Source organism: Brevibacterium sp. OS20 (assembly GCF_056837565.1).
On record NZ_CM166367.1, the window covers coordinates 3,790,280 to 3,904,195 of the forward strand.

Genomic DNA, 113,916 nt, shown 5'->3' on the forward strand with positions numbered 1-113,916 from the left:
CCTCACCCGGGGCGGCGGTCAGTCCTGGGCGCCCTTGCCGTCGTCGTCCTGTTCGCCGCCCGGATCGTTACTGTCGGGGATGCCTGCCGCATCCGCCCCGGACGCGCCTGTACCGCTCTCGTCGAGGCGACGCTTCGCCTCGTCGATATAGGCCTGCACATCGAAGCCGGTGGCCTTCTTCACCTCGTCGCCGATCCGGTCGAGGTCGACGCCGCTGTCATCGAGGAAGGCCTTCGGGTCGAATCCTGTGCCTGTCGATCGCGGACCGGCAGCCGCGCCGTCTGCGACGACCCCGTCGACGATCTCGTCCGGGGAGCGGCCCGTCCCGGACGAACCACCAGAAGCGGACCCTCCGGAACCGCCAGTCCCGCCAGAACCACCGGCCCCGCCGTTTCCACCGGGCTCGCCCGAACGATCACCACTCGAGCCGGCTCCGCCGGAGCCCTTCGCCTTGGCGACGAGGTCGGTGAGGTCGACACCAGTCGTTCCGCGCACGACCTCGAGGACCTGCGAGAGGTTGTTCGACACGGAGTTCGCGAGCTTCGACTCGCCATCGGTGGACACGATGGAGAGATCCTTGATGTTCGCATACGGCGCCACGAGCTCCCCGGCGACCGAGGGCAGCACCTCGAGCACCTTCGACAGCACGGCCGCGTCGTTGAACTGCTTGTAGGCCTCGGCCTGTGCACGCAGCGCCTCGGCTTCGGCTTCACCGCGGGCACGAATCGCATCGGCCTCGGCTTCACCTTCGAGGCGGATGGCCTCGGCGTCCTTCGACCGACGGTGGAGCTCGGCGGCAGCCTCGGCCCGGCCCTGCGCCTCGATCTCATAGGCACGGGCATCGGCCGCGGCCTGCTGCCGGTAGCGTTCGGCGTCGGCCGGGCGGCGCACCTCGGCGTCGAGCTGTTCGGCACGCAGCTCCGCAGCTTCCTTCGCCACGATCCGGTCTTTCTCGAGCAGCTTCTGCTTCTCGGCTGCCGCGGCCAACGGGCCGGCGTTGTCGGCCGTGGCCTGTCGCTGATCGGCCTCTTCCTTCAGCGCGGCCCGGCGCAGCGCCAGCTGCTGCTGCTGTTCGGCGATCGCCTGATCGGTGAGCGCCTGCTGCTTCTGGGTCTCCTCGTTCTGCTGCGCCTGTTCGACGGCCGAAGCACGGCCGGCGTTCGCCTCGGCGATGGCTGCGTTCTTCGCCACTTCGGCGGCCTGCGGACGACCCCAGTCGCGCAGATAGCTGCCTTCGTCTTCGACGGCAGAGATCTGGAAGGTGTCGATGATGAGGCCCTGATTGTTCATCGAGTGCGCGGACTCCTCCTGCACCTGCGCGGCGAAGGAAGCGCGGTCCTGGATGATCTGCTCGACGGTGAGCGTGCCGACCACTGCGCGCAGGGTACCCGAGAGGATCTCCTTCGAGTAGTGGTCGATCTGGTCCTGCTGATCAAGGAAGCGCTGTGCGGCCTTGCGCACATCGTCCTCGGTGCCGCCGACCTTGACCTGGGCGACACCGCGCAGACGCAGGGCGATGCCGTTGATGGAGATGCCGTCGATCTCGACGGAGATCTGCCGCGAGGACAGCGAAAGGATGAACGCCTTCTGCACGATCGGGTAGACGACCGAGCGGCCCCCGATGACGATGCGCCCGGTTCCCGACGCGCCCGAGGCGTTCCGGCCGGTGATGATGAGCGCCTCGGACGGTGAAGCGATCTTGTAGGAGCGCAGGATCACGAACAGGGCGATCAGAATGATGAGGACGAGGACGCCGATTCCTCCGGCGCCTAAGAGCAGGTCCATCAGTGGGCCTTTCATCGCGGTGGGGTGTGCCGACCGACCGATCGCCGGCCGATCCCCTCCATCCTATGCGAGCGCTCTGACACGCGACAGGGCAGAATCTCGCCGAGGCGGCCGTCCCGACCGTCACCCGCGCGGTGGAAGTCCGCCCTCACCCCGCCGCGGCAGTGATCAGGTTCACTTGCCCCAATCGCCGGGAGGGCCTGCCAGGAGCAGCCCCGAGAAGACGAGGATGACGAAGACGATGCCCAGCCCGATGGCCAGCCAGGGCGAACGGATGCACCACGAGGTGAGCTTCTCGAACCAGGTCTGCGGGGTGCGGCCGTTGCGGCCCAGACCCCAGTCGCCTTCGAGAGATCCGGTCTTCTCGACGGAACGCTCGAAGGGAATCGTGGCGTAGGGAATGATCGCCGATCCGAGACCCGTGGCGATGCGACGCTTGCTCCACTGCTGCGAGGTGCCGACGCCGATGACGGCGATGACGAAGCAGATGAAGATGAAGCCGTGGATGCCTCCGCCGATCCGCACCCCCACCTCGGTGGTGTGGGTGACGTGTTTGAGGAACATGCCGATGAGCAGCAGAGTCCAGGTGACGGTCTCGGCGATGGCGAAGAAGGTGAAGAAACGTTTGGGAGTCACAGAAGACCATTGTGCCCGGACAAGGTGAACGCCCCCTGAGGAGCGCCGCCAGGTGAGTCGCTCGATCTCAGATCTGGTTCAGGGCAGACTCAGCTGCGTCATCGGCGCCGGATTCGAACCGCGGCCATCGTCATCATCGCGGACGAGAACGGCCCGACGCGGGCCGGCGACCGTCTCCAGTCACCGGCCCACGTCGGGCCGTCCGTGCCGTTCAGGGCACGTTGTCTCGGATGCCGCTCAGCTGCGGCGGCGGCGTGAACCCAGCGTCATCGCCAGACCGAGCACGATGAGCGCTCCGGCCGAGAGGATCAGCGGCAGGGCTTCGTTACCGGTGCGCGGCAGATCTCCTCCGCCGCCACCGTTGCCGCCGTCACCGGCACCCGGCCCGTCACCCTCGGCGACGACCTCGAAGGATCCGGTCAGCGGATTCCCGCCTTCACAGTCGACCGTGACGTCGTAGGTGCCGATGTAGCTGTCAACCATCGACGCATCGAGTCCGCGGACTCCGAATCGAGCGGTGCCGTCGGCTCCGACCTCGGCAGTCTGTTCGAACTTCTCGATCTTCCCGTTGTTCGGGGTCACCGTCATCGTCGCGGTGGAGTCGGCGGTGCAGCCGGTGGCCGCGACCTGGACTCCCTTCTCGCTGACGAAGTCCGGCGCCTCGATCGTCTTCGGATCGATGCTCAGAGCCCGCTCATCAGGAGCCTCGGTCGGCGTCTCCGTGGGCGGATCAGTGGGATCCGTGGGCGGAGTCGTCGGATCGGTGGGAGGATCCGTCGGCGTGTCGGTGAGGTCATAGGCCAACGTGTGGACGGCGAAACCGATGGCGGGAGCGAAGATGTCGATGGATTCCTTGCTCACGTTCTCGATCGTGTCCGTGGGCTGGTGGTAGTTCGTGTCATGCTTCTCACCGACGGTGCCGCCGAACATCTCGGCTTCCTCGGCGGTCTTCGTACCGTCGGCGCCGGAGAACAGGCCGCTGGCCGGGATGCCGTTGTCGATAAACGCCTGATAGTCCGAGCGCCCGGAGAAATCGGTGCCGACGTTGGGCTGGTCGATATCGGCGAAGTAGTCGGTGAAGACCTTCTCGAGTTCGGCCGAGCCTTCGGGGACGTTGACGCCGTCGGGAATCGGCACATCTGAGCCATCCGAGTCGAGTGTGCCGACGATGTAGTTGTCGGACCCGATCATGTCGAAGTTCATGTACGACTTGATCTTGCCCAGCTCGGCATCGTCGAGGCTCTCCACGTAGTGTGTCGAACCGACGAGTCCCTCTTCCTCGGCTCCCCACCAACCGAAGCGGATGGCGTTGTCGACATCGGTCGGCTGTTTCGCGAGCGCCTCGGCGGAAGCGAGCAGCGCCGCAGATCCCGAACCGTTGTCGTTGACGCCGGGACCTTCTGCGACACCGTCGAGGTGGGCACCGAACATCTGGACGTTATCGTGGTCGCCGGCCTTGGTCTCGGCGATGACGTTCCATGTCGTCGAGGTCACATACTCGGTCTCGAGCGTGAAGTCGGCCGTGAGCACGGCGGCCGCTGCGGCATCGTTGCCGGCCTCAGCCTCGTCGCCCGTCGTTTCGTCTGCGTCGTCGGCTTCACTCGCCTCGCCTCCGCCGGCGAGGCCGCTGCCGGCCTCGGTGCCGCCGTTCTCAGCCGCACCCTCGGCCTCTGCTGCGTCTTCGACCTTGGAGAGGAGATCCTGGCCGACCTTGTAGGTCACCGTCACGGTCGGGGTGCCATTCTCAATCCGCTCACCGAGGGTGGCGTTGAGCTCCTCGTCGGGATTGTCGGCGTCATTGTTGTAGATGATGAGCGCGGCGGCACCGGCATCGGTGGCGGCCTGCGCCTTCTCGCCGAATGAGCACTCTCCGCGGGAGGCGAGGACGAGCGCGCCTTCAGCAGACTCATCGTAATCATCGGCAGAGCAGCCGAGCTGCCCGCCCGCAAGGTCGCTGTTGTCATCATCGACCGGCAGGACCACGGGTATGCCAGTCAGCGGTTCTTCGGTCGCCTCGGTGTAGCTTGCGGTGTTGACATCGACCTTCTCGCCGTCGACGACAACCTCGACCGTGCCGTCCTTCTGCTGTTCGTGCTCGAAGGCCTGACGCTTCACATCGAAGGCACCGGTCGCCTCGAGGGTGGATTCGACGTATTCCACGGCTTCTTCGTAGCCGGGCGTGCCCAGCGCGCGGAATCCTTCATCCGCATGCGAGGTGGAGATGTCGGAGATCTTCTGCAGATGCTCCATCACGGCGTCGCCGTTGACGCCCATATCGGTGTGTTCAGTCGGCCCCGCGGTGCCCGCCGCCAGTGCCGGGCTCACCCCGCCGAGGACCAGTCCGGCCGTGGCGGTGAACGCCAGCCAGCTCTTCGTGCGCAACTTCATGGAGTTCCTTTCGCTCCTTTGTCTGTGTCCAGAGGAATCGCACATGACGGCGCACCGGAAGCGACCGGCGCGGCATGACTCCTCGGCCATACCGGTGCCGGCCCATCTACGGCTGCACTTGCGGGGAAGCTCGATTCTGACGCTTCGCCATGATTCGTCGTTGGTAACGAATCACATGCTTCTATAACGAAACGGTGACACAACTCACATTGGTCATTAATCTAACGCACCCCAGCGGGCTTTCATGTTACGAATTGATAACAACCGGTCACTGATTGATTTCGCACACGCGGACTGTCTGCGGTTCACATGCGGATTCTCTGCGGCGACTGCGGCCGCACCACCGGTCACTCCCGCGACGCCCCGGCCTCACCTGCTGCCTGCCCGCGCATCGCACCGCGCAACCCGGCCCGTCTTCTCAGCCCCCTCACGTCCGCCCGTGCCGGAATCAGACCGCACGACTAGACTTGGACCAGTGACGACCAATGACTCCGCAGGAGGGACTCCGCCCGCCTCCCCCGACCGGCGGACCATTCGCCGCTGGCAGCGCTACCTCGCCAACGAGCGGCTCGAGGAACGGGTGTATCGCAACCTCGCCGAACGCCGCAAGGGCGAGGACCGCGAGATCCTGCTCAGCCTCGCCGCAGCGGAATCCCGGCATCAGGAGCATTGGATCTCCCTCCTCGGTGAACACGCCCAGAAGCGCCGCTCCGCCGATCTCGTCACCCGCTGCCTGGCGTTCCTCGGCCGCATGTTCGGCTCCGTGTTCGTCCTCGCCCTGGCTCAGCAGTCCGAGACGAGCTCGCCGTATGACGAAGACGAAGCCGCCTCGGCCGAGATGGCCGCCGATGAACGCATCCACGCCGAGGTGGTCCGTGCTCTGGCCGCCCGTTCCCGTGCCCGCCTGTCGGGGAACTTCCGTGCCGCCGTCTTCGGCGCCAACGACGGCTTGGTCTCGAACCTCGCCCTCGTCCTCGGTGTCGGCGCGGCTGGAGTCTCGAACACCGTCATCCTGCTCACCGGCGTGTCCGGACTGCTCGCCGGAGCCCTGTCGATGGGAGCCGGCGAGTACATCTCGGTGCGCTCCCAGCGCGAACTCCTCGACGCCTCCACTCCGGATCCCGAGTCCCGGCACGCTCTGGCCGACCTCAACATCGACGCCAACGAGCTCGCTCTCGTCTTCCGCGCCCGCGGAATGGAAGCCCGCGAAGCCGAGGCCCGCGCCAACCGCACGATCGCGGCGGCGAAGAACAAACAGGCACCGAGGCTGCCGAACCTCGACTCCGAAGTCGACCGCGACGAATTGGGCACCGGCCTCGGCGCCGCCCTTTCAAGCTTCTGCTTCTTCTCCTCCGGCGCGCTCATCCCGATCCTGCCCTACATCTTCGGCATGTCCGGACTGCCCGCCGTGTTCCTGTCCGCCGGCCTCGTCGGCATCGCACTGCTGTTCACCGGCGGCATCGTCGGCCTGCTCTCCGGCAAATCGCCCGGCCCCCGCGCCCTGCGCCAACTCGGCATCGGCTTCGGCGCCGCTGCCGTGACCTACGCCCTCGGCCTGCTCTTCGGAGGTACCGCATGACCGATCCGCTCATCCTCGTCAACCCCGCCACCGGCACGTTCGAACTCACCGACCTGCGTTCCGCCCAACTGCCCGTCACGGACCTCTCCGCTCATCGCGGGGACGGGATCTTCGAAACCGTACTGGTGAGCGTGGGTGCGCACGGTGCCACCGTGGTGTCACGGGAACGGCACTTCACCCGGTTCCGCGCATCCGCCTCGGCGCTGAATCTGCCCGATCCCGACCAAGGACTGTGGGATCGGGTCATCGATTCCCTCATCGCCGAGGTGGCCGCCGCCGATCCCGAGAATGTCGAGTTCGGGATCCGCTACGCTCTCTCCCGCGGGGAGCAGGACGCGAACGGCGCATTCCGGGGCCGCGGGTGGGCCTTTCCCGTGCCCGTGGACGACCACATCCGTACAGCTCGGGAGCAAGGTGTCACCGCCGTCAGCCTCGACCGCGGATTCGACGCCTATATCGGCAGCAAGGCACCGTGGCTGCTCATCGGCGCGAAGACTCTGTCCTATGCGGTCAATCAGGCCGCCGGCCGCTATGCCGCGGCCAACGACGCCGATGAGGCGCTTTTCGTCTCCCATGACGGAATCGTGCTCGAAGGACCGACCGCGAATCTCATCATCCGCCGAGGCGACCACCTGCTCACTCCGAATCCGGAGGCGGGCCTGCTGTCGGGAACGACGCAGCGCCTCATCTTCGATCATGCGGAGGAACTGGGCCTGAGCGCCGAATATGCCGACCTGAGCCTCGACGACGTCAAGGCGGCGGATGGGGCTTGGTACGTCTCGTCGATGCGCACGGCGGTCGCGCTGCGCGAACTCGACGGGAACGCGATCTCAGTCGATCAGACTTTGACTGACAGGTTCCAGGAGATCATTCGCGGACGGTGAGGCCGTGGAAGCCGCCGGCTCCGAGCGGCGGCAGGCGCCTTCGGGGATGCGCTGCCCCGGGGTGGCCGGTCTCTGGGCGCCTTCGGGGATGCGCTGCCCCGAGCCCTCAGGCTCGGGGCAGAGCGTCGGCGGGTTTCGCCGAGGGGAGAGTGAAGGCGAGAACGAGCCCGAGGATGCAGGCGGCGCAGCTGATCAGCCACACCGGCCAGAAGACGCCGGACATTCCCGGCAGCAGCGCAAGCAGGAATCCGAGGGCGCCACAGACGAACAGTCCGGTGACGACGCGCGTCTTCCACTTCCTCAGCATCGTGTGCCTTTCTCTTCACGTTTCGACCCAGACCTTCCCTTGCCCGATCGAAGCGTGCTCTCACGCTATCTCCCCCGGTCTGCCCGGCACATCCCCCAAAAGTATGAAATGAGCGAACTTTCTCGACCTCGTTCAATCTCGGGTGGCCTCGCGCGCATCGTCCTGCGTTAGTGTTGACTTCAACGGAATACGTTCCCGCGTCTCGTGAGAGTCGTGGGACTCAATGTTCAAAGGAAAGGACACGAGCATGGGAAAGCTCGCTTGGCAGATCATCGGCGTGGGAGCGCCTATCGCAGCTGCATTCGTCGCTCGCAAGACCCTGACCTTCGCGTGGGAGAAGTCGACGAAGCGCCCGGCGCCGTCGAACCCCGTCGATGACGAGATCTCGATGTCCGAGGCCCTGGCCTGGACGATCGTCTCCGGTGTCGGTGTGGCCGTGGCTCAGCTCGTGGTTCAGCGCATCGCCGCGAACACCGTGCGCAACAACTTCGGCGATGAGGCCCTGCCGAAGAAGTTCCGCAAGCAGATCGAAGAGGTCACTGACTGATCTTCCGCTGACCTTCTGCTGCTTCTGCAGCAGCGAAGCGGCCCGCGAAGCTCATGCTTCGCGGGCCGTCTGCTTCCCTGGCGAAATCTGCCGGTTGAGCCCGGCCCGCCAGCAAACGCGAGTCAGAAATTCATACGCCCTGATCAAGATCACTGCGTATGAACTTTGAGGCCGCTCATCCACACCTAGGTCCGACGCGGTCGAGGATCTCGGCGAGGACCGATGCCTCGATCTGCCCCGGCGCCGAAGCCTGACCGATCTGCGCGAATGTGGCGCAGCTGCCGAAGTCGGCGCCCATGATCCTGCTCGTCCGGCCCAACGATCCCATCGAGATTCCGAGCACGGGAACCGGCAGCGAGGCATCCGCCGCGGCAGTCGCCTCCAGGAGACGCAGAACATCGGCCGGCGCCTGCGGCATCATCGCCACCTTGGCCACATGCGCTCCGGCCTCGCTCATCGCAGCGAACGTCTTCAGCAGGCGCTCGGCAGAGTCCGTGGACTCGAAATTGTGGTGCGAAGCGACGACGGGCACGCCCGCTTCCTGCGCCGAGGCGATGAGGGAGCCCGACGCGGCCCGATCGATCTCAACGTCGATGGCCACGGGAACGCCCGATGATGCGCTGCCGGGAACGCCCGATGATGCGCTGCCGGTGAGACCGGTGCCGGCAGCAGTTCCGGCGTCCGCCTCGACGTCGGCGACCCCGGCGATGAGTTCCCGCACCACCTCGGCGTAGTCGTCCTCGGTGATCTCCACCTGCCCGCCCTCGAATCCGGTGCGGACGGTCAGCAGGATCGGCAACCCCGCTGTGAGTGCACTCGGAAGCAGACGAAGGGCCGCCTCGGCGAGGCTGTGCACACTCGTGCGCACCCCACCCTGCGCAGGACCGGAGGCGACGACGAGCAGCGGATCGATGCGCCATTCGACGGCGTCGACGATTCCGGTCGCGGCGGCCGCGGCGCATTCGGCAGTGAGCTCATCTGCATCGATTGCCTGTGTCGGCACGATGACGGCAGGTCGCCCAGGATTGCGCACCGCGGGCGATCCTGCGGCAGGATTGAGGAACGGCAAGGATTTCATTTCTCAAGCGTAGGCGGTGACCAGGCGCGCGCGGGCAGGAGGACACGGGTGGAGACGATGCAGGTGGACAGGATCAGCGCACGCGATGGCTTCCCCCTCGAGGTCCAGGTCAGCGGGCCGGAGGACGCTCCTGCACTGCTCCTCCTGCAGGGCCAATCGAATTCGCACGAGTGGTGGGACGATCTGCGCGGGGACTTCGAACCGGACTTCCGCACAATCACGTTCGACTATCGCGGAACGGGCGGCAGCCGGGGTGAGCTCGGGGAACTGTCGACAGCGAGCTTCGCCGAAGATGCCGTGGACGTGCTCGACCACCTCGGCGCGGATCGGGCCGCGATCTACGGCACGTCCATGGGCGGGCGGATCTCTCAGATGCTGGCACTCAACCATCCGGAGCGGGTGAGCGCTCTGGTCCTCGGGTGCACCTCGCCCGGCGGGCCGCATGCCGTCAAGCGTCCGCGTGAGGTCGGCCAAGCTCTGGCGAGGCTGCGTGGTGACGAGCACACGCAGTACCTCTTCGACCTCTTCTACACCCCCGAATGGACGGTATCGGCGGAGTACAGCAAGATGCTCGGCGACGACACGATGACGGCGGCCGAGTCATCCGCCCATCTGCGCGTGAGCGCCAATCACAATGCCTGGGACCGGCTGCCCGAGATCTCCGCCCCGACGCTGATCATGCACGGCGATGCCGATCGGATGAACCCTGTCGGGAACGCCCGCATCCTCCACGAGCGCATCCCCGGATCTCAGCTGCTGATTCTGCCGGAAGGCCGACACGGATTCTTCGAAGAATTCGCCGAGGTGGTCACTCCGGCCGTGGTCCGATTCCTCACGGAATCGCTGCATAATTCCTGAAGGCAGGAATTCCGGAGGCAAGGCCGCCTACTGCATCAAAATCCCATATCCGGTATCAAATCCATTAACGGCATACCTACATGCTCCAATCGATGATTATAACAATCAAGTAACGCACGAACATCTGTTTGCCCAGGTCAGAGCGCCAGTCAAGGGCGACGCGCCGCATAATCCCAACAAGATCTCTACCGAAAACCCTGAACAAAACTACAATGGTGGATCAGATATCCGTGTGCGGTGAGGCGCGTGCGCAATTGAGCTATTCGGATCTGATCTGCGAGCACCGAACCGTGCAAACGGGGGTGAAGCCTCTCGTTCTTGCGGACTGCCAAGAATGCAAGGAGGAAGCACGTGAGCGTTGTCAAAGCGTCACACGTCTACAAAGTTTTCGGAAAGCGCGAAAACGAAGTCGTCAAACGACTCGAAGAGGGCGCCGACCGAGATGATCTGACAAAACTCGGAACCGCCGCCGTCATCGATGCGAGCTTCGAGGTCGAGGCCGGCGAGATCTTCGTCGTCATGGGCCTGTCAGGCTCGGGCAAGTCGACCCTGATCCGCACTCTCAACGGACTCTGGGCACCCACCGCCGGATCCGTCGAGGTGCTGGGCACCGACATCGCGAAGATCGATCCGGCCGCACTGCGCAAGGTCCGCAGCGAACACATCTCGATGGTGTTCCAGCACTTCGCACTGCTCCCGCACCGCACCGTCCGCGACAACGCCGCCTATGCGCTCGAGATCCGCGGAGTCGCGAAGGCGGAGCGGGACAAGGCCGCCGACCGTTGGCTCAAGGCCGTCGGCCTCGAAGGCTGGGGCGACAAGTTCCCCGAGCAGCTCTCCGGCGGTATGCAGCAGCGCGTCGGCCTGGCCCGCGCGCTGGCGGCAGAGACCGACATCCTCCTCATGGACGAAGCCTTCTCCGCCCTCGACCCGCTGATCCGGCGCGAGATGCAGGAACAGCTCGTCGAACTGCAGCGGGAGCTGAAGAAGACCATCATCTTCATCACTCACGACCTCAATGAGGCGATGTTCCTCGGTGACCGGATCGCGGTGATGCGCAACGGACGCATCGTCCAGGTCGGCACCCCGGAGGACATCCTCACCGACCCGGCCAACGACTACGTGGCACAGTTCGTCCACGACGTCGACCGGGCCCGCGTGCTGACTGCCAACAACGTCATGGAGAAGGCTCGGCAGACCGTGAGCAATCAGAACGGTCCCCGAGTTGCACTGCGCACCATGCGCGACAACGGCGCCTCAGGCGTGTACGTCACGGACAGGGACAGGAAGTTCCTCGGCCTCGTCAGCGACCGCGACTGCATCGAACACATCCGGACAGGTGCCACGACTCTCGACGAGATCATCAAACCGGTCGCCCACCCCGCATCTCCGGACGACCTGCTCATCGATCTCTTCCTCCCGACCGCGGAGATGCCTCTGCCGGTGCCCGTCACCGACGCGGACGGCGAACTCGTCGGCGTCGTCCCCCGAGCCACGCTGCTCGCCGCGCTCGGCACGCAGAACGGCAACGACGAGGCCTCGACGGAAGCCGCTGTCGAAGACTGGCCCGAGCCGGTCGACACCGGAATCATCGACCAGGTACTCGCCGAAGGCGATGATGCAGTCGCACCGCAGGCCACCGGCGAAAGGAGTGAGAGCTGATGGAGAACATCCGAATTCCGATCGGAGCCTGGGTCGACACCGTATTCGACTGGCTCAAAGACAACGTCGCATGGTTCTTCGACGCCGTCACCTGGCTGTTCAACTTCCTCATCGAAGTCCTCACCGACGTACTCGTCGACCTCCACCCGCTCGTCATCATCATTCTGCTGGCGCTCATCGGCTGGATCTTCCGCTCGTGGCAGATGGCCGTGGGCACGCTCATCACCCTGTTCTTCATCATGACGATGGACCAATGGGTGGCCGCGATGCAGACCCTGGCGCTGATCATCATCGCCGCTGTCATCGCCATCATCATCGCCGTCCCGGTCGGCATTCTGGCCGCGCGCAGCAACAGAGCCTCGGCGGTCATCAAACCGATCCTCGACTTCATGCAGACGATGCCGGCATTCGTCTACCTCATCCCGGCAGTCACCTTCTTCGGCATCGGCGTCGTTCCCGGCCTCGTGGCCACGGTGATCTTCGCTCTGCCCCCGGGTGTGCGGTTCACCGAGCTCGGCATCCGCGGGGTCGATTCGGAGACGGTCGAAGCCGGACAGTCCTTCGGTGCGACTCCCGGCCAGATCCTCCGCGGAGTCCAGCTGCCCTTGGCCACCCCGACGATCATGGCCGGCATCAACCAGGTCATCATGCTCGCACTGGCGATGGCCGTCATCGCCGGCATGGTCGGCGCCGACGGACTCGGAAAGAACGTCGTCGAAGCGATCGCCACCCAGAACCTGCCGCTCGGTGTCGAAGCCGGACTCGGTGTCGTGATCATCGCGGTCTACCTCGATCGCGTCACCGCAGCCCTGGGCAACGCGAAGGACTACCCGCACTCGCTGGTTGCGGGGATGCGTCGTCGCAGCGCGAAGAACAAGGCGGCTGCGGCAGCCGCCTGAGTCGATGGACCACACAGTCTGAATAGTCGATCACTAGAGAAAAGGAACACACAATGAAGAGAAGATTCCTCACCCCGATCGTCGCTGCGGTCGCAGCCCTCGGCCTTGCCCTGACCGGTTGCTCACAGGAAGCATCGAAGGACGGTGGCGAAGGCGGCGACAAGGGCGACATCAAACTCGGCTACGTCACCGGCTGGACCGACGGCCAGAGCATCTCGCTCCTGCTCGAAGATCAGCTGGGCAAGATGGGCTACAACGTCGAGACCGAGACCTTCAACGACGCCGCCGTCCTCTACGCCGGTGTCGCCAACGGCGATATCGACATGTATCCGTCCTCGTGGCCCGAGGTCACGCACAAGCAGTACATCGACGAATACGGTGACGACCTCGAAGACCTCGGCGCCTACTACGACAACGCCGTCCTCACGATCGCCGTCCCGAAGTACATGAAGGACATCAACTCGATCGAGGACCTCAAGGGCAAGGGCAAGGACTTCGGCGGCGAGATCATCGGAATCGAGCCCGGAGCCGGTCTGACGAAGGCCACCAAGGCGATGATTCCCGAATACGGTCTCGACGACGAATACGAGCTCGTCACCTCGTCGACCGCTGCCATGCTCACCGAGCTCGGCAATGCGACCGACGCGGAGAAGGACATCGTCGTCACCCTGTGGCGTCCGTTCTGGGCCAACAACGAGTACCCGGTCAAGGACCTCGAGGACCCGAAGGGTGCGATGGGAGACCCCGAGAAACTCCACTTCACCGCGACCAAGGGCTTCGGCGAAGAGTTCTCCGACGCTGCTGACTACGTCGGGAAGATCAAGATGGATGACAAGCAGTACGGAGACCTCGAGGACCTGGTCGTCAACAAGTACAAGGACGATGGCAAGAAGGCCATCGCCGAGTGGCTGAAGGCCAACCCCGATGCCTACGAAGGTGAGCTGCCTGACGAGAAGTGATTCTGCCGCCGCGGCAGGAGTCGCACTGAGGACGACGTCGTCGGCTCGGCTGCGAGCTTCCCCATTGACCGACGTGCGGTCATGAATATGCTGTGCCCTCTCGACTCATTCGAGTCGGGAGGGCACAGCTGTGTGAGTAGACTCGACTGAGAATTGCCGTTGACACCGATTTCGGTGCGCGGGACCGAACGGAGGACATCCCATGACGACTGCTTCGGCATCCGTCGACACCTTCGTCGGCCCTCTCACTGTGACCAGCGACGGCCGGTCCATCGTCCGACTCGAATGGCGCACATCTGACGAGGCAATTGACGCCGACGATTCAAACCCCACCGAGGCGGCCGCCTCGGATCCGACCCTCGTCGAGGCGGTCGCCCAGTTGCGAGCGTACTTCGACGGCCGCCTCGGCGATTTCGACCTGCCCGTGGACTTCGGTCAGATCTCGGACGTCGCGAGCACCGTTTTGACGACCTTGGCCGAAGAGGTCCCGGCAGGGACCACGGTCACCTACGGACAGCTCGCCGAAGCCAGCGGAACCGGGATTCCGGCGCGTGCCGTCGGCGGAATCATGGGACTCAATCCGATCCCGATCATCGTCCCCTGCCATCGTGTTGTCGCCGGTGACGGACTCGGCGGGTATTCGGGCGGGCTGCCCGGGCACGAGCTCGAGACCAAGCGGCGTCTCCTCGAGTTCGAAGACGCCCTGCCGCAGCCGCTGTTCTGACGCTGACGCTGACGCAGCGTTCTTGGCCCGCGTCTGGCTCGCTTCGGTCCCGCACCGGGCTCGTTTTGGTCCCGTTCCGTGCCGGTAGTCTGCCGCATTCAGCTGTCCGCCGGGCGGAGCTCTCCGGACACCGGTCGGGGGCCACGGCAGATCTGGAGGACGCCACTGGAAGTTACGCGAATAATGTGATTACATTGCCGTACCAACTTTTGTGATCACAAATGATCCTGCATTCACATGTTCCTGCTCGGACGATCGGAATTGCCAGAGTCGGCGGTTTCACCGCGCTCGAGCAGCCACCGCGAAGAGGAAACTGATGAAGTCACGCACAATCACCACCGTCGTCGCCGCCTGCGCGGCCCTGGGTCTCGCCCTGACCGGGTGCTCCCAGGAAGCCAGCAAGGACTCCGGCTCCGACGGCGACAAGGGCACAATCAAGATCGGCTACATCTCTTCGTGGTCCGACAGCCGCAGCACCGCGTTCCTGCTCGAGGACCAGCTCGAGAAGCTGGGATACGAGCCCGAGCTGGAGACGATCTCCGAGGCCGCGATCCTCTATGCGGGAGTGGCGAACGGCGACATCGACATCTACCCCTCCGCCTGGCCGGAGAAGACCCACAAGCAGTACATGGATGAGTACGGCGACAAGATCGAGGACATCAGCACCTATTACGACAAGGCGCAGAACACGATCGTCGTGCCCGACTATGTCGACATCGATTCGATGGATGAGCTCAAAGACAATGCCGACGAGTTCGACGGCAAGATCGTCGGCATCGAGCCCGGAGCCGGTCTCACCAAGGTGACGAAGGATTCGATGATGCCTGCCTACGACCTCGAGAAGGACTTCGAACTCGTCACCTCCTCGACCCCGGCCATGCTCACCGAGCTGGGCAATGCCATCGATGCGCAGGACGACATCGTCGTCACCCTGTGGCGTCCGTTCTGGGCGAACAATGCCTACGACGTCAAGGAGCTCAAGGATCCGAAGAACGCCATGGGCGATCCGGAGAAGATGCACTTCCTCGGTACCGAGGGCTTCAGCGACGAGTTCCCTGAGGCGTCGGAGCTCATCAAGGGGATCAAGCTCGACGACAAGACGTACGGTGAGCTCGAGGACCTCATCGTCAACGAATACAAAGAGGGCCAGGAAGGCGACGCCGTCGACCAGTGGGTCAAGGACAATCCGAAGGCCTTCGACTCCGAGATCACCGACTGAGCCGCTGCGCGAACATACGGTGCGGCCGCCGCCCCCGCTTCTGCGGGTCCGGCGGCCGCGCCGCTTTCTCAGCCGTCGAACAATTCCTGCCCGACGTACCCGTCCTCGGTCGCTCCGGGCGGGATCGCCCACACGGTCGACCCGATCGGGGTCGTCCATTCGTTGAGCAGGTCCACCTCGGCGAGTCGGCGCTGGATCGGCAGGAACTGCCGTTCGATATCGGCCTGGAACGACGCGAACAGCAGCCCCGAATCCCCACCCGCACCGGTCTCGTAGTTGAACGTGCGCCGGTGGATCTGCACCTCCGGACCCAGTCCGTCGCGGGCCCGGGCGATATGCGCGACCTGTGAGATCTTCGTCAGTCCGCGCTGATCGACGGCGGTTAAGTCCGGGACGTCGAACTCGTCCTCACCCGACAGCGGTGCCCCGGTGCCCATGGTCCGCCCGACCGCGAACTCCCGTGCCGGTCGGTCGGCCTGATCCCAGGTGTCGAGGTTCATCGCGATATCGCGCAGAACCAGCGTCGTTCCCCCGCGCATCCACACCGGCAGATGCGCACCGAGGTCGGCCGGCGGCTCCCCGCGGGCGGAGAACACCGGATTCGCGGTCTCGGTGCCCTGCCCCCAGATGGTCCGCGCGAAGTCCTCGGATCCGGGTCCAGGATTCGCAGTGCCGTCGAGCTGGCCGAAGAGGTTCCGCTGGGTCTTCCCCTCCCCTGCGCTGCCGTAGGCACGTCGAAATCCGTCCCGCTGCCAGGCCACCTCGGCGAACGATCGCGAATCCTTGAACAGCATGCGCCTGGCATGTGCCAAGGTCAGCGGGTCGTCGCCGCAGATCTGCAGGAGCAGGTCGCCCTGGCAGCGGTCCTGATCGAGGCGATCGATCGAGAACGCTTCCAAGGGCTTCAGCCAATCCGGCACGTGCTCCGTTCCGGCCAGCGCCACCAGCTCGGCTCCGAACCCGAAGGTCACCGTCAGCCGGGCAGGGTCGACGGCGAGCTCGGATTCGGAGTCGGCCAACGGCGCCTGCCCCTGCGTCAGCGCGGCCGCATCCGCGGTGAGCAGGCGCAGCCAGCGCACCGCCTCGGCGGCCTTGATCCCGGGCCCCAACGTGAACGCGATGAAGTGCGCATAGGCCTGCGGCGGGGTCTCGACCCCGGATTGATGAGTGCCGTAGAACGGCTCGGTCTGCGGCCCGTTCGCGCCATCCAGATCTCGCCGAGGCGGCCCACCGTCACCGGCGCTCGTGCCCTGTGATCCGGGACCGCGGCCGAGCGCAAATCCGGCCGTGGCACCGACGACACCTGCACCGCCGGCCGCGGCCGCCGAGGTCAGGAGACCTCGGCGGCTGAAGCCGGTGCGACCGGGCTCAGTGGTCACCGTGGTCTCCGTGATCGGAGTCCTCGTGCTCTTCGCTGTCGGCGCCGATGTGTTTGCCCTCGTCGCCGTGCTCACCATGGTCGCCGTGGTCGTCGCTGGAACCTTCAGCCTCACCGGGCGCGTAGTCTTCCTGGGCTCCGGAGTACTCCTTGGCCACGGCCGTGACCTCGACGGTCTCGTCATCGGCGGTGACGAGATCGAGCTTGATCTGCTCGCCCGGCTTGATCGCCTTCTTCAGTCCCATGATCATGATGTGATCGCCTCCGGGCTCGAAGCGGAGGCTCTCCCCGGCCGGGATGGTGAAGCCGCCCTTCTTCTCCTGCATGGACATTCCGCCTGAGCCGTCGCCTACGGTTTCGTGGAGTTCGACCATCTCCGCGTCCGCGTATTTCGCCTCGACGAGGTTGATGTCGGCGTCGGTGTTGTTCTTCAGCTCCCCGAAGACCGCGGTCATTCCGTCGTCGGCGGCCTTGACCCAAGCGCCGTCGAAGCTGAGCGCTTCGGCGTCGACTGCGCTTTCCGAGGATTCCGCCGAGGTGGAGCTGCCGCCGTCGGTCTGTGTCGAACCGGCAGCCTTGCTGTCGTCTTGGCCGCAGCCTGCCAGGCCGATGGCAACGGCGATGGGCAGGGCAAGGGCCAGGGTGATGTTCTTTCGCATGATGTCTGCACTTTCGTCATTCAGGTGCTGTCGAGCACATGTCGGCGCGCGCCGCGGTCACCTGTTGGCACAGGCAGTCCCGCGTGTCCCCCGCCGTCAGACGACGAGGATCTTCGGTCGCAGAGTCTCTGCTGCCCGAAGCTGCGGGCGCTGAGCCGCATCGCGTTCGTCCGCCTGTGTGCAGGGAACGCGGCTGACCGGCAGCGCTTTCGTGAGCCTTTGCGCAGGTCACAGTTGCCTGCGCGCAGCTCGTGCGAGTGCAAGTGCGCAGGGCATGTGCTGGCCAGGGTGCGGGTACGTGTACTCTGCGCGCAGCGGTGTGCGCGGACGTGTTCGACTGTCACCGAGGGGCGGCCCGCCGCTGTCTGGGCGGTCGCCCGAAGATGGATGGTCACCCGGGAAACCAGGTGTGGGTCGGCGCTGCAAACGCCGATTGGGATGTCAGCCGAACGCGGGAGGGCCGCGGCGGTAGTTCGGGCCGACCACCGCCGATGTGACCGGCTGCGGCACCCGGAACGAAGCGCAGAGCTTGCGGAACGGTTCGTCGGCCAGGACTCCGGCCGCCTCGGCGAGGGCTCGCAGTGCGCCGATCACCGGGCCCAGTGCCAGCTGCAGAATGCTGAGGACGATGTCCTCACCGCGTTTGAGGATCACGGCGGTGACGAGGACGGCGACGACGTGGGCGATGATCATTCCCGCCGAGGTTGCCCCGTGGCTCGCATGTCCGAGCGCGGTTGCGGCAGGACCGAGGTCAAGGGAGCCGGAGGCTGGGACGATGTGTCCGGCGTGGGCATGGAGGGCCGCCTCGGCGGAAGTGGATCCGGCACCTGCAGCTCCGGCCTGCCCGCTTCCGGATTGAGCGGTTCCCGCGTGGGTCCCCGCATGGGCGAAGGTGTGTGCGGACCAACTCATCGTCAGGTGCATGAGCACCTGTCCGAGGCCGAGCAAGCCGGCCAGAGTGAGGTAGCCCAGACGCCTGCCTGCGACGATCATCGCCGCCCAGAGGACGAGGACGAAGACGACCACAGTGCCCGGAATCGAGACGCCGCCACCGGCACCGAGGTGCATGAGCAGAGCAAGGAGAGTCGTGAAGAGGGCAGCGAAGAGCGCACGTACGGATTTCGTCCATCCGGTCATGGGCCCTCCTCTCAGCTCGCTCCCACATTCTACTCAATGTAGAACAATTTCGGGAAGGCGACTGAGCCTACATCCGCAGCCAGGTATCGGCGGTCTTCTTGACCATGGCACCGGCATCAGCGGCAGCATCCCCCCAGGCGACGAGGTTGCCATCGGGGTCAGTGGTGGAGTCGGAAAGGACGACAACGTCGAAGTTGCACACAAGACCCGCCATCGCCGAGGCGTAGACGGCTCCGGGGGTGCCCGCGGAGGACGCGTCGGCGCCGGCAATGATGATCCGGTCGACGGAGAGGTCATGCAGACCTGCGGCCAGATCGTCGACGCCCTCGAACACATCCGGACTCTCGGATCGGAGCACAAGATCCTCCTCATCGGGGACGAAGATGCTCAGCTCCTCATCGGGAGTGTCGGCGAGGTCGGCCTTCGTCGACGCGAAGATGAGCACACCGCCCACAGCGCGGGTGCGGGTGACGATATCGCCGAGGGTCTCCATGGCGTCATCGCTGGGGTAGCTGGCGTCGTCGGTGTCAATGAGGAGCAGGGCATCCATACTCCAATCGTGCCACGACCGACTGACACATTCGAAGCCGGTTCACCTCGGCCACAGCCGACACCACCCCTGACCTGCATGGACACAAAGAATCTTGTGAGCATCCTCGAACTGTGACGAACACTGAATTTGTGTTCGAAACTTTTTTCGATCATCTATGGCTTTCCATGCATTATGAGCGTACACTGGATTCCAACAACAACGATGTTGGTGAACGGAATTCATCCCCATGACCCTCACTCCCGAACGCAGCTCCGATCATTCCGATCGGAACGCCGACAACTCCTCGCAGACCAGCGGACACCCGCTGCTGGCCGACGAGGAGTGGGCAGATCTCAGCCGCTTTGCGCCCGAGGTCACCTCTTCGATCACTCAGCTGATGAGCCTCAAAGATGAGCTGCGCTCGTTCGATCGCCCCATGGGACCGGATCAGGCCATCATGCTCGCCGATGGGGTCGAGGCGATCACACGCATCAACGATGCATTGTCGACGCTCGCGCTCTCCGTCTGCGAACGTGTCGGAACACCCAGCGACTTCGGCGCCAAGTCGACGAAGTCGCTCATCGAGAACCGATTCAACCTCACCGGCGCGGAAGCGAATCGCCGCACCGATATGGCCAAGAACCTCGGCGGACGCGTCGACATGGCCGGACAGGCTCTGCCGCCTCTCTACCCTGTCGTCGCAGATGCGCTCCATGCCGGCACGGTCTCCGCCGCCCAGGCGTCTGTCATTGAAGACTGCATGCGCAAACTGCCCACGTGGGTCAGTCAGACGGTCCGCACCGACGTCGAGACGCGCTTGGTCGACAACGCGCCCAAGGTCCGTCTCAAGGACCTGCGCGAGATCTTCGGCAAGCTCATGGGCTATATCGACCCGGACGGCGCAGAGCCGAATGACTCGGCCGACCGCTCTGCGTACAACATGTCCATGCGCGCCAAGGCCAACGGCGACTGGGAGCTGCGTGGACTGCTCGACCCCGTCACCGGCGGCACTCTCAACGGACTGCTGACCTCACGGATCCAGTCTGCGGGAGAAGCCGACAAGACCGGTGCCGACTCGGCGACTGGCGCCTCCGGGATCGCGGCCGCGGGCAATCCCGCCACCGTAACCGCTGCTTCTGAGGAGACGAGCTCGCCGCTGCCAGACAAAGAGCTGCTTGAGATCGTCGACGCGGTGCTCTCCGGTGACCGATATGACGCGAAGCGAGTTCCGGAACCCGATCTCAACGCAGCTCGCACGAGCGGAAATTCGGCTGCCGTCCCCGGCGTCGGCGTTCGTGAGGACGGCGGATTCGTCGACGTCAGCGCCGAACAGCCCTCGGCGCGCGAATGGATCTACGAACGATTCGCCGGCCTCGTCACGACGATCGACAAGCAGCGGACGGCTGCAGGAGCGCCTTATGCTCTCGTCATCAACGCCACCGCCGAAGATCTGGCCAAAGGAACAGGACACGGAACCACGGGCGCCGACAATCCCATTCCCATCAAGGAACTGATGAGAAACGGCCTCAACGGCTCGCTGTTCTTCCACCTCATGAGCGACAGGGCCAAGACGATGCAGGTGGCCACAGAACAGCGCTTCGCCAATCGCAAACAGTTGGCAGTGATCACCGCCCGTGACCGAGGTTGCACCTTCCCCGGCTGTGACGCCCCTCCCGGTTGGTGCGATGCCAACCATGTGTTTCCATGGTCGCTCGGCGGAAAGACGGAGATCAATAATCTCGCGCTGCTCTGCAGCTATCACCACCACCTGCTCGACCGCACCGCCTGGGACACGGTGATGCTCTTCGACGGGCGACCGGCCTACATTCCGCCTGCCGCAAAGGACCCGGCTCGTAAGCCGATCCTCCACGCCCGCTTCATCGCGGACGACATCGTCGACTCCCTGTTCGACAAATAGCCGCCCCAACTTTCAGGGGACAGCTGTGCCCACTTTCCAAGTTCAGCCGTGTTCAACTCGGTTCAGCCCGGTTCAACTCGGTTCGGCCCGATTCAGCCCGGTTCAGGCGGGTTCAGTCCCCCAATGAAGAGGCTCGGATGCTCATGTCCTCATCGAGGAGCAGGAGATCAGCCGGCATTCCGGGAGCCAACAGGCTGCCGGCACCAGCGGCACCGCCCGCCGCCTGCAGAGAATCACCCGGCTCCGGCACTCCGCCCACCGCACGCAATGGAACGAATCCTGCGGACTGCACAGCGTCGAACGGGCTGAGTCCCACCTCGGCGACGGCCCGCTTCACAGCCTCGTCCATCGTCAACGTGGACCCCGCGATGGCGCCCTGAGTGCCATCCGCGGTAACCAGACGAGCCACCGAATCCTTGACCTCGACCGGGAGCGAACCAAGGTGATAGCTCCCATCGTGCAGGCCGGTCGCGGCCATGGCGTCAGTGATGAGAGCGATGCGCCCGGGCACGAGTTCGTGGAGCATACGCGCGACCGGGGCGACGACATGGACGCCGTCATTGATGAGTTCGACGGTGACATGCTCGGCCTCGGCCGCGGCGAGGACCGGCCCCGGAGCACGGTGATGGATTCCGGGCATCGCATTGAACGCGTGGGTGAGGATGCTCGCCCCCGCCTCGAAGGCCTGCGCGGCCAGCGCATAATCGGCAGCCGTGTGACCGACGGCCACACGCACCCCTGCCGCAGAGAACCGACCGATCGCATCGAGAGCACCGGGAAGTTCGGGCGCGATGGTGATCTGGCTCAGAGTTCCATCGGCCGCCTCGAGGATTGCTTCGACCGCCTCCGGAGTCGGCGATGTGAGCACTTCGGGCGCATGCGCACCTTTGAAATCCGGGGACAGGAACGGGCCTTCGGCGTGCAGGCCCATGACCATGGCCCGCTCACGGACGAGTCCGGCGCCCGCGCGCAAGGACTCACACAGCCCCTCGATCGTGTCGGAGACGTAGGACAGAGCGAGCCTGCCGGTGCCGTGGGCCCAATGCACGTCGAGGATCGCATCGATCCCCTCGCTCCTGTCCTCGGCGCTCGCACCGCCCGCACCGTGACAGTGGATATCGACGAACGCGGGAGCCACGTATCCGCCGGCGGCGTCGATGACCTCACCTCTCGCCGAGGCGGCCCTGTCCTTCCAGCCGTCCCCGCGGCCCCGTGCCGTGACCGTTCCCTCGGCGACCGCGATCCACGTGTCCGCGGTCCCCTCGGTGAACGTCACCCGATCGCCGTCGAGGATGCACGCATTGTGGATGACCGCCTCGGCGGGGATCTGTTCGGTCTGTGTCATCAGGGTCCTTCCATCGCTCTGCGAACGCCTCATTCAGGGTACGGAATCAGTTGGTGAATTTGCCCCGCAGCAGGGTCTTGGCGAGTTGGGTCTCGTCGGGCAAGGTGCCGACGGGTGTTGTGCCGACAGATCGGCTGTCGGCTCGCCCCAGGTGCGAACGAACCGCTTGCCGCCTCGCCCCAGGGGCGCCGTCAAACCGGTAGCCTCCCCAGCGCGGGGCGCAGACGAGGCAGCTACCGCCCCACCGCGCGGCGCGGACGAACCGGTTGCCGCGCCCACCTCAGGAAACCGACGAACCGACTGCCGGCTCACCCCAGTGTGCGAACTCGGTTCGCGTCGATGCCGAGCACATGCGTATCGAGGAACGCGAGCACGGTGCGGTACCAGACCTCGGCGTTCCCGCGGCCGAGGATCCAATGCCCCTCGTCGGGGAAGTAGAGGAACCGATGCTGAGTGTCGCCATCGGCGTCGAGGGGAGTCTTCGCCCGAGTGAGAAGATCCAGCCACAGCTCCTGACCCTGACCGATCGGTACCCGGTAGTCCTTGTCGCCATGGATGACGAGCATCGGCACCTCGATGTCATCGGCGAACAGGTGCGGCGAATACTGAGTCGACTGTTCCCGCATCGCCTGATCCCACGACGAATTGTCCGTCGTCCGCCCCATCGACGTGGTGTTCCACAGAGAGGCGTGGGTGACGATGCACTTGAACGCGCTGCCGGTATGCCCGGCCACCCAATTGGCCATGTATCCGCCGTAGGACCCGCCGGCCAGGGCGACACGTTCGAAATCGATGTCCGCCCTCTCCCCTGCGGCCTCGGTCAGCGCCATGATGTCGGTGAAAGGAGTGCCGCCGAGCTGCTGCTGACCGCGATCGATCATCGCCTGCCCGTAGCCGGTGGAGATCGCCGGGTCCGGCAGCAGCACCGCATAGCCGGCAGCCGCGAAGGGACCCGGATTCCACCGGTAAGTCCACGCATTCCACGACCCCCACGGTCCGCCGTGGGCGAAGACGACGAGCGGATGCGGCCCCTCCCCTTCCGGAAGCACCAGCCACGCACGGATCGGCGTGCCGTCCTCGGCACGGACCTCGACCTCGGTGAGGGTGCCTTCCTCGTCGAGCACCGTCGCGGGGTTCGCGAGCTCGCTGATGACCCCGGTGCGGAGGTCGACGGAGATCGGCAGCGGCGCGACATCGATCGCCGAGGCGGTCGCCACGACCGTGTCCTCGCGCAGGGCCAGCCCCGAGAACGAATACTTCTGATCGGCGCCCCCGACGAGCCGCCGAGGCTGAGCATCATTGATGTCACCGATGAAGATGCTGCCGCGACCGTGATCATCCGCGGTGGCCACGATGGTCGAATCGTCTGCCCAGATCGGGGAGAACCAGAAATCACCATCCGGCCACACAGGATTCAGTTCCGCGGTCTCGAGATCGAGGACCATGAGTTCGGCCGCGAGGTTGGTCTGCGGAGTCCAGTTCTGTACGCGAGTGACCAGTGCTTTCGTCCCGTCCGGGCTGATCGCCTCGATGTCGAAGCTGTGATCGGCAGCCGGTTTCGTCAGACGATGCAGTTCGGGTTCCCCGTCGAGGTCCACGCGCCAGACCTCACTGGCCTCGAGCTGTCCGGGGATCGGCTTCTCGAGCTGGACGAGGGCGAAGCGCGCCCCATCGTCGACGGCCCAATCGACAAGTCGCCCAGACGGCAGGGACAGGTACCGGAAGTCCAAGCCCGCCGGGGCACTCAGCTCGTCACTGACTTCGGGGAAGTCGGCGGCCGCCTCGTCGAGGGTGGCCACAGCCAGGGTCTGCCGTCCCGGCCCCAGATCATGATCCCAGCGACGGACGGGGAAACCGGTGTGGAGGATCCCGCTGACCTTCGCGTCGCTGCGTTCGGAGCTGAATTCCTGATGGTCGTTCTCGTCGGCGGCCCATGTATGGACGGGGAACTCGACGATGATGGTCTCGCCCTTGACCTCGATGCGGGAGAAACCGCCCTCATGATCGGCAAGCTTGCGGGCCTCACCGTTGTCCGGCAGGGCCCACAGGCTCGGGGACTCGGCATCCTTGCCGTCCTCGCCCTTGCGTTTGGAGGCGAAGACGATCGTGCCGTTCTCGCTCAGTGCGGCCGGTCCCACGGACTGATCGCCGCGAGTGATGCGTCGGGGCGTCTCCCCGCTGATATCGGCGAGGTGGCTGAGGGAGGAATTCCCTTCGGAATTGAGGAACGAGTACTGGGCGATGACGCGGCCGCTCTGATTCGTCAAGAGGCCTTGCAGGCGGCGGGCGTCGAGGAGTCGGGTCACTGCGTCGTGGGTCGTCATCTTCCCATCCTAGATCCCCGCGCAGATTCCGGGGCGAAATCCAGAGAAACCCCAGATCGCCGAGGCGACCGGCCACTGTGATGACTGACCGGAGTCACCGAGGCGGTCGACCGGATCGCGGGCGCATTAACTTCGCGGGCGCACTATCTTCGCGGGCACCTGATCGCCACGTCGTTCGGTGCTCACTGGCACGTCAGTGGAAGCTCGGTGACGGGACTTTCTCACCATCGATCGTCACCGTCGGAAGCATCTTCTTGAAGTCCTCCGCCACTTCGGTGTTCGTCTTCGGTGTGCGCATCTCGATGGACAGATTCACCAGGCGCCCGTTGATCTTATACCCCGTCTGCACCCCGAAGGCATAAGTCGGTTCGTTGTTGATAGCGAGGATCTCGGTCGGACCGAGTTCACCCTGATAGCTCCAGAACTCGCCCGCGGCCAGAGACCCTGTCTGCTCGGCCAACACCTGTGAGTCCTGTTCGGAGAAGTTGTACCGTCTCTTCTGATCAACGACTTCCTGAGCACTGTCACCGTATTCGTCGGTGCAGTTGACGAGGATGGTATCGCCGCGAGTGGTGTCTTCGCCATGGTTGAATACATGGAACTGCTCGGTGCTCCCGGTGCTGTCTCTCCAGTCATCACCGATTGCGAAGGTGAGTTCGACCGGGCAGCTGCTGCCGAACGTCACTGAAGTCTTCGTCATCCCCTCGGGGATGCCGGCTTCGGTGGGCTTGCCCGTAGGCTCGGGACCGGCGGTCTCCTCCACGCCGATCCGCACCGGCCCTGCGGACTTGTCTTCCGTGCGGATCTGGAGGACCGAGCATCCGCTGAGGAGGACGGTCAGTGCGAGTGTGCCGGCGGCCGCGGCTCGTCGCGCCGAGGCGGGTCTGCCCGCGTCGGGACTCCCCGCGGCACGACTCCCCGAAACGGGTCTCTTCGCTGCGAAGATCCCCACGGATGAGGTATCCGATGCCGTGCGCCCAGTCACTGGTGTCGCTGGTGTCACTGCTGGTCACCTCGGCGGCGACGGTCTGGGTACCCCGCTTCCGGGCCGTTCAGATTCGGCTGAGCCGGCCCGTACCCGTGCTGAGGCATTTGCGGACCTGATCCGGACTGGCTTCCGACAGGTGGTTGTCCGGTGGACTGGGGGCCGCCGGCGGGCTGACTGCCCGCAGGCGGCTGACCGTTGTACGGAGCACCGGGCCGGCTGCCGACGGGCTGCTGGCCGAAGTTCTGGGGTCCCGAATTGGGCTGACTTCCCGCGTAGGACTGGCCGAAGTTCTGCGGACCGGAATTGGGCTGACTGCCAACAGGTGTCTGCCCGAAGCTCTGCTGACCCGAGTGCGGCTGACTTCCGACCGAAGGCTGTCCGGGCTGTTGCGGGCCGGATCTCTGAGGACCCGAGTTCGGCTGGCTGCCGGCAGGCGGCTGCCCATAGCCCGGGTTCTGTCCTCCGGCGTTCGGGGCCTGCCGCGGCGGTTTGAACTGCGAATGCTGACCGGAATCCGGCGGGAACCCACCGGAGACGGATTCGCCCGTCCGACGATTGACCAGGTTCCCGTCGACCCTCTCGAGACGACGCTTCGACGTCCGCCGCGGAGTGCCGAGGATCCGTCCCTGCAGTTCGGCCTCATTGGGCTGACGCGGAGGCAGGAATCCGGGCGCCTGCCGCGAATCCGCCTGCTGCACCGGCTGCACCGCATGCGAACCGGCAGCGACCCGATCCATATGATCCGACATCTGCGGAACGGTCACGGGCGCGGCATCGGCAAGGACGGGGAGGACCATGCGCACCGAGGTGCCCACACCCTCCTGGCTGAAGAGCTGCACGGATCCGCCGTGCCGAGTGACGATGGCACGCACGAGCGAGAGACCCATGCCCGAACCGGCGACCGCGCGTACACGTGAACCGCGAGAGAGCTCGTCCCAGACGTTCTCCTGTTCGGCCAGCGGGATGCCGCTGCCCGTATCCGCAACCTCGACGACGACCCAGCGGTGCCCGTCGATGATCTGCTCATTGGCACGCAGCTCGACGACTTCGGCCTGCGACGAGTATTTGAGAGCATTGCCCAGCAGGTTGAGGATCGCGGTGAGCAGCAGATCCTCTTCACCGGCGACATCGGGCAGCCGCCACGGAGCACGGGCGACAGTCGCCACGATCATCCGGTCCTCGGCTCCCGGCGCCGTCGATGCATCTTCGACGGCCTGATGGATGAGCGCATCGAGATCGACGCGGGCGTATTCGATGATGCGGGTCTCGACGTCGGCGAGCTTGCGCAGATCGGCCAGCAGTCGGGCGACCCGGCGCGAGGACACGTCGACCTGCTTGGCGGCCGGCTCAACCTCGCTCAGCGTGCCGCCGTCGCGGACGACCTCCCGGATGCTCGCCGCCGAGGTGCGCAGCGCCGTCAGCGGATTCTTGAGCTCATGATCGAGTCGGATGAGCATCCGATTGCGCTTCGTCATCGAATCCTCGGCCGCGGCCGTCTCGATGGATTCCCGCAGCGCGGCCTCACGCCTCTGCAGATACCGCCAGCCGAACCAGGCACCGACGGCGAGACCGCCGAGCACGATGACGAGCAGCAGCAGGAACAGCCAGACCTGGATCTCGAAGACAAGGAAGTTCGTCATAGACGGCTCTGTCCGTCCTCGCCGCGGACCTCACCGACGAAACGATAGCCGCGCCCCTGCACGGTGGCGATCCACCGCGGTTCTGCGGCGTCCTCGCCGAGCACACGACGCAGCTCGGCGACCCGGGAGTCCACGGCACGGGTGCCAACGGCCTCTTCGAATCCCCACAGCACTTCGAGCAGGCGGGAGCGTTCGATGAGCTCGTCCTTGTGCACCATGAGGTACTCGAGCAGGGTGAAGCCCTTCGGGGTGATGACGAGTTCACGCTGCCCCAACCACGCCCGGCGTCCGACACGGTCGACGCGCAGGCCGAAGCTGGACACGAGCACCGGTGCCGTGGCCAAGGGCGGACCGTCATTGCGGGTCCTGCGCAGCACGGCACGGATGCGCGCGACGAGCTCGTGCGGATCGAAGGGTTTGTTGAGGTAGTCGTCCGCGCCCTCTTCGAGCGCCATCGCCCGCTCGACGCCCTCGCCGACCTGGGTCAGCAGCAGCACCGGAACCCAGTTCTCCTCTTGGCGCAGGCGGCGCAGCACCTGCCGACCGTCGGCTCCGGGCATGAGCACGTCGAGGACGCACACATCGGGTTTGTGACGATGGATCTCGTCGAGAGCGAGCAGTCCGTCGCTGGCAGGCAACACCCGGAAACCGGAGCGCTCGAGGAACGGTACGACTGCCCCGAGGACGTCGGGCTCATCATCGGCGACTAAGACGAGTGGTTGGGGCTCGGTGTGATTGTCAGCCGTCATGGTGGTCTGTTCCGGTTCCTCTCTGGCGTTCCCAGGCGATCTCTCGGGCCTCGGCACGGTCGACCGCCTCGGCGAGTTCATCTCGGTACAGCATAGATCGACGCAGGTGCTTGGTGCGATAGCCGGCGCGGCCGACCATATGGGTGGCGACGGGAATCGTCACGAGCTGGAAGGAGATGATGATCGCCAGAGTCGTCACCGTCGCCCAAGTCGGGAACTGGATCGCGATCGCCACGGCAACGAGCACCAGGCCCAGCACCTGGGGTTTCGCGCTCGCGTGCATTCGCGAGAGAAGGTCGCCGAAGCGGACGAGACCGACCGCGGCGGCCAGGGACAGGACCGCGCCGAGGAAGATGAGCACGGCCGAGATGATGTCAAGAACCACGATTGCTCTCCTGCCCGTCGCCATCCGACACGTGCTCGGCGTCATCGGGTCCCGGGTCGGGTCCGGTGCCCTCGCCCTCTCCGCCGCTGTCGGCGTGGGCGTCGTAGGTGGCATCCGCGATCTCGGTGACGTCATCGCCGGGTCGAGCCTGGGGCACAGAGGTCGATCCGGGCCCGGCGCCCTGCTCGTCCGCATCACGGGGCATGTGCCAGTCAGAGGCACTGAACTCGGACAGGGCCCCCGCCTCGGCGCCGGGAGTCATCGAATCGGACTTCGACACATACCGCGACACGCTCACCGAACCGACGAAGCCGAGCATCGCGAGCACGATGAGCACGGGCAGCAGGTCCGTCCGGTCGGACAGAGCCATATACCCGCCGAGGCCGCACATGATCGCCGCCAGCACGACGTCGGTGCCGATCATGCGGTCGAGGATCGACGGACCGCGGACGATCCGGAAGAGCGCAATGACCACCGAGGCGGCCAACAGCACCGAACCGGCGACGACGAGGGAGTGGAGGACGATCTCACTCATGAGCGGCCCCCTTCGGCTTCGGCCAGCGGATCCGGTCTGGCCCGCAGGGCGGCGAGATCACGGTGCGAACCGAGAGTGCGGATGAGCAGCTCTTCGATGTAGTAGACCTGCGCTTTCGCCTTGCGCACCTTCTCCTCGGAATCGCAGTCGAGGAAGTGCAGGTAGAGCATGCCCATGGCGCGATCGCTGTCGATGATGATCGACCCGGGGATGAGGCTGGCGGTATCGGCGATGAGGGTGAGCACGAGGTCCGAGCTCGTGCGCAGATCGCAGGCGACGACGGACCCCGCGCCGACCGCTTTGCGACGGAACGCATACCAGGCGACTTCGATGGAGGCGTGGAGAACCGAATAGAGGAACCACAGACCGAACACCAACGCATGCCAGACGTTGAACCGTCCGGAGAGCACAACGGGCGGGAGGTAGAAGACGCGCGTGATGACGAAGGCCAGCACGATTCCGGTGACCACGGTGACCACTGTGATCGAATCCCACAGCATCAGCCACAGCAGAACCAGCGAGACCAGCAGCACGAGCTGCTGGATGAATCCGCGGCCCCGGCTCATCCGCGCCCGGTTCGCCGGCACCCGGTCCTGACCCATCGCCCGGTCCTGTGCCGCTGCCCGGTCCCGGCCGCGGACTCGGTCCTGGCCTTCAGCTCGGGTCTGTCCCTGGTCTCGGTCGGGGCTCATCACTCATCACCTCCGAGCACATTCGTGACGTAGTCGATCGGCGTCGAGAGGTTCTCGGCTGCCCGGTTCGACATGTCCCACAGAGGTTCGGCTGCGACGGTGAGAACGATGGAGGCGATCACCACCACCGAGGTGGCCGCCACCATGGCGGGGGGAACGCCGATCTGAGATTTCCACTTCTTCCCCGCCAGCAGCGTCTTCTTCCGCTCCGTGAACTCCTCGACGAGGTCCTCGTTCGGCTCCTCCGCATCGGCCGGATCACGCCAGAATGCGAGGTTGAAGGTACGTCCGATGACGTAGAGGGTGAGCAGACTCGTCACGGTGCCGGCGACGATGAGGACGGTCGGCAGCCACGCGTGGTCGTCGAAGCCGGCGAGGAAGAGTGCGACCTTGCCGATGAACCCGGAGAACGGCGGAATGCCGGAGAGGTTGAGAGCCGGGATGAAGAAGATGATCGTGATCACCGGCGAGAGCACCATGAGACCGCCGAGCGACCTCGTCGAGGTGGACCCGCCGCGCATTTCGACGAGGCCGATGGCCAGGAACAGCGCGGTCTGGACGATGATGTGGTGAACCGTGTAGTAGATCGCCGCAGACAGGCCGACACTCGTGCCCAGGGCCACGCCGAAGAGCATATAGCCGATATGGGAGACCAGTGTGAAGGACACGATCCTCTTGATCTCCGACTGCGCGATGGCGCCGAAGATGCCCACGAGCATCGTCAGCCCGGCCGCGATGAGCAGCGGCACCCGCAGGGAGGACTCGGCGAACAGCAGGGTCTCCGTGCGGATGATCGCATAGATGCCGACCTTGGTCAGCAGTCCCGCGAAGACCGCTGTCACCGGGGCCGGTGCCGTCGGATAGGAGTCGGGCAGCCAGAACGACAGCGGGAAGATCGCGGCCTTGATGCCGAAGCCCAGCAGCAGGAGGACGTGGAGGATCATCTGCACATCGGCCGGCAGATCCGAGATCCTCTCGGACAGCTGCGCCATGTTCACGGTGCCGCACGCGGCGTAGATGACACCGATGGCGGCGAGGAAGATCACCGAGGACACAAGCGAGATGATCACATAGGTGACTCCCGCCCGGATCCGCTCCGCCGTGGCACCGAGGGTGAGCAGCACATAGGAAGCGACGAGGAACATCTCGAAGCCGACGTAGAGATTGAACAGGTCTCCGGCGAGGAACGAGTTCGCAATGCCCGCGCACAGCACCAGATAGCTGGGGTTGAACACCGAGATCGGAGTCTCGTTCGAATCGTCGTTGGCGTCCTGGCTCAGGGCGTAGACGAGCACGCACAGTGTGACCAGTGCAGACACGATGAGCATGAGAGCCGACAGCCGGTCGGCGACGAGCACGATGCCCGCAGGAGGCTGCCACCCGCCGATTGCCACGACCTGCGGCCCATGCGCATCGACTCCGAAGAGGATCATCGTGGCGATGACCATCACCGCGACCAGGATCGCGATCGACACGATGTTCTGCGCCCGCGTGTGCTTCGACAGGATGAGCGCGATTCCAGCGCCGATGAGCGGCAGCAGAACGGGCAGGGGAACGAGCACGGGCAGAAGATCGATCATGCGTCGTCTCCCTGCTGTTTCGCCTCTTTGGCCTCTTCGGTGACCTCGGCCTCCTCGGCGCTGTGCGCTTCCGTCTGCGAGTCCACGGCCTCCTCGGCGATGGCATCGGCCTCCGCCGGGGTCGACGCGTCCTCGATGTCGTCGGCGAGGTCCTCCCGCTCTGCGGGCGTGCCGTCGTCGTCGAGGTCGATGGCACCGGTGATCGGGGACTCCGCTTCGTCACCGAACTCGGTGTCGTCGTAGTCGGTGCTCGCCTCCGCCTCGGAGTCGATGAGCTTCGTGATCGCCACCTGGAGGTCGGTGTCGTCATCCTGCAGCGAATCGGCGCGCATGAGCCTCCAAGAGCGGTAGATCATCGCCAGCAGGAACGCCGTCACGGAGAAGGTGATGACGATGGCTGTGAGGACGAGGGCGTGCGGCAGCGGATCGGACATGCCTTCGGTCGACAGGTTCTCTCCGTCCGTCAGGGGCGGGGAACCGCGGCCGGCGGTGAGGATGATGAGCAGGTTGGCTCCGTTGCCGAGCAGGATGAAGCCGAGCAGGACTCGGGTCAGGGAGCGTTCGAGCATGAGGTAGATGCCGGCGGCGAAGAGGACGCCCATAGCCAGGACCATGATGAAGGGGACGCTCATAGGCGGCCCCCTTCCGCACCGTTGTCGACGTCGAGTTCGTTGACGCGGTCGATGATCTCGGACACGGCCCGATGTTCGGCCGTGGCGCCCATGTCCTCGGAGAAGTTCACATTGTCGTGGATGCGGTTGGTCAGCATCGCCTCGTCGCGCTCCTGGTGCAGATCGACCTCGGCTCCCAGCGAGCGGAGGATGTCGAGCATGAGGCCGACGACGATGAGGTAGACGCCGATGTCGAAGAACGTCGACGTACCGAAGGACAGGTGGCCCAGCACCGGCAGATCACCCTCGATGTAGACGGACTCGAAGACCGTCCCACCCCAGATCCACCCGCCGATGACGGTGAGGATCGCGGTGACCAGACCGGTGCCCAGCATTCCCGAGGGGGTGAAGGGGGCCGCTTCGGCGAGTTCGTACTTGCCTCCGGCAAGGTAGCGCACGACGAGCGCGAGCCCGGCGACGAGGCCGCCGGCGAATCCGCCGCCCGGATCGTTGTGGCCGGCGAAGAGCAGGTAGACGGAGAAGACGATGACGGCGTGGAAGATCAGGCGGGCAGTGACCTCGAGGATGATTGACCGATTGCGCGGAGCCAGGGTCCGTCCGGCGATGAGCCAGGACGCACGCTTCTGCGACAGCCCTTCCCCGCGGCCGGCGTGGTGGAGGTCGACGACGTCCTCGGCCACGGGTTGGAAGCGGATGCGACCGGCCGCCTCGGTGCCGTCTTTCTTTCGTTCGAACCGATGCAGGTGTCCTTCGCGACCACGGACGAAGATGAGGCCTGCGATACCGGTTCCGGCGGCCACGAGCACCGAGATCTCGCCCATCGTGTCCCACGCGCGGATATCGACGAGGGTGACATTGACGATGTTCTTGCCGTGACCGAGCTCGTAGGCGAGCTGACCGAAGTCGATGGAGATCGGATCGGCCATGCGCACACCGGAAGCGATGAGGACTACTAGCATCATGGTGATGCCCACGGCACCGCCGATGATCGCCCGCCAGGCGGGGGTGAGTCGACCGGTCGACTCGCCGATGCGCGCCGGCAGCCGGCGGAGGACGAGGACGAACACGACGATCGTGATGGTCTCGACGAGCACCTGGGTCAGGGCCAAGTCGGGAGCGCCGACGAAAGCGAAGTAGGCGACCATGGCGTAGCCGGAGATGCCGGTGACGACGACGGCGGTGAACCGCTTCTTGGCTCGGGTGGCACCGATCGCGACGATGACGAGCACGGCCGCGACGATGAGGTCCAGCGGGGTGTCCCAGAGCCGGAACGTGATGTTCCACGTGTCGTTGGAGATGATCGCCAGTCCCAGTCCGGCGACGAGGACGAGGTAGACCACGCCTTGGTAGAACGGCAGCGAACCGCGCTGGGTACGGGCGGTGACCCACAGCGCCAGGGCCTCCATCCAGCCGATGAGCATTCGGTAGAGCTCGTGGAAGTCCAGTCCCGACGGCAGCGTCGCCTGCACCTTCGCGAAGGGACGGCGGTAGATGAACAGAGCGAGGCCAGCGGCGACGGTGACGGCGGTGAAGGCGAGCGCCGGTTCGAATCCGTGCCACAGCGCGAGGTGGTAGTGCCCATCGCCTTCGGCCACTGCCGGCAGCCCGGAGGTCCACGCGGAGAAGTAGCCGTCGAGCAGGCCGACTCCCGGGCCGAGCGCCAGAGTCAGGGCGGTGAGGATGAGCGGGGAGACGACGAGGGTGAGCTTCTCGTCGCGGCGGGCGATGTCGTCGACTCCGGGCTTCGAGGAGAACGCGCCCCAGACGAAACGGGCCGAGTAGGCGACGGTGAGGATCGAGCCGATCATGATGCCGATGAAGGCGATGACCGAGGCCTTGTCCGGCGAGGACAGAAGGGTCGAGTACGCGGCTTCCTTCGCCGCGAAGCCGAGCAGAGGGGGCAGTCCGGCCATCGAGGCGGCGGCGATCGTCGCGCACACGGCGACGACGGGGAAGGCCTTCCAGCCGCCGGAGAGCTTCGTCAGGTCACGGGTGCCGGCACGGTGGTCGATGATTCCGACGCACAGGAACAGACACGACTTGAACAGAGCGTGGGCGATGAGCAGACCCAAGGCTGCCTTCGTGATGTCCGGAGTGCCGAACGAGGCCATGGTGGTGAGGAATCCGAGCTGCGAGACCGTACCGAAGGCCAGCAGCAGTTTGAGGTCGGTCTGCTTCAGCGCCTGCCAACCGCCGATGAACATCGTCAGCAGACCCAGGGTGAGCAGCACCTCGGACCAGCCGGGGATGTTGTTGTAGCCAGGCGCCAGGCGCAGGACGAGGTAGATTCCCGCCTTGACCATGGCCGCGGCGTGCAGATAGGCGCTCACCGGAGTGGGTGCGGCCATGGCGCCGGGCAGCCAGAAGTGGAACGGCATGAGCGCGGACTTCGAGATCGCGCCGACGAGGATGAGAATGACGGCGGAGATGATGATTCCGCCGGTGTCCATGCCCGACTGGGCTCGATCGACCAGGGTCGAGATCTGCCCGGTGCCGGTGGCGGTGATGAGCAGGATCATGCCCACGAGCATGGCCAGCCCGCCTGCGGTGGTGACGATGAGGGCCTGCAGCGCCGCCTGCCTGGAACGGCGGCGGGACTGGCTGTGCCCGATGAGCAGGTAGGAGAAGACGGTGGTGCCTTCCCAGAACAGGTAGAGCATGAGCAGTTCGTCGGCGATGACGAGCCCGTACATCATTCCGGCAAAGGCCATGAAGATTCCCGCGAACCGGGCCAGTCCCGGCTCGTCGGGCGGGAAGTAGCGTGCACAGTAGACGAAGACGAGGGCTCCGACCCCGGTCACCAGCAGCGTCATGATCCAGGAGAGCACGTCGAGGCGGAAGATTCCGGCGAGACCGAGCTCGGGCAGCCAGTCGAGATTCTCCACGACCGGCTGGGCGGCGGGGCCGAAGATCTCTGGGATCGTCGACAGGCTCCACAGCAGTCCCGCGAGGGGGACGAGAGCGAGGAAGAAGAAAGCGTTGCGACCGAGCAGGCGAACCAGAGGGTAGGCGATGACAGATGCCCCGAAGAAGGCCCCTGTCATGACTATCACCGGCGGCCACCTCCGTCATATGCCTGTTTGTGAGAAAGGTTCGTCATGTCATTTTCGCACGAACAGGTGTCGTTTCCCCAATTGCTGGGTGTGAGCTGAGACAGGCTCTGCCCCGACACGACACCGCTCACGCGCGAATCCGAAGGCTGGTCACGCGCGCATCCGACAGCTGGTCACGCGCGCAGCTGTCTGCTGGTCACGAGGAAGCCGTTCTCGTCGAGACCGATGCCGTCCGAGCCGACGAGCAGCTCGGCTCCGATCGCATCTGTGAGTTCGGCCACCCGACCGCGCATCCGTCGGAAGCGGCGACCCTGGTTCGGCTGATAGCGCTTCGACTCGGTGTCCATCCAGTGCACGTGGTATTCGATCTGCGGGGCGACGGTGTGGGCGGCGACGATCGGCGGAACCCACTCGGCTTCCATCACTCGGATCTCGAGGCTGCCGGCGGATTCATCGATCTCGCCGAGCGGAACGAGCAGGGCATAGCCGTCGAGGATGACCGGGGCGGAAGGGTCGAAGAGCGGATCGTCGATGCTCGCTTGGGCCAGCACATCCTCGTCGGGGGTGGGCAGGGACTGCTGGAAGGCGTGCGGGGCATGGCGGCGGACGAAGTCGAGCGCGACCGACGGCTCCATCCAGTACGAGGAGTAGATGTAGAGGTCGACCTTCGCCTCCGGGTCGGGGATGATCACCCGCGTCGGCAGTCCGGGCTCGTCGGCCAGGCGCACGCCCGCGTGGAGGCGGGAGGCGACGGAGAGCATGAGGCTGAGCATCCGCTCCTCCTCCCGATCCGGCATTCCGTTGGGGAAGGCCTCGTGGAGTCCGTCGGCGTCGGCGAACCAGTCCGGCGGCGGGGTCGGCTGCCGATCCCGGGGGCAGTCGATGACGATGGCATGCCGAGCCCAGTCGGGGACTTCGAGCGCGGCGGCATCGGCCGGGTCGAGGGCAGCCCCGGAGCTCAGTCGGGAGTGCCGGCTCAGGCGCAGCTGCCCGTGCTCGTCGAGCACGGGGCGCAGATCGGGCAGCTTGTTGTGGATGAGCGCGAGGACGTCGGAGACCTCGACCGCATCATCGAGGAGGATGAGGTGGAAACCGCGCAGATCCGCCGAGGTGGCCGTGTCCTCGGGCGCGGACGTGTCACCGCCGTATCCGGGCCGTCCCGTCGACGGCATCCCGGTCCGCCGCCTGCTCGCGGCCTGAGCGTCGGAGGCAGGGGGCACGGGGGCGGAGGCATCTGTCGGGGCAGAAGCATCCGTCGGGGCAGAGGCATCCGTCGCTTCGGCGTCGGGGGCCTGGTAGCGCGCAGCGTCGGCCTGTTCCCGGGCGGCGCGTTCAGCGGCTTCGCGTTGCAGCCGCAGTTCGCGGCGGGTGATCACATGTCCCTCCGATAGAAATTGAGGTGCGAACGGGAAGCGGTCGGGCCGCGCTGGCCCTGGTAGCGGTTGCCCGTGGCCTGGGAACCGTAGGGGTTCTCCGCCGCCGAGCTGAGTCGGAAGAAGCAGAGCTGGCCGATCTTCATCCCCGGCCAAAGGGTGATCGGCAGGGTCGCGACGTTCGACAGCTCCAGGGTGACGTGGCCGCTGAAACCGGGGTCGATGAAACCGGCCGTCGAATGGGTCAGGAGACCGAGACGTCCGAGCGAGGACTTGCCCTCGAGCCGAGCCGCGACATCGACGGGCAGAGTCACGAGCTCATGAGTGGATGCGAGGACGAACTCCCCCGGGTGGAGGACGAAGGGCTCCCCCGGAGCGGCTTCGACGAAACGGGTGAGTTCGGGCTGCTCGAGGCTCGGGTCGATGACCGCGTACTTGTGGTTGTCGAAGAGCCGGAAGTAGCGGTCGAGACACACGTCGACGCTGGCCGGCTGGATCAGCGACGGGTCGTAGGGGTCGAGGGCGATGCGTCCGGAGTCGAGCTCGGCGCGGATGTCGCGGTCGGAAAGGAGAGTCACGCTTCCGATGGTAGTCGCTGCAAGCCCCGCACGCTTGAGCTTTCTCTCCTCTCCCTTCTGCCGAACCATGGGTCGAATACGCATAACCGGCCGGCAAAATCTACCGACACGCCGAAACTATGTCACAAAACGGTAACGATTCTCGGGAATTCTCCTGATTTTTACCCGTGTGTCTCCCCATAGCGGCGGATGAATGCTTTAGGGTAATGAGCTGTACGGACCCGCGCACGATGGTGCCTTCCCCTTCTTAAGCCAAGGAATGCCGGGAGTCCATCGTCTTTCGTGGGTAGACAACAATCGAAAGGCATTACTGTGAAGACCTCGCGTCTTGTGCTTGCCCCCGCAGTAGCCGTTGCATTGACAGGTCTTGCTGGCGCCCCGGCGTTCGCAGCGACAGAGTCCACCGCTTCGGTCCCTCAGCAACCGCTGTGCGCCCAGGGTGATCAGCAGTCATCGAGCAGCTCCGAATCGGATTCTTCGGTTCCCGACGAGTCGGATCCGCAGGCGACCCTTGCGCAGGCGCAGGTGACCCGCGCCGACATAGCTGACGACAAAAAGGGAATCGGCTTCTCCGGCACCGGATTCAGCCCGGACCAGAAGGCCACGGTGACCGTCGTCGGCACCGATGGCACCGAATACTCGCCGGACAAGAAGCTCACGGTCGACGAAGACGGAAAGGTCTCCGGCACCTACTTCTTCACCGTCACCGACGGTGCCCAGGTGCCTGTCGGCGAGTACTCGCTCTACCTCACCGATCTCAAGTCCGAGAAGAAGTCTTCGAAGGTGACCTTCGAGGTCGTCTCCAAGGCCTCCGAGGTCGACGAACCGGGCAAGGGCGACGACGATAAGTGCGATTCGGCCACCGGTCCCATCAAGACTCCGGACGAGACTCCCAGCGAAACGAAGTCCCCGGAGCCCTCTGAGACGAAGACCGAGGAGCCCACCACCGAGGCACCGAAGCCCAGCCCATCGGAGACGAAGACCGAGGATCCGACCACGAAGGCTCCCGAGCCGACGGAGACCAAGACCGAGGAGCCCACCACCGAGGCACCGAAGCCGAGTCCGTCGGAGACGAAGACCGAAGAGCCCACCACCGAAGCGCCCAAGCCGAGCCCGTCGGAGACCGACAAGGGCGAGGACAAGGACGACAAGGCTCCTGCCGACGGTGTGAAGCCGGGACCCGCCGAGGGTCCGAAGGACGAAGCGCCGAAGTCCGACGAGCCCAAGGTCGATGAGACCGACGGTGCCGAAGACGACAAGAAGGCCGAGGACGAGGCTCCCGAGTCCACCGGTCCGGCCAGCCCCGGCACCGAGGACAAGAAGCCTGCTGCAGCCGCACAGGCGTCCATGTTCATCAACCCCACCGAGGTCAGCTCCGAGGACTTCCTGAACGACGGCATCAAGATCGGCGTCAGCGGGGCTCAGCCCGGCGAGAAGGTCTCGATCACGGTCGAGCATGCCCAGGGCAAGGTCGACCGCTACACGATGACCAAGGAAGCCGATTCCGATGGCAAGGTCACGTTCGGTGTCCAGGCCAAGGTCAAGGCCGTGCTCGGCACCTACAACGTGCGTGCCCAGGCCGAGAGCTTCGATGAGCCCCAGGGCGGAAGCTTCACCGTGCTCACCAACGGCACCGCCGTCGACGAGGGCGGAAACGGGGCCGGGAACGGCAGTGGCTCGAACGATTCGGGCAGCGACCTGCCGCGCACCGGTGCCGAGATGACCGGACTGGCTCTCGGTGTCGGTCTGCTCGCAGTCGGTGCAGCAGCTGTCATCATCACCCGTCGGCGGATGAACGCCTCCGACGATCCCGCGGAGTTCTAAGCCGCGTTGAACGATGAATTGTCCCTCGCGGGGCTGCAGCTCGACGGACGCGAGATCGACCTCGGACGTCTGCGAGCAGGGACAATGCTCGGACTCATGGGCAGCCCGGACAGCACCACCTCGGTGGTGCTGTCCGCGGCGGCCCTGCCCCACGTCGCACCACCACCACGCTTCCCGACCGGTCGCCGGTCGGGTCGCTTGCGTGTGCGCAGCTGGATGAAGAGCTATCTTCGCGAAGCCGATGCCGGATCTGGGGAGGCGGCATCGGCAGCGGATCCATCGGCTGCATTGACATCATTCGGACTGCGTCCCGATGTTCTGCGCAGTCGTCTCGACGACCTCGACGCGACCGATCGTGCCCGCCTCGCCCTGGCCGCGGCCTGGGCGAGCGGCGCGAAGTGGCTGGCTCTCATCGACCCGTTCGGTTCGGTCCCCGGCCATCTGCGCACCGGGCTGCGAGGTCGCTTCGCCGAACTCGTCGACCAGGAGGGCCGCGGTGTCGTCTTCAGCTCGAATTCGCTGACCGACCACACCATCGCCGAGGCGGGGGTGGCCGATATCGAAAAGGACCAACTCGTCGCGCTCGGCTCCTTGGAGCAGATCGTCACCGAACCGCGCGGTTCGCTGCCGGCCGAGCTCAGCGGCGTCAATGTCTATTCCGGGCTGGCCCGGAAGGGATGGCTGTCCATCGGCCATTCGGCCGTGCGCGCCCGCACCGAACTCGACGGGAAGGTGTTCGTCACCCTCGGGTGGCGTGCCGCCCTCCTGTCACTGGACGAACACGACCCGGCGTTCACCTCGGCGACGGTGTTCGAAGCCATCGTCACGGGACTGCGCGATCGCGGTTCCTGTCTGCAGGCGAAGCTCTCACCGGTCGACACGGAGATGGGCCTCGCGCTCGACGTCGACCTCGCCGACCTCGCCGGAGTGCCGAGAACGCAGCCGGATCCGACGAAGTCCGACGCATCCGCCGAATCGGCTGAGGATTCTGCGGCGACCGCCGAGTCAGACGCGAGCGAAAAGCCGACCATCGGATTCGGTGTCCTGCACCCGGGACTCGGCGCGACGATCTCTGAACTGCGAGCCAACGTCAAGGTCGGCACGCATGTCTTCGTCGAGGTCGACACCTCTGCCCTGCATGCCTACCCGGTCGAGTGATCCGCGGCAGATAGACTGAGAACTGCCCAGTCCCCTCAAGTCCCCAACCGAATCAGGAGCGCCATGCGAACGTCGCGCAGACTTCTGATCTCAGCGCTGACGGTCGTCGTCCTCACAGTGGCAGCGGTCCCCCTCCTCAACTTCACCGTCTACACGCCCGCGCGAGCCGCCGAATCCTATATCTCGGCGATCGAACGCGGCGATGCGCAGAGTGCCTTCTCCTACCTGTCCACGCCGACTCCGACATCGACCTTGGCACTCAGTGACGAAGTGCTCTCCGCGGCTCCCGATCTGCCGCGCGAGCCCGAGGCCGAGACCGTTTCCGTCGACGGCGATCACGCGAAGGTCAGCCTCAGCTACAACCTGTCCTCGCGGGAGCAGACCGTCGATCTCAACATGGTCCGCCTGCCTGCCAGCGCGGGACTCTTCAACCGCTGGGCCATCGAACAGGAAGCATGGCCGACCTTGACCCTGGACGTCTCCGGTTCGTCGACGGCGACGGTCAACGGATACGGGGTCAGCACGGGGAGTGTGCCCGTGCTGTTCCCGGCGAGCTACCTCGTCGGTTTCGATGCGACGTATCTGAAGTCGCGATCCCAACGCACCGAGGTGACCGCCCCCGGCGACTCCCCCACCGTGAAGCTCTCGCCCGAACCCACGGCCAAGCTCGAGCAGACCGTGGAGGAGCAGGTCACCGACCATCTGCAGGACTGCATGAAGTCGAAGACACTCATGCCGGCCGGCTGCGTCTTCGGCTACGACACGGACAACGAGATCATCGGCGATGTCTCCTGGTCGCTCGAGCGCAGTCCGCAGATCGGGCTGACCTCGTCCGGCAGCGATCTCGAACTCACTCCCTCGACGGTCGAGGTACGGGTCAGGGGACGCTACCGGGACATCGTCACCGCTGCCGAACACGACTTCGACGAGAAGCTCTCCTTCGTCCTCGGCGGCTCGGTGGTCGTCAAGTCCTCACAGGTGAGCTTCGAACCGCGCCGCCTCGGCGACGTCACCATCGCCTGAGGGGCGCTCCTCCTGCTGAGGTCCCAGTCCCGCTCCACAGGCCCGTGTCCGGACCTCCGACGGATGCGCCTCTCGCGGTTCTCCTTGCCACAGTGATTGTTGGGTCGATCCACGGCGTTCAAGGGACCGAAACCACCGTGGATCGACCCAGCAATCTCCGTGCATGGGCGATTCTGCGACTACCGTCCGCCTGATCGACAGCGGCCCTCGCTCCGGTGGCGGAGCGCTCAGGCGCCGCGGAGGTCGAGGGTGAGTGCGTTCGGAGCCGAATCCACGAGCTCGACGGGGATGCCCCAGTCCTGCTGGTAGAGGTGGCAGGCCGCGTGCAGCGGGATCTCTCCCCCGGGCTCACCGTCGCAGGCTGCAGCACGCGCTGTCACGTGCAGCACTCCCTCTGTGAACTCGGGATTGATGACGATATCTCTGCTGAGCCCCTCGGCTCCGCCTTCTCCTGAGGAGATGAGTTCCGGCGGCGTCGCAGACACCTGCAGGAACGTGGGATCACCCCACCGGTCGTCGAGCTTCTGACCAGCTGGGACAGTGAAACTCACGGTCAGCGACACCGGACCGGAGGCGATCTCCGTCGAAGGGCGCTTCGTCGTCAATGCGCCTTCGTCGACCTTCTGGGCGTCCTTGGGCAGCTTCACCCGGGTGAGTGCGTGTGCGGCGGACTCGACGACGATGAGTTCGGCGTCATCGGGGGTGCCTTCGTTGCCGATGAGGACGATGTCCGAGGGTTCGCGCAGGCCGCGCGCCAGGGTCGTGACTTCCTCGGTCCTCGGGTCGAAGCGGCGGATCGCACCGTTGTAGGTGTCGGCGATCGCGACCGACCCGTCAGGCAGGCTGCGCACTCCCAGCGGGTGCTGCAGGCGGGCTTCGGCGGCCGGTCCGTCGCGGAAGCCGAAGTCGAAGAGTCCGACGCCCACCAACGAGGACACCTCACCGGTGGCGGGGTCGAGGCGGCGGATCGCCGAGGTCTCGGAGTCGGCGACGAACACCTCGCCCGCTGGCCCGAGGTCGAGACCGGAGGATTGGGCGAACCAGGCTGACTCGCCGTTCCCGTCGACCAGGCCCTCGTTCATCGTGCCCGAGAGGATGCGGATCGTGCCGTCCTTCGGATCGAAAGACCAGATGGTGTGGTTGCCGGCCATCGCCACGACCACCTCGGCGGTGGAGGGGACGAAGAGGACATCCCACGGCGACGACAGCTTCACGTCTACCGCGGGTCCGTCGTATCGTCCCAGCTCACCGGGCTTGCCGCGGACGTTGTCGATGGCACCGACCATGTGCTGCTCACCGGTGCCGGCGATGGTCGTGACCGTCTCGTTCGTCAGGTCGATCCCGCGCAGGGTGTGGTTGACGGTATCGGCGACGACGAGGTGGTAACCGACCTCGGCCGCCAGATCGGCAGGCAGCACGGTGATGCCGCCGGGTTCGCTGAAGCTCGCCGAGGCGAAGTCGCCGTCGTCCGCGCCGCGCTCACCGGTGCCGATCCGGCGGATGATCGTGGCCGCATCGTCGTCGTATTCGACGAGGCTGTGGTGTCCGGAATCGGCGACCATGAGGTGGCCCGAGGGCAGCCGGGTGGCCTTTCCGGGGTAGAACAGGTCCGTCTCCGGGGCCGGCGGCGGAACGTAGGGCCCGTCGCCGGAGTGAAGGGTGCCCTTGGCCGAGTGCTCCTCGATGAGGCCCTCGATGATCTCGGTGAGGCCGGCCGCGTGGCCTTCACCGGACATCGTCGCTACGAGGTAGCCCTCGGGGTCGATGACGGCCAAGGTCGGCCAGGCGCGGGCGGTGTAGGCCTGCCAGGTGACGAGGTCGGGATCGTCGAGGACGAGGTGCTCGACCTGGTACCGTTCCACGGCCTGGTCGACGGCTTCGACGGTGCGTTCGAACTCGAATTTCGGCGAGTGCACGCCGATGATGACGAGCTCTTGTGCGTACTTCTCCTCCAACGGGCGCAGTTCGTCGAGGACGTGGAGGCAATTGATGCAGCAGAAGGTCCAGAAGTCGAGGAGAACGACCTTTCCGCGCAGGTCGGCCAGGGTCAGATCCTTGCCGCCGGAGTTCATCCATCGGCGGCCGACGAGTTCGGGCGCACGGACCTTGACGTCCCGTGCCGACGAAGTGGCTGACGCGGAGAATTCTGGACTGCTGTTCATGGTTCTATGATCGCAGATCCCCCACCGAGGCGGCCTCCCCGGTGTCATTGTGTGACAGTTCCGCTCGCGCCCGGTCCGGCGTTGGCTCTGTCCGCAGGCAGCCCGGTGCCGGTTCCGACTGTGATCGGTCCGGCGTTGGTTTCGGCCGCCGCCGATCAGCGGCGGGAGGGACTGTCGTTCAGGTGTAGTCGCGGGCGCCGAAGATGCTCGAGCCGACTCGGACGATCGTGGCGCCCTCGGCGATCGCGAGTTCGAAGTCGTTGCTCATGCCCATCGACAGCTCGGTCGCCTCGGCGGGCATGACCCCGGCCCCGCGCAGCTTCTCGCTGAGTTCGCGCAGGTCGGAGTAGCTTGGGCGGATCTCTTCGGGACTGCTGCCGGGAAGGCCGATCGTCATGAGTCCGCGCAGCCGCATCCGGCCGAGCTCCCGGGTCGCGGTGACGAGCTCCTCGGCGTCTTCGGGCGCGACACCGAACTTCGAGTCTTCGCGGGAGGTGTTGACCTGGATGAAGTAGTCGATGGTCTCATCGAGGACGTCGAGACGGTTGTTGATCTTCTCGGCCAGCGGGAGGTTATCGACGGACTGGACGCAGTGAGCGTGCCGCAGGGTGTGATTGACCTTGTTCCTCTGCAGGGGTCCGATGAGGTGGGTCTCGGGGTTGAGGTCGGCGAGAGCCTCGGCCTTGCCGGTGATCTCCTGCACCTTGTTCTCGCCGATGAGGGTGAACCCGTGCTCGAGGGCGACGCGGATCTTCTCTGCCGGCTGCGTCTTCGTGGCCAGCAGCACGCGCACATCGTCACCGCTGCGACCGCTCGACTCGGCGGCGGCGCGGGCACGGTCAGCCACCTCGTCGAGGTTGCCGATGATGGCTGCGATGTCGTCGGCGGACAGTGAGGGGGAATCAGGCGTACTCATGTCTCCAGTCTTGCATGAGCCGCGCGAAGTTTCAGGTCGCCGAGGATGCCCGGCCGAGAAACGAAATGCGGACGATCCGGGTCGAAATCATCGTGATTCCTCGACCTGGATCGTCCGCAGCTCGGTGCCGCCGTTGTGAGCGGGCTGTGCTTGTTCCAACCGCCTCAGCGTCGGTTGTTCCAACCGCATCGGCGTCGGTTGAGTGCTTACTTCGGCAGGCCCTCGGCGTTCGGGTCGATGTTCTTGATAAGCGCGGAGGTGTCGAGTCCGCCGAGGTCTTCGTCAATGAGCTTCTGCAGCTGTGCATGGACGAGGGTGGCCGCCGGGAGGTCGACTCCCTGGGTCTCGGCGCCGGCGAGGGCCAGGCCGACGTCCTTGTGCATGAGTGCGGTGGCGAAACCGGGCTTGAACTCGTTGTTCGCCGCGGCCGTGGTGGTCACGCCGGGCACCGGATACCAGGTCCGCAGCGGCCAGGAGTCGCCGGAGGACACCTTGGCAATATCGTGGAAGACCTTCGGATCGAGGCCGAAGCGATCGGCCAGCACAGCGCCTTCGACGACACCCTGAAGGCTGATCGAGAGCATCATGTTGTTGACGATCTTCGCGGCCTGACCTGCGGCGTCACCGCCGGCGTGGAAGATGTTCCCGGCCATTGCCTCGATGACGGGTCGGGCCTCTTCGATGTCGGCGTCGTCGCCGCCGAGCATGAACGTCAAGGTGCCGGCCTCGGCACCGGTGACGCCGCCGGAGACGGGACCGTCGATGAGGCGGAAGCCTGCCTTCTTCGCCTCGGAGTGGAGGAGGCGGGCCGAATCGAAGTCGATCGTCGAGGAATCGATGAGGAGGGTCTTCCGGTCTGCGTTGGCCAGGACTCCGTCGGGCTCGAGGTATGCGGTGCGCGCGTGCTCGCCCTTGGGCAGCATCGTGAAGACGATATCGGCACCGGCGACCGCCTCGGCGATGGAACTCACGGGGTTCACCCCGCTCTTCGCGGCTGCGTCCACGGCCTCGGGGACGAGATCGAAACCATTGACGGTGTGACCGGCCTTGACCAGGTTCGCAGTCATCGGGCGGCCCATATTTCCCAGGCCAACCCATCCAATCGTCGACATAATATGCCTCCTCGCATCATGTTCAGCAACTCTTACGTGTTCCCTCTCACAGTACGCCAGTGAACGCGCGGAAGCCCGGCGGGGAGCCTCACCTCTTCCGCACCGGTTATGTGCGCGTACGCAGATAGAATGGGGCCACTATGGCTTCCTATGCACCTGGCAGTTCCGGTCCGCAGATCGCCCCCGAGGATCTGCTGACTCTGCTCGCCGTCGCCCGGCTGGGGAAGTTCACGGCCGCGGCACACAGCCTCGGCCTCAACCACACGACCGTGTCCAGACGCATCGCCGCGCTTGAGAAGGCGTACGGCGATCGCGTGCTCGTGGCCTCGCCCGACGGGTGGGAGCTCAGCGCCGCCGGGCGTCAGCTGCTGCCGATCGCCGAGGACATCGAGGCCGCTCTGGGGCGCATCGATGCGCATTCGAATTCCGCTCTGTCCGGAACGATCCGGCTGGCGTGCCCGCAGGCCTTCGCCCTTGAGTACGCCGTTCCGGCGCTTACCGAACTGCAGGGGCAGCACCCGGGACTGCAGATCGAACTGATCACCGCTACGCAGCGGGCCCGGCAGTATCGGTCGGGCGTCGATATCGAAATCGTCGTGGGACGTCCGGATGCCCCGCGCTCGATCGCCAAGCACATCCGCGACTACCGGCTCCAGCTCTACGCTTCGCAGGATTACATCGCCTCGCATCCGATGCCGCAGACGCTGGATGATCTGGCCGACCACCGGATGGTCTACTACATCGAGAATTCGCTGCGGGTCGATGATCTCGACGAGGCGGCCGACGCACTTCCGCGCGGGAAGGGATTCTTCCGGTCGACCTCGGTGCATGCGCATGTGCTCGCGACCTCGCACGGTGCCGGGATCGGCATCCTGCCTGACTTCCTCGCCCACGGAAACTCCCGCTTGGTGCAGGTTCTGCCCGAGCTGTTCTCCAAGCAGGTGTCGTATTGGGCCTCAGTCCGCCACGAGTCCCTGCGCAACGCCGGAGTCCGCAAAGTCCTAGAATCCCTCTAATTGCTACCTGACGGCGGCCCAGCTACCTCGCGCGAGGTTGCTGGGCCGCCGTCAGGTAGTTCTGGGAGGGGGAGCGAGATGCTGGACAGTTCAGGCGGCCACCCAGCCCCCGTCGATGCTGTGAGCGCTGCCGTTGATGACCGCGGCATGGTCCCCGGCCAGGAAGGTCGCGATGGCCGCGACGTCCTCGGGCTCGGCGAGCTTGGGCACTGCTGAATGGCCGAGGAAGACCTGCTCGAGGACCTCGTCCTCGCTGATGCCGTGAGTCTTCGCCTGATCGGCGATCTGTCCCTTGACCAGTGGCGTGAGCACGTAGCCGGGATTGATCGCATTGCACGTCACTCCGTGCGGACCGGCCTCGAGCGCGGTCGTCTTCGTCAGTCCCATGAGACCGTGCTTGGCCGCGACATACGCGGACTTGTTCGCCGAGGCCCGCAGACCGTGGACGGAGGAGAGATTGATGATGCGTCCCCAACCGCGTTCGTACATCTTCGGCAGCACCGCCTTCGTGAGCACGAACGGCGCTTCGAGCATGAGCGTATTGATCAGCCGCCAGTCCTCGAGCGGAAATTCCGTGATCGGGTGGATCCGCTGGATGCCGGCGTTGTTGACGAGGATGTCGACGTCGAGCTCGGTGCCGTCCAGCGCCGCGGTGTCCGCCAGGTTGACTGCCCACGCTTCGCCGCCGATCTCGTCGGCAACGGCCTGCGCCGAGTCGGCGTCGACATCGGCGACGATGACGGAGGCTCCGGCCCGCGCAAACGACTGCGCGATCGCTTTTCCGAGCCCGGATGCTCCGCCGGTGACGAGGGCGCGTTTGCCGGTGAGGTCTCCCATGAGATGTGCCTTTCGTGGTTCGAGTCTGTCGTACGTGTCCATCTTCCACCCTGCGGAGGCCGAGGAATCATCGAGGTGGGCGCCGAGGCGGCTGCCGAGCGTAGGTCGTAGTCCGACAGGTGAGGTCGGCGCCAGGCAAAGGGGCGGTGCCGATATTCACCGACACCGCCCCTCACCGGGTCAACATCCGGCCTCAGCTGGCCGTGGCGACTCCGCGGCGCACCTTGTCTGCATGGTCGAGCGAGCGCAGGTCGATCCCCTTGGTCTCGCGGGTGAACATGAGTGCGATGAACGAGATGATCGCAGCGGCCAGCAGGTAGAGCGCGATCGGCACCGAGGAGCCGAAGGCGTCGAGCAGTGCGGTGGCGATGATCGGCGCGAAGGATCCAGCGACGATGGCCGTCACCTGGTAGCCGGTCGAGACGCCCGAGTTGCGCATGCGGGTCGGGAACATCTCGGACATGATCGCCGGCTGGCCCGCGTACATCAGTGCGTGGAAGACGAGACCGATGAGGAGGGCGAGGAAGATCATGCCGGCACTGCCGGTGTCGTACATCGGGAAGGCGAAGAAGCCCCAGGTCGCGGTCAGGATGATGCCCACGGCGTAGGGCATCTTGCGTCCGATCCGGTCGGTGGCGGCACCGACGAGCGGAACGAGGACTGCGTGGATCGCATGGGCGCCGAGGAGGAGGCCGAGGATCTCGGCGGATTCGATCTTCACCTGCGTGGCGAGGTAGGTGATCGAGAAGGTCACCACGAGGTAGTAGTGGATGTTCTCGACGAAGCGCAGGCCCATCGCGGCGAAGACCTCACGCGGGTAGCGCTTGAATACGGCCTTGATGCCGTAGTCGACGCCTTCTTCGATCTCCTCGGCCTGAACCTCGTCGAAGATCGGCGCATCGGAGACTCGGGTGCGGATGTAGTAGCCGATGAGGACGATGACGGCCGAGAGCCAGAACGAAATGCGCCAGCCCCACGACAGGAAGTGCTCTTCGGTCAGCGTTGCAGTGAGAACGAAGAGAACCGCGGTGGCCAGCAGGTTGCCCAAGGGCACGCCGGACTGCGGGAATGATGCCCAGAAACCGCGCTCCTTGTTCGGAGCGTGCTCGGCCACGAGGAGGACAGCTCCGCCCCATTCGCCGCCGACTGCGAAGCCCTGGACCACACGCAGCAGCACGAGCAGGATCGGAGCGAGGTAGCCGATCTGGTCGAAGGTCGGCAGACAGCCCATGAGGAACGTGGCCACACCGACGAGGACGATCGAGAGCTGCAGCAGCTTCTTGCGTCCGTACTTGTCGCCGAAGTGACCGAAGACGATGCCACCGACGGGGCGGGCGATGAATCCGACTGCGTAGGTGGCGAAGCCGGCCAGGATCGGCGTCAGCGGATTGTCGGAAGGCGGGAACAGAATGTGGTTGAACACCAGCGTGGCGGCCGAACCGTAGAGGAAGAACTCGTACCATTCGACGACCGTTCCGGCCATCGAGGCAGCGACGACCTTGCGCAGCTGAGCGCGGATCGACTTCCTCTCAGCATTGTTCTGAGAACTCATGGGACTCCTTCGTTTCCACAATCCGCGTCACCGTTGAATGCGCGAATAGGCTTGCTCCGGCGCCGACCGGCTGACAACCCGGAGCACTCAGACCGCATCGGCGCGGCCGGTGTACCCCTGCTTCAGCGCAGTGTTTCGGGCGCTTGGATATTTCTCATCCAAGGATCAGTGTGCGCCACGTTACGGAGTTTTTGGTAACGACCTGGCCATAATCCGAGAATTTCCGGTGCACATTCGTGCACAGCCGATGTGCAGCAGTCAGCTGTGACTGCTGCGAGCGAGCAAGGCCCATTGCGGCGCGAATCGTCCCTGCGCGTCAGGCCAGCACCTCTGCGTCTGAACACCACGCCAGCCATCGAGGTACCACCGCAGTCAGCGCAGCGAGCACAACCCCGAACCTCACCGTCGGCGCGGAGGCGCCTTCGCATCGCGTTCGGCCATCGAGGCGAGCATCGCATTGTAGGCGCGCAGCTCGGCGTCGTCGGTGCGGTCTTCGCTGCGGTCGATGCGCTTGGCCTCCCGGTCCGAGGACTTCGCCCATTGGACGCAGACCATGATCGCGATGAACAGGGTCGGGAATTCGCCGATGCCCCACGCGATGGAACCGCCGAGCTGCTGGTCGTCGATCGCCGTGTAGCCCCATCCTGCGCCGACGTTGCCGAACCAGTCTCCGGCGATCAGCACGTTCGAACTCATGATCGAAATGCCGAAGAAGGCGTGGAAGGCCATCGTCACCAGCAGCATCACGAGCCGCATCGGGAAGACAGGGCGCTTGACGCCCGGATCGATGCCGATGAGGGCTTGGGCGAACAGGTACCCGGCGCCGAGGAAGTGCGCGATCATCAGTTCGTGCCCGATATGAGTATCGAGCGCGTAGTACATGATTCCCGAGTAGTAGAAGACGACCAGCGAACCCGCGAAGTTCACACTCGCCACGATCGGGTGCGCGAAGAAGCGCAGGTACGGAGTATGGACGAGCCAGAGCACCCATTCGCGCAGGCCGACGGACCCATCCGTGCGCGCCTTCGTTCCGCGCATGAGCATCGTGATCGGTGCGCCGAGCACGAGCGGCAGGGGTACGACCATGACCAGGAGCATGTGCTCGATCATGTGCGCGGAGAACTGCACCTCGCCGTAGACCCGGGGTCCGCCCGAGGTGACGTAGACGAGGAAGACCATGCCCACCAGCCAACTGATGAGGCGCAGCACCGGCCATTTGTCGCCTCGGCGGCGGAGGTTGATGAACGCCACGACGTAGGCGATCGAGGCGCCCGCTGCGATCGCGATCCACAGCGGATCCATCGACCATTCGCTGAAGTAGCGGGACAGGTTCGGCTTCGGCGGCAGCGGATCACCGGTGAGGATCTCGGCCGGGGTGGGGTCGCCCACCGGCTCCTGCGGCACGGGCGGCTGTGACCGGGCCAAGGCCACGGCCAATCCCATCGTGACCCCGAAGAGGATGAATTCGACGGTGATGAGGCGCCAGAATTCCACTGTCGCCGAGGCGGCTGTGCCCAAGCGTGAAATGACGAACTGACGGTGCCAGAATCCGATCAGACCGAGCAGGACCGTCGCGAACGCCTTTGCGAGGATGACCTGCCCGTACGTGGTCATGAGGTCGTCGAAGCCCTGCACGCGCAGAAGCGAGTTGACGACTCCGGAGAAGACGATGAGGCCGAAGGCGATGAGGGCGATCGTCGAATACCGTTCGACGATCGGCTTGAGGTTCTTCGAAGCGGCCAGACGGGTGCCCAACAGGGCGATGACGAAGAGCCCACCGAGCCAGAGGACCGCGCCGAGGATGTGCAGACCGAGGCTGTTGACGGCCTGCGTGTGCCCGGAGGCCTCTGCGGAGTGGCCCATCAGAGCCAAGGGGAGGATCACGGCGACGCTGAGCACTCCGGCGGCGGCGATGCCGATATGGGAGCGGGTGCCGAAGCACAGGGTCGAGGCGACAGCGATGAGGACGACGATGAGCACCCACAGCTGCCCGTAGGCGATCTGAGTGACGAACACGCCGAGTTGGTTCGAGAAGTCGAGATAGGCCTGGGCGCCCACAGTATCGACGAATGAGAAGACGAGCACGGCGACCGCGGACAGCGTCCACACGACTGAGGAGTATTCGGCGATCTGAATGGCCTTCGTCCACAGCGGGTCGAGAGGCACGTCATCGTCCGTGGCCTTGTGCCGGCGGGCGCGACCGCCGGCCGTGCGCGGGAGGATGAGGACGGCGAACATGAGGGCGCCGACGGTCAGCGACATCGCAATATTGAAGACGAACTTCGCTGCGGGAAGACCGAAACGGACGACAGAGCCGGGGTCATTGAGCAGAGTCGGGTTGGCTGCTCCGGTGAAGAAGAGTGCGGCCAGACCGGCGATCACCCCGAGGAAGACGACGATGGGGACCGTGGCACGTTGCACGAACCGTGTGATCGGCTCGAATCCTGAAGAACTCACTGCGTGCGGACCGCCCCTTCTGACATGACCCAAGGATATCGTTCGGCGTCGCCGCACTGCCAACCGGGAGATCTCTTCGTGGTCGAGATCTCGGGGAGCCGCCTCGGCGAGGATGGATTCAGTCGTACGGGACGACGATCCTCCCTGTTCGAAGGCGGTCTGAGACGCTTGAAGACGCTCAGAGACAGCAAACGGCCCGGATCATACGATCCGGGCCATTCGACGCTGCTGCGTTGATCAGTTCGGGCTGCCAGCGGCACCCTTCAGCTTCGAACCAGCGGACAGCTTCACGGAGTAGCCGGCCTTGATCTGGATCTCTTCACCGGTCTGCGGGTTGCGACCCTTGCGAGCGGCACGCTCGGTGCGCTCAACGGAGAGCCAGCCGGGGATGGTGAGCTTTTCGCCCTTGGCCACGACGTCGGAGAAGACATCGAAGACACCATCGAGCACGTCCGAGACCTGCTTCTGGGTCAGGCCGGACTTCTCGGCAACTTCTGCAACGAGCTCACTGCGGTTCTTAGCCATAAAAGTGTCCTCCTTAGGACAAGTCGGTAGGTCACCGGTCCGTTTTTCCGATGACGAACTTCCTCGAGATTACCAGCTCGACTTGGTAACGCCGGGCAACTCGCCGTTGTGTGCCATTTCGCGGAAGCGAACTCGCGAGAGTCCGAACTTCCGGAGGTAGCCACGCGGACGACCATCCACCTGGTCGCGGTTGCGAACGCGAACCGGCGAAGCATCGCGGGGAAGCTTCTGCAGTGCGAGGCGTGCTTCCTCGCGCTGCTCATCGGTGGAATCGGGGTGGGTCAGCTGACGCTTGAGAGTCGCGCGGCGCTCTGCATAGCGTTCAACGATGACGCGACGCTGCTTGTCTTTTGCGATCTTTGACTTCTTAGCCATGTGCGCTCAGCGCTCCTCTCGGAAATCGACGTGCTTGCGGACTACGGGATCGTACTTCTTGAGCACGATGCGGTCCGGGGTGTTGCGGCGGTTCTTGCGGGTCACGTAGGTGAACCCGGTGCCGGCCGTCGACTTGAGCTTGATGATGGGACGAACATCCTGTGCCTTAGCCATCAGAGCTTCACTCCCTTGGCGATGAGTTCGTTGACCACAGCGTCGATTCCGCGAGCGTCGATGACCTTGATGCCCTTAGCGGACAGGGTCAGCGTGACGTTGCGGCGCAGCGACGGAACGTAGTAGCGCTTTTTCTGAATGTTCGGGTTGAAGCGGCGCTTCGTGCGGCGCTTCGAGTGGGACACGTTGTGTCCAAAACCGGGGACTGCCCCGGTTACCTGGCAGGTTGCTGCCATGTCTCTCCTCCAGTTCACAAGTTACCGACTCTCGAAACAAGCCCCTGCGGGATTGCACTTGCGTGCCCTCTCCGCTTGCTTGCGCCGATGTCGGAAGACATCAACAAATTTTCTCGACTGTCACCGTGAAAATTGTGTACGCCAAAACAGGTCTGCCCGTTCGGGCGAGATGTCTCACCAGCGCTGAAGCCGTAGCCTGTGAGAGATGGCCGAAGCTGGAGTGCAGCGGTGGGTGAGCACCATGTGTGTCCTAGCAGATCGATCGGTGACCTGGCTGCTACGACACAACAAGAATCAATCTTACTGAGATGGCGGGCCGGAGGGCAAATTCATCCCGGTTTTCGCGGTGGGGTCTTCGTCACTGACATCGCCCACCTGGATGGGCTTGTGCGGTCGTCATCGATGCCCGGAGGGACCTTTGTCGACGCCCGGAGGGACTTTCACAGCTGGGGCCAAGCCAACTCGGTGATTTCCGCAGTAGGCTTTCGTCGGCAACGCGTCCTGTCGGCGATCCTGTTGAACGACTGCTCGACTCGTGCCAAGGTAAGTAGATGATTGCCACCACATCTGGCATTCAGGAGGACTGATGAGCGACGTTCCACAGAGGCCGCGCATTCGTCCGGCGACTAGCGACGACTGGCACAAGGGTTCAGGTGAACCTGCTGGTCAGACCCCGTCGTACGGGAATGACGCGGAACGTTCGTCTGCCGATTTCGACAACTCGACCTACTACGAGTACCTCGAACGGCACACGGGGGAACAGTCGATCTCGAAAGCTCGCAGCGGCAATGTCTTCGCCCCTGCCGGACGCTCACCCTTCGATGACGCTCACTCTGCCGGTTCCCACCAGTATGTGAATTCTCAGCAGTCTCAGCAGCCTGCCGGCGGTGGTGCCGGCAATGGCGTCGGCGGCTCGACACAGAATGGAGCCCAGACTCCTCCTTCCCCACAGTTTCCGCCCACCGTCCAAGACGATTCTTCCTCGCGCAATGGTCTGAAGATCGCTGTCGTCATCATCGTCATACTCATGGTTCTGGCCTTGGTGGGATTCTTCGGTATCCGGTGGCTCGCGCCGTCCTCGGGAACCGTCCCTGTGGATGTCGGATCCAGCGAGCCGGCCAGCCCGTCGCCCAGCCCTTCGGATGACCTTGTCCAACCGACGAAGAGCCCGGAAGACCAGCTCGACGCCTATACCGAAGAAGGCACCGAGAAAGCCGCTGACCTCGAAGGTGAGTGGGTGACTCAGGTGAGCGCGAAGAACGTCGGCCTCAAGGCCGACGGCAAGACCTGGTCAGCGCAGGACATCCTCAACGAGTACGAGGCCAACAAGGTCAAGTACCCGGGCGCAATCCTCATCCACAGCGGCGACTGGGCCTCGTACAGGGACGGCAGCTACTGGGTCACGGTCGTCGACACCGGCTACAGCAATCCGGAGCAGGCCCTCGACCAGTGCCGCTCGTGGGGTCTCGACCGCAACCACTGCATCGCCAAGCGACTCGTCAAAGACGGCAGCCCCAAGGACAACAGCGCCTACCTCGACGGGTAGACCGCACCGTCGGACCGGCCGGAGCACATGCAGGTCTGCCCCTCGACGAGCATCCCGCTCAGTGCTTCAACTGCATCGTCAGCAGGTGGTAGCTCAGCGTCTTTCCATGTCCGTCGAGGTGGCTGACTCCCGTGACACCCCTGCCCAGCATTCCCTTGAGTTCAAAACTCATGGCGTTCAGCCGCGGCAATAGACAGCGGCGGACTCGCGAGACCGGCAGCCCGAAGTGATGCGCCACTGCCTCCTCGGTGACCGCGCGACTCAGCACGGAGAATTGGGCCCCTTCACGGGCAATGACACCGAGGATGAGCGTATCCCCTTTGTCTCCGGTCCTGACTGTGGCCAGGTCATCGACGGTGAGCATGTGCTCAGACTTCGCGGCCATCAGACGCCTCCTCATGGTCAGTCAGTTCGTCGGCGTGAATGACGGAGACCTTCGTGAGTGCACGCGGCAGCGAACACGATTTGACACTGAGGCTCTCCCGAACGGACGTCCTTGCGCCGCCTCCTCCCGCCGGCCCGTTGGTATAGAGCGCCTCGACCTCGGCTCCGATCGCAGAGGCGCGTCTGCGGCTCTGAGCAGCTCCTGCCACCCGCAGTCGCACTTCGGGCGGATCTGCCACATCGCTGAGACCTCTGAAGCTGGCTCCGGCGCCGATGAACTCTACCGAGAGTTCGGATTCCCGATATCCGTGTATGCGCTCCAACCGACGTACGACGATGTCTGCCGCGAGCTGGGCACGCAACAGAGCCCGCGGGCCGGCATAGGTGATCTGTCCTTCTGCTTCCCACCCGCCGAGGTAGCCCAATGTCACCTTGAGCTCGACTGGTGCGGCAACTCCTTTTCCACCAGTTACAGCGATCCGGTCGGACCCGACCTCTCGGAGTACTGTTCCAGTGAAGTCTGCGACCACGTCCGGGGTGACGTAGGCACCGGGGTCGGCCACTTCGTAGAGCAGCTGCTCCGTGCAGGTCCGGACGGTGACGGCGCCTCCGGTACCCGCGAGCTTCCCAATGACGGCGTCGCCGCTGGGTGAGACATCGGCGTAAGGGAAGCCGAGACGGTCCAACCCTGCCACGGGCTTCGTCATCGGGTCGGCGAAGTATCCACCGGTGACCTGGCCTCCGCATTCGAGGAGGTGGCCGATGACAGTGGCCTGCCCGATGAGGTCGGAATCGTCGTCCGACCAGGAGAAGCTGTGGCTCAGCGGCCCGACGTACAGCGAGGGATCGGCAACTCTGCCGGTGATGACGATGCGTGCACCTTCGTCGAGCGCACGTCGGATGCCGGATGCGCCGAGGTAGGCGTTGGCAGAAGCGAGCCGGGGCTCCGAGCTGGCAGCCGGTTGGGAGTCTTCCCACCTAAGGGGATCCGTCGCAAGCACTTGGTCGAGCACATCGTCACCGATGACAACTGCCACCGGCATGTCAATGCCCATGTCGTCGAGAAGCCCAGCGACGGCGCGCCCTGCTGTAAGCGGATTCGCTGCTCCGCCATTGGTGATGATGCGAGTTCCGTTGGCCGAGCAGTGCGGTGCGGTGAGCCGGATCCTATCGAGCAGAGTCGGATCGTAGCCCGCAGAGGGGTCATTCAGCCGGGCTTTCTGAGCGTTCGCGACCGTCCGTTCGCCGAGGAGCTCGAAGACGAGGAAGTCGAGATGCCCAAGCTGCGCGAGCTCGAGGGCCGGGTCGAGACGGTCGCCGGCGAACCCTGCTCCCGATCCGATGCGAACTGTCCCAGGTTCTGGCGGATCAGCTTCTCTGGCCGTTGAGCCCAGATCCTGTGCTTTTACGATACCCACAGCGGAATCACTCCTAGTGCGATGGCGACGATGGTGACGACGATGCTGACCAGCCACAGCCAGCCGGTGGCGCGGATGATGTGCTTGCCGATCGGGACCCCGGCTAAGCCGACAAGCAGATAGAAGGAGCCGGTCAACGGGCTGATGGGGAAGCCCAGTGTCTCCTGCCCGATGATCGATGCCTGACCGAGGACGACCGGATCGATGCCGTAGGTGCTGCCGACGCTCGCCAGCACGGGCAAGAGCCCGAAATAGTATGCGTCCGGGCCGAACAGCAGACTCATCGGCACGCCGAGCACAGCGACGATGATCGGCAACACCGGCATGACGCCGGCGGGAAGCACAGCGGTCGCCGACTTGGCCATCGCCTCGATCATTCCGCTTTCGTCGAGCACTCCCAAGAGCACACCCGCTGCCAACAGAGTGCTGGCCATGAGCATGCATGATTTGGCGTTGAGGTCGAACTGTTCGGACTGACCCGCCATTCCGCGATGGTTGATCAGCAGAGCGAGAATCGTTGCAACCATAAAGGTCAGTGCGGGTGAGATCACGCCAGTCATCATCGTCGCCAAGGCAGCGACGAGCACGACACCATTGAGGACGAGCGACAGCACCGTCGGCCCCGCCTCCGCTGGACCGCGAGTGGAGTTCGAATCACCCGCAACATCGGTTCCGTCGGGTGAGCCCGATCCCGCCGTCTGGTCGGTTCCAGCCGTTTCCTCCGAACCCTGTGCTGATCGGATTGTGCTGGATGCCTCCGCCGAACGGCCGGCTTCTGCAGCCGACGTCGCTGCGACCATCACCGAGTCGGCAGAGTCGTCAGCAGGCACCCGGTCGAGCCGCTTTGCTTCACGATGCCCGAGGTACCAAGCCACTGCCAGAGCCGCAATGATCCCAGCGATCTGAGCCGGGATGAGAGGGACCCACAAGTCGTTCGCATCGACCTTGATCGTTGCCGCCGCACGGGCAGTCGGCCCTCCCCAGGGCAACATGTTCATGACGCCGGCGCCCAGCGCCACGCACGTCGACAGCGTCAACCGGCTCATCCCGAGACGCTGGTAGAGCGGCAGCATGGCTGGGATCGTGACCAGGAACGTCGTCGCACCTGCACCGTCGAGGTGAACGACACATGCCAGAAGTGTGGTCGCAACGGCTACGTTGCGCGGTGAGGATCCGCCGAACCTGATGATCCGATCGATGATCGGGTCGAAGAACTTCGCATTGCGCAGGATTCCGAAGTAGACGATTGCGAAGATGAACATGACGACGACGTCTGCGACTCCCGCGATTCCGGCTGAGACGAATTCACTGATGTCGGTCGGCGACTGTCCGGCGATCAGCGCCGCGACGAGCGGCACTCCGGCCAATGCGACGACCGGAGAGACCTTCTGCGTGAGCAACAACGCCAGAATGATGAGCATGGTGACATAGCCGATAAGTGAAAGCACCTTTGATTCCCTTCTCGATGAACGTATTCATCCTCGTTGAGCATGAGTAGGACCGTCCAATATCCGTTGCGGCTAGACTCATGATTTATGGTTATCAATCTGTCCTTGCACCACCTGCGAGCAATCGAAGCGGTGCAGCGCACGGAGAGTTTCACCCGTGCGGCCGAGGAGATCGAGGTCAGCCAGCCGGCTCTCAGCCGTACCGTCGCGGAGGCAGAGCGACGCATCGGCACACAACTGTTCGAGCGCACTACCCGCAAGGTCACCGCAACGGTTACCGGCACCGAAGTGGCACTGTACGCCGCACACGCAGTTCGCTCGTTCGACTCGGCATTGGAACGGATCTCCGGCTTCGTCACCGGCAGTTCGGGGCAGGTGAGAATCGCCTGCCTGCCATCGTTGGCAGCAACCGGTTTGCCCGAGGTCGTTCACGCGTTTCGCCGGGAGTTCCCGGAGGTCGAACTCGTCATCCGTGATGCGGCTCAGGATCAGGTCGTGCCGATGGTGACCGAAGGGACGGTGGACATCGGCCTCGTCGCCTTCACGGACTCTCTCCCTGCCGATCTGGCAGTGACTCCATTCCTGTCCGATCCTTTCGTCGCAATCGTTCCACGCGGTCATCGATTGGCTGCACGCGCATCTCTGCGGTGGGAGGAGTTCCACGGCGAAGAGTTCGTCGGCTTCAACTCCGTGACGAGCATCGCGCCGATGGTGCGGCGAACTCTGCTCAAGGCAGCAGCAGAACCCCATGAAGTGCAGACGGCAGATACGATTCCCGCGGTCGGCGGCATGGTGGCAGCAGGTATGGGCATCACCGCAGTACCGAGGTTGGTCGTCCCCCTGATGAATTTCAGCGATCTCGTCAGCATCCCGATCATGCCCACCATTGAACGCAAACTGGTGATCGCCTACCTTTCCGATGCTCCGCTCCCGCGCCCGGTCTTCAACTTCAAACAGCGACTGATCGAGTCAGCCGCCGAGTGACTGGCGAAACGCTGAAACGCCCCGGCTTCGCACTGTGCGAAGCCGGGGCGCTCAAGCTCCCGGAGCCGGTCAGAAGCCGGCGCCCGGGCGAGAATCAGGCCAACATCAGAGTCGGGTCCTCCAGACCCCGGCCGACGTCGGCGAGGAACTTCGAGATGATCTCGCCGTCGACGACACGATGGTCGGCGCTGACCGACAGCGTGGTGATCTCGCGCGGAACGATCTCGTCGCCCACCACCCACGGCTTCTTCCGGACCTGTCCGAACGCGAGGATCGCGGCCTCACCAGGATTGATGATCGGCGTACCGGCATCGACTCCGAAGACACCGACATTCGTGATCGTGATCGTGCCCCCGGCCTGATCGGCCGGCGGCGTCTTGCCCGACCGCGCCAGAGCGGTGAGATCCTGAATGCCCTGCGCCAGTTCGCCCAGCCCCATGGCCTGCGCGTTCTTGATGTTCGGCACGATCAGTCCGCGCGGAGTGGCGGCCGCGATGCCGAGGTTGACGTACTTCTTCACGACGATCTCGTCGCCCTCGAGGCACGAGTTGATCCGCGGGTTGCGTCCCACGGCCCACGCCACTGCCTTGGCGACGATGAGCAGAGGCGAGACCTTGACGTCCTCGCCCAGGAACTTCGTCGACTTCAGCCGGCGGACCATCGCCATCGTCTCGGTGACGTCGACGTCGAGGAATTCGGTGACGTGCGGCATCGTGAATGCTGAATCGACCATGGCCTTCGCCATCATCTTCGTCACGCCCTTGAACGGGATCCGCTCTTCGAGCGCTCCCTGATCACTCGCCGAGGCGGCCGCCGGTGCCGTCGCACCCGACGTGGGAGCGGCGGTCTGGTTGGCGGCGGCGTGCACATCGTCGCGCGTGACGTCCCCGCGGGGCCCGGTCGGTGTCACCTGGGAGAGGTCGACGCCCAGATCCTTCGCGAGCTTCCGCACGGGCGGCTTCGCCAGCGGCTTGCTCGGTGACGCGGGAGCCGAAGCGGACTGCGACTGCGCTGCCGGAGCAGGTGCCGACGCCGACTGTGCCTGAGCCGCCGGAGCCGCGGCCGGTGCAGGCGCGGCCGCCTCCGCAGCCTGGGCAGCTGAGGCAACCGGGGCAGCCGACGCTGCGGGAGCGGCGGGAGCGGGGACGGAAGCGCCCTTCCGCGGACGCCGCTTCGACGACGTCTCCTTCGCTCCATAACCGACGAGAGTGGCTCCGCCGTCGGCATCACCGGAGGCATCGACCGACTTCTCAGCCGAACCGGAAGTCGGCGCATCAGCGGAGGCGGGGGCCGCCTCGGTGTTGGCATCATCTCCGCCGAACCGGATGATCGGGGTGCCGACCTCGATGGTCTGGCCCTCCTCGACAAGGAGCGCACCGACGGTGCCGGCCTGCGGACTGGGCAGCTCGACGAGCGATTTCGCGGTCTCGATCTCGACGAGAATCTGGTTGACGGTGACAGTGTCGCCGGGGGCGACCTTCCACGCGACGATGTCGGCCTCGGTCAGGCCCTCACCGACGTCGGGAAGAGGAAATTCGAATGACATTCTTGACTCTCCTCGAAATCAGTAGGACAGGGCCCGATCGACACCATCGAAGATGCGATCGAGGTCGGGCAGGTAGTGCTCTTCCATCCGCGAACCGGGGTACGGGGTGTGGTAGCCGCCGACCCGGATGACCGGGGCTTCGAGGTTGAAGAAGCAGCGTTCGGTGATGCGCGCGGCGATCTCCGAACCCGGCCCCAGGAAGGTTGGAGCCTCATGGGCGACGACCAGTCGGCCGGTCTTCGTCACGGACTTCTCGATCGCGGTGAAGTCGATCGGGTTGAGGCTGCGCAGGTCGATGAGTTCGACGCTCTTGCCTTCCTCGGCGGCCGCGGTGACCACGTCCTGCGCGGTCGGCACCAGCGGGCCGTAGGCGACGAGGGTGACGTCGGTGCCTTCGGACACGACGCGGGCGTCATGCATGCCCAGCTCGCCTCGGGCCGACGTGTCGACGTCCCCGCGCATCCAGTAGCGACGCTTGGGTTCGAAGAACATCACCGGATCCTCGCTCTTGATTGCGTCCTGGATCATCCAGTACGCGTCATGAGCGTTCGACGGGGATATGAGCCGCAGTCCCGCATGGTGGGCGAACACGGTCTCGGGGCTCTCCGAATGGTGCTCGGGTGAGCCGATGCCGCCGCCGTAGGGCACGCGGATGACCAACGGGATGTTCTCTTTGCCCAGGGTGCGGTTGTACAGCTTCGCCACCTGGGTGACGATCTGGTCATAGGCCGGGAAGATGAACGCGTCGAACTGGATCTCGATGACGGGACGGTAGCCGCGGATGGCCATGCCGATCGAGGTGCCGACGATGCCGGATTCGGCCAGCGGGGCATCGATGACACGCTGCGGACCGAAGTCCTTCTGCAGACCCTCGGTGACGCGGAAGACGCCGCCGAGTTTGCCGATGTCCTCGCCGATGAGGACGACCTTCGGGTCGTCCTCCATGGCCTTGCGCATTCCGGCGGTGATCGCCTTCGAGAGGGGAAGTTTCTCCATCAGGCCTCACCCGCATCGGCGAACGAGGCCTGGTATGCCAGGAATTCGGCACGTTCCTCGTCGACGAGGGAGTGGGGTTCCGCGGTGACATGGGCGAACATCTCGACGCCGTCGGGGTTCTCCATGGTCATGCAGTTGTGGCGGATGCGGGCGGCGAGGGTGTCGGCCTCGGCGTCCACCTCGGCGAAGAATTCGTCGCTGGTCTCGGTGTGCTTGCCCAGGTAGGCCTTGAGGCGGGTGATCGGGTCGCGGTCCTCCCAGATCTCCTCTTCGGCCTTGTCGCGGTACTTCGTCGGATCATCGGCCGTGGTGTGGGCGCCGCGACGATAGGTGAAGGCTTCGATGAGCATCGGGCCGTGGCCGGCGCGCACGGAGTCGAGGCTGGCGCGGGCCACGGAGTACATCGCGATGATGTCGTTGCCGTCGACGCGGATGCCGGGGACTCCGAATCCTTCGCCGCGGGTCGACAGCGGGGCTGCGGACTGGACGTGAGTGGGTTCGGAGATGGCCCACTGGTTGTTCTGGCAGAAGAACAGAACCGGGGCGTGGAAGGCTCCGGCGAAAGTCAGCGCCTCGGAGACGTCGCCCTGCGAGGTCGCACCATCGCCGAAGCAGGCGATGGAGACAGTGTCGCGTTCGATGTCGCCGGTGCCGACGTCGCCGTCCATGGAGATGCCCATGGCGTAGCCGGTGGCGTGCAGGGCCTGCGAGCCGATGACGATGGTGTAGGTGTGGAAGCGGTGCTCCTGCGGATCCCAGCCGCCGTGGTTCTGACCGCGGAAGATGCTGAGCAGGGTTTCGGGTTCGACACCGCGGGTGTAGGCGAGGCCGTGTTCGCGGTAGGTGGGGAAGACGAAGTCTTGGGGGCGAGCGGCCCGTCCCATGCCGATCTGGGCTGCTTCCTGTCCGAACAGAGGTGCCCACAGGCCCAACTGTCCCTGACGCTGCAGAGCAGCTCCTTCGGCGTCGATGCGGCGGACCAGGACCATATCCCGGTAGAAGCCGCGCAGATCCTCATCGGTGAGTTCTGCTGCGAAGGCATCGTACTCACCGGATTCGACGCGGTTTCCGTCTTCGGTGAGCATCTGGATCATTCTGGGCTCCGAGGACTGACTGTGGGCAGCGCCGGTTCCCACTGAAATGTTGGAGGTCATTTCAGTTCTCCTTTGTTCGAGGTCCATCTTCACCGGAGGTGACCAGTGGTGGACCGTGTCCGTCGGGCAGGCCCTCGGATGTGAGAACTCGCCCTCGAGTGATCTGATTCACAGGTGATATCACAATACCGAATCCACTCACTGCTTGCCACTCTCCCCATGCGGTTCGAGTATCAAAAGTGCAGGTCAGGAACAGACTATGGCCCGAGCTCGACACATGTGGCCGAGTTCCAAAGCGTTCCGTGGACAATTGTCGATCACGGCAGAGATGCTCCATCGTCCGACCAATGCACATCCGAGCACCGAGGCGGCCCTTCTTCGGGAGGTCGTGCGCGGGTTTCGCACGATCCCATCGCTCGCCGGGGCGGCCCATCTTCGGGAGATCGAGTGCAGGTCCCATGAGCTCCGTTGGTGCACCGGGGTGTCCCATCGTTTCGATGCCGAGTGCCGTTCCGCGAAACCGAGTTCAATGACGTCTGCGCTTGCCCTGGTAGTCGCGCGTCTTCCCGAGATCACCGGTGAAGAAGCCTGAGTTCTTCGAGGTGAAACGGTCGACTGCGGAATTCCCGCCCTTCAGCAGCAGTCCGATCGAGGCCGCATAGGCGACGGACGAGTGCGCTGCCCCGGCCGAGGCGAACATCGCATCGAGTTCGGCATCGGTCTTGTCCGCCAGTTCGGGGACCTTGCGCAGTTCGTCGGGGTCGTAGTCGACAGTGATCGTCGACCAGTTCTTCGTCGCCGGGTTCTCATTGCCGTCGAGATCGGGGACGAGGTCCTGTTCGTGCTCGATCGAAAGCACGTCGATTCCCGAATCGATGGCGAAATCGGAGACCGGAGCACCGACCGTCATCAGGGCAGTGACGTTGACATCGTCGAGGAACGCGGGGTCCGCGGCCAGAGAGCCTGCGGTGATTCCTCCCTGCGAATATCCGACGAGCATGACCTCGGCGCCGCGACCGATCCCGGCATCGGCGATCGCCTGGCGCACCATTTCGCGCATCACGGTGTCGTTGCCGGCCATGCCCTGCACGTTGGTCGTCAGGTCCGTCGTATTGTCACCCGACTTCGGAGACCAGTCGGTGGTGGCCGGGACGTAGACGATATAGCGGGTCGTCCCATCGGGTCCGACGACCTCCTCGATGCGGACCTGTCCGGAATCGGCTCCGCGGTGGCAGTTCGCTTCGCGGATGAAGAGGTCTTCGACGTCACGCGGCGGTTCTTTGTGCGGAGCAGTCAGGCCTTTCGCCCTCCACACCTCGACATCGGAGGGCAGCAGCAGTCCGAACGCGTTCGCACCTGCCAGGACCCAGATCGTCATCGACGTCGAGTCGTGCGGCCAGAACGCGTGATCACCTTCGGAGTCGAGGATGAACGGAGGCAGCCCGAAGAATCCGACGACGAAGCCCGGCAGCACATGCTCGATGACGGCCCCGGTGACGTCGGACTGTTCGAACGCGAACGTGATCAGCGCTTCCTTCGCTTTCGCCTTCGTCTTGCCCAGGTCGATGCCGAACTGCTTGGTGATGACATCGTCGAGTCCGGTGACGTCGAGGATCTTCGTGAGCACGACGACCTGAGCGCCGACGACGAGCGCAACGGGAATGATGACGGGCAGGCTGAGTGCGATGATGCGGCCGGTCGCGTACCCGAGAGCGTCGAGCAGTCCGCCGAAGACTTCGCTGATGCCCTTCTCCGCCTGCCGGTATGCGAAGGCAGCGGCACGAACGGCGAGCAGTGTCGCCTCGAGTTCGAGCACCGAGGCGGTCAGCTGGGCGTGGAACCGGATCCGGCAGGCATCGAGGTTGAGCGCCGTCACCGGAGCGGGGACCTGGGTGAGCAGGGTCGCGAGGTCGAAGTCTCCGACAGCGGCGTCGACGGACAGATCACCGACGTCGGCGATGACGGTCTGCAGTGCGTCTCCGCTGCCGTCGGCGCGTTCGTCGACGGTGATCCGACCGCCTCCGCGGGTCGTCGAGTCGATCATCGCGGGTCTCCTCTCATGCCCCGGTCGCTGCCGCCCTCATGCCCCGGTCTCTGCCGGTCGCTGGTGCCACGAGCCCACGGGGCCACGAACTCCCGGTCGTCAGCCGCTGCCGCCGTCAGTGCTGCCGCCGTCAACTCGGAGCTCCTGCCGTCAGCGTCCGCGTGAGCACGGCGCTCAGCAGCTTTCGCACCGCTGATTCGCCGGCGTCGACGTCATCGTCGACGGTGACGGAATCGCCGGCGCGCTCGATGACCGGCCGGAACCATGTCCCGCCCTCTCGGCGGAGGAATTCCAATCCTGTCGCACCCCGTCCGGACGCCCAGCTGAGCGTGAGCACACAGTCCTGGTCGACGAGCTCGGTGAGATCCTCGACGACGTGCCCGATCCGTCCCGGCTCGATCCGGCGCAGCAGCTGGTGCCGCGCGAAGTCTTCGAGCCCCTCCCCCTGCAACGCGAGGATCGCATGCGCGATCCCCGGCCCCAGGCACAGTGCCAGGTGGACGGTCTCGACTCCCGATGAAACGACGACGCTGATGCGCGTTCGCACCCGGTTGAGTTCGGAGGCGAAGCCGCGCAGCCATGCGGTGAGCACATCGAGGTCCCGTTTCGCGCCCCCACGGCCCTCGCCCATTCCCGAGGGTGCGGCGCCAGTCCCCGAACCTGCGGCCGCAGTCCCTGCGGTTGCATTGGATCTTTCCGCCTCCGCCGAGGCGGCTCGGGAGTCCCGGTCGACCCGGCGAGGGAGCAGATCGGGCGGCCAAAGACAACGCAGCCGTTCGGGCAGTCTGCTGATCCGGTCGAGGTCGACGACGATCCAACTGTCGATGCCGGCGCCCTCACGTTCGGCGGGGTGAGTGTTCACAGCTGGATCCGCCCGCCCACCGACACGACCTGCAGGTGGAGGTCATACGCCTCGGCGAGCTTCTCCGCCCTCTCGCCCAACTCGTCGATCGATTCTGCGCAAGAGGCCACTCGGTCATCGAGCAGCGCTCCCGCCGGGGAATCCCATCCGTCGATCTGGCGGCAGCTCTGCGCCAGGGAGTGCAGCACCTCCGCTCGCCGCCTCCACTGCTCACGATTGCGCTCCAATTCGTCAGTGATCATGACTCTGCCCTCCCGCCTGCCTGTTCGGCATCCGTGCCCGAATCACTCGACCGTAGGCGGCAGCGGCTCGAGCAGAGAAGCCTCGATTCCAAGGCTGGGGAAGAGGCTTGAGCATCCACAGGGCACAGGCGTCGAAGTCGCCACCGAATCCACAAGGGGCGATGCTCGAGTCTCGTGGTCCCGCCGGCGCCTGGCGATCGGTCGGCGCGGACGGGTGCCGCTCCGATTCGCCGCTCATGAGAAAATGAGGGCATGCCGACTGTTTCCCTTGCCGAAATCTCGCCCGCCATCGCTCTCGGACCGCTTGATGGTCGCTACCGCAAAGACACCGCTGACCTCGTCGATCATCTCTCCGAGGCGGCGCTCAACCGCAACCGCATCATCGTTGAGATCGAATGGTTCATCCATCTCGCACAGAACTCGGTGATCGAGGGCGTTCGCACCCTCACCCCCGATGAGGTCGACGGACTGCGTGCCTTCGCCGCCGACTTCGACGCCGACACCATCGCCACGCTGGCCGCTCATGAAGCCGTCACCGTTCATGACGTCAAGGCCGTCGAATACACAATCAAAGAAGCCCTAGTGACGATCGGCGCCGAGGACCTCGGCGAGCTCGTCCACTTCTGCTGCACGTCCGAAGACATCAACAACCTGTCCTGGGCGCTCGGCATCAAGGGTGCCACCGAACAGGTGTGGCTGCCGAGAGCGAAAGCCCTCATCGACGCTCTCGCCGAGTCCGCCGCGGAACTGGCCGAAGTTCCGATGCTCGCCCACACCCACGGTCAGCCGGCCACTCCGACGACGATGGGCAAGGAGCTCGCGGTCTTCATCCACCGCCTGCGTCGTCAGTACGAACGCATCGCCGCCACAGAGTTCCTCGGCAAGATCAACGGCGCCACGGGCACCTATTCGGCCCATCTGGCCGCTGTGCCGGGAGCGGATTGGCCGCAGATCGCCCGCACCTTCGTCGAAGACCGTCTCGGGCTGACCTTCAACTCGCTGACCACGCAGATCGAGTCCCACGACTGGAACTCCGAGCTGTTCGCCGATATCGCTCGGTTCAACCGGATCGCACACAACCTGGCCACCGATTTGTGGACCTACATCTCGATGAACTACTTCAAACAGATCCCCGTCGCCGGTGCGACCGGTTCGTCGACGATGCCGCACAAGGTCAACCCGATCCGCTTCGAGAACGCCGAAGCGAACCTCGAACTCTCCTGCGCCCTGCTCGATTCCCTCGGCTCGACGCTGATCACCTCGCGGATGCAGCGCGACCTCACCGACTCGACCTCGCAGCGCAATATCGGCGTCGCTTACGGCCACTCGGTCCTCGCGCTCAACAACCTGGTCAAGGGCCTCGGTGCGCTCGCCATCAACGAGGAGGCTCTGGCCGCCGACCTCGACGGCAACTGGGAGGTCCTCGGTGAAGCCGTCCAGTCGGTCATGCGTGCCGCCGGACTGCAGGGCGTGCCGGGAATGGACAACCCGTACGAAACGCTCAAGGAACTCACTCGCGGCAAGCGCATCAACCAAGCTGATCTGCAGACGTTCGTCGACGGTCTCGGACTGCCCGAGGAGCGTGCCGAACTGCTCAAGGCCCTCACGCCCGCCACCTACACCGGTGTCGCGGCTCAGCTCGCCGAGTCCGAGGTCTCGGACTGGAAGGCCTTCAGCGAAGGCTGATCTCAGGGCCTGACAACGCCTCGAGGCCGGTCTCCGAATTCGGAGACCGGCCTCGATGTGCATTTCCCTGGTCGGCCGACGCCGCCCTGACTCAGGCTTGGCGGGTCGCAGCCACATGACTCACGGTTCGCAGCCGCCCTCGCGAGTCAGCCTCGAGAGTCAGACGGAGGGGATGTCGAAGGTCGTCGTGAACTCCGGGACCTTCTCGTCGGTTCCCAGCACCTTGCCGGGTCCGCGTTCATAGCGGATCGTGTAGGCGTCCTGCTTCTCGTTCGGAACATAGGCGAGCCAGCCCTGGTGGGTTCCGCCGTCTCGGCGTCTGACGTCTTCGAAGGGCTCGTAGCCAGCAGCTCGCATTTCGGCTTCGAGGCCGTCGGTCTGGTCGTATCGGTAGTCCGCCCCGCCGTCTTCGGAGATCTTGAATGCTCCGGACTGGATGAGTCCGCTGTATTTCTGCCCTGGGGTGATCTTGACTTCGAGGAGGACTACTTCGCCCCCGAGTTCGATCGCCGATGCCCTCTTGGACGACTCGAAGTTCCGCACCGCAGAGAGCACCTCGATCTTGTCCTGCATCTCCGGATCCTCGAAGCTTTCGCCGATGCTGACCTGCCCCTGGCTGCCGGACGACGCTCCCGAGTCCGAACCGGCGGACCCGTCAGAAGACGAGGCCGACGAGGAGCCCGAGGTCGACTGATCGGAACTCGCGTCCTGACCGCCGGTCTGGTCCTGTCCGGCCTGTTCCTGGCCGTTCTGGTCGGCACTCGACTCCTGACCGTTCTGGTCGCCCTGACCCTGAGCGTTCTGATCCTGGCCGTTCTGATCCTGGTCGCCCTGATCCTGAGCGTCGGCATTCGACTGCTCTCCGGTCTGGCCCTGTTCGGGCTGGACGGCCTGGCTGATGAGCGAGCAGCCCGAGAAGGCGAGTGTGCAGCTGAGCAGGGCCGCAGCGGTGAAGGTGGCACGCTTCATGCGTTTCATGATGACTCCTTAATCGGTCTCTCACACCCGGGAGTCGTTCGCCCGAATGCGTGTTCTGAAACCAACCTATGAGTTCATCGAGCGCGAGATGTGCGCAGAGTGTGGCAGAACGGCAACGTCTGTCACCGATCCGCCGCAGCCCCCGAAGAGTCTCACTCCGCGAGGCGTCGGTGTGCCGCTTTGAGCGGGTCGCGCGAATTCCCCGGCCACGCGCTCAAGCAGGGACGAGATGCTTGTCCGCGTCCACCTCGGCGAGGGTCTTCTTGCCCATGCTGCGAGCGAGGAACAGGGTGGGAACGCCAGCGACGACGATGACGACGGTGGCGTAGATCGCCGGCGCCAGGTTGATGCCCGTCGACGACATGAGTGCCGTGGCGATGAGCGGCGAGAGACCGCCGAAGAGGACGGTGGCGACGTTGTAGCCGATCGCCATGCCGGAGAAACGGCTCGTGCCGGTGAACTGCTCGGGCACCATAGCGGCGGCCACCGCGCTCCACCCGGCGGCGGGAATTGCGAGGAACGCAACACCGAAGACCGCCCCACTCGAGGAGCTGCCGCCCAGCAGAGCGTATGCGGGAATGATCGTGAACACGAAGACAGCCATGAGAACGGCCAGGGCGGGTTTGCGCCCGAACCTGTCGGAGGCCAGGCCGAAGAACGGAGTGACGACGATGGCGACGACGGCCGCGACCGTGCCCAGGGCCAGGGAGCCGGAGTTCGGAACCTTCGCCACCTCTTCGATGTACGTGGGCACATAGGTGATGTTGAGGAAGTAGCTGACCGAGCCGATCGAGGAGATGAGGAAGGCCACGAGGATCGCCCGCGGCTGTTCGAGGATCGCAGTGATGAGCGGGGAGCGCTCGAGGGCCGTGTCCTTCGTGCCCTTCTTCTCCTTCTCTGCCTGCTGCAGCCGTTTGAAGGTCTCGGTCTCCTCCATCATCGACCGCAGCGGAACCATGAGGATGGCGAGCACAGCACCGAGGACGAACAGCAGCCGCCAACCCCAGGAGTCCATTGCCTCGGGGCTGAGCGTATTCGCCAGCAGCGCACCGGACCCCACCGCCAAGAGGGCGCCGACCTCGCTGTTGGCCGCAGCCCAGCTGGCCGCCAATCCGCGCTTTCCCGGTCCCGCCGATTCCATGAGGAAGACCATGATTCCCGTGTATTCCGCGCCGACGGAGAATCCGGACAGGCAGCGCAGGGCGACCATGAGCACGCCTGCCCAGATGCCGATCGTGTCGTAGTTCGGGATCACCGCGATCCCGAGCATGGAGATCGCCATGAGGACCGCGGAGATGATGAGCGTCGATCGTCGCCCGATCCGATCACCGAGGTGGCCGAAGACCATCGCGCCCAAGGGCCGGAAGAGGAATCCCGCCGCGCCGACCCCGAGGGTCAGCAGCAGGGAATCCGTCTGATCGCCGAAGAACTCCTTGGTCAGGGTCGTGGCGACATAGAAGAAGATCGAGAAGTCGTACCATTCGACGACGGTGCCGAATGCGGCGACGAACATCGACCTGCGCCGGCCTCTCTCCCGCTCGCGGCTGGTCGCCTGAGTGGGTGATGCGGGATGGTTCCGATCCGACGCGGTCATTCCCCGAGCGTACCAGCACGCTCGGACATGGGAACCCGCAAAGGACTTCGGCGAAATACTGCCGAGGATTACGGCGGGGACGGGCCGGAGGCTGCAGCGGGAGGGCGCCGAACACGCCGGCACGGAGGGCAACGACCAAAATTATATTACCGACTAGTAGCATCCTGGCGTCGTGGTGATTACGCTGAAGGATATGGACTCACTTCTCAAACAGGACGTACGCATCCCGGTGCCGAGCCGGTACGGATCCAACGACCTCGAGGGACATCTCTTCCTCCCCACGGCCGACCCCCGTGCGGTGCTGACGATCCACCCGGCGACCGCGACTCCGGAACGCTTCTACTTCTCCTTCGCCGAGGCGGCCACCGCGAGAGGGTTCGCCGTGATCACCTACGGCTTCCGCGGCGTCGGCGATCGAACGGAAGCTCGCGCACATCGGCACATCCGCATGCGCGACTGGATCTCCGAAGATGTGGCGGCAGCGGGCGCCTGGGCGGAGGAGAGATTTACTGATCTGCCGCATACGGCGTTGGGCCACAGCGTCGGCGGGCACGCTCTGCTCCTGGGATACGGCGGTCAGCGCCTGAGTGGAATCGCCACGGTCGCCACAGCGATGGTGGCGGCGCGCCAAATCGCACCCCGCAGCGAGCGATTTCGGGTGGAAGTCGGCCTCGGGGTCTTCGGCAGAGCGATCACTCGGGTGTTCGGGTACATGCCAGGCAGCCGAGTGGGACTCGGTGAGGACATTCCCGCTGCCGCTCTCTACGAGTGGACGAAATGGCTGCGCCGCCCCCACTTCTTCTTCGACGACCCGAGCTTCGATGCCGAGGCACGAGCCTCCCGACTGCGCACACCTGTGCTCGCCATCGGCACCTCAGACGATCCTTGGGCGACGCAGGCGTTCATCGATGCGATCACCGACCGGCTGCGACTGGCCCCGGTGACTCGTCGTACCTTCGCCCCGGAGGAGCTCGGAGTGAAGAGCATCGGACATCACGGCCTCATGCGCAGATCGACCGCCGAGGCCGCCTGGCCGGAGATCCTCGACTGGCTCGACGCGCGAGCAGCCGAAGAATAGGTCACTACCGGAGATTCTCCGCGCCCAGAAGTATCCGATTGCGACCACTTTCCGGTCGCCAGTATCCGTTTGCGACCACTTCTCGGCTGACCGGCCCTCAACTGCGGGCGACGCCGAACACTCTCAGCCGCGGGTGACGTCGACGGACCTCAGCGCCGCGTGACGCCGAACAGCGAGTCGGTGAAGCGATTGCCGAACATGGCCTCCGGATCCAGTCGAGCCCGCAGATCGCAGAAGTCCGCGAATCGCGGATAGAGCTCGTGCAGGTCAGCAGCGGTACGAGTGTGGATCTTGCCCCAGTGCGGTCGGCCGCCGTGCCGGCACAGGATCTCCTCGACGACGCGGAAGTACTCGGCGAAGTCCTCTTTGATGAAGCGGTGGACGGCGATGTACATCGTCTCCCGCCCCGATGCCGTCGACAGCGGCACATCATCGGCGGCGGCGCACCGAACCTCGACGGGGAATGAGATCGCCCACCCCTTGGCCTCGATGACGTCTCTGATCTCCCGAATCGCCTCGGACCCGGAGTCGAAGGGCAGCGCGTATTCCATCTCGTTGAACCGCACCCGCCGTGGGGTGACGAACACATCGTGACCCGGCGCCCGGTACGTCCGGTCTGCCACGACGGACTGAGCGATCCGATTGATCGAGGGCACCACGGCCGGGACCTTGGCACCGAGCTCGACGGCCAGCCGCAGCGCCCCGTTCTCCACCACCTCTTTGTCGAGGAGGTTGAGCCACCGGTTGCGCCCCCCCGCCTCGGCGAGGTGACCCGGCCCGGCCTGCCCAGGCTCGACCCGGGTGTTCGTCTTCGTCAGCACCGAATCGGTGTGCGGGAACCAGTAGAACTCGAAATGGTCTGCCCCGCGCATCCGCTCGGTGAGCCCATCGAGGAGCTCGTCGAATCCGGCGACCTTCTCCTCGGCGATGAGGTCGAAGGCAGGCACGCACTGGAGTTCGACCTCGGTGATGACTCCGAGGACGCCGAGGCTGACCCGTGCGAGGTCGAAGATCTCCGGTTCCGCCTCGGCCGACAGCTCCCGTACTTCGCCGTCGGGGCCCATGAGGCTCAGTCCGGTGACGGTCCCGGCGAACCCGGTGAACCCGATCCCGGTGCCGTGTGTGCTCGTCGAGATCGCACCGGCAAGGGCTTGCGGATTGACGTCACCCTGGTTCTCCAGGGCCAGGCCGAAGGGTGCGAGGAGGGCGGGAATGTCCCGCAGTCGGGTGCCGGCGTGGAAGCGGACCCGGTCGGCCGCCTCGTCGACGGCGACGATCCCCGACAGTCCGTCGAGGCTGACCATGACGTCATCGCCGGCGGCCACGGGAGTGAACGAATGCCCGGCCCCGACGACCCGCAGACGGTCCCCGGCCGCTGCAGCGGCCGTGACGATTCCCGATAGCTCTTCCGCCGAGGCGGGGCTCGAGAATGTGTGCGGATGTGCGTGGACGTGCCCGGCCCAGTTCCGGAACGCTCGTCGCTGCGCGGTCCGAGCGCGCGCTTGAGTGCTTCGGCCTCTGTTCATCGTGCTCACAGCACCAGTCCCTCTCCCCTGTATGTCGACCAGGTGTCGATGATCGTCGATCCCGAGACGACGAGGAATTCGTTGAAATGTTCGGCCAGTTCGCCTGCTTTCGCATGCCTGAACCACACGAGATCCCCGATGCGCAGCGATTCCGTGCCGGGCCCGGTCAGCGGAGTCTGCACCTCGCCGGGACCCTCGAGACCGGAGTACTCGAGGCCCGGCGGCCAGGCGATGGTCGGCAGCCGGTCGGAACCAGGAACCCCCGACGCGATGAATCCGCCTTTGAAGACCGTCACCCAGCCAGGGCCGGGTCTGCGCACGACGGGCGTGACGAAGTACGCGGCCGGCCGATGCCGAAAGTGCGTATAGCCGTCGAAGAGTCCCGGGGAGAAGAGGCCGGATCCGGCGGCGAGTTCGGTCAGAGTGCCCTCGACGGAGCTGGATTCGAACGAACCGGTCCCGCCGCCGTTGACGAATTCGAGGTCGGCAACCTCGCGGACTGCGGCGATGACGGCTGCTCGCCGTTCGGCGAGTTCGGTGATCGAGGCCTTCTGCATGGCGCGCACGATCGCCTGCCGCGCCGAGCGTCCGGCATCGGCGGTGCCGGCGATCTGCCCCTCGTAGAACATCATCCCGACGAGGTCGAAACCGGGCCGCGCCGCGACCTGCCGGGCAAGCGCGATGGCCGCTCGCCCGTCACGGATCGGCGAGCGCCTGGCCCCGATATGGACGCGGTCGCCCAACCAGGATTCGGCCGGTCGATAGGAGGAGTCGACGTCGATGCACACCCGCACCGAGGCGGCTCCCGCCTCGGTGAGGTTCTCTCGGACGTCGTCGATGATGTCGAGGTGGTCCACGGAATCGATCATCAGGGTGATGTTCGTGCACGCTCCCGACTCGGCGAACATCCGACTCAGGGAAGCTCGGTCGAGGCTGGGATAGCCGATCACGATATCGCGGATGCCGCGGACGTGGAGGAACAGCGCCTCGGGGACGGAATAGGCGAGCACCCCGGAAAATGCGGGATGGGCGAGCGCCCGGTCGATGGCGGCGGGCACGCGCAGGGACTTCGTGGCCAGGCGGATCGGCAGTCCGCGAGCCCGTTCGGCAAGGGCGTCGAGGTTCGCGTCGAAGGCGTCGAGATCGAGGACGGCGGTGGGTGCGCCGGTCCCCTTCAGCGCCCTCCGCAGATCACTCGAAACCATATTCGGTAGTCTAGCCTGCGATGACCTACGTCACAGAAAGAGGAAGCCGATGAGTACAAAGACCACCGCACGCACCTCCGAAGCAGACGCTGCCGGGACCCCTTCCGCGCATGTCACCGCGGCGCTGCGGGACTTCCTCGACACCGATCCGTACGCTGACGCCTCCGGCTCGGGCGAGGTGGTGCGCGGAGTCGAGCCGTTCACCGGCCAGGAGGTCGACAGGTTCGCCCGGAACACTCCCGAAGATATCGAGGCTGCCTACGCCACCGCGCGCATTGCCGGCGAAGCATGGGCCGCTCAGTCGGTCGAGCACCGAGCGAAGGTGCTCACCCGACTGCATTCCGCACTGGTCCGCAATGAGGATCTGCTCCTCGACATCATCCAGTACGAGACCGGCAAGGCCCGCATCCACGCCTATGACGAGATCCTCGATACCTTCAATGTGCTCCGCCACTACGGGGTGATGGCCGCCCGCTATCTGCGCCCCGAACGACGGCGCGGAGCCATCCCCGTGCTCACCCGCACCGAGGTCACCCGCACCCCACTGGGCGTGATCGGCTTCATCACACCATGGAACTACCCGCTGACCCTGGGGGCGACCGACCTGTTCGCCGCCCTGACCGCCGGCAATGCCGTCGTCCACAAACCCGACTCGACGACGACGCTGACCTCGGTGTTCATGCGCAGGCTGGCGATCGCCGCCGGCCTGCCCGCCGAGGTCTGGCAGCTCGTGCCCGGGCCCTCCGCCGAGGTCGGACCCGCGCTCATGGCCGGCGCCGACGGAATCTCGTTCACCGGGTCGACGGCCGCTGGGCGGTCGATCGCCGCCGAGGCGGGTCAGCGTCTGCTCCCCGCCGCACTCGAGCTCGGAGGCAAGAATCCCCTGATCGTGGCCGCCGATGCGGATCTGGAGAAGGCCGTCGAGGGTGCTGTGCGCGGATCGTTCTCGTCGGCCGGGCAGCTGTGCATCTCCATCGAGCGCATCTACGTCCACGAGGACCTCTATGAGACCTTCTGCGCCCATTTCGCCGAGGCGGCCCGTGCCTACCGTCTCAGCGCCGCGTTCGAGTACGGCCCGGACATGGGCACCTTGGCGGGACCGAAGCAGCTCGAGACGATCACCAACCATGTCGAGCAGGCGCGCAGCGCCGGTGCCACGGTTCTCGCCGGAGGACACCCGGTGCCCGATCTCGGCCCCTACTTCTACGCCCCGACCGTGCTCACGGATGTTCCTCCTGAGGCGGAGCTGCATCGCGAGGAGACCTTCGGTCCCGTCGTCTCCGTCTATTCGGTGCCGTCGGATGCCGCGGCGATCGCTGCGGCCAATGACAGCGACTACGGACTCTCGGCATCGGTGTACTCACGCTCCCACGGGCGTGAGATCGCGCGGCAGGTCGAGGCCGGAATGGTCAACATCAACGAGGTCTACCCGGCCAGCTGGGGATCCATCGACGCACCAGCCGGCGGAGTCAAGGCCTCGGGAATGGGCCACCGGCACGGCCCTGAGGGCCTCTTTCAGTTCATGCACTCGCACACGATCGCGCAGCAGCGCCTCCACCCGATCGCACCGGCCGGCCCCCTCGACCAGGCGAAGTTCGCGAAGGCCATGACCGGGGCGCTGCAGGCCATGCGGTCCCTGCGCATGAAGTAGACCGGCGAATATAGGTGGGGGTCAGTTGACGTTGTCGAAGAATTCGTGCGCCACCGGCACGGCCGCCTCGGCGCCGAATCCGCCGTCTTCGACGAGCACGGCCACGGCCAGGTCGCCCTGGAATCCGGCGAACCACGAATGGGTGCGCGGCGGGGAGTCATTGCCGTATTCGGCTGTTCCGGTTTTGCCGTGGACGGGATCGCCGGGAACGTCCTTGAGATCGGTGGCGGTGCCCTCGGTGACGACCGCTCGCATCATCTTCGAGATCTCCTTCGCCGCTTGGCCATCAAGGGCCGGAGGATCGTCAGCCCCTTCCGCACCCGACTCGTCGACGCCGGCATCGTCGAGGGCATCACCGAGCACGAGCTGCGGGTCCACGGTCTCCCCGGCCTGCACCGAGGCGGCCATCGTCGCCACGGACAGCGGGCTCGCCTGCACCTTGCCCTGACCGATCATCTGCGCAGCATGCGTGACCTCGTCGTCGTCGGCCGGCACCGAGGCGGTCTTCGCTCCGATGCCCAATGTCGCAGCCGTCATGCCCAGCTGCTCGGCTGCTGCGGTCAGGTCGTCGCCGGTGACCTCGTCCCCGGAGGAGACGAAAGCGGTGTTGCACGAGTGTGCGAAGTCGCTGGCGAAGCTGACGTCGCCGAGCACTTCATCTTCGGCGTTCTTGAACCTCTTGCCACCGACCGTCGCTGTCTGCGGGCAGTCGATCGTGTCGTCCGGCTTCACTCCGGATTCGAGGAGCGCGAGGCCCGAAGCGATCTTGAACACCGAGCCGGGAGCGTACTGGCCGCTCAGCGCTCGGTCCCAGGCCGCTCCTTCCGGGTCGTGGTTGGCCACGGCGAGGACGTGACCGTCGCTCGGTCGGATGGCGACGAGAGCTGTCGGTTTCCTGCCGGTCGCAGCCGCCTTGTCCGCGGCTTCTTGGATCCGCACATCGAGGGTGGTCTCGAGATTCTCGCCGTCTTCGGCTGTGAAGGCATGGAGACTCGTCAGCTTCGTCGTTCCGCCCGTGTCATCGCTCGCATCGCCTTTCGCGAAGACTTCGACGCCGCCGGGTCCGCTCAGCCGATTGTTGAATGTCTTCTGCAGACCCGTGCGGCCGATGATCTCGCCGGGGATGATCGTGGCCTGGGATTTCTCGATGTCGTCGGCGCTGGCCTGCCCCACGGAACCGAGGGTGGCCTGGGCGAACCCGCGGGACCGGGTCAGGGTCTGGGTATCCTCGGTGAACAGCACTCCCGGCAGATCGTGGATGGCGTCCTTGACCGACTTGTAGTCGCCTTCGCGCAGCGTCACGACGGGGACGAGCTGGTTGCCTTCGGCGTCATCGACGGACTTCTCGAGATCATCGGCGTCGAGGTCGAGGGAGTCGACACCGTCGTTGAGTCCGCTGACGAGTCGGCCGATGGTGTCGGGTTCGAGTCGATTCGGGTGGACGCCGATGTCGACGACCTTCTCCTCCTCCATGAGCACTTCATCATCGGCACCGAGGATGTTCCCCCTCCTTCCCTGGTTCGCGCGCAGTTCGAAGCGACCGCCCTTGCCGAGCTTCGGGTGGATGGCCTTCTCCGTGAGATCCGCCCACCAGAAGAGCCCGTTCTTCTCCAGGGGCAGCTGCGAACTGTACTCCCAGGACTCTCCGTCGTTGTTCGCCCACGTCCAATCGAGTGTGGCCAGGGTCCGACCGTCGGCCTCGGTGATGTCGTCGACGGTGACCGACCGCAGGTCGACCTTCGTGCCCAATGCCTTCGTGACGCGGTCGAACAGGCCCTGGGCGAGGTCCTTCTCATGCCAGATGTCCGAGCTCAGCTGCTCTTCGGCGAGGTCGTGGGCGGCCGCCTCGGCGGCGGAGGACTTCGTCATCGGCAGCCGGAAGAGAGCGAAGACTCCGGCTCCGGCGAGCAGCACGAGGACGAAGGCGACGGCCAGCCAGACCCGGGACTTCTTCGACATGGAACCATCCTCTACCGGGGTTCGCCCGATGTCCATTGCCCTGCGGCGAGACCGGCGCAACGTCGGCCCCACGACCGATTGTTGGGGCGATCCACGGCGGTTTCGGCGTTCAGAACGCCGTGGATCGACCCAACAGTGCTTGCGGCGTCGGTCACGGGCGCGGTGACAGAGCGATCAGCTCGCGGCGTCGGTTACGGTCGGCTGCTCGCGCACGTAATCCGCGGTCAGCCTGCGTCGGGGACGACGGTGTATTCGAGGACGGGACGACCGGCCGAACCGTATCGGGGACGGCGTTCGAGCATGCCGGCGTCGGCCATGGATTCGAGGTAGCGGCGAGCGGTGACTCGGGAGACCCCGAGCCCTTCGGCCAGCTCTGCTGCGGACTGGCCGGGATTCTCATCGAGCAGGCTCTTCACCTCGGCTTGGACCGCATCGGGCACTCCCTTCGCGGTCGCCGCCACGGTGTGCGTGCGCAGGGCCGAGATCGCTTTGTCGACCTCGGTCTGGGTGACCTCGCCGTCGTTCGAATCCCCGCCGAGGCGGTTGCGGAAGGACGAATACGCCTCGAGTTTGGATTTGAAGACGGGGAAGGTGAAGGGCTTGATGATGTACTGGGCGACGCCGTAGGACAGAGCCTCCTGCACGATCTGCATATCCCTGGCAGCGGTGACCGCGATGATGTCGACGTCGACGCGTTGGCCGCGGATAGCGCGGCAGACCTGCAGCCCGTGCCCGTCGGGCAGGTTCATATCGAGGAGGACGAGATGGACGCCGGAGGGATCGAGGCCGTAGATCTGGCCTGTGAGAGCAGCCATCGCCTGAGTGGCATTCTTCGCCACTCCGGCGACGTGATAGCCGTCGATGCGGTCGATGTACTTCGCGTGAGCACGGGCGGCGACCACCTCATCCTCGACGACGAGCACACCGATGCTCGATTCAGGCGCAGTTGTGTCCGACATGCCGCCAGTCTATCTTCACCCGTTTGACAGCGTCCCGGATCGTGTTGCAGTCCCGTCACATCCGGTTCCGGTCCACCTGGGCGGTGCCGGCATCACCGGCGATCACCCGCCCCTATCCGCCCCGCCCCTATCCGACCTGCCCGTCGCCGGACTGTCCGGAACCCGACCTGCCTGCCGCGGTCTGACCCGCCCCGATCTGACCCACATTCCCCGGGTCGGGCAGCCACACCGTGAGCACTGCGCCCTTGAATCGGTCGCAGTCCTCCCCGTGGCCCTGCACGTCGACGGCTCCCCCGAGGCGGCGGATCGCCTGCACGACCAGGGACAGCCCGACCCCGCGGGTGCCCGTCTGCTGGCGACCCTGTCCCTGGTCGGTCTCGACGCCATCGTGCTTCGTCGACCAGCCGCGCTCGAAGATCGCGTCGAGGTATTCCTCGTCGATTCCCGGGCCGTCATCGCTGACCTCGATCGTGAATCCGCCGGGACCGCCGGAGCCGGAGAGTTCGACATGGACTCTCTTGTCCTCGGGCAGTACGTCCTGCCTGCTCAGGGCGTCGAAGGCATTGTCGACGAGGTTGCCGAGGATCGTTGCGAGGTCGCGATCGTCCCCGCCGAGGTTGCCCGTGAGGTCCGCGGTGTCCACCGTCATCTCGATGCCCGCCTCGGCGGCTTGGGCGATCTTCGACAGCAGCAGCGCCGAGAGGACAGGATGGTCGAAGGTCATCGACCCGTCACCGTTGACCCGGTTGAGATCGTCGATGTCCTTGGCCGCGAAGTCGATGGCCTCATCGACGTGCCCGGTCTCGAGCAGGGACACGACCATGTGCAGCCGGTTCGCGTATTCATGGGTCTGCGCGCGAAGGGAATCGGAGAAGGAGCGCACGGAGACGAGTTCGCCGGAGAGCTCGGCCAGCTCCGTGTGATCGCGCATGGTCACGACCCACGTGTCGCTGGCCGCCTCGGTGGGCTGCTGATTGACGACGAGGACACGGTCGTCGGTGTAGTGGATCTCGTCACGAGCCCACCGTCCGGAAGCGAGCAGATCGTGCAGCGCCTCGGGCAGGTCGAGTTCGCGCAGCGGCATCTCCTCCGCCGAGGTGGGGCCCGAGTCCGCATCGTCGCCGGCGGGCGGCATGCCCAGCAGTTCCCGGGCCTCGGTGTTGATGAGCACGATCCCGCGGGCTCGATCGACGAGCAGCAGTCCTTCGGAGACGGCCGTGAGCACGGAGGAGTAGAAGTCGAGCATGCTGCGCAGCTCGTCGGCACCGTAGTCACCGGTGACCCTGCGCAGTCCCCGCGATGTCACCCAGGACGAACCGATGCCGAGGACGAGGGTGAGGACGGCGATGCCGATGAGCCATTTGCCCTGCGCCAGGAAGCCTTCGCGGACCGAATCTGCGGAGCTGCCGACGATGACGGCGCCGACCACGGTGTCCGATCTCAGTCCGTCGACGCCGACGTGCTCGGCGTAGACGGGGGTGACGACGTACATGGTGCCGTCGGCCGGGCCGCCGTCGTTGATGAAGCGCACGGTCGACCTGCCATTCTGCAGGGCCTGTCCGTCGACGGCCTGGGCCAGCTGGTCGATGGAGTCCTCGGGGATCTTCCCGGAATCCGCCGAGGCGGTCTTCGCTTCCAGCGCCTGCTGGCGTCCGGGTGAGCCCAGGGTCGGCGGCGTGAGGAGGAAGTCGATGGGTACGACCGCGGCGATGTCGAAGCCGTATTGGCTGATGACGTTGTCCAGCAGCGTCTGAACGTCGTCGCGGGATTCGGAATCGAGGTAGTCGTCCTGGCCGACGTCACCGGTTCCGACGAGGCCCAGTGACATCGAGATGTTGTCCGCGGCCGACCGCAGCAGGTCCTGTTCGCGCTTCGTGTTGAGTTGGGAGAGCTGAAGGTAGAGCAGACTCGTCGTGAGCACCATGATGCCCACGAGCATGATCGAGTTCGCGAACATGATCCGCCCGGCCGCGGAGAGGCGGACCCACCGACTCAGGCGACCCACCGGTCCGGCGGGCCCCTTCGACAGCACGGTGCGCTTCTTCTTCGGCATGGAATCCATTGTGCCACCCGCCCAGCCGCCGTCTGCCTGATCGGGCCGGCAGCTCATTCGGCGGGTTCAGAGGGCCGGCTGGGTCAGTCCGCCTAGTCAGTCAGCCGCGCCATTCCGGCCGGTCAGCCTGCCGGGTTCAGAGGGCCAGACTGATGGGCCCGGCGGGAACCGCGGAGCACACGAGCACCTCGTCGCTCTCGACGCGGGCGGCGGGTTCGATCGGATAGAGCACGGACCCGGCGGCCAGGGACACCGAACAGGTTCCGCAGGATCCGCCTCGGCAGGAGCTCGGCGAGCGGAATCCGCGCGCTTCCAAGGATTCGAGCAGGGTGCCTTCCTGCGGCTGCCAGACGAAGCTCGTGCCCGATTCCTCCAGTGTCACCTCGGCGGGCGAGCATGCGGCGATAGCCTCGCTCATTCCCGTGTTCGGAGAGGCGAAGGTCTCCTGGTGGACGGCGGGAACGCCGGCCTCGTCAGCAGCGGCGAGTACGGCCGCCGTGAAGTCGCGGGGTCCGCAGACCATGACGTTGTCACAGCCGGCCACCCAATCCACGAGCTCCCGGTGGCCGGGTCGACCGGCCGTCGCGGTGTCGCGGTGATGGGTCTCAACGGGCACGGCACCCGAGTGGGCACGGTCCTGCAGCCGGTTCCACAGGCAGGCGGTGCGGTGATCGCGGTCGACGTGGACGAGGCGGATCCGGTCGGTGGCGGGAAGGTCGGCCAGGCCATCGCTGCGCAGCAGTCCGAGGCTCGGGGTGATGCCGATTCCCGCGGTGATCAGAGCCGTTGTGCCGCCGAAGACGCGGGAGGCGGTCATGGTTCCGTGCGGGCCGGAGGTGAGGATCCGCTGCCCCTCGTCCAGCGACGCCACGGCGCGGGAGCCCTTGCCTTGGGTGCGCACGGCGATGCGGACGATGTCGCCGTCGACGTCGGTGATCGTATAGGTTCGCCAGAACGGTGCGCCGAGGTCGAGATGGACGCGCAGGTTCGTGCCCGGCTCGTCGAATTCGCGGATCCAGCCGAGGTCGTCGCGCAGGGCCACCTCGACGATGTCGTTGCAGATCTGCCGGCGGCCGACGACGGTCATGAACCGCGGAGTTCGTGCGACCTTGACCAGTTCCCGCGGGGCCGGGCCTTCGACCGTGATCTCGTCGCCGGCCGCGACATCGCCGGTCTCGAGGATCTGCCCGTAGATTCCGCAGTGCAGATGCCCGCAGGCGGAGTTGAGCAGACGTGGGACGTTGACGTCGACCTCGGTGGTCGTCGGGTTGACGGTCGTCGCCGGGCAGCGTTCGATCGTCGAACGGATCGCCAGGCGCACGCCGCCGAGGCGGATGATCGAACCGATGAGCGCGAACTCCTCGAACGGGGCGAGTCCGTCGACGAGGATGTTGCCGCGGAACCGCAGCGGGTCGAGCTCGGCTGTGGGAGTGACCGGGTCGTCCGTGTCCGCCGGGTCGACCGCCGTACGACCGGCAGCTTCCGCGCTCAACCCGAGGGCCGCGCGGCCCTCGTCGGTATCGGCGATCGCGGCGACCGTGGCGGGGTTGATGAGCGAGATTCCCGAGCGCTGCGAGTCGAACATCCCCTGATCGGCGACGGCCAGGCAGCGCGGGAATGTACCCTGAGGGGGTATCCGCTCGGAGAGGAACATCGCCGAGGCGGCCCTGCCCTCTTCGTCATCAGTGGAGAAAGTCGTCGACTCCCCCGTCGGGGCCGTGAGGGTCACGGTCGCGGAAATATCGTCGACCGCCTCGGCGGGGGCGCTCCGGCCATCCGGATCAGGTCCGGGCGCGGATTCGGCGCCGACCGCCTCGGGGAGGGTCGTTGCGACCTGCCATTTCTGCAGGTCGGTGTCGTTCTTGAGCACGGTGAAGGCGGAGTACGAGTGCCAGGCGTCGGCGGGGACGTCGAGGCTGCCATTAGTGAACGCCGCGATCCGGTCGCCGCGGATTCCGCGGTCCTTGACCACTCGGGCCTCGGTGAGCTCCTCGGCGGGGAATCCCTTGACCGGGAACCGGAACAGTCTGGCAGCACGCATGATTCGATTGTAGGAGCCGGAGAACACGTCAGGGTCAGGGTGAGAGCAAACGCACAGCCGCCTCGGCGAGGATCGACCTTGATTTATACCCTATAGGGGTATACGGTGTGAATATGACTGAGCAACATGGATACACCCCGCAGAAGGACGCTCTCGCGCGGAGGATGAAGCGGATCGAAGGTCAGGTCCGCGGAATCGGGAAGATGATCGATGAGGACAAGTACTGCATCGACATCCTCACCCAGGTCTCCGCCGCGACAGCCGCGCTGCACGCGGTCTCCATCAACCTCCTCGAAGAGCACATAGCTCACTGCGTGGTCGACGCCGCCTCATCGGGCGACGACGAAGAAGCGCGGAAGAAGGTCGAGGAGGCATCAGCCGCCATCTCCCGACTCATCAAGAGCTGAGCGGAGGGCCGCGTCCGCCCGATCGGGGTGCGACGACGCCTGAGGCTCTGACATCGGGAAGCACTCACAGCTGATAGGAGAGCACAATGACGACCACCACCATCACCGTTTCGGGAATGACCTGCGGACACTGCGAAGCCGCTGTCAAGGAAGAGCTCGGCGCACTTGCGGGCGTCTCGGACGTCGCGGTTGACCTCAACGCCGGGGGCGATTCCCCGGTCACGATCACCTCGTCGGACGCACTCGACGATGCGGCGATCCGTGCCGCCGTCGATGAGGCCGGCTACGAGGTGAAGTGATGCCTCGCGAGCTCGAGCTCGACATCACGGGCATGACCTGCGCGTCGTGCTCGGCGCGGATCGAGAAGAAGCTCACCCGCCTCGACGGGGTCACGGCGGAGGTCAACCTGCCGCTGGAGACCGCGCATGTGGTCGTCGATTCCGAACTCAGCGACGACGACATCACCGCCGCCGTCGAGAAGGCCGGCTACGGTGCCACGGTGCGCAGCCCCGGCGCAGGCAGTGCCGGTCCGGAGATCGTCGACTACGATCCCCGCCACCTGCGACCGCGCTTCGCAGGCGCCCTCATCCTGGCCGTGCCGATCGTCGCGATCTCGATGGTCATGAGCTGGCACTTCACCGGGTGGCACTGGATCGTCGCGATCCTCGCCCTGCCGGTCGTCACCTGGGGTGCGTGGCCGTTCCACTCGGCGGCGTACAAGGCTGCCCGCGGTGGATCGACGACCATGGATACCCTGGTCAGCGTCGGCATCACCGTCGCGAGCCTCTACTCGTACTTCACGCTGGGCCGGGCCGTCGCCGACGGTCACGGCTGGGCGATCCCCGCCGAGTACCACGTGTGGTTCGAGGCGGCCGCGGCGATCACGGTGTTCCTGCTCATCGGCAAGCTCACCGAAGACCGGGCGAAGAACCGGGCGACGGCCGCGCTCAAGGCGCTGCTCGACCTCGGCGCGAAGTCCGCGACCGTGCTGCGGGAGGGTGCCGCCGCGAACAGTGGGGCCGCTTCGGGCGGGGCTGCTGCGAATGGCGGCCGTGTCGAAGTGCAGGTGCCGATCGACGAGCTGACCGTCGACGATGTCTTCCTCGTCCGTCCCGGCGAGAAGATCGCCACCGACGGCGAGGTGCTGACCGGTCATTCGGCCATCGACGAGGCGATGCTCACCGGCGAATCCGTGCCGGTCGAGGTCGGCCCCGGAGATTCCGTCACCGGAGCCACGATCAACACCTCCGGTGTGCTCGAGGTCCGCGCCACCCGAGTGGGTGCGGACACGACGCTGGCGGCCATGGCCGATCTCGTCTCCCGTGCGCAGAACGGCAAACCTGCCGTGCAGCGGCTGGCCGATCGGATCTCGGCGGTGTTCGTGCCGATCGTCTTCGGCATCGCCCTTCTCACCCTGCTCATCTGGGGCTTCGTCACCGGTGAGTGGGCGGCGGGGCTGCATGCGGCGCTCACCGTGCTCATCATCGCCTGCCCCTGTGCCCTGGGTCTGGCCACACCGACGGCTCTCGCAGTCTCGTCGGGGCGCGGATCTCAGCTGGGCATCCTCGTCTCCGGGCCCGAGGCGCTGGAGTCGACGCGGTCGATCGATACGGTCGTCCTCGACAAGACCGGCACCCTGACCACCGGCGTGATGCGCCTGACCGGAACCGAGCTCTCGCCCGCGGACTTCGATGTCCTGTCCCGCTTGGAATCGCGCAGCGAACATCCGATCGCCCGCGCCATCGTCGACGCCGCGCCCGAGATCGTTGGGACGGGTTCAGCGGGAGCCGCCGCGACCGAGTCTGTCTCGACCGGAACTGTCCCAACTGAGCCGAGCTCGATGGGATCGGCCGAGGATTCGGCCAGGGCCGCCTCGGCGAGGTCGGTCGAAACCGCGACCGGGTCATCGGTCACGGATTTCGAGAACATCGCCGGCGGCGGACTGCGGGCCACGATCGACGGCGCCGAGGTGCTCGCCGGTCGCCCTGATCTGCTCCGGGAACGCGGAATCGCGGTCGACTACCCGACCGATTCGATTCCGCGTGGGGCCACGATCGTCGCACTGGCGATCGACGGTCAGTTCCGCGGGTTGAGCTTCGTCTCCGATGAAGCCAAACCGACGGCCAAGGCGGCGATCGACGAACTGCATTCGCTGGGACTGAGCACCGTGCTGCTGACCGGGGACAATGCCCAAGCCGCCGAGGTGGTCGCCGAGGCTCTCGGGATCACCGAGGTCCGCGCGGATGTCCGCCCGGAAGGCAAGGTCTCCGTGGTCAGCGAACTGCAGGGGCAGGGCCGGGCCGTGGCCATGGTGGGCGACGGGGTCAACGACGCCGCCGCACTGGCCGGTGCCGATCTCGGCATCGCGATGGGGTCGGGCACGGACGCGGCGATGGCGGCTTCGGATGTCACCATGGTCAAGTCCGATCCACAGCAGATCCCGCAGGCGATCCGACTCTCGCGCCGAACCTTGGGGCTCATCAAGGGCAACCTGTTCTGGGCCTTCGCCTACAACACGGCAGCGATCCCGATCGCGGCGTTCGGTCTGCTCGACCCGATGATCGCCGGTGCAGCGATGGCGTTCTCGTCGGTGTTCGTCATCCTCAACAGCCTCCGCCTGCTGCGCTTCAGGTAAGCGCGGCGGGGCGGACCGCGACGGAGCTGCGGCGGGGCCCTCCGGCGACGGAGCTGCGGCGGGCACACGTCGGCCGCACAGCGGTAACCGACAAGCTGCCTCTTCCCCGACTGCGAGCATCACCCACTGAAAGCGCCATAACGCCCTGCAGGAGCAGGGCGTTATGGCGCTTTCGGTGTCTGATGCCTCAGCAGCTGTAGGAAGTGACAGTCACGCGAGGTGGTGCCGCGAGAGGGAAGTCGATGCCGGCGCCGCAGTGAACGTCTCAGCGCAGGGCCGGCGTCTCGGCGCAGGACTGGGACGTCTTACCGCATGACCGGGTAGGACTGGTTCTGGTTCTGCGTATCCTTGCGCATCACCCAGTTGAGGTAGCTCGTGAAGCCCGACACCAGCACAAATGCGGCTCCGGCGTAGATGAACGCGTAGCCGAAGGCGCGGCCGTCCTGCCAAGCTCGAGTGACGATGATCGCGAGGACGAGAGTGACGATTCCGCAGACGGCGCCGACTTTGATCGCGTCCTTGTAGGACACCGTGCTGGTGGGCTTGCCGCCTGTGGACTTCTTCTTCGGGGTGTTCGTGGGCGCCATGCCGCTCATTCTACCGGTCCGACCTGAGAGCAGTCCCATCCTGTGGGCGAGATCAAATCTCGGTCGACCCCAACTGGAACTTCGATTCCACCGGCACCGAGGTGGGCCCCGCCAACCGTCCGTCCCAAGCACCGAGGCGGCCACAAGACGCCTTGAAACCGGCGGACGACACGACGGCAGGTGGATCCGACGACGGCGCTGACCCCTCTGCGCCGATGATCAGGTGGACTACAGGCTCGGAACAGGCAAAAATGAGGATGTGCCCGTCACTGTCAGACGCGCCTCCGGGGAGGAGCTGCGCTCATTTCACTCCAGCCAGGCCCCGCCTGGCTGTGAATCATGCGCGGACACCACTGCACCGACGACCACCGCCGCAGGCGTCGCAGCCGTCGGCCCCGGCCCCCTCGATATTCCCCACTCGGCATCCCCCCGTCGCACACTCCGCACCGTCACCGCACTCCTCCTCGCGGTAGTCATGACTCTCACCGTCACAGCCTGCGGCCCCGATCGCGGCCTCAAGGTCTCCCCCGAGGGCAACCCCTCCCCCTCTCTCTTCGCCCCCAACACCGAGGCAGCCGGCCAGGCGAACGAACCGTTCTCGCTCGACGAGGTCCGCAAGGCCATCGAATCGTCCTCGGGAATCGCCGTCACCGGCAGCGCCACGGAGACCGCCAAGGTCGTCGCTGACTGCAAGGACTGCCTGAAGTTCGCGTCGCCGTTCCTCAGCGGCAAACAGAAGTTCCAGCTGGTCACGGTGGCCAACCCCAAACAGCGGAATGAGATCATCGCCGGCGCTGTCATCAGCGAACAGAAGGGCGAGCCCCGCCTCGAGCTCATCGCCACGGGCAATCAGCTCAAGGTCAGTCCCGGCAGAAATGGGACACTGGTGGTGCAGGAGGCCATGTTCGCTGACGGGGACAAAGCATGCTGCCCCTCCGGCTGGTCGGTGCAGGTGTTCCGCCTGCACGACGGTAGGTTTGAACCAGGTCAACGCTTCACGCGGCTTAATGGAGAAACGTAATGCACATAGTTCTGGTCGAGGATGACGAGGTCATCCGCGAAACGACGCAGATCGGACTCGAACGCTTCGATTACACGGTCTCGGCCTTTGCCGACGGCCGCGAGGGCTACGAGTTCGTCTCCGCCAACGGCGCCGATGTCCTGCTTCTGGATCTCATGCTGCCGACGATGAACGGCGCGTCCATCTGCCGTGCCGTGCGCGAGCGTTCGACGATCCCGATCATCATCATCTCCGCCCGTTCCGATGCCATCGACATCGTCCAGGCGCTCGAGGCCGGAGCCGACGACTACCTCACCAAACCCTTCGACATGCAGGTGCTCAACGCCCGCATCCGCGCGGTCGTTCGTCGATTCATCACCACCGGCACCGACCGGTTCGGCTATTCCCCCGCCCCCGAGGCGGATGAGCATCACGAAACCGTCATCGGTCCCGGCGGCATGGTCACCGGCGACGGCATCCCCGAGGTCCTCGGCGCCAGCCCCGGAATGGACACCCGGGATCGGCTGCGAGCGCAGCTCGAATCCGATGACACCTACCTCGGTGCCGGTGGGAAATTCACCACCGCCCCCGAGACGGATGACGACGAAGAGGCGATCGGCGGCACCGGGGTTCCACCCCGCCCCAACGGCTCGCCCACTGTGGCCCAGGAACCGTCCGGCTCCGACGGCGGGCTGGGTCCGTTCCGCACACGACTGGGATCCCTCGTCCTCGACACCGGCCGGCTGACCGTCGAGGTCGACGGAGAGGAAGTCCACCTCACCCCGACCGAGCTGCGCGTCCTCCTGCTGCTGACCGAGCAGCCCGAACATGTGTACTCCCGGGAGAAGATCGCGTTCACGGTATGGGGATACGAATGGGCCGGTGACTCCCGCGTCGTCGACGTTCACATCCAGCGCCTGCGGAAGAAGATCGGGGCGAACATGATCGAAACCGTTCGCGGATTCGGTTACCGCTTCGCAGGCTGATCGCATGTCGCTGCGCTGGAAGATCTCTCTGCTCATCGTCGCCTCGGTGATCATCGCCGTGCTGTCGTGCTCGATCGTGTTGCGCCAATCCGCCGCACGAGCCGAGGACGACCGGATGCGTTCGACCGTGACGGAGCAGCTGACGAATGCGACGGCCATCTTCTCCGAAACCGGAGTGCTCACCCTCAATGCCCGCATCGACGATCCGGAGCTGCCCAAGGAAGCGCGCAAGTCCGCGCTCAAGGGCCAGAGTGTGACGATCCGGTCCGAGGTCGACGGTGAGGAGATCGTGTGGGCCGCCGCCCCGATCGAGGTCGGTTCGCACACCCAGGTGATCTCCGTGCGCGCCTCGACGAAGGACAGCCAAGAGCTCATCGGCCGCATCGACCAAGCACTGCTGGTGGGCATGATCGGCTCCGCCCTCGTTGTCGGCGGTGTGGGATCGATCGTCGCCGGCCGCATCTCCCGCAGGCTCACCCTCGGCGCTCAGGCTGCCAGGAAGATCGCCGCCGGGGACACGACGACGCGCATCGCCGATGTCATCGACGAATCCGATCAGGAGGTGTGGGCCTTCGCCACTGCCGTCGATACCGCGGTAGCCCGACTGACCGAACGCATCGACTCCGAGCAGCGCTTCACCGCCGACCTCGCGCACGAGATGCGCACCCCGCTGACCGGTCTGGTCAACGCCGCCAACCTGCTCGAAGAGGATTCCCGCCCGGCCGAACTCGTCAAGGACCGGGTCGTGCGCATGCAGGTCCTCGTCGAAGATCTCCTCGAGGTCTCCCGCCTCGACGCCGGCCGCGCCAACCCGGAGTTCACCCGCGTCGACGTCGATCAGGCGATCCGGTCCCTGCTGGGCACGATGGAAGCCTCGGGTGCCCTCGCCGGTCATCAGATCGACACCCATCTGGCGGCGCTGAATTCGACGCTGGTCACCGATGTCCGCCGTTTCGAGCGCATCGTCTCGAACCTGCTCGTCAACGCGATCAAACACGGTGGAGATCCCATCCGCCTGGAGACGAGCACGCGCAGCATCGTCGTCACCGACTCCGGCTCCGGCTACCCACCGGACATCGTCAACACCGGCCCGACCCGTTTCGTCTCCGCCGGCGGCGGCGGAATGGGCCTCGGTCTCGTCATCGCTCAGGGGCAGGCTCGGCTGCTCGGCATCACGCTGATCTTCAGTAACGACCCCGTAACGGGAGGCGCGCGAACCGAGGTGATCTTCCCTGACGAGGAGGCCCAGGATCGCGCGCTCCGGGAGTACATCGAGAGCCGATCCGAATGATTTCGCCGAGGCGGCCCCTCAACTCCATTCAGGGCGCTGACCTGGTCTGATGCCCGGACTCCGAGGTTTCGCTGGACCCAGCCTGGACAACGGCTGACCGACCGCGAGTGCAACTCGTCACCAAAATATGACAGGTTCTATATATTCCCGTTACACTTTTGTGATGTTGTATTGAAGTCGTCGAAACCTCGGCGGTCTTCGACGAGTCACAGTCACACGGAGAGTTATGTCAGAGTCATCATCGACCACAGAACCAACGGTGCGTCGACGGGATCTGCACAGGCGTCGCTCATCGTCCCCGTTCTCACGCGCACGCACCTCGTCGCGCAGCACCGGGGCACCGACCGCGCCTGCATCCACTGACTCTTCTGCCGAGTCCCTGTCGCCCAGGCGCGCAGCAATGGCCGACGAGGCGCGGGCCGCTCAGGCGTCTCCGCGTCGTGCCGCAATGGCGCGTGAAGCAGCCGCGGTCCCCACGACCTTCGGCTCACCGTCTGCCTCGTCTGCCCGTCGGGTCAGCGCAGGAGCCGCCGAGAGCCGCGGGTCCGATGGTGCGCTGCTCAAGTCCGTGCGAAAGAAGAAAGTGCGGACCGTCTCGACTCTGGCAGCCGTCTCAGTGGCGGGTGCCGCCACTGCCGTGACCATGCTGGTCAACAACCTCAGCGGAGGTGCCGAGGTCAAGACCGACCCGACCGCCGCCGGTGAGCCCGCCGCCATCAATGCTGAGAAGGTCAACGCCGACGTCCCGGAAGTCAAGGGAAAGTCATCGATGGAGATCGGCGTGCCGAGCGCCAAGCAGAAGAAGGTCGAAGCCGCGTCCCGCGCTGTTGAGAAGAGCGCCCTGCCCGGCTGCGATGCGAAGCAGAACTTCGACCAGTCCGCCGGCAACGGCGAACTGCCCGACGAGTGGCTGTGCGACCTCGGCAAGGAAGACCACCGACTCCGCGCCGACGCCGCTGTCTCCTTCGCGAAGATGAATGCCGCGTACAAGAAGGACACCGGCAAGGAGCTCGAGATCACGGACTCCTACCGCGACATGGCCGGACAGCTCTCGGTCGCCGGCCGGAAGCCGGGGCTGGCCGCCAAGCCGGGCACCTCACTGCATGGTTGGGGAATCGCACTCGACCTCGGCGGCGGAGTCGCCAACAAGACCGGAGCCTGGAACTGGCTCGTCGAGCACGGAGACGAATACGGCTGGGAGAACCCCGACTGGGCCAAGGCGAGCATGTACGAGCCGTGGCACTGGGAATACACCCCCGCCCGCGACTCGATTCCCGGCAAGTGATCGATCAGCGGCGCAAGGCTCGTCCGTAACGGCGGCGGTAGATGATCTGAGCGAGCCGGACGAACGGTTCGCCGAGTCTCCAGATGCCCAGCCCCGCCCGCGAGACCGACCTCAGGACGAGGAAGACCCGGTCCTCGGCCGTGCGGATGAGGATGAATGACTCCTCTCCGGTGATCGGATGTCCCGGCTTCGTGCCATAGGTGAATCCGCATCGGTCCTCCGCTTCGAAGACGTCGATGACTCGTGAGGGCTCAGGCAGGCGGAAGGGCCCGAGGCGCACGCGGATCGTCGGCTCCTGCCCCGGCTCCACACGAGGCAGCCTACCAGGTCTCACTCCGTCCGCGCGAGCGTCGACATCGGCCGTCGACTCCGCTCCAGCCGCTCGACTGACCATGTCCGCACTTCCGACGAGGACGTCGCCGACGTCCACCTCGATGTCGAAGCCGCTGCGGATCTTGACCTCCCAGTGCAGGAGCTCCTCGGCGCAGCGCTCGAACGTGTCTGTCCCGTGGCCGACGAAGTACGCGGATTCGAAGTGACGGTAGCCGTCGGGACGTTCCAGCCACCTCGGCGAGAGGGGATGCGTCAGCGTCTCCGGGCGCTCCTGTGATTGTTCGGCCATGCCTCCAACCTAACGGACTTGAACCGTCAACCGAACGGACTCGGACCGTGGGACTCACAGTCCGGACGGCTGTGTGGCGTCGACCGGACGGCCACGTATGATGCCAAGAACAGCGGACCTCAATCGAATGTCCGCTCAGCATCTGAGCCAGGATCAAAGGAGAACCACGTGCGCACAATCAACGGCATCGACGAAATCGAATCGCTCATCGGCCAGGAGCTCGGCTCCTCCGAATGGATGACGATGGATCAGGACGCCATCAACACCTTCGCCGATGTCACCGGCGACCACCAGTGGATCCACGTGGACGAAACGCGCGCGGCCGAAGGGCCCTACGGTGCGACGATCGTCCACGGATTCTTCACCCTCTCGCTCATTCCGAAGCTCTCCACGGAGGTCTTCACGATCGAAGGCGTGTCGATCCGAGTCAACTACGGGCTCAACAAGGTCCGCTTCCTCCAGCCCGTCCTCGTCGGCTCCCGACTGCGCGGAACCATCAGCGTCAAGGACGTCATCCGCGGCGACAAGGGCACTCAGGTCATCCTCGAACACACGATCGAGATCGACGGCCAGGATCGCCCCGCCTGCGTCGCCGAGGTGGTCACCCTCCTCGTCGAGTGAGCTGAGCGCGACAGGACAGCTGGCACCACTGAGCGTCCGCCGTCTGACGGCAGGATAAGTGTGCGCAGATTGCCCATTTCCAGCTCGGAGTTGGCAATCTGCGCACATTTATCGCGCGGACAGGGTCCGCCGCGGCAGGCAGCGTTGCCTCAGCTCGGGCGGTGGGCGTCGAGCTGTTGGGCGACGCGGATGTAGCCGAGGTGTGAGTACGCCTGCGGGTGGTTGCCCAGGTGCATCTCGGCGACGGGGTCGTATTCCTCTGACAGCAGCCCGGTGGGCCCGAGCAAGTTGTCGACCTGCCGGAACAGATCCCAGGCGTCGTCGATGCGACCGACCTTGATGAAGGCTTCGATGAGCCAGGTCGTACAGATGTGGAATCCGCCCTCGAGCCCGGGCAGCCCGTCATCGTAGCGATAGCGGAACACCGTCGGGCCGACCCGCAGCTCGCGTTCGATCGCATCGACGGTGGACACGAAGCGCGGATCGTCGGCGGCGAGCAGTCCCGAGAGTCCGACGAACAGTGCGGCCGAGTCCAGGTCCGTCTCACCGTAGGCGACGGTGAATGCTCCGACTTCCTCGTTAAAGCCATGCGTGAGCACGTCGTGGGCGATCTCCTCACGCAGTTGCCGCCACGCACCGGGCGGCTCATGATCGAACCGGTCCGCGATCCGCAGCGCCCGATCGACCGTCACCCAGCACATCACGCGCGTGTACACGTTGTGCTTCGGCGGACGCCTGGCTTCCCAGATCCCGTGATCGGCCTCGAACCACCGTTTGCCCACGGCCTCGACCATCTGACAGGTGAGCGTCCAATAATCCTCGGGCAACTCGCCGAGGTGGTCGCTGAGTTCGTCGAGGAGCTCCGTGACCGGGCCGAACACGTCGAGTTGGACCTGATGTTCGGCGGCGTTGCCGACCCGCACCGGCCGTGATCCGGCGTATCCGGGCAGGTGGTTGAGCACCGCCTCGGTGGTCAGGGCCGAGCCGTCGACGGCGTAGAGCGGATGCAGCTGTTCGGGTGAGACCGTGCGCTCGAGCACCCCCGACAGCCAGGAGAGGAATCCTTCGGCCTCACCGGTGGAACCGAGGGCGAGCAGGGCGCGGACGGTCATCGATCCGTCGCGCAGCCATGTATAGCGGTAGTCCCAGTTGCGGACGCCGCCGATGCCCTCGGGCAGGGAGGTCGTGGGGGCGGCGAGGACTCCGCCGGTGGGTTCGTGGCACAGAGCGCGCAGGGTGATCGCGGAGCGGATGACCTCTTCGCGGTGGTGACCGGGCAGAGTCAGTGATTCGACCCAGTTCGTCCAGAAGTTCAGGGCGCGTTCGCGCACATGATGCTCGCCGCCGGTGGCCATGTATCCGGCGTCGCCCGTGCCCGTCCCGCAGGCGAGGACGAGGACGACGGATCCGCCGGGCTGCTGCGAGGGGACGACGGTCGCCTCGGCGGTGTGGGAGTCGCCGTTCTCGACGATGTCGAAGTCGATTCCGGGGGCGTGGAGTTCGATCGGCTCGGCGGTGCCGAGCACCGCCACACCATCATCGGACCGGGTCATGCGGGTGGGAACCGTGGCGTAGTCGAGCCTGGGTGCGAAGCGGATGCGGGTCGGGGTGTCGCCGGTGAGCACGCGGACGACGATCGTGTCATCGCTGTGCCCGTCGACGGGAGCGAGGTAGTCGACACAGCTCAGTCCGGCCCACCGGGTCTCGAGCAGGGTCGAGTTCCCGAGGTAGCGCTGGGTCAGCGGGGCGGCCCCGTTGGCCGGTGCCACGGCGAAGAATCCTGCCGCCTCGGAGCCGAGGATCTCGGAGAACATCGACGCCGAATGCGGCAGCGGGTGCGGCATCCAGCAGATGCTGCCGGTGGGGTCGATGAGCGCGGTCGACTGTCCGTTGCCGATGAGGCTGTGCCGCTGGATCGGGGTGGCGCGGCGGCCGAAGAGCCAGGACTTGCGCAGCTCGAACAGGGCACTGAGGACGGTGGAGACCTCGGCCGGTGAGTCCAGCCGGAAGTCGGCGTGAGTGGGTGCGGTCTGAGTTCCGACCTTGAGCCCGAGGTCATCGGCGCCGAGGGTTTCGAGAGCGAACTCGTCGGCGGTGTCATCGCCGATGAAGACGACGGCTTCCGCCCCTGTCTGGCTGCGCAGACGGGTCAGCGCGTCGGCCTTCGACGACGGTACGACGGACAGGTCGATGACCTGCTTGCCGCGGGTGGGGTGGATCGGGTGGGCGTCGGCGAGCTTCTCGACAGCGGCTTCGATCTCCCGCCGGCCGGCCTCGTCGAGTCCGCGCAGGTGCACGGCCGCGCCAGTGGTCTTGTGCTCGATGACGTCGCGCGGCAGGGCGCGGGTGAGGTCGGCGCGGAAGTCGGCGAGGACCGCCCGCTGCTCTTCGGTGAGCGTGTCGATGGTGAATGTGTCGGTCTCACCGCCGTGGGACCCGAAGAGGTGGACCTCCCGGGGCAGGCGCGACATTGCCGCGAGGTCACGCAGACTGCGACCGGAGATCACCCCCGCCGAGGTGGACGGCAGCAAGGCGAGCGCGCGCAGTGAGTCGACCGAGCTCTCCAAGGGAAAGGCTTGGCTGGGGATGTCGACGATGGGGGCAATCGTCCCGTCGTAGTCGGTGGCCACCAGCAGCGATGGGGAACGGGAAAGTTCGAAGAGGCGCCGGAAGAGGACGGGGTCGAGTGCTCGGCTGGCTTCGGCAAGGTCGCCCAATAACTCGGAGGACCTCACCGAGGCGGCGATGGTGGCCAATCGGGATTCGGTTGCGCTCTCGTGCTCGACAGTGCTCATCTCACCTCGGGTGTCTCGGTTGGCTCGGGTGCCGGTCAGGGCTCTTTCTTCACTGGAGTATCGGTGTCCGGATCGTCCGGATCACCGGAATCGGCCGAGTCGGCGGCCTCGGTCGTGCGATCGGCTTCGCCGGCGGCATCGGCTGGGTTCGACGTGTCCGCGGCATCGGCTGGGTCGGATGTGTCCGCGGCATCGGACGGGTTCGCATCGTCGGCGGCGTCAGCGGCGCCCGAGGGGGCAGCGTCGGTGGGGTCGGCCGCCTCGGCGGGGGTGTCGATCTGTTCGGGCAGGGCACCGAGCTTGGCCAGTTGGCGGCCCTTGCTCAGGCGAGAGTAGCCGCCGATGATGAAGATCACGCCGGCGATGAGGGTCGCCGCTCCCGTGAAGCCGAGGATCGACAGCGCCTCCATGCCGTCGCCGAAGACGAGGATGATGCCGAGCAGGACGTGGACTCCGGAGGCAATGAGGAAGTCCGAGGCCATGGGCTGGGACCGCAGCTGCCGGTAGGCCCAGAATTCGAGGGCGCCGTGCAGCAGGGCCCAGATGCTCAGGGCCGCGCGCAGTTCGGCGGGCTGGTCGGCGAGGAAGAGGAAGACGATGGCCGGGATCGCGATGACGGCCTGTCCGAAGATCGCGGTGCGCACGTTCAACGGCGAGCGCACAGCCTGGAAGACCAGGGCCAGGGCAAAGAGGATGAGGTAGCCGATCGCGAGGTGGTCGACAACGTCGGTCGGCAGGCTCAGCTGCAGCGGATTGCTCGAATCGCGGGGCCAGAAGACGGTGACGATGCCGAAGGCGACGCCGAGGATTCCGCGTACGACCATGGGCCAGCCGAGTCGACTCGCTGCGGCAATGGCCTGCGGGGCGGCTTCGTTACGCGGGGCTGTGGATTCGGTGCGCGGATCTTCGGTACTCATCACGGCACCAGTCTAGGTCGCCTGCCTGAGTCTGTCCGATCAGCGTCGGTTCAGGGTCGAGCGAGAGCCGCCTCTTCGCTCTGCATGCATTTACGTAATTACGTATTTCCTGTATTGTCGAAGCATGGAACCAACACCGTCGGCAGAAGATCGCCTCTCCGCTCTCGAACAGCGAGTCGCCGAGCTCGAGGCTGCAGCCGCAGAACCCTCTGCATCGCAGGAGCCCGGCGTGACTCAGCAGAAGGCGGACGGAACGTCGTCGATCAGAGCGGAATCACCGGCGCCATCCGGTTGCCCGGAATCGTCAGTCCAACCCGCCGCCGGGAACACAGCCCTGCCGGGCGACACCGAGACGTTCTGGGCGCTGCACGGGCTCGTCGACCACCTCGGCGAGGAGGGCGGAGTGACCTACACCGGGTACACGACTCCCCCGGGCGGCAACGGTCCCGTGGCGTGGCAGATGGGTCTGAGCAGCGCAGGGCTGGCGCAGATCGATTTCGCCGAGGCGGCCGGATCCTTGGCAGCCCTCGGTCACCCGGTCCGCCTGCAGCTGCTCCAAGCGATCTATGAGGGCACGAGCACCGTCGCCGAACTGGGCAAGGACGAACGGTTCGGCACGTCCGGGCAGATCTATCACCATGTGCATGCCCTCGCCGGAGCCGGCTGGTTAGAGAGCGCCCGCCGCGGACACTGGCGCGTGCCCGCTCAGCGAGTCGTTCCGCTGCTCACCCTCGTCCTCATCGGAACGCACTGACAGAACCTCTCGGCGGCGGGCCGCTCGCCCACCGCGCGACCCGGACCCGACCATCACCCATTCCACCCCTGCTGACCAGGAGGAACGATGACTGACTCCGATCTCAACCGCACATCTGCGGCTGCGGGACGGCCGCCTCGGCGAGTGTTGATTGCCGTGATCGCGGCAACCGTCACAGCCGCCGTGCTCGCGGCGATCACCCCGTGGCCGCGCGGCTTCCAAGGCACGCCGACAGGGGACGCCGAGCTCATGACCGAACTCGGGGACGCGCTCGGCAGCCAGCATTGGCAGCATGTGGCCGCGGCCCACATCGACGGAGACGCAGTGACCTTCGCGGGCACCGGAGCCGATGAGCACACCGAGTTCGAGATCGGCTCAATCACGAAGACGTTCACGGCCGCCCTCTTCGCCGAGGCGATCGACCGGGGCGAGGTGAAGGCGGACACCCGCCTCGGCGAGGTCTGGCCGAACCTGGAGGGGAAGGTCGCCGAGGTGACGCTCGAGTCGATTGCGATGCAGCGGTCGGGGCTGCCCTCCCAGGAACCCGCTCCGAGCTTCAGCGACGGGGTGATGAGCGTGCTGTCGAACTACCTGCACACCGACCCGTACCGCGGGGACGCCGGGGACATCGTGGCTAGCCTCAACGACGTGGAGGTGGGCGAGCCGGAACCCGAGTATTCGAACTACGGGTTCGCCGTCCTCGGCCAGGCCCTCGCCGAGGCGGCCGGGCGGGACTATTCCGAGCTCGTTCGCGACCGCCTCACCGAACCCTTGGGGATGAATGAGACGTTCGTTCCCGACTCCGCTGACGGCCTGTCCCATGGGTTCACGGCATCGGGGCTGCCGGCCGCTCCGTGGACTCTCGGCGGCTCGGCATCTGCTGGCGCGATTCGATCGACGACCCATGACCTGTCGATCTGGCTGCGAGCTGTGAGCGACGGAACCGCGCCCGGCGCCGAGGCGGCCGAACCTCGAGCCGACTTCGAGGACGACCGCATCGGCTGGGCGTGGTTCACGACGACGCACGACGGCTCGACCATCACCTGGCACAACGGCGGCACCGGCGGCTACCGGTCTTTCCTCGGCTTCGACAGAGAGAGCGGTGGCGGCATCATCGTCCTGAACGACTCAGCCAACGACGTCGATGAGGCCGCGACGCTCATCGGTGCCGATGCCGGCGCGGATTCCGCCACCACGGCCGAAACCGAAACCGCGTCCGAAACCGGGGCAGCATCCGGGAACGAAGGCTCGGCGAAAGGAGAACGCTCATGAGTCCCGAACTCGTCTCAGCAGTGATCGGAGCCCTCATCGTGGCGTGGGGCGCATTCACCGCGTGGCGAGCGCCCCGCGCGACGTCCCGGATCGGACTGCTCTCGGGGATGGTCACGGCGGTCGTATTCGTGCTGCTCATCCGCCTCATCACACCGTTCGGAGGCTGGGAGAGCTGGTTCATCTACGTCTGGCTGACCGGAATGCTCGTCATCGTCGTCTCCGTCTTCCGGGCCGCGCTCGTCTGGGCGGACCTGCCGTGGCGATCCGACGATCCGAAGGCACGCCGGAACGAAGCGAGCGGGCTCGGTTTCTCCGCCCTGCTCGCGCTCCTCATCGCCGGCACCCTCGTCCTCCCCGGGCTCTTCCTCTGACGGAGAGTGCCCGGCTCCACGAACGGCCGACCGCGGCGGGCTGCGTAGGCCGGCAGCGGCCCGCATCGGGCTCTACGTGCCCTACTGCCCCTTGACCGTCAACGTGCCGCCGCTTTCGGAGACGTCGTACTTCGGCAGCGGTTCCTCGGCCGGACCGGACATCACCTCTCCGGTGGTCACCGAGAAGTTCGAGGAATGGCACGGGCAGATGATGGCCTCCTCGGTGACCCGGGTGACCTGGCAGCCCTGGTGGGTGCACACCGATGAGAACGCGAAGAACTCGCCTTCCTTCGGCTGAGTGATCACGTAGGTGTCCTCGATGACGGTGCCGGATCCGACGGGCACGTCGGAGGACGGCAGGCTCGAGTCCTTCGGCGGCTCCGCCTCCTCGTCGGACGAACACGCCGAGGTGGCCGCCACCGAGCCGCCGATGACCGCCACCGTTCCGGCCACGCCCGCTGTCTTCATCACACGTCGTCGGGTCGGATCCGCCGTTGCGGTCGATTCGACTTCGGCGGGGCTGTTCGGGGTCGTCGTCATCGGAATCTGCTCCTTCTCGCGGGTGCGCACAATCCGCCATGTGCTCACGCAGGCATGGGCTTTTCAGTTCCAGCGTACAATCGCAGTCGGTTCACCGCCTGCAGACAGCTGTCAGGATCGAAGGGCACCGGATCGGTCCTCGGACGATCGGGGCAATGGGTGCGGTGGGCCGCCTCGGCGAGCGACGATTGCGGACGGAAAAGGGGTGCGGCAGTGGCCGACGAAACGGCGGCGGCACACCGGCGGCACCCGGAAGCGCGCGTCGCGACGGGATGGGGATTGGCCGCCTCGGTGTACGTGTTCACTGTCGTCATGATGGGCACCACCCTGCCCACGCCCCTCTACCCGCTCTATGAGGAGCGGTTCGGGTTCGGCACCGCATTCACCACTCAGCTCTTCGCGATCTACGCGGTCGGTGTCATCGGCGCGCTCGTCGTCTTCGGTCGCCTCTCCGACGGACTGGGGCGTCGGCCGGTGCTCAGCCTCGGGGTGATCTTCTCGATCGGCTCGGCGGCGCTCTTCCTCATCGGCTCCCACATCGGCCTGCTGTTGGCCGGCCGGGTCCTGTCCGGGCTGGCCGCGGGGATCTTCACGTCGACCGCCACCGTCACCGTGCTCGAGAACGCGCCGGCCGGTCGCGAACGACTCGCCGGATCCTTGGCGACGGCGGCGAATATGGGCGGGCTGGGACTCGGGATCCTGTCCTCCGGACTGCTCGCCCGATTCGCTCCCGCTCCCCTGCTCACGCCGTTCCTCGTCAATGCGATCATGCTCATCATCGCCGGGGTGGCGCTCATCCTCGTGCGGGACCGGACGCGGGGAGGGGCAACCTCCGTGCGGTTGCAGCTGCCGGGGATTCCCGCCTCGGCGAAGCGCATGTTCCTCGCCGCCTCACCTGGGGCGATCACCGGCTTCGCGGTGTGCGGGCTGTATTCGGCGATCGCGCCGAGCTTCATCGGGCAGACCCTGCACGTGACGTCGACCGCGGTCACCGGCGCTGTTGTGTTCCTCCTCTTCGGCTCCTCGGCGACCGCGCAGGTGCTGTTGCGCGGGTTCAGCGACCGCCTGCTCATCGTCGGCGGGACCGTGACCATGATCGTGAGCATGGGTGCGCTCGTCTTCGCACTCATGGCGGGGTCGCTGCCGGTGCTCATCGTCTCCGCAGCGTTGGCAGGAGCCGGGCAGGGGCTCGTCTTCATGACCGGGATGCGCGCGATCACCGCGGTGACTGCGCCCGAGCACCGCACCGAGGCGACCACCTCGTACTTCATCCTCGCCTATGTGTTCATGTCGGTTCCGGCGATCGGTGCCGGATTCCTCGCCGCCGAGGTGGGACTGGCGAATGCGACCGTCGTCTTCGCCGTCGCTGTGGCCGTGGTGTGCGTGTTGGGCCTCGTGGCGGCACGGAGGTTCGCGGGCCGTTAAGTATGGGATTGCCGGGTGCTGTGGGCTGTCTCCGGTGGAGGTTCGGGTCAGTGACGTGAACTAGGGTGGGAGCCATGACCTCCGCAGCCACGACCTCCGCCCTCGATGTCCTCCACGATGTCTTCGGCTATGAGGAGTTCCGGGGCCAGCAGGCGGCCATCGTCGACCAGGTCGTCGGCGGCGGGGATGCGGTCGTACTCATGCCCACCGGCGGCGGAAAATCCCTGTGCTATCAGATCCCGGCCCTGGTCAGGCACGGTACAGGTGTGGTCATCTCCCCGCTCATCGCACTCATGGCCGATCAGGTCGCGGCACTGGAGAACCTCGGCGTGCGGGCGGCCTATCTCAACTCATCCCTCGATTTCGAGACCGCCCAACAGGTCGAACAGCAGCTGCTCGCCGGAGAGATCGACCTGCTCTACCTCGCGCCCGAGCGTCTCGTCCTGCCGCGGACGATGCGACTGCTCGAGCAGGCACAGATCTCCCTGTTCGCTATCGACGAAGCCCACTGCGTGTCCCAATGGGGACATGACTTCCGCAGCGACTATCTGGGACTCGGCGTCTTGGCCGAACGATTCCCGGATGTCCCGCGCATCGCACTGACGGCCACGGCCACGCCGGCCACCCACGCCGAACTCACCGAACGACTCCACCTCCAGGACGCCGAGCACTTCGTCGCGAGCTTCGACCGACCCAACATCACCTACCGGATCGAGCCGAAGGCCTCGGCGAGATCGCAGCTGCTGAACTTCATCACCACCGAACACCCCGGGGATTCGGGCATCGTCTACTGTCTGTCCCGGCGCGGGGTCGATCAGCTGGCCGAAGCACTCGTCGCCCGCGGCCTCACAGCCCTGCCGTACCACGCAGGGCTGCCCTCCGAGGTGCGGGCGGAGAATCAGGCGAGATTCCTCCGCGAGGACGGCATCGTCATGGTCGCCACGATCGCCTTCGGCATGGGCATCGACAAACCCGATGTCCGCTTCGTCGCCCACCTCGATCTGCCCCGCTCGGTCGAGGGCTACTACCAGGAGACCGGTCGAGCCGGCCGTGACGGACTGCCCGCGGATGCGTGGATGGTCTACGGCCTCGGCGATGTCGTCTCCCAACGCCGGCTCATCGAATCCGGCGAGGGCGACCAGGTGTTCAAACGCCGCCAGATGAGCCACCTCGATTCGATGCTCGCCCTCTGCGAGACCGTCGACTGCCGACGTGTGCAGCTGCTGCGGTACTTCGATGAGGAATCCGCACCGTGCGGCAACTGCGACACCTGCATGACACCCCCAGTGACCTGGGACGCGACCGTGGCCGTGCAGAAGCTTCTGTCGGCCGTCATCCGCCTCGACCGAGAACGCGGGCAGCGTTTCGGTTCGGGCCAAGTCATCGATGTGCTGCGCGGCAACGACAATGACCGGTCCCGGGCCTCGGACCATGAGAGCTTGAGCGTCTGGGGCGTCGGCGAGGACCTGTCCGAGAGTCAGTGGAAGACCGTCATCCGGCAGGTGCTCGCCCGCGGCCTCCTCGAATCCCATGGTGACTACGGTGTACTTGTGGTCGGCGAGAACGCCGGCCCCGTGCTGCGCGGAGAAGAGGAGATCTCACTGCGTGTCGACCCGGTGAAGAAAGCCGGAGCGAAGAAGGCCGGATCAAGTCGCCGAGGCGGCCCCGAGGTCGAGCTCGACCCCGCCGATGCCTCCCTGTTCGAGGCACTGCGCTCCTGGCGAGGAGAGCAGGCGAAGGAGCAGGGCGTGCCCGCCTACGTCGTGTTCCCCGATGCCACGCTCTACGGCATCGTCGAGGTCAAGCCGACGACGATCAGCGAACTCGGTCAGGTCAGCGGAGTGGGTCTGAAGAAGCTCGACCGCTACGGCGATTCCGTGCTCGAGGTGCTCGCCGCCCAAGCAGGCTAGACAGCCTCGGGCCCCTCAAACTCCCTATTTGCTACCTGACGGCGGCCCAGCAACCTCGCGCCGGGTTGCTGGGCCGCCATCGGGTAGTTCGACTTCCTAGCCGGCCCCGGATCGGTTTCGGGCTGATCATACTCAGTTCTGCTCGAAGGCCTCGGGACCCTGCTCGGCTGCTGCTGGGTCCATCCACATGAACTCGAGGATGTTGCCGTCGGGGTCGGTCATGCTGATGCCGTACATGAACCCGAGGTCCTGCGGTTCTTTGTTCTCCCCTCCGCCGGCGTCGAGGATCGAGGCGCGCATCGAATCGACCTCGTCGCGGGATTCGCGGCTCATCGCAGTCAGCGCCTGTGCCGCGGTGTGCGGGTCGACGATCGGTTTGTCCGTGAACGTGGCGAGGTAGTCCCGGGTGAGGATCATGAAGAAGATGTCATCGGTCCATTTGATGCACGACGCATTGTCATCGGTGAACTCGGGCACCACCTCGGCGCCGATGGCTTGGTAGAAGGTCTTGGCACGCTCGAGGTCGGTGGTCGGAAGGTTGACGAAGATCTGGGTCATGACTGCTCCCTTGCAGTGACGGCGGCGGATCGGGAGACGCGACACCGGACGGTCCACGACAGCCGGATGGCTGGACGGTGGGACTTCGATTCTTACTGCGCCCAGACCCCCTGTCAACACCCATTTGCTACCCGACGGCGGCCCAGCAACCTGGCGCGAGGTTGCTGTGCCGCCGTCGGGTAGTCCTGGGAGGTCAGTTGGTCTTCGTGACGGTGACGTCGATCGGGGTCGGGTTGGTGAAGATGTCGAAGACGGGGCAATGAGCGTCCACGGTCTCCTGCAGCTTCTGGTAGTCCTCGTTGCTGTCGGGTCCGGCGATGTTGACGCTCACGCGCACGGACGAGAATCCGGGGCGCACGGTCTCATCGGCGCCGAAGAGTCCCCGCACATCCAGGTCGCCTTCAGCGCTGACATCGAGTGCGTCGATGGTCAGTCCGAGGTTCTGGGCGTAGAGGCGGTAGACGACGACCTGGCAGGAGATCAATGCGCCGAGGGCGTACTCGACGGGATTCGGGGCGGCGTCGTCGCCGGCCAGCGGGGTCGGTTCGTCGACAGTGAAGGTGTGGCGGCCGGCGGTGATGACCGAGGACACCGAACCGCGGGCGGTGCCCGAGGCCGAGAACGTCAGCTGCCCGTTCTTCGCCGAGGCGGCCAGCCGTTCGTTCCATGCCTCTCCGGCCGTGGTCAGTCGCGTGGCGCGTTCTTCGTCGCTGATGGCGATGGTCGTGTCGAACTCGGTGGTGGCTGCAGTCATGAGGGTGGACTCCTGATCGAATGGTCGAGCGTGTGGTCGAGATCGTGCGGGTCAGTGCTGATCTCAGACTAGAAACGATCGCCCGGCGGCGTCCTCCCCACCGTCTGCTGCCGTCGTCTGGCGTCATGAGCAGAACACAATTCGTCATCAGCCGACGCACGGTAGCCTGGAAGGCAGACGAACCCACCGGTTCCCCCACCACGCGGAAGGCGACGATGACGACCTCTGACCGGACAGCCACCTCGGCGAACTCAACTGGCTCCCCGGGTTCAATCACCCGCGCGGACTGCGAACAACGCGATGCGAACGATCCTCTGCGTGATTGCCGCGAGGAGTTCCTGCTCCCGGAAGGCACGATCTATCTCGACGGGAACTCTCTCGGCCCGCGCACAAAGGGAGCCGCAGAACGCGCCCAGGAAGTCATCACCGACGAATGGGGCACCGGCCTCATCGGGTCATGGAACACCGCCGGCTGGTGGGATCTGCCGGCAAAGCTGGGTGAGAAGGTCGCCGGGTTCGTCGGCGGCGGGGCCGGGTCGACCGTCGTCACGGACACGACGTCGATCAATCTGTTCAAGGCCGCCTCGGCGGCGCTGAAGATGCAGGCCGAGGACTCCTCGGACCGGCGGGTCATCCTCACCCAGCGGGAGAACTTTCCCTCCGATATCTACATGCTCGAAGGATTGGCCGAGCAGCTCGGCGACGGATATGAGGTCCGCCTCGTCGACGATGAGGAAGTCACCGCAGGGTTCCCGACCACGATGTCCGACGAGGTGGCCCTCGTCGTCCTCACCCATGTGAACTACCGGACCGGTCGGCTCTTCGATATGGGCACGACCACCTCGGCGATCCATTCCGGCGGAGCCATGGTCATCTGGGACCTGTGCCATTCGGCCGGTGCTCTGCCCATCGATCTGGCCGGAACCGGGGCGGACATGGCGATCGGCTGCACGTACAAGTTCCTCAACGGCGGACCCGGGTCTCCCGCATTCATCTGGGTCGCCGAGGCGCTGCAGAACCGATTCAGCCAACCTCTGTCGGGGTGGTGGTCGCATGCGCAGCCCTTCGATATGGCCCCGGACTACCGGCCGGCCGACGGTATCCGCCGCTACCTCACCGGAACGCAGGGAATCCTGTCGATGTCCGTGGCAGAGCTCGGCCTCGACATCCACTCGCGGGTGGACATGGAACAGATCCGGGAGAAGTCCCTGGCCCTGTCGGACCTGTTCATCGACCTCGTCGATGAGCGATTGGCCGATCACCCGGTCGAGGTCGTCACCCCACGTGAACACGCCCATCGCGGATCCCAGGTCTCGATCACCCACCCCGAGGGATTCGCGGTGATGAGCGCGCTCATCGAACGCGGAATCATCGGCGACTACCGCGAGCCGGAGGTGCTGCGGTTCGGATTGACCCCGCTCTACATCGGGTTCACCGAGGTGTGGGACACCGTCGAGGCCCTGCGCGACATCCTCGACAACCGACTCTGGGACACCCCGGCGCACAAGGTCCGCGGCGCCGTCACCTAATTGCTACCCGACGGCGGCGCAACAACCTGGCGCCAGGTATCTGGGCCGCCGTCACCTGCATTGGGACGTGGCCGCTCAGGTGTCCGGAGCAGCAGAAGTCTCGATGATCTCGGCGTTGACGCCGAAGTACGGTTCACCCGCCTCATTTCGCGGGCGGTTGGCGACAAGCGTCTTGAGCAGATTGCTGCCCCGCTCCCCAGTGATCGGGTCGAGATCGAGGACAGCACACCGCGCGATCGGATCCCCGATTCGCACACGCAGCGCGGCGGCGTTCGGCACGTTCACCGTCACGTCCCGGCCTCGCCAGGTCTCTTCGATGAAGGGTTCGTCCGTGTCGAGAACGAGGGTGGCCCGGAAGCGGGCGGCTTCATCAAGCAGCTCATGGTGACCCGACCGATCGGCGAGTTCCCTCATCGACGCGGTCGTGACGATCGACAGGCCAGCTCCGTAGATCACGTCTCCACGACGTGCGCGGGCCAGCCGCACCGGCTTTCCCAGCCACTCGGAGGCGAGTGCCGAATGCGGGCCGTCAGTGAGTTCGAGGTCGACCGGTCGCTTCCAGTAATTGCAGGTCAGGCGCTCACCCGAGCCGGCTGGCACCCCGGTGGCAGAGCGCCCGTCGGGCAGGGTGATCGTCAAAATGTCGTCGACGAGTGAGGTGGTCATGCGGATGAGCCGAGGATTCTGCACGGTCTTGAGCACCTGTCGTCGTTCGACATCGACGAAGCAGAACTCACGATCGCCGACCGGACCGTGAACGTCGACGGCTGCGCTCGGTCGAGCCTCGTGTCGTGTGCCTTTGACGTGGGCGAACCCGAGCGATGGCACACCGAATTCCCGCGCAGAAGCAGGTGACGGCGGCCCAGATACCTGGCGCCAGGTTGCTGCGCCCCCGTCAGGTAGCAATTGGGGCATGGGGGTTGCGCCTTCCTGTGATGGCGTAGGTGCCGATGGCCACCGCTCCGATGGCCAGGACCGTGCCGCCGATGATGACGGCTCCGGGAATCGTGGCGATCGTGCCGAGCACTCCCACGGTGACTCCGGAGAAGGTCTGCATCCCCGGCCCGAACGTCGCATAGGAGCCGATGACGCGGCCGCGGATCTCCGGCGGCGCTTCGAGTTGGATGATCGCCATCTCGGTCGACTCGGCGGTGATCTTCGAGACTCCGGCGATGACGAGCATGATGACGGCCAGCCACAGGTGCGAGGTCAGGGCGAAGAACAGAGAGCTGATGCCCATCGCCGCGGCGGCCAGTGCCGCGGCAGCCGGAACGGCCTTGATCCACCCGGTCGCCTCAAGCCCGAAGCCCCCGAGCACCCCTCCTGCACCCATGGCGAAGAGCAGCACGCCATAGGTGAAGTCACTGTCCCCGCCGACCGGATTGAGGATGTCGCCGAACACCGGCATCGCCGTCTGCAGCACCGCCCCGATCGTCGTCGAGGCGAGCGCGGCCAGCAACAGCATGCCGACGATCGCGCGATTGTGGCGGACGTCGATGAGCACCCGCAGCGACTGGATGAGAGTCGTCCGCGCGGTGCGCACTCCTCCGCTGCGCAGATGCCCGGTGAAGGGGGTGCGAATGAGGAAGATCGTCAGCGGCAGATAGAAGACGATGTTGATGAAGATGCCCCACGTGGCACCGACCCCGAGCAGCAGAGCGGAACCGACGACGGGACCGAAGAGGATGCCGAGGCTGCGGAACGTCGCATTGAGCCGGACAGCGCTCGGCAACTCCTTCCGATCGACGAAGTCATGGAGCATCATCTGCTCGGCAGGACCCCACAGACATCCGGCCAGGCCATGGATGACGAGCAGCACGCAGGCCTGCCACAGCTGCAGAGAGTCCGTGAGGAAGAGGATCCCCCAACACAGGGACACGACCATGAACATGATCTGTCCGATCTGGATGAGGCGGCGGCAGTCGAAGCGTTCGGCCAGAGACCCGGCATAGACGGACAGGAGCAGGAAGGGCAGCCAATGGCTGATGAGCTGGAATCCGACGAGCGCCGGGGATTCGAACTTCTGCCACAGCACCCAATAGGTGATGACGTGCTCGATATTGTCGCCCATCATCGCCGTGCCCGATCCGATCAGATAGGGCGCAGTCTTCCAACTGCGAAGCACGCTGAAACGGCGCGGACCGGCGGCACCGCCGTTGTCCTCGGAGAAATCGCTCACTCCCCCATTCTCACACCGGCGGAACGGACCGGCACCGACCTCTTGTCTGCTGGGATCGAGGCGAGGACAATGATCCTTGATCAAGGAGGATCTTATGTCCACAGCTCAACCGCCGACGTCCACCCGCCCGAACTCCGCCCTTGTCGTCATCGACGTCCAAAACGGCGTCATGGAAGCCAGTTGGAACTCCGAATCGGTCATTTCCACGATCTCCGATCTCGTCGACCTTGCCCGGAACACCGGCACCGAGGTGGTCTGGGTCCGGCACAGCTCCGGTGAGCTGCCGATCGATTCCCCGCAATGGCAGATCGTCGACACGCTCTCCCCCGCTGAGGGCGAAGCGATCATCGAGAAGACCCACGGCAATACATTCGAGGGCACGGACTTCGAGGAGGTGCTCGCCGGAAAGGACGTCGGCCACCTCGTCGTCACCGGTGCCCAATCTGATGCCTGCGTGCGCTCGACCATCCACGGCGGATTCGCCCGCGGCTACGACGTCACGCTGGTCTCCGACGCCCACACCACCGAGGATCTCACCGAATGGGGTGCTCCCCCACCGGAGCAGGTGGTCTCACACACGAACCTCTATTGGGGATTCGAATCGGGTCCGGGTCGCACCGCGAAGGTCGAGGAAGCCGACAAGGTCGACTTCGGTGCTCGCTGACGGTGTCGCCCGACCCGGCTCGTTGGCACTGCTCGATCGCGCCCGCGCCGAGATCGACCGGCTGACTCCACACGCCGCCTTCATCGAGCAGCAGCAAGGGGCGATCATCGTCGATGTCCGCACCGAGGTCCACCGCGAGTCTGCTCCGTCGATCCCCGGATCCCTCGCCATCGACCTGACCGTGCTGCCGTGGCGTCTCGACCCCGGCTTCGATTGGCGCATCCCCGAGGCCGATCGAACCGATCGGCGGTGGATCCTCATCTGCCGCCACGGCTATTCCTCATCGCTGGCCGCGTGGAACCTGCGACAGATGGGTCTGACGAGCACTGCCGATGTCATCGGCGGCTTTGAGGCGTGGCAGGCAGCGCATCTGCCGACGACCGATGAGGCTCCCGACCGCCGACCGTGACCATGAGCTCACCCGCCCGCCGACCGTGACCACAACGGCGGCCTCCGAAACCTGGCATCATGGCCCCATGAGTGAAGACATCCGCAGCATCGAACTGACCCGCATCGCCGAAAACCACTACCGCGCCACCGCCCCGAGCGGAGCAAGCATCGAATTCGGCCGCGGCGAAGGCCTCATGACCCCCGTCGAACTGCTCCTGGCCGCCGTCGCCGGCTGCTCGTCGATCGACGTCGACACCGTGACCAGCCGTCACACCGAACCGACGAAGTTCGACGTCTCCGCGACCGCAGACAAGATCGACGAAGACGGCGCCTCCCGTGTGGACAACGTCCACCTCGATTTCGACCTCGAATTCCCTGACGACGAGGAGGGCCGAAAGGCCGATGCCCGCGTCGAACGCCTCGTCGGGCTCTCCCATGACAAGTACTGCACGGTCTCCCGCACCGTCGAACACCCCACGAAGGTCGACTTCAGCATCCGTCGAGACTGACCTTCCGACTCGTCACGGCCGATCCTTCGCCGAGGCGGCCCGACGTTCCGTACGGAGGTGAGCTTCAGCTCTCGGCCAGCCGCTTCTTCTCGACCTCGACGTCGAAATCGGCGGCGGGCCACTGCGGGTCGATGTCGACCAGGGCATCGAGCAGCAGCCGCTGCACAGCCAAGCGGGCGTACCATTTCCGGTTCGCGGGCACGACGAACCACGGGGCCGCCTCGGTGGAGGTGCGGTCGAAGACAACCTGATAGGCGTCCATGTAATCCGGCCACAGGAGTCGTTCGTCGACGTCACCCGGGTTGTACTTCCAGTACTTGTCCGGCCGGTCGAGACGTTCGGCCAGGCGCGCCTTCTGCTCGTCCGGAGAGATGTGGAGCATGACCTTGACGATGCGCACTCCCGCCGCGACCAACTCGGCTTCGAAGTCGTTGATGGCGGTGTAGCGGCGCTCGATCTCGGTCTCGTCGGCGAGTTCACGGACGCGGCCGATGAGCACATCCTCGTAGTGTGAGCGGTCGAAGACTCCGATCATGCCGGGCCCGGGCACGCGCGGTCGGATGCGCCAGAGGAAGTCGTGGGCGAGTTCCTCCTCGGTGGGTTTCTTGAAGGCGGCGAGTTCGACTCCCTGCGGGTCGACGGCTCCGACGACGTGGCGGACGATTCCGCCTTTGCCCGCAGTGTCCATGGCTTGCAGGACGAGGAGGACAGCGGGGCCGGAGTCCTCGTCGTGGTGAGCAGCGAAGAGGCGCTCCTGCAGGTCGTTGAGTCCAGCGGACAGCGCCTCGAGATCCTTCTTCCCGCTCTTCTTGTCCCCGTCGTAGCCGGGAGTGGATTCGGGATCGACCTCGCCGAGGCGGAATCCCTCCCCGGCACGGAGAAGTGGGGCGGGATCGGTCGTCCAGTTGCTCGTCGGCTCGCTCATGCGTTCATCTTTCCAGGTGGGAACGGCCGCGTCTATACCGACAACTCACCGCCGAGGCGGCTGAGGTCCGTCGATGCCCGGCAGCGGGTTCTCGTTCGTCAGTCCACGCCGACGCCTGTCCTCCAGGTACCTCTGGTAGTCCGCTTCGCGTTCGGCGGCGGTCATCTGCGGCGTGGACTTGTCGATGACATTGCGCAGCATCGCCAGAACGGTCAGCACCGCCAGGCCGGTCAGCGTCACAGCCACCCAGATCATCGTGGTGAGCAGGCTCGGCGGATTGTCGAAGACTCTCACACCGGCGAAGCCGATGAGGAAGACGAATCCGAGAAACGGCAGCAGGAGCCACAGCGCGACCTTGAAGCCGCCGATCATCATCGGCATCACCACACACATACTCCACGCCATTCCGCCGATGAAGAAGAGCAGGACGAGGAAGAAGCTCGCCGGATCGCTGTTGAGTTCCGTCGCAACCGTTCCGGGAACGGCCCGCTCGCCGAGGAAGAACGGCCAGACCAGCGCCACCAACGTGACGATCACTGCGGAGCCGACCACGCTCAGAAGGATCAGCGGGACGAGACCCTCACGCCGGAACCCGTCGTCCTTGCGCTTGTACTCCATGAACAGGAAGGGAAAGAGCAACGCAAATACACCAGCAATGATTCCTGCCCAGAGGCCATCTGCCTCAATTCTGTCGGCCATGTTCCGCTGGCACATCAGCCCCGTCGAGGCCAGCCAGATGAAGAAGGTGAAGAAGAGCGCACCGAAGAGGGTGAAGCCGAGGGCGCGCACAAAGTCACGCGTCCATGTCGGAACCGGTTTCTCCTCATGCAACGGAAGTGGCCCCGGTGGCGGCGGTCCGGGCGGTGTCTCACTCATGATTTCATCGTCGCACACCCACAGGCGCCACATACAGGCAGCGATGTGTCAGCCTCGACACCGCTGATTTCGACGAAGCGAGACACCGACGTCCTCAGTCCGGTTTCCGGAACACCGACGGCAGCTTCTTCTTCACGCGCTGCCCGGTGTCCCGGTACGACCATTGCCGCATCGGCTGCGGCACCCGCCACTGCAGCTTCCACGCGAGCATGCGGAAGCCGAAGGCGGCGGCCGCGATGATGAGTGAGGCGATGGCACCCAACAGTCCGGTCACCTCGGCGATGATCGTCAGCCCCGATCCGAACAGGGCGGGGATGAGGTAGAGGTCGGTGCCGCGGAAGATCGCCGGATCCTCACTGGCCACGGCATCGCGCATGAGCCCTCCACCGCACGCGGTCAGCGCACCCATGAGCAGCGCCGCCGGATAGTTCGTCCCGGCGGCGAGCGCGATCGTCGTACCGGTGACGCTGAAGAGGCCGAGGCCCATCGCGTCGAAGGCGACGATCCAGATCCGGGCCCGAGAGATGTGGGAGCCGATGATGTAGATGAGCAGGGTCGCGATCACCGGCGGGGCGAGGTAGATCGGTTGGCCGATGGCGTTGGGCACCCGGTCGAGGAGCACATCGCGGATCATGCCTCCGCCGATGCCCGTCATCGTGCCCAGCACCAACCCGCCGGTGATGTCGAAATTGCGTCGCGCGGCCAGCAGCACTCCGGAGACTGCGAAGACGAAAGTGCCGGTGAGGTCGAGGGCGAGGAACAGGAACTCCTGCAAGTTCATCTCCACCTCGGCTCCTCTCGTCGCTCCGTGCCCGGCCCGGTGCCGAGCGTCCTACCAGCCACTGTAATCCGCTTCGACATCCAGTGAGCCATTTGTCTGGTGTTCCGTTCCCCATCGCCGAGGCGGCCGCTAGGCTGAGGAGATGACGCAGCCGACGCTCATCCTCGTCCACGGCGCTTTCGCCACTTCCTTCTCTTTCGCCCCGCTGCAGGCCGAACTCGCCTGCCACGGAGTTCGCTCGGCTGCGGTTGACCTGCCGGGTCACGGTTTCGCCGCCACCTTCCCGCTCGGGTATCAGGCACCTCAGGACCTCGCCCAGTTCACCTCGGAGCCGGGATCGATCAGGGGTGTGACCGTCGAGGACAATGTCCGGGCTCTCACCGAGGCGGCCGCCCGTGCCAAGGAGCACGGACCGGTGGTCATCGTCGCCCACAGCCGCGGCGGGGCCACATTGACCGCCTTGGCGAATGCGCATCCGGAACTCATCGACCACATGGTCTATGTCTCCGCATGGGCACCGGTGGACCTCCCAGCCGCTGAATACAATGCCGAACCCGAAATGAAGACCGTCGACAATGCGGCTCTCGCCCGGGCCCTGGCCGGTGATCCCGGGCAGTTGGGACTGCTGCGCTGCAATTTCCGCCAGGCCGACCTGGAGGTCCTCGACGGCCTGAAAGCACTCTTCTGCGCCGACGTCAGCGATGAGGAATTCCGCATCTTCCTGAACTCACTGCAGCCGGATGAGAACCTCGACGCGGGAGGGCCCGAACACCGGGCGCAGGCGGGCACGTGGGGGACGATTCCGCGTACGTTCGTCCGCCTCGGCGAGGATCGGAGCATGCCGACCGCGATGCAGGATCGCCTCATCCGCGAAGGTGATGCGCTCACCCCGGACAATCCCTACCGGGTGCGAACGCTCGCGTCGTCCCACGTGGGATGGCTGATCCGCCCCGCCGAGGCGGCCGTGCAGTTGGCGCAGATCGCCGCCGACGTTGCCGCGGAGTCCGACAGGTAAAGCGCAGGCGCCGACGGAAGAGGCCCCGACCGTGACAGTCGGGGCCTCTCGTTCTCTGCTCAGCCGATTCAGCTGAGCTGGAAGTTGTCCGGGTTCTTGTACGGTTCGATTTCGACGACTGGGGTGCCCTTGCCCATAAGCAGTTTGGAGATGGGGCAGCGAGCGTGGGCGCGGGCAGCGTACTTCTCGGCGTCGGTGTCCGAGACCCCTTCGATGGAGATGAACGCCTTCGGAGCGAAGTAGAAGCCGTTGCCGGAGGGTTCGTTGTGCAGCTCGACCTCGACGCGCACGCGTGAGAGCGCCTCGATCTCATTGACCGCGAGGACGACCTTGAGCGTCTCGCCGAGGCAGGTCGACCAGGCCATGGCGAGGAACTGTTCCGGGTTGTTGCCCTCTTCGACCCGTGAGGTCGGGGCGGTGGACAGGGTCTGGCCGTCTTCGACGCGCACCTCGCCCGAGGTGCCGCCGAGGTTCTCGACCTTCGCGGTGTAGATCGGCGCACTCGGGCTCTTCGGCTCATCCGCGTCTCCGGTCGGAGCCTGCGGCTGGGCGTATCCGGGTTTCTCAGTCATTGCACCATGCTACGACAGGCACGCAACAAGGTCACTGGCGTTTCAGTGAATGGTCAGTAACAAAACCCGCAGACCCATCCGCCGCCCCGGCGGCTCCGAATGATCACTATGAATCGGAAAACCCGTGCAACCCACCGTTTCCGCGGCGTCGTGGCAGGCATCGTCGCCACAGTCATGATGTTCGGTCTCGCAGACCTCATCGCGCGTGCCTTCACCCCGAGCGCCGCACCCCTGCTCACCCTCGGTCAGGCGATCATCCCCCTGGCTCCCCCGGCGGCGATCAAACCCGTCATCGCCCTGTTCGGCGACAACGACAAACTCGTCCTCGTCCTCTCCACCGGCCTCGGCGCGATCGTCCTCGCCGGTCTCATCGGAGCACTGGCGGTTTCCCGCCGGCGTCTGGCCACGACACTGCTGGTCGTCGCCGGGCTCGTCCCAGTCATCGTCATCATCATCCGCCCCGAAGCGGGTGCCATCGACGTCATTCCCACGCTGATCGGCATTGCGGCGGGTGTCGCGGTCTTCCTACTTCTGCTGCGCCTCGGTGTACCTGAAACCCCCGCCGAGGCGGCCGACAGTCCCGATGTCGCGCGCGGTTCGCGAACCTCGGAGCCCTTGAGCCGCCGCCGTTTCTTCGGCCTCGCCGGTGCCGTCGGCACCATCGGGGCCGTCACCATCGCCGCCGGCCAGACCCTCGTCTCCCTCACACAGGAAGCCGGAGCAGCGGTGGCCAAGCTGGTTCTGCCCAACCCCGCGAAGAAGGCGGCAGCGATCCCCGCCGCCGCGAGCACCGACCTCGACGGCACGGTCCCCTTCGTCACCGAAGCGAAGGACTTCTACCGCATCGACACGGTGCTCTCACCACCGGTCATCGACCCGGAACAGTGGTCCCTGCGCATCCACGGCATGGTCGAAGAGGAGGTGACCCTGACGATGGACGACGTCCTCGACCTGCCGCTGGAAGAACACCACATCACGCTCACCTGCGTGTCCAATCCCGTCGGCGGGGACCTCGTCGGCAACGCGACCTGGCTCGGATATCCCGTGCGTGATCTCCTCGCCCGAGCACGCCCGAACTCGCAAGCCGATATGGTCCTCTCCCACTCCTTCGATGGATTCACCGCCTCGACCCCGATCGGTGCACTGACCGATGACCGCGCCGCCCTCCTGGCGGTGGGAATGAACGGCGAACCGCTCACCCCGATCCACGGCTTCCCCGCCCGCCTCGTCGTTCCCGGGCTCTACGGCTTCGTTTCCGCGACGAAATGGGTGACCGAACTCGAGGTCACCCGCTTCGATGAGAAGACCGCCTACTGGACCGACCGCGGGTGGGATGCCAAGGCCCCCATCCTCGTCGCTTCGCGCATCGAGGTCCCCAAGCCGCTGGCCAAGGTCCCTGCTGGGGACATCCGAGTCGGCGGCACCGCCTGGGCGCAGCGTGCAGGGATCGACCGCGTCGAGGTCAAGCTCGACGACGGCGAATGGACGCAGGCGGATCTGGCCGAGGAGGTCACGATCGACACCTGGCGACAGTGGCGGACCGAATTCGCCGAGGTGGCCGCGGGTTCACATACCCTCACCGTGCGTGCCACGGACAAGGACGGCACAGTGCAGACAGCGAAACGTCGGGATTCGATCCCGAACTCGGCCACCGGGCACCACCACATCCAATTCCGCGTCGAATGAGCCCGCAGCCGCCTCGGCGAAGAGATTCTCAAGATTTCTTCCCCATCCACCCATCCGAACCGAGCACCGCGCCGAATACCCAGTACACAGCGAGCAATGGAGATCACTTCACAGCTGTGCGCGAATACGCATCACTGTTGATTAGGAGAAGAACAATGAAGACACTGCTTCGCACACGCACCGCCACCATCCTCTCGGCCGGCGCCATCGGTCTGTTGGCTCTGAGCGGCTGCGGAATGGATTCTGGTTCCGGCGGGGAGGAGTCCGGTTCGGAATCGGGCAGCTCCGAATCTCAGCCCGCTGACTCGGGCGAGTCCGAGATGCCAGACGAGTCCGGCGACTCCTCCATGGCCGATTCCGACCTCGTCGGCAAGGG

General features: G+C 65.5%; 101 protein-coding genes (1 of these 101 running past the window's edge). 39 read left to right on the forward strand and 62 right to left on the reverse strand.

Annotated elements, in window-relative coordinates:
* Positions 1-18 precede the first annotated feature (18 nt).
* The 3 genes from ACVZTU_RS16915 to ACVZTU_RS16925 all read right to left on the reverse strand — a co-directional run bounded on the left by ACVZTU_RS16915 (position 19) and on the right by ACVZTU_RS16925 (position 4,809).
* Positions 19-1,785, reverse strand: a complete 1,767-nt coding sequence (locus ACVZTU_RS16915; RefSeq protein WP_482400931.1) for a flotillin family protein — start codon at positions 1,783-1,785, stop codon at positions 19-21.
* Between the two features lie 174 nt (positions 1,786-1,959).
* Positions 1,960-2,421, reverse strand: a complete 462-nt coding sequence (locus tag ACVZTU_RS16920; RefSeq protein WP_172172006.1) for a DUF3817 domain-containing protein — start codon at positions 2,419-2,421, stop codon at positions 1,960-1,962.
* A 237-nt stretch (positions 2,422-2,658) separates the two neighbouring features.
* On the reverse strand, positions 2,659-4,809 hold the full coding sequence (locus ACVZTU_RS16925) for a M28 family peptidase (RefSeq protein ID WP_482400932.1): 2,151 nt from the start codon (positions 4,807-4,809) through the stop codon (positions 2,659-2,661).
* A 475-nt stretch (positions 4,810-5,284) separates the two neighbouring features.
* Between ACVZTU_RS16925 and ACVZTU_RS16930 the strand changes: the two genes are divergently transcribed.
* Positions 5,285-6,388, forward strand: a complete 1,104-nt coding sequence (locus tag ACVZTU_RS16930) for a VIT1/CCC1 transporter family protein (RefSeq protein WP_139469001.1) — start codon at positions 5,285-5,287, stop codon at positions 6,386-6,388.
* Positions 6,385-7,272 (forward strand): aminotransferase class IV, encoded by an 888-nt coding sequence (locus ACVZTU_RS16935; RefSeq protein WP_139469000.1) that lies wholly within the window; start codon positions 6,385-6,387, stop codon positions 7,270-7,272. The genes ACVZTU_RS16930 and ACVZTU_RS16935 overlap by 4 nt, the downstream gene beginning before the upstream one ends.
* A gap of 106 nt (positions 7,273-7,378) precedes the next feature.
* Here ACVZTU_RS16935 and ACVZTU_RS16940 read toward each other — a convergent pair whose 3' ends face one another.
* The gene (locus ACVZTU_RS16940; protein WP_139468999.1) at positions 7,379-7,579 is read right to left on the reverse strand and encodes a hypothetical protein; all 201 of its coding nucleotides are present in this window, start codon (positions 7,577-7,579) and stop codon (positions 7,379-7,381) included.
* A 247-nt stretch (positions 7,580-7,826) separates the two neighbouring features.
* Between ACVZTU_RS16940 and ACVZTU_RS16945 the strand changes: the two genes are divergently transcribed.
* Positions 7,827-8,126: a DUF4235 domain-containing protein gene (locus tag ACVZTU_RS16945; protein ID WP_092010107.1), complete on the forward strand. Its 300-nt coding sequence runs from the start codon at positions 7,827-7,829 to the stop codon at positions 8,124-8,126.
* Positions 8,127-8,301: 175 nt separating this feature from the next.
* On the opposite strand, the gene ACVZTU_RS16950 is transcribed toward ACVZTU_RS16945, so the two are convergent.
* On the reverse strand, positions 8,302-9,204 hold the full coding sequence (locus tag ACVZTU_RS16950) for a type I 3-dehydroquinate dehydratase (protein WP_482400933.1): 903 nt from the start codon (positions 9,202-9,204) through the stop codon (positions 8,302-8,304).
* Positions 9,205-9,261: 57 nt separating this feature from the next.
* Here ACVZTU_RS16950 and ACVZTU_RS16955 point away from each other — a divergent pair, with 57 nt between their 5' ends.
* The 6 genes from ACVZTU_RS16955 to ACVZTU_RS16980 all read left to right on the forward strand — a co-directional run bounded on the left by ACVZTU_RS16955 (position 9,262) and on the right by ACVZTU_RS16980 (position 15,525).
* The gene (locus tag ACVZTU_RS16955) at positions 9,262-10,062 is read left to right on the forward strand and encodes an alpha/beta fold hydrolase (RefSeq protein WP_482401763.1); all 801 of its coding nucleotides are present in this window, start codon (positions 9,262-9,264) and stop codon (positions 10,060-10,062) included.
* Positions 10,063-10,413: 351 nt separating this feature from the next.
* A complete protein-coding gene (locus ACVZTU_RS16960) occupies positions 10,414-11,724 on the forward strand; it encodes a quaternary amine ABC transporter ATP-binding protein (protein ID WP_482400934.1) in 1,311 nt (436 codons plus the stop codon).
* Complete coding sequence (locus ACVZTU_RS16965; RefSeq protein WP_181271519.1) at positions 11,724-12,623, forward strand: ABC transporter permease; 900 nt, start codon at positions 11,724-11,726, stop codon at positions 12,621-12,623. The genes ACVZTU_RS16960 and ACVZTU_RS16965 overlap by 1 nt, the downstream gene beginning before the upstream one ends.
* Before the next feature lie 53 nt (positions 12,624-12,676).
* On the forward strand, positions 12,677-13,582 hold the full coding sequence (locus ACVZTU_RS16970; protein WP_173155668.1) for a glycine betaine ABC transporter substrate-binding protein: 906 nt from the start codon (positions 12,677-12,679) through the stop codon (positions 13,580-13,582).
* 202 nt (positions 13,583-13,784) lie between these two features.
* Complete coding sequence (locus ACVZTU_RS16975) at positions 13,785-14,306, forward strand: methylated-DNA--[protein]-cysteine S-methyltransferase (RefSeq protein WP_482400935.1); 522 nt, start codon at positions 13,785-13,787, stop codon at positions 14,304-14,306.
* A gap of 316 nt (positions 14,307-14,622) precedes the next feature.
* On the forward strand, positions 14,623-15,525 hold the full coding sequence (locus ACVZTU_RS16980) for a glycine betaine ABC transporter substrate-binding protein (RefSeq protein ID WP_482400936.1): 903 nt from the start codon (positions 14,623-14,625) through the stop codon (positions 15,523-15,525).
* 68 nt (positions 15,526-15,593) lie between these two features.
* On the opposite strand, the gene ACVZTU_RS16985 is transcribed toward ACVZTU_RS16980, so the two are convergent.
* From ACVZTU_RS16985 to ACVZTU_RS17000, 4 genes are all read right to left on the reverse strand, one after another.
* The gene (locus ACVZTU_RS16985; protein ID WP_482400937.1) at positions 15,594-16,904 is read right to left on the reverse strand and encodes a Dyp-type peroxidase; all 1,311 of its coding nucleotides are present in this window, start codon (positions 16,902-16,904) and stop codon (positions 15,594-15,596) included.
* Positions 16,894-17,562: a copper chaperone PCu(A)C gene (locus tag ACVZTU_RS16990; protein WP_139468991.1), complete on the reverse strand. Its 669-nt coding sequence runs from the start codon at positions 17,560-17,562 to the stop codon at positions 16,894-16,896. The genes ACVZTU_RS16985 and ACVZTU_RS16990 overlap by 11 nt, the downstream gene beginning before the upstream one ends.
* 441 nt (positions 17,563-18,003) lie before the next feature.
* Positions 18,004-18,699, reverse strand: coding sequence for a hypothetical protein (locus ACVZTU_RS16995; RefSeq protein ID WP_139468990.1), 696 nt, complete (start codon positions 18,697-18,699; stop codon positions 18,004-18,006).
* A 67-nt stretch (positions 18,700-18,766) separates the two neighbouring features.
* Positions 18,767-19,249 (reverse strand): ferredoxin reductase domain-containing protein, encoded by a 483-nt coding sequence (locus ACVZTU_RS17000; protein WP_139468989.1) that lies wholly within the window; start codon positions 19,247-19,249, stop codon positions 18,767-18,769.
* A 229-nt stretch (positions 19,250-19,478) separates the two neighbouring features.
* On the opposite strand from ACVZTU_RS17000, the gene ACVZTU_RS17005 reads away from it, so the two are divergent.
* Positions 19,479-21,149, forward strand: a complete 1,671-nt coding sequence (locus ACVZTU_RS17005; protein ID WP_482400938.1) for an HNH endonuclease signature motif containing protein — start codon at positions 19,479-19,481, stop codon at positions 21,147-21,149.
* 112 nt (positions 21,150-21,261) lie between these two features.
* Here ACVZTU_RS17005 and ACVZTU_RS17010 read toward each other — a convergent pair whose 3' ends face one another.
* From ACVZTU_RS17010 to dcd, 13 genes are all read right to left on the reverse strand, one after another.
* The gene (locus ACVZTU_RS17010) at positions 21,262-22,494 is read right to left on the reverse strand and encodes an N-acetylglucosamine-6-phosphate deacetylase (RefSeq protein WP_139468987.1); all 1,233 of its coding nucleotides are present in this window, start codon (positions 22,492-22,494) and stop codon (positions 21,262-21,264) included.
* 308 nt (positions 22,495-22,802) lie between these two features.
* Positions 22,803-24,818, reverse strand: a complete 2,016-nt coding sequence (locus tag ACVZTU_RS17015; protein ID WP_482400939.1) for a S9 family peptidase — start codon at positions 24,816-24,818, stop codon at positions 22,803-22,805.
* A gap of 193 nt (positions 24,819-25,011) precedes the next feature.
* Positions 25,012-25,821 carry a hypothetical protein gene (locus tag ACVZTU_RS17020; RefSeq protein ID WP_482400940.1) on the reverse strand — a complete coding sequence of 270 codons (810 nt, stop codon included), beginning with the start codon at positions 25,819-25,821 and terminating at the stop codon, positions 25,012-25,014.
* Positions 25,818-27,446 (reverse strand): sensor histidine kinase, encoded by a 1,629-nt coding sequence (locus ACVZTU_RS17025; RefSeq protein WP_482400941.1) that lies wholly within the window; start codon positions 27,444-27,446, stop codon positions 25,818-25,820. The genes ACVZTU_RS17020 and ACVZTU_RS17025 overlap by 4 nt, the downstream gene beginning before the upstream one ends.
* Positions 27,443-28,195, reverse strand: coding sequence for a response regulator transcription factor (locus ACVZTU_RS17030; RefSeq protein ID WP_139468984.1), 753 nt, complete (start codon positions 28,193-28,195; stop codon positions 27,443-27,445). Before ACVZTU_RS17030 ends, ACVZTU_RS17025 begins: the two co-directional genes overlap by 4 nt.
* Positions 28,185-28,580: a monovalent cation/H(+) antiporter subunit G gene (gene mnhG / locus ACVZTU_RS17035; RefSeq protein ID WP_101546653.1), complete on the reverse strand. Its 396-nt coding sequence runs from the start codon at positions 28,578-28,580 to the stop codon at positions 28,185-28,187. Before mnhG ends, ACVZTU_RS17030 begins: the two co-directional genes overlap by 11 nt.
* Complete coding sequence (locus ACVZTU_RS17040; protein WP_139468983.1) at positions 28,570-29,115, reverse strand: MrpF/PhaF family protein; 546 nt, start codon at positions 29,113-29,115, stop codon at positions 28,570-28,572. The genes mnhG and ACVZTU_RS17040 overlap by 11 nt, the downstream gene beginning before the upstream one ends.
* Entirely contained in the window at positions 29,112-29,807 is a 696-nt protein-coding gene (locus ACVZTU_RS17045) for a Na+/H+ antiporter subunit E (protein WP_248284005.1), read from the reverse strand. The genes ACVZTU_RS17040 and ACVZTU_RS17045 overlap by 4 nt, the downstream gene beginning before the upstream one ends.
* The gene (locus tag ACVZTU_RS17050; RefSeq protein ID WP_139468982.1) at positions 29,807-31,387 is read right to left on the reverse strand and encodes a Na+/H+ antiporter subunit D; all 1,581 of its coding nucleotides are present in this window, start codon (positions 31,385-31,387) and stop codon (positions 29,807-29,809) included. Before ACVZTU_RS17050 ends, ACVZTU_RS17045 begins: the two co-directional genes overlap by 1 nt.
* Entirely contained in the window at positions 31,384-32,019 is a 636-nt protein-coding gene (locus ACVZTU_RS17055; RefSeq protein WP_482400942.1) for a Na(+)/H(+) antiporter subunit C, read from the reverse strand. The genes ACVZTU_RS17050 and ACVZTU_RS17055 overlap by 4 nt, the downstream gene beginning before the upstream one ends.
* Positions 32,016-35,063: a Na+/H+ antiporter subunit A gene (locus tag ACVZTU_RS17060; RefSeq protein WP_482401764.1), complete on the reverse strand. Its 3,048-nt coding sequence runs from the start codon at positions 35,061-35,063 to the stop codon at positions 32,016-32,018. Before ACVZTU_RS17060 ends, ACVZTU_RS17055 begins: the two co-directional genes overlap by 4 nt.
* Positions 35,064-35,245: 182 nt before the next feature.
* Positions 35,246-36,448: a hypothetical protein gene (locus tag ACVZTU_RS17065; protein WP_482400943.1), complete on the reverse strand. Its 1,203-nt coding sequence runs from the start codon at positions 36,446-36,448 to the stop codon at positions 35,246-35,248.
* Complete coding sequence (gene dcd, locus ACVZTU_RS17070) at positions 36,445-37,023, reverse strand: dCTP deaminase (protein ID WP_139468980.1); 579 nt, start codon at positions 37,021-37,023, stop codon at positions 36,445-36,447. The genes ACVZTU_RS17065 and dcd overlap by 4 nt, the downstream gene beginning before the upstream one ends.
* A gap of 312 nt (positions 37,024-37,335) precedes the next feature.
* Between dcd and ACVZTU_RS17075 the strand changes: the two genes are divergently transcribed.
* From ACVZTU_RS17075 to ACVZTU_RS17085, 3 genes are all read left to right on the forward strand, one after another.
* A complete protein-coding gene (locus ACVZTU_RS17075; protein WP_482400944.1) occupies positions 37,336-38,847 on the forward strand; it encodes an LPXTG cell wall anchor domain-containing protein in 1,512 nt (503 codons plus the stop codon).
* A 6-nt stretch (positions 38,848-38,853) separates the two neighbouring features.
* On the forward strand, positions 38,854-40,005 hold the full coding sequence (locus tag ACVZTU_RS17080; protein WP_482400945.1) for an ABC transporter: 1,152 nt from the start codon (positions 38,854-38,856) through the stop codon (positions 40,003-40,005).
* A gap of 63 nt (positions 40,006-40,068) precedes the next feature.
* Positions 40,069-41,028, forward strand: a complete 960-nt coding sequence (locus ACVZTU_RS17085; RefSeq protein ID WP_482400946.1) for a hypothetical protein — start codon at positions 40,069-40,071, stop codon at positions 41,026-41,028.
* A gap of 227 nt (positions 41,029-41,255) precedes the next feature.
* Here ACVZTU_RS17085 and ACVZTU_RS17090 read toward each other — a convergent pair whose 3' ends face one another.
* From ACVZTU_RS17090 to mmsB, 3 genes are all read right to left on the reverse strand, one after another.
* Complete coding sequence (locus tag ACVZTU_RS17090; RefSeq protein ID WP_482400947.1) at positions 41,256-43,190, reverse strand: NHL domain-containing thioredoxin family protein; 1,935 nt, start codon at positions 43,188-43,190, stop codon at positions 41,256-41,258.
* A 178-nt stretch (positions 43,191-43,368) separates the two neighbouring features.
* Entirely contained in the window at positions 43,369-44,106 is a 738-nt protein-coding gene (locus ACVZTU_RS17095; protein WP_139468975.1) for a YggS family pyridoxal phosphate-dependent enzyme, read from the reverse strand.
* Between the two features lie 206 nt (positions 44,107-44,312).
* On the reverse strand, positions 44,313-45,218 hold the full coding sequence (gene mmsB, locus ACVZTU_RS17100; RefSeq protein WP_139468974.1) for a 3-hydroxyisobutyrate dehydrogenase: 906 nt from the start codon (positions 45,216-45,218) through the stop codon (positions 44,313-44,315).
* Positions 45,219-45,358: 140 nt separating this feature from the next.
* On the opposite strand from mmsB, the gene ACVZTU_RS17105 reads away from it, so the two are divergent.
* The gene (locus ACVZTU_RS17105) at positions 45,359-46,234 is read left to right on the forward strand and encodes a LysR family transcriptional regulator (protein ID WP_139468973.1); all 876 of its coding nucleotides are present in this window, start codon (positions 45,359-45,361) and stop codon (positions 46,232-46,234) included.
* 90 nt (positions 46,235-46,324) lie between these two features.
* On the opposite strand, the gene ACVZTU_RS17110 is transcribed toward ACVZTU_RS17105, so the two are convergent.
* The 7 genes from ACVZTU_RS17110 to rpmB form a co-directional block, all read right to left on the reverse strand.
* On the reverse strand, positions 46,325-47,071 hold the full coding sequence (locus tag ACVZTU_RS17110) for a 3-hydroxybutyrate dehydrogenase (RefSeq protein WP_139909335.1): 747 nt from the start codon (positions 47,069-47,071) through the stop codon (positions 46,325-46,327).
* 193 nt (positions 47,072-47,264) lie between these two features.
* A complete protein-coding gene (locus ACVZTU_RS17115; protein ID WP_139467449.1) occupies positions 47,265-48,623 on the reverse strand; it encodes an MFS transporter in 1,359 nt (452 codons plus the stop codon).
* A gap of 399 nt (positions 48,624-49,022) precedes the next feature.
* Positions 49,023-51,080, reverse strand: coding sequence for a bifunctional copper resistance protein CopD/cytochrome c oxidase assembly protein (locus ACVZTU_RS17120; RefSeq protein WP_139467450.1), 2,058 nt, complete (start codon positions 51,078-51,080; stop codon positions 49,023-49,025).
* Positions 51,081-51,317: 237 nt separating this feature from the next.
* Positions 51,318-51,605 (reverse strand): HU family DNA-binding protein, encoded by a 288-nt coding sequence (locus tag ACVZTU_RS17125; RefSeq protein ID WP_025779153.1) that lies wholly within the window; start codon positions 51,603-51,605, stop codon positions 51,318-51,320.
* A gap of 69 nt (positions 51,606-51,674) precedes the next feature.
* Complete coding sequence (gene rpsN, locus ACVZTU_RS17130) at positions 51,675-51,980, reverse strand: 30S ribosomal protein S14 (RefSeq protein ID WP_025779151.1); 306 nt, start codon at positions 51,978-51,980, stop codon at positions 51,675-51,677.
* 6 nt (positions 51,981-51,986) lie between these two features.
* Complete coding sequence (gene rpmG, locus ACVZTU_RS17135; RefSeq protein WP_039211931.1) at positions 51,987-52,154, reverse strand: 50S ribosomal protein L33; 168 nt, start codon at positions 52,152-52,154, stop codon at positions 51,987-51,989.
* Entirely contained in the window at positions 52,154-52,390 is a 237-nt protein-coding gene (rpmB, locus tag ACVZTU_RS17140) for a 50S ribosomal protein L28 (RefSeq protein ID WP_025779147.1), read from the reverse strand. Before rpmB ends, rpmG begins: the two co-directional genes overlap by 1 nt.
* Positions 52,391-52,976: 586 nt before the next feature.
* Between rpmB and ACVZTU_RS17145 the strand changes: the two genes are divergently transcribed.
* The gene (locus ACVZTU_RS17145) at positions 52,977-53,936 is read left to right on the forward strand and encodes a protein kinase (protein WP_139467451.1); all 960 of its coding nucleotides are present in this window, start codon (positions 52,977-52,979) and stop codon (positions 53,934-53,936) included.
* 58 nt (positions 53,937-53,994) lie between these two features.
* Here the strand turns inward: ACVZTU_RS17145 and ACVZTU_RS17150 are convergent, their stop codons facing one another.
* Genes ACVZTU_RS17150 through ACVZTU_RS17160 form a run of 3 tightly spaced genes read right to left on the reverse strand, consistent with a single transcriptional unit; the run spans position 53,995 to position 57,186 of the window.
* Positions 53,995-54,321: an AtuA-related protein gene (locus ACVZTU_RS17150; protein ID WP_229664082.1), complete on the reverse strand. Its 327-nt coding sequence runs from the start codon at positions 54,319-54,321 to the stop codon at positions 53,995-53,997.
* A complete protein-coding gene (locus ACVZTU_RS17155; protein ID WP_248283854.1) occupies positions 54,305-55,738 on the reverse strand; it encodes an acyclic terpene utilization AtuA family protein in 1,434 nt (477 codons plus the stop codon). Before ACVZTU_RS17155 ends, ACVZTU_RS17150 begins: the two co-directional genes overlap by 17 nt.
* On the reverse strand, positions 55,726-57,186 hold the full coding sequence (locus tag ACVZTU_RS17160) for a CitMHS family transporter (RefSeq protein WP_482400948.1): 1,461 nt from the start codon (positions 57,184-57,186) through the stop codon (positions 55,726-55,728). Before ACVZTU_RS17160 ends, ACVZTU_RS17155 begins: the two co-directional genes overlap by 13 nt.
* A gap of 87 nt (positions 57,187-57,273) precedes the next feature.
* Here ACVZTU_RS17160 and ACVZTU_RS17165 point away from each other — a divergent pair, with 87 nt between their 5' ends.
* Positions 57,274-58,170, forward strand: a complete 897-nt coding sequence (locus ACVZTU_RS17165) for a LysR family transcriptional regulator (RefSeq protein ID WP_139467453.1) — start codon at positions 57,274-57,276, stop codon at positions 58,168-58,170.
* Between the two features lie 94 nt (positions 58,171-58,264).
* Here the strand turns inward: ACVZTU_RS17165 and ACVZTU_RS17170 are convergent, their stop codons facing one another.
* From ACVZTU_RS17170 to ACVZTU_RS17195, 6 genes are all read right to left on the reverse strand, one after another.
* A complete protein-coding gene (locus ACVZTU_RS17170) occupies positions 58,265-59,716 on the reverse strand; it encodes a dihydrolipoamide acetyltransferase family protein (RefSeq protein ID WP_139467454.1) in 1,452 nt (483 codons plus the stop codon).
* Between the two features lie 18 nt (positions 59,717-59,734).
* Positions 59,735-60,712 carry an alpha-ketoacid dehydrogenase subunit beta gene (locus tag ACVZTU_RS17175; protein WP_482400949.1) on the reverse strand — a complete coding sequence of 326 codons (978 nt, stop codon included), beginning with the start codon at positions 60,710-60,712 and terminating at the stop codon, positions 59,735-59,737.
* On the reverse strand, positions 60,712-61,866 hold the full coding sequence (gene pdhA / locus ACVZTU_RS17180) for a pyruvate dehydrogenase (acetyl-transferring) E1 component subunit alpha (RefSeq protein WP_139467456.1): 1,155 nt from the start codon (positions 61,864-61,866) through the stop codon (positions 60,712-60,714). The genes ACVZTU_RS17175 and pdhA overlap by 1 nt, the downstream gene beginning before the upstream one ends.
* 466 nt (positions 61,867-62,332) lie before the next feature.
* Positions 62,333-63,850: a hypothetical protein gene (locus tag ACVZTU_RS17185; RefSeq protein ID WP_139467457.1), complete on the reverse strand. Its 1,518-nt coding sequence runs from the start codon at positions 63,848-63,850 to the stop codon at positions 62,333-62,335.
* Between the two features lie 130 nt (positions 63,851-63,980).
* A complete protein-coding gene (locus tag ACVZTU_RS17190) occupies positions 63,981-64,712 on the reverse strand; it encodes a hypothetical protein (protein WP_482400950.1) in 732 nt (243 codons plus the stop codon).
* Positions 64,709-64,954 (reverse strand): hypothetical protein, encoded by a 246-nt coding sequence (locus tag ACVZTU_RS17195; RefSeq protein WP_139909343.1) that lies wholly within the window; start codon positions 64,952-64,954, stop codon positions 64,709-64,711. Before ACVZTU_RS17195 ends, ACVZTU_RS17190 begins: the two co-directional genes overlap by 4 nt.
* 252 nt (positions 64,955-65,206) lie before the next feature.
* On the opposite strand from ACVZTU_RS17195, the gene purB reads away from it, so the two are divergent.
* Complete coding sequence (gene purB / locus ACVZTU_RS17200; protein ID WP_482400951.1) at positions 65,207-66,640, forward strand: adenylosuccinate lyase; 1,434 nt, start codon at positions 65,207-65,209, stop codon at positions 66,638-66,640.
* Between the two features lie 159 nt (positions 66,641-66,799).
* Here purB and ACVZTU_RS17205 read toward each other — a convergent pair whose 3' ends face one another.
* Positions 66,800-67,618 carry a transcriptional regulator gene (locus tag ACVZTU_RS17205; RefSeq protein WP_458310403.1) on the reverse strand — a complete coding sequence of 273 codons (819 nt, stop codon included), beginning with the start codon at positions 67,616-67,618 and terminating at the stop codon, positions 66,800-66,802.
* Positions 67,619-67,832: 214 nt separating this feature from the next.
* Positions 67,833-69,212 carry an MFS transporter gene (locus ACVZTU_RS17210; RefSeq protein WP_482400952.1) on the reverse strand — a complete coding sequence of 460 codons (1,380 nt, stop codon included), beginning with the start codon at positions 69,210-69,212 and terminating at the stop codon, positions 67,833-67,835.
* A gap of 193 nt (positions 69,213-69,405) precedes the next feature.
* Here ACVZTU_RS17210 and ACVZTU_RS17215 point away from each other — a divergent pair, with 193 nt between their 5' ends.
* Positions 69,406-70,290, forward strand: a complete 885-nt coding sequence (locus ACVZTU_RS17215; protein WP_482400953.1) for an alpha/beta hydrolase family protein — start codon at positions 69,406-69,408, stop codon at positions 70,288-70,290.
* Positions 70,291-70,439: 149 nt separating this feature from the next.
* On the opposite strand, the gene ACVZTU_RS17220 is transcribed toward ACVZTU_RS17215, so the two are convergent.
* Both ACVZTU_RS17220 and ACVZTU_RS17225 read right to left on the reverse strand, forming a co-directional pair.
* The gene (locus ACVZTU_RS17220; RefSeq protein WP_482401765.1) at positions 70,440-71,816 is read right to left on the reverse strand and encodes a D-arabinono-1,4-lactone oxidase; all 1,377 of its coding nucleotides are present in this window, start codon (positions 71,814-71,816) and stop codon (positions 70,440-70,442) included.
* A 5-nt stretch (positions 71,817-71,821) separates the two neighbouring features.
* Positions 71,822-73,021, reverse strand: coding sequence for an amino acid deaminase/aldolase (locus ACVZTU_RS17225; RefSeq protein WP_482400954.1), 1,200 nt, complete (start codon positions 73,019-73,021; stop codon positions 71,822-71,824).
* A 49-nt stretch (positions 73,022-73,070) separates the two neighbouring features.
* Here ACVZTU_RS17225 and ACVZTU_RS17230 point away from each other — a divergent pair, with 49 nt between their 5' ends.
* Positions 73,071-74,672: a succinic semialdehyde dehydrogenase gene (locus ACVZTU_RS17230; protein ID WP_482400955.1), complete on the forward strand. Its 1,602-nt coding sequence runs from the start codon at positions 73,071-73,073 to the stop codon at positions 74,670-74,672.
* Positions 74,673-74,693: 21 nt separating this feature from the next.
* Here ACVZTU_RS17230 and ACVZTU_RS17235 read toward each other — a convergent pair whose 3' ends face one another.
* The 4 genes from ACVZTU_RS17235 to ACVZTU_RS17250 form a co-directional block, all read right to left on the reverse strand.
* Positions 74,694-76,631 carry a penicillin-binding transpeptidase domain-containing protein gene (locus ACVZTU_RS17235; RefSeq protein WP_482400956.1) on the reverse strand — a complete coding sequence of 646 codons (1,938 nt, stop codon included), beginning with the start codon at positions 76,629-76,631 and terminating at the stop codon, positions 74,694-74,696.
* 224 nt (positions 76,632-76,855) lie between these two features.
* Positions 76,856-77,590, reverse strand: a complete 735-nt coding sequence (locus ACVZTU_RS17240) for a response regulator (RefSeq protein ID WP_139467467.1) — start codon at positions 77,588-77,590, stop codon at positions 76,856-76,858.
* 127 nt (positions 77,591-77,717) lie between these two features.
* The gene (locus tag ACVZTU_RS17245; RefSeq protein WP_139909350.1) at positions 77,718-79,643 is read right to left on the reverse strand and encodes a sensor histidine kinase; all 1,926 of its coding nucleotides are present in this window, start codon (positions 79,641-79,643) and stop codon (positions 77,718-77,720) included.
* 136 nt (positions 79,644-79,779) lie between these two features.
* A complete protein-coding gene (locus ACVZTU_RS17250; RefSeq protein WP_482400957.1) occupies positions 79,780-81,684 on the reverse strand; it encodes an MOSC domain-containing protein in 1,905 nt (634 codons plus the stop codon).
* A 113-nt stretch (positions 81,685-81,797) separates the two neighbouring features.
* Between ACVZTU_RS17250 and ACVZTU_RS17255 the strand changes: the two genes are divergently transcribed.
* From ACVZTU_RS17255 to ACVZTU_RS17265, 3 genes are all read left to right on the forward strand, one after another.
* Positions 81,798-82,091 carry a metal-sensitive transcriptional regulator gene (locus tag ACVZTU_RS17255; protein ID WP_062862662.1) on the forward strand — a complete coding sequence of 98 codons (294 nt, stop codon included), beginning with the start codon at positions 81,798-81,800 and terminating at the stop codon, positions 82,089-82,091.
* Positions 82,092-82,177: 86 nt separating this feature from the next.
* Positions 82,178-82,390 (forward strand): heavy-metal-associated domain-containing protein, encoded by a 213-nt coding sequence (locus ACVZTU_RS17260; protein ID WP_139909352.1) that lies wholly within the window; start codon positions 82,178-82,180, stop codon positions 82,388-82,390.
* A complete protein-coding gene (locus tag ACVZTU_RS17265; protein WP_482400958.1) occupies positions 82,390-84,726 on the forward strand; it encodes a heavy metal translocating P-type ATPase in 2,337 nt (778 codons plus the stop codon). The genes ACVZTU_RS17260 and ACVZTU_RS17265 overlap by 1 nt, the downstream gene beginning before the upstream one ends.
* Before the next feature lie 305 nt (positions 84,727-85,031).
* On the opposite strand, the gene ACVZTU_RS17270 is transcribed toward ACVZTU_RS17265, so the two are convergent.
* A complete protein-coding gene (locus ACVZTU_RS17270; protein WP_139467472.1) occupies positions 85,032-85,313 on the reverse strand; it encodes a hypothetical protein in 282 nt (93 codons plus the stop codon).
* Between the two features lie 475 nt (positions 85,314-85,788).
* On the opposite strand from ACVZTU_RS17270, the gene ACVZTU_RS17275 reads away from it, so the two are divergent.
* From ACVZTU_RS17275 to ACVZTU_RS17290, 4 genes are all read left to right on the forward strand, one after another.
* The gene (locus tag ACVZTU_RS17275) at positions 85,789-86,334 is read left to right on the forward strand and encodes a hypothetical protein (RefSeq protein WP_139467854.1); all 546 of its coding nucleotides are present in this window, start codon (positions 85,789-85,791) and stop codon (positions 86,332-86,334) included.
* Positions 86,334-87,299 carry a response regulator transcription factor gene (locus ACVZTU_RS17280; protein WP_139467473.1) on the forward strand — a complete coding sequence of 322 codons (966 nt, stop codon included), beginning with the start codon at positions 86,334-86,336 and terminating at the stop codon, positions 87,297-87,299. The genes ACVZTU_RS17275 and ACVZTU_RS17280 overlap by 1 nt, the downstream gene beginning before the upstream one ends.
* Before the next feature lie 4 nt (positions 87,300-87,303).
* Positions 87,304-88,590 (forward strand): sensor histidine kinase, encoded by a 1,287-nt coding sequence (locus tag ACVZTU_RS17285; protein WP_139467474.1) that lies wholly within the window; start codon positions 87,304-87,306, stop codon positions 88,588-88,590.
* Between the two features lie 400 nt (positions 88,591-88,990).
* Positions 88,991-89,875, forward strand: coding sequence for a M15 family metallopeptidase (locus ACVZTU_RS17290; RefSeq protein WP_259358465.1), 885 nt, complete (start codon positions 88,991-88,993; stop codon positions 89,873-89,875).
* Positions 89,876-89,879: 4 nt separating this feature from the next.
* On the opposite strand, the gene ACVZTU_RS17295 is transcribed toward ACVZTU_RS17290, so the two are convergent.
* Positions 89,880-90,497, reverse strand: coding sequence for a DUF1990 family protein (locus ACVZTU_RS17295; protein ID WP_482400959.1), 618 nt, complete (start codon positions 90,495-90,497; stop codon positions 89,880-89,882).
* A 168-nt stretch (positions 90,498-90,665) separates the two neighbouring features.
* Between ACVZTU_RS17295 and ACVZTU_RS17300 the strand changes: the two genes are divergently transcribed.
* Positions 90,666-91,118 carry a MaoC family dehydratase gene (locus ACVZTU_RS17300; protein ID WP_482400960.1) on the forward strand — a complete coding sequence of 151 codons (453 nt, stop codon included), beginning with the start codon at positions 90,666-90,668 and terminating at the stop codon, positions 91,116-91,118.
* A 149-nt stretch (positions 91,119-91,267) separates the two neighbouring features.
* Here the strand turns inward: ACVZTU_RS17300 and otsB are convergent, their stop codons facing one another.
* Both otsB and ACVZTU_RS17310 read right to left on the reverse strand, forming a co-directional pair.
* A complete protein-coding gene (gene otsB, locus ACVZTU_RS17305) occupies positions 91,268-93,913 on the reverse strand; it encodes a trehalose-phosphatase (RefSeq protein ID WP_482400961.1) in 2,646 nt (881 codons plus the stop codon).
* 35 nt (positions 93,914-93,948) lie between these two features.
* Positions 93,949-94,830 carry an HdeD family acid-resistance protein gene (locus ACVZTU_RS17310; RefSeq protein ID WP_482400962.1) on the reverse strand — a complete coding sequence of 294 codons (882 nt, stop codon included), beginning with the start codon at positions 94,828-94,830 and terminating at the stop codon, positions 93,949-93,951.
* A gap of 124 nt (positions 94,831-94,954) precedes the next feature.
* On the opposite strand from ACVZTU_RS17310, the gene ACVZTU_RS17315 reads away from it, so the two are divergent.
* The 3 genes from ACVZTU_RS17315 to ACVZTU_RS17325 all read left to right on the forward strand — a co-directional run bounded on the left by ACVZTU_RS17315 (position 94,955) and on the right by ACVZTU_RS17325 (position 97,227).
* Complete coding sequence (locus ACVZTU_RS17315; protein WP_482400963.1) at positions 94,955-95,584, forward strand: ArsR/SmtB family transcription factor; 630 nt, start codon at positions 94,955-94,957, stop codon at positions 95,582-95,584.
* Positions 95,585-95,671: 87 nt separating this feature from the next.
* Positions 95,672-96,856 (forward strand): serine hydrolase domain-containing protein, encoded by a 1,185-nt coding sequence (locus ACVZTU_RS17320; RefSeq protein ID WP_482400964.1) that lies wholly within the window; start codon positions 95,672-95,674, stop codon positions 96,854-96,856.
* Positions 96,853-97,227 carry a hypothetical protein gene (locus ACVZTU_RS17325; RefSeq protein ID WP_482400965.1) on the forward strand — a complete coding sequence of 125 codons (375 nt, stop codon included), beginning with the start codon at positions 96,853-96,855 and terminating at the stop codon, positions 97,225-97,227. Before ACVZTU_RS17320 ends, ACVZTU_RS17325 begins: the two co-directional genes overlap by 4 nt.
* A gap of 81 nt (positions 97,228-97,308) precedes the next feature.
* Here ACVZTU_RS17325 and ACVZTU_RS17330 read toward each other — a convergent pair whose 3' ends face one another.
* Positions 97,309-97,767: a Rieske (2Fe-2S) protein gene (locus ACVZTU_RS17330; RefSeq protein ID WP_482400966.1), complete on the reverse strand. Its 459-nt coding sequence runs from the start codon at positions 97,765-97,767 to the stop codon at positions 97,309-97,311.
* 213 nt (positions 97,768-97,980) lie between these two features.
* On the opposite strand from ACVZTU_RS17330, the gene ACVZTU_RS17335 reads away from it, so the two are divergent.
* On the forward strand, positions 97,981-99,192 hold the full coding sequence (locus ACVZTU_RS17335; RefSeq protein WP_482400967.1) for an MFS transporter: 1,212 nt from the start codon (positions 97,981-97,983) through the stop codon (positions 99,190-99,192).
* 74 nt (positions 99,193-99,266) lie between these two features.
* A complete protein-coding gene (recQ, locus tag ACVZTU_RS17340; protein WP_139909361.1) occupies positions 99,267-101,102 on the forward strand; it encodes a DNA helicase RecQ in 1,836 nt (611 codons plus the stop codon).
* 132 nt (positions 101,103-101,234) lie between these two features.
* On the opposite strand, the gene ACVZTU_RS17345 is transcribed toward recQ, so the two are convergent.
* On the reverse strand, positions 101,235-101,660 hold the full coding sequence (locus ACVZTU_RS17345) for a VOC family protein (protein WP_139467484.1): 426 nt from the start codon (positions 101,658-101,660) through the stop codon (positions 101,235-101,237).
* 193 nt (positions 101,661-101,853) lie between these two features.
* Positions 101,854-102,414: an OsmC family protein gene (locus ACVZTU_RS17350; protein WP_259358475.1), complete on the reverse strand. Its 561-nt coding sequence runs from the start codon at positions 102,412-102,414 to the stop codon at positions 101,854-101,856.
* A 125-nt stretch (positions 102,415-102,539) separates the two neighbouring features.
* On the opposite strand from ACVZTU_RS17350, the gene kynU reads away from it, so the two are divergent.
* A complete protein-coding gene (kynU, locus tag ACVZTU_RS17355; RefSeq protein WP_482400968.1) occupies positions 102,540-103,943 on the forward strand; it encodes a kynureninase in 1,404 nt (467 codons plus the stop codon).
* 75 nt (positions 103,944-104,018) lie between these two features.
* Here kynU and ACVZTU_RS17360 read toward each other — a convergent pair whose 3' ends face one another.
* Both ACVZTU_RS17360 and ACVZTU_RS17365 read right to left on the reverse strand, forming a co-directional pair.
* Positions 104,019-104,771 carry an MOSC domain-containing protein gene (locus tag ACVZTU_RS17360; protein WP_482400969.1) on the reverse strand — a complete coding sequence of 251 codons (753 nt, stop codon included), beginning with the start codon at positions 104,769-104,771 and terminating at the stop codon, positions 104,019-104,021.
* 67 nt (positions 104,772-104,838) lie between these two features.
* Positions 104,839-106,122 carry an MFS transporter gene (locus tag ACVZTU_RS17365; protein WP_139467487.1) on the reverse strand — a complete coding sequence of 428 codons (1,284 nt, stop codon included), beginning with the start codon at positions 106,120-106,122 and terminating at the stop codon, positions 104,839-104,841.
* A gap of 94 nt (positions 106,123-106,216) precedes the next feature.
* Between ACVZTU_RS17365 and ACVZTU_RS17370 the strand changes: the two genes are divergently transcribed.
* The 3 genes from ACVZTU_RS17370 to ACVZTU_RS17380 all read left to right on the forward strand — a co-directional run bounded on the left by ACVZTU_RS17370 (position 106,217) and on the right by ACVZTU_RS17380 (position 107,685).
* Positions 106,217-106,786 carry a cysteine hydrolase family protein gene (locus tag ACVZTU_RS17370; RefSeq protein ID WP_482400970.1) on the forward strand — a complete coding sequence of 190 codons (570 nt, stop codon included), beginning with the start codon at positions 106,217-106,219 and terminating at the stop codon, positions 106,784-106,786.
* Entirely contained in the window at positions 106,776-107,195 is a 420-nt protein-coding gene (locus tag ACVZTU_RS17375) for a rhodanese-like domain-containing protein (protein ID WP_139467489.1), read from the forward strand. Before ACVZTU_RS17370 ends, ACVZTU_RS17375 begins: the two co-directional genes overlap by 11 nt.
* 67 nt (positions 107,196-107,262) lie before the next feature.
* Positions 107,263-107,685 carry an OsmC family protein gene (locus tag ACVZTU_RS17380; protein ID WP_482400971.1) on the forward strand — a complete coding sequence of 141 codons (423 nt, stop codon included), beginning with the start codon at positions 107,263-107,265 and terminating at the stop codon, positions 107,683-107,685.
* 64 nt (positions 107,686-107,749) lie between these two features.
* On the opposite strand, the gene ACVZTU_RS17385 is transcribed toward ACVZTU_RS17380, so the two are convergent.
* The 3 genes from ACVZTU_RS17385 to ACVZTU_RS17395 form a co-directional block, all read right to left on the reverse strand.
* Positions 107,750-108,610, reverse strand: a complete 861-nt coding sequence (locus ACVZTU_RS17385; protein ID WP_482400972.1) for a PPK2 family polyphosphate kinase — start codon at positions 108,608-108,610, stop codon at positions 107,750-107,752.
* 45 nt (positions 108,611-108,655) lie between these two features.
* Positions 108,656-109,486: a hypothetical protein gene (locus ACVZTU_RS17390; protein WP_482400973.1), complete on the reverse strand. Its 831-nt coding sequence runs from the start codon at positions 109,484-109,486 to the stop codon at positions 108,656-108,658.
* 94 nt (positions 109,487-109,580) lie between these two features.
* Entirely contained in the window at positions 109,581-110,267 is a 687-nt protein-coding gene (locus ACVZTU_RS17395) for a trimeric intracellular cation channel family protein (RefSeq protein ID WP_062860326.1), read from the reverse strand.
* Between the two features lie 142 nt (positions 110,268-110,409).
* On the opposite strand from ACVZTU_RS17395, the gene ACVZTU_RS17400 reads away from it, so the two are divergent.
* Complete coding sequence (locus ACVZTU_RS17400; protein ID WP_139467492.1) at positions 110,410-111,282, forward strand: alpha/beta fold hydrolase; 873 nt, start codon at positions 110,410-110,412, stop codon at positions 111,280-111,282.
* A 68-nt stretch (positions 111,283-111,350) separates the two neighbouring features.
* On the opposite strand, the gene ACVZTU_RS17405 is transcribed toward ACVZTU_RS17400, so the two are convergent.
* A complete protein-coding gene (locus ACVZTU_RS17405; protein ID WP_052240173.1) occupies positions 111,351-111,854 on the reverse strand; it encodes an OsmC family protein in 504 nt (167 codons plus the stop codon).
* Positions 111,855-111,962: 108 nt separating this feature from the next.
* On the opposite strand from ACVZTU_RS17405, the gene ACVZTU_RS17410 reads away from it, so the two are divergent.
* Together ACVZTU_RS17410 and ACVZTU_RS17415 are read left to right on the forward strand one after the other, a co-directional pair.
* Complete coding sequence (locus ACVZTU_RS17410) at positions 111,963-113,540, forward strand: molybdopterin-dependent oxidoreductase (RefSeq protein ID WP_139467494.1); 1,578 nt, start codon at positions 111,963-111,965, stop codon at positions 113,538-113,540.
* 155 nt (positions 113,541-113,695) lie between these two features.
* Positions 113,696-113,916, forward strand: partial view of a fasciclin domain-containing protein gene (locus ACVZTU_RS17415; RefSeq protein WP_139467495.1) — the 5' portion only. It continues 472 nt past the right edge of the window; the window shows 221 of its 693 coding nt (coding positions 1-221); the start codon lies at positions 113,696-113,698; its stop codon lies off the right edge, out of view.

Coding starts and splice junctions, on each gene's coding strand:
- ACVZTU_RS16915 (WP_482400931.1), bottom strand. CDS start 1,785: ATGGACCTGCTCTTAGGCGCCGGAGGAATCGGCGTCCTCGTCCTCATC.
- ACVZTU_RS16925 (WP_482400932.1), bottom strand. CDS start 4,809: ATGAAGTTGCGCACGAAGAGCTGGCTGGCGTTCACCGCCACGGCCGGA.
- ACVZTU_RS16935 (WP_139469000.1), top strand. CDS start 6,385: ATGACCGATCCGCTCATCCTCGTCAACCCCGCCACCGGCACGTTCGAA.
- ACVZTU_RS16940 (WP_139468999.1), bottom strand. CDS start 7,579: ATGCTGAGGAAGTGGAAGACGCGCGTCGTCACCGGACTGTTCGTCTGT.
- ACVZTU_RS16945 (WP_092010107.1), top strand. CDS start 7,827: ATGGGAAAGCTCGCTTGGCAGATCATCGGCGTGGGAGCGCCTATCGCA.
- ACVZTU_RS16950 (WP_482400933.1), bottom strand. CDS start 9,204: ATGAAATCCTTGCCGTTCCTCAATCCTGCCGCAGGATCGCCCGCGGTG.
- ACVZTU_RS16955 (WP_482401763.1), top strand. CDS start 9,262: ATGCAGGTGGACAGGATCAGCGCACGCGATGGCTTCCCCCTCGAGGTC.
- ACVZTU_RS16965 (WP_181271519.1), top strand. CDS start 11,724: ATGGAGAACATCCGAATTCCGATCGGAGCCTGGGTCGACACCGTATTC.
- ACVZTU_RS16970 (WP_173155668.1), top strand. CDS start 12,677: ATGAAGAGAAGATTCCTCACCCCGATCGTCGCTGCGGTCGCAGCCCTC.
- ACVZTU_RS16975 (WP_482400935.1), top strand. CDS start 13,785: ATGACGACTGCTTCGGCATCCGTCGACACCTTCGTCGGCCCTCTCACT.
- ACVZTU_RS16980 (WP_482400936.1), top strand. CDS start 14,623: ATGAAGTCACGCACAATCACCACCGTCGTCGCCGCCTGCGCGGCCCTG.
- ACVZTU_RS16990 (WP_139468991.1), bottom strand. CDS start 17,562: ATGCGAAAGAACATCACCCTGGCCCTTGCCCTGCCCATCGCCGTTGCC.
- ACVZTU_RS16995 (WP_139468990.1), bottom strand. CDS start 18,699: ATGACCGGATGGACGAAATCCGTACGTGCGCTCTTCGCTGCCCTCTTC.
- ACVZTU_RS17000 (WP_139468989.1), bottom strand. CDS start 19,249: ATGGATGCCCTGCTCCTCATTGACACCGACGACGCCAGCTACCCCAGC.
- ACVZTU_RS17005 (WP_482400938.1), top strand. CDS start 19,479: ATGACCCTCACTCCCGAACGCAGCTCCGATCATTCCGATCGGAACGCC.
- ACVZTU_RS17010 (WP_139468987.1), bottom strand. CDS start 22,494: ATGACACAGACCGAACAGATCCCCGCCGAGGCGGTCATCCACAATGCG.
- ACVZTU_RS17015 (WP_482400939.1), bottom strand. CDS start 24,818: ATGACGACCCACGACGCAGTGACCCGACTCCTCGACGCCCGCCGCCTG.
- ACVZTU_RS17025 (WP_482400941.1), bottom strand. CDS start 27,446: ATGACGAACTTCCTTGTCTTCGAGATCCAGGTCTGGCTGTTCCTGCTG.
- ACVZTU_RS17030 (WP_139468984.1), bottom strand. CDS start 28,195: ATGACGGCTGACAATCACACCGAGCCCCAACCACTCGTCTTAGTCGCC.
- ACVZTU_RS17040 (WP_139468983.1), bottom strand. CDS start 29,115: ATGAGTGAGATCGTCCTCCACTCCCTCGTCGTCGCCGGTTCGGTGCTG.
- ACVZTU_RS17045 (WP_248284005.1), bottom strand. CDS start 29,807: ATGAGCCCCGACCGAGACCAGGGACAGACCCGAGCTGAAGGCCAGGAC.
- ACVZTU_RS17050 (WP_139468982.1), bottom strand. CDS start 31,387: ATGATCGATCTTCTGCCCGTGCTCGTTCCCCTGCCCGTTCTGCTGCCG.
- ACVZTU_RS17055 (WP_482400942.1), bottom strand. CDS start 32,019: ATGAGCGTCCCCTTCATCATGGTCCTGGCTATGGGCGTCCTCTTCGCC.
- ACVZTU_RS17060 (WP_482401764.1), bottom strand. CDS start 35,063: ATGACAGGGGCCTTCTTCGGGGCATCTGTCATCGCCTACCCTCTGGTT.
- ACVZTU_RS17085 (WP_482400946.1), top strand. CDS start 40,069: ATGCGAACGTCGCGCAGACTTCTGATCTCAGCGCTGACGGTCGTCGTC.
- ACVZTU_RS17090 (WP_482400947.1), bottom strand. CDS start 43,190: ATGAACAGCAGTCCAGAATTCTCCGCGTCAGCCACTTCGTCGGCACGG.
- ACVZTU_RS17095 (WP_139468975.1), bottom strand. CDS start 44,106: ATGAGTACGCCTGATTCCCCCTCACTGTCCGCCGACGACATCGCAGCC.
- mmsB (WP_139468974.1), bottom strand. CDS start 45,218: ATGTCGACGATTGGATGGGTTGGCCTGGGAAATATGGGCCGCCCGATG.
- ACVZTU_RS17105 (WP_139468973.1), top strand. CDS start 45,359: ATGGCTTCCTATGCACCTGGCAGTTCCGGTCCGCAGATCGCCCCCGAG.
- ACVZTU_RS17110 (WP_139909335.1), bottom strand. CDS start 47,071: ATGGGAGACCTCACCGGCAAACGCGCCCTCGTCACCGGCGGAGCATCC.
- ACVZTU_RS17115 (WP_139467449.1), bottom strand. CDS start 48,623: ATGAGTTCTCAGAACAATGCTGAGAGGAAGTCGATCCGCGCTCAGCTG.
- ACVZTU_RS17125 (WP_025779153.1), bottom strand. CDS start 51,605: ATGGCTAAGAACCGCAGTGAGCTCGTTGCAGAAGTTGCCGAGAAGTCC.
- rpsN (WP_025779151.1), bottom strand. CDS start 51,980: ATGGCTAAGAAGTCAAAGATCGCAAAAGACAAGCAGCGTCGCGTCATC.
- rpmG (WP_039211931.1), bottom strand. CDS start 52,154: ATGGCTAAGGCACAGGATGTTCGTCCCATCATCAAGCTCAAGTCGACG.
- rpmB (WP_025779147.1), bottom strand. CDS start 52,390: ATGGCAGCAACCTGCCAGGTAACCGGGGCAGTCCCCGGTTTTGGACAC.
- ACVZTU_RS17145 (WP_139467451.1), top strand. CDS start 52,977: ATGAGCGACGTTCCACAGAGGCCGCGCATTCGTCCGGCGACTAGCGAC.
- ACVZTU_RS17150 (WP_229664082.1), bottom strand. CDS start 54,321: ATGGCCGCGAAGTCTGAGCACATGCTCACCGTCGATGACCTGGCCACA.
- ACVZTU_RS17165 (WP_139467453.1), top strand. CDS start 57,274: ATGGTTATCAATCTGTCCTTGCACCACCTGCGAGCAATCGAAGCGGTG.
- ACVZTU_RS17170 (WP_139467454.1), bottom strand. CDS start 59,716: ATGTCATTCGAATTTCCTCTTCCCGACGTCGGTGAGGGCCTGACCGAG.
- ACVZTU_RS17175 (WP_482400949.1), bottom strand. CDS start 60,712: ATGGAGAAACTTCCCCTCTCGAAGGCGATCACCGCCGGAATGCGCAAG.
- pdhA (WP_139467456.1), bottom strand. CDS start 61,866: ATGACCTCCAACATTTCAGTGGGAACCGGCGCTGCCCACAGTCAGTCC.
- ACVZTU_RS17185 (WP_139467457.1), bottom strand. CDS start 63,850: ATGATCGACTCGACGACCCGCGGAGGCGGTCGGATCACCGTCGACGAA.
- ACVZTU_RS17195 (WP_139909343.1), bottom strand. CDS start 64,954: ATGATCACTGACGAATTGGAGCGCAATCGTGAGCAGTGGAGGCGGCGA.
- purB (WP_482400951.1), top strand. CDS start 65,207: ATGCCGACTGTTTCCCTTGCCGAAATCTCGCCCGCCATCGCTCTCGGA.
- ACVZTU_RS17205 (WP_458310403.1), bottom strand. CDS start 67,618: ATGAAACGCATGAAGCGTGCCACCTTCACCGCTGCGGCCCTGCTCAGC.
- ACVZTU_RS17210 (WP_482400952.1), bottom strand. CDS start 69,212: ATGACCGCGTCGGATCGGAACCATCCCGCATCACCCACTCAGGCGACC.
- ACVZTU_RS17215 (WP_482400953.1), top strand. CDS start 69,406: ATGGACTCACTTCTCAAACAGGACGTACGCATCCCGGTGCCGAGCCGG.
- ACVZTU_RS17220 (WP_482401765.1), bottom strand. CDS start 71,816: ATGAACAGAGGCCGAAGCACTCAAGCGCGCGCTCGGACCGCGCAGCGA.
- ACVZTU_RS17225 (WP_482400954.1), bottom strand. CDS start 73,021: ATGGTTTCGAGTGATCTGCGGAGGGCGCTGAAGGGGACCGGCGCACCC.
- ACVZTU_RS17230 (WP_482400955.1), top strand. CDS start 73,071: ATGAGTACAAAGACCACCGCACGCACCTCCGAAGCAGACGCTGCCGGG.
- ACVZTU_RS17235 (WP_482400956.1), bottom strand. CDS start 76,631: ATGTCGAAGAAGTCCCGGGTCTGGCTGGCCGTCGCCTTCGTCCTCGTG.
- ACVZTU_RS17240 (WP_139467467.1), bottom strand. CDS start 77,590: ATGTCGGACACAACTGCGCCTGAATCGAGCATCGGTGTGCTCGTCGTC.
- ACVZTU_RS17245 (WP_139909350.1), bottom strand. CDS start 79,643: ATGCCGAAGAAGAAGCGCACCGTGCTGTCGAAGGGGCCCGCCGGACCG.
- ACVZTU_RS17250 (WP_482400957.1), bottom strand. CDS start 81,684: ATGCGTGCTGCCAGACTGTTCCGGTTCCCGGTCAAGGGATTCCCCGCC.
- ACVZTU_RS17255 (WP_062862662.1), top strand. CDS start 81,798: ATGACTGAGCAACATGGATACACCCCGCAGAAGGACGCTCTCGCGCGG.
- ACVZTU_RS17260 (WP_139909352.1), top strand. CDS start 82,178: ATGACGACCACCACCATCACCGTTTCGGGAATGACCTGCGGACACTGC.
- ACVZTU_RS17265 (WP_482400958.1), top strand. CDS start 82,390: ATGCCTCGCGAGCTCGAGCTCGACATCACGGGCATGACCTGCGCGTCG.
- ACVZTU_RS17270 (WP_139467472.1), bottom strand. CDS start 85,313: ATGGCGCCCACGAACACCCCGAAGAAGAAGTCCACAGGCGGCAAGCCC.
- ACVZTU_RS17275 (WP_139467854.1), top strand. CDS start 85,789: ATGACTCTCACCGTCACAGCCTGCGGCCCCGATCGCGGCCTCAAGGTC.
- ACVZTU_RS17280 (WP_139467473.1), top strand. CDS start 86,334: ATGCACATAGTTCTGGTCGAGGATGACGAGGTCATCCGCGAAACGACG.
- ACVZTU_RS17285 (WP_139467474.1), top strand. CDS start 87,304: ATGTCGCTGCGCTGGAAGATCTCTCTGCTCATCGTCGCCTCGGTGATC.
- ACVZTU_RS17290 (WP_259358465.1), top strand. CDS start 88,991: ATGGCCGACGAGGCGCGGGCCGCTCAGGCGTCTCCGCGTCGTGCCGCA.
- ACVZTU_RS17295 (WP_482400959.1), bottom strand. CDS start 90,497: ATGGCCGAACAATCACAGGAGCGCCCGGAGACGCTGACGCATCCCCTC.
- otsB (WP_482400961.1), bottom strand. CDS start 93,913: ATGAGCACTGTCGAGCACGAGAGCGCAACCGAATCCCGATTGGCCACC.
- ACVZTU_RS17310 (WP_482400962.1), bottom strand. CDS start 94,830: ATGAGTACCGAAGATCCGCGCACCGAATCCACAGCCCCGCGTAACGAA.
- ACVZTU_RS17315 (WP_482400963.1), top strand. CDS start 94,955: ATGGAACCAACACCGTCGGCAGAAGATCGCCTCTCCGCTCTCGAACAG.
- ACVZTU_RS17320 (WP_482400964.1), top strand. CDS start 95,672: ATGACTGACTCCGATCTCAACCGCACATCTGCGGCTGCGGGACGGCCG.
- ACVZTU_RS17325 (WP_482400965.1), top strand. CDS start 96,853: ATGAGTCCCGAACTCGTCTCAGCAGTGATCGGAGCCCTCATCGTGGCG.
- ACVZTU_RS17330 (WP_482400966.1), bottom strand. CDS start 97,767: ATGACGACGACCCCGAACAGCCCCGCCGAAGTCGAATCGACCGCAACG.
- recQ (WP_139909361.1), top strand. CDS start 99,267: ATGACCTCCGCAGCCACGACCTCCGCCCTCGATGTCCTCCACGATGTC.
- ACVZTU_RS17345 (WP_139467484.1), bottom strand. CDS start 101,660: ATGACCCAGATCTTCGTCAACCTTCCGACCACCGACCTCGAGCGTGCC.
- ACVZTU_RS17350 (WP_259358475.1), bottom strand. CDS start 102,414: ATGACTGCAGCCACCACCGAGTTCGACACGACCATCGCCATCAGCGAC.
- kynU (WP_482400968.1), top strand. CDS start 102,540: ATGAGCAGAACACAATTCGTCATCAGCCGACGCACGGTAGCCTGGAAG.
- ACVZTU_RS17370 (WP_482400970.1), top strand. CDS start 106,217: ATGTCCACAGCTCAACCGCCGACGTCCACCCGCCCGAACTCCGCCCTT.
- ACVZTU_RS17380 (WP_482400971.1), top strand. CDS start 107,263: ATGAGTGAAGACATCCGCAGCATCGAACTGACCCGCATCGCCGAAAAC.
- ACVZTU_RS17385 (WP_482400972.1), bottom strand. CDS start 108,610: ATGAGCGAGCCGACGAGCAACTGGACGACCGATCCCGCCCCACTTCTC.
- ACVZTU_RS17390 (WP_482400973.1), bottom strand. CDS start 109,486: ATGAGTGAGACACCGCCCGGACCGCCGCCACCGGGGCCACTTCCGTTG.
- ACVZTU_RS17395 (WP_062860326.1), bottom strand. CDS start 110,267: ATGAACTTGCAGGAGTTCCTGTTCCTCGCCCTCGACCTCACCGGCACT.
- ACVZTU_RS17400 (WP_139467492.1), top strand. CDS start 110,410: ATGACGCAGCCGACGCTCATCCTCGTCCACGGCGCTTTCGCCACTTCC.
- ACVZTU_RS17405 (WP_052240173.1), bottom strand. CDS start 111,854: ATGACTGAGAAACCCGGATACGCCCAGCCGCAGGCTCCGACCGGAGAC.
- ACVZTU_RS17410 (WP_139467494.1), top strand. CDS start 111,963: ATGAATCGGAAAACCCGTGCAACCCACCGTTTCCGCGGCGTCGTGGCA.